We start from the raw sequence: 99,509 nt of genomic DNA, 5'->3' as shown, positions 1-99,509 counted from the left end.
TGGTCGATTTGCTGTCTTACCTGGAGCCTCGCCCTCATCGATCACCGGTCCCTGCTGACCCGGGCTGACCTGCAAGATCAGGTTGAAAAAGGCTCCTTGATCCGGATGACCGCCCGGAAGGCTCGAGGTGGGTGAGGCAGGTCGCGCGGGATAGGGCGACATCGATCAGACGCTCCCGATTCACCCTGCATCGCTGGTTTCCTCGATAGATTGCAGCTCGTGAATATTCTTCGGATTGCTCTCCCGGTCATGGTCGCCGTCGGGGCCGCCCTTCTCGTGCCGCAAGGACCGGCGCTTGCCGCCGATGCGTCGTACCGGACGCTCGGCTCGGCGAACAACCCGGACTGGATGAGTTCGATCGCGGACTCGACGAGCCTGGCCGCCCTGTCCATCCCCGGCACCCACCAGAGCATGTCGATCCACGGTGGCAGCCTGACCCAGACGCAGGAGAACTTCGGCGACAGCGGCGGCACGCTGGCGCGCCAGTTGACCGCCGGGATCCGGGCGATCGACATCCGGGCGCGGGTCAACACCGGGAACACGTTCACCATTCACCACGGCGCGAGTTACCAGAACGCCAACTTCGACGACGTGCTGACCAAGCTCCGTACGTTCCTCGCCGAGCATCCGCGCGAGACCGTGGTGATGCGGCTCAAGCAGGAGTGCCACGGCGGGCTCGGCTCGTGCACGGACGTGTCGGGCCAGCGCAGCTTCGCTGACATTTTCGACTCGTACGTGTCCCGGTACCCGAACCTGTTCTGGCAACCTTCGGTGAACCGTGGGGCCGGAGCGCCCATGCCGTCGCTCGGGGCGATCCGCGGGAAGGTCGTGCTCGGTGTGGTGCACGGCCGGGGCGGCGGGCCGGTCGACCGATACGGCCTCGCGCAGTTCGCGGCGTGGGGGAGCGGGTCGTCGACCTATGTGCAGGACGCGTACGACGTACCCAACGTGGGCGCCATCGCCACGAAGCGGGACCAGGTCCGGCGTTTCCTCGACGCGACCAGTGCGGGCGACCGGTCGGCCGTGTATGTCAACTTCGCCAGCGGCTCGAGCGTGTTCGCGCATCCGCAGCATGTGGCCGGGGGAGCGTTCGGGGTCCAGGGCGTCAACCCGTTCCTGCTGGCCTACTTGAACGAGGGGCCGGAGGTGCACGCGCCGGTAGTGCGTACGGGGATCGTCATGCTGGACTTCCCGGGCAGCGCGCTGATCAGCGAGATCCTCTCGCGCAACGGCTGACATCTTCGGTACGTGGTGCACGATGCCGCCCGGCCGGCCCTCTCGGGCGCGGCCGGGCGTTCCCATCGCTGATGACGATCAGCTGTCGAAGTAGAGCGTGGCTCCCGCGCACCCGTACGGGCAGTGCAGCTCGGCCCGGTAGTTGCCGGACTGCCCGATGATCATCCAGACGTTGTGCTCCGCGCTGCGGTACTGGTAGTCGCGGAGAAACTCAGCGCCGGTGGAGACATTGCGGATGATGACGAATGAACTGGGCGGATCCGCCTCGGTACCGGGCGGGTTGGGCGTGGCGGGCGAGTAGATGTTCAACGTGGCGGCGTGCGGATTGGCGCCGGCGGCGAGCCACATCGACGCGGTGTTACATCCCCACTTGTTGCTCGGCGCCACCGTGCACGACCGCTGGGCGGCCTGCGCCACGGCCGCACCGGCCGGTTGCCCCGCCAGCATGACACCGGCGAGCGCGGCCACGGTCACCACGACCCGCATGAGCTTGCTCAACGAATTCTCCCTTCTCGATGTCCTGCGACGATCGTGCGCGCGAGGTGGGGGCACCGTGGCAGTCTTCGGACGAATTCGGATGAGCGGTCACCGGCGAGCCCCCGCGCGTACGAGATCGTTGGGGTCTGCCTGAACGCGGCCTAGTTGTGCTGTCCAGGCGAGGGAACCGTCGTCGCGTTGACGATCTCCCGGAGCGCGGCGACATGCCCCTGGTATGCCTTGCGTCCCTCGCGTGTCATCGACAGCCACACCCGCCGGGTGTCCGAGCCGAGACGTTCCTGCTTCACGTAGCCCGCGTCGACGAGGGCAGCGACCTGCTTGCTCAGCGCCGACGGGCTCAGATCGAGATGTTCCTTGATGACCGACAGTTCCAGGGTGCTGCCGGCGACAAGCATGGCGCAGATCCGCAGCCGGTGTGTCGGGTGGATGATCGGGTCGAGTTCCGCGGTCATCGAGGCGCCCCGGTCGAGCGCCGGTGCACTACGCCGCCCGCCAGGTAGAAGGTGGCCGCCGCGACGGCGAGAACGACGATCGGCCACGTCCGCCCGGTGAGCTCGGCGACGACGAAAGCGGAGAGCAGGCACGCGATCGTGGCGCCGACCAGGGCGAGGAAGGCGCGGCTGGTGGGCAGGGTGAACGGCGTACCCATCCGGTAGCCGGCCAGCACGTTGATCGCGGTCAGCGCCGCGCTCGTGGCGAGGAGGGGAACGAAGCCGTCGTCGCCCAGCGCGAAGGTCAGCGTCATGGCACCCAGCAGAAGGGCGTTGACCGGGTAGAGCCAGGTGGGCCACGGCGTGTCCCGCACGGCGCGCTGGGCGGTGTCGATGTCGGCAAGCGCCTCGCGGGCCTCGGCGGGGTTCGGGACATGCACGTTGTTTTCCATGACGGAAACTATCTCAGATGCTTTCCACTATGGCAACTATCAACCACTCGGAAAACATCTGGCCGCCCATGGGATGTGGAGCGGCTCAGCGCAGGCCGACCGGGTGGCGTCCGATTCGCGCCGAGCCGTTCGTAGAGGAGGTGAGGGGTGGATACTTCTGCCCATGGCGCACCGGGAGGACGAGGCATGGCCAAGCTGATCTACGTGACCAACGTGTCACTCGACGGCTATTTCGAGGATGAGGACGGGGCCTTCGCCTGGCTGCCACCGGACGACGGGTACTTCGCGTTCACCACCGACATCCTGCGCTCTGCCGGCACGTTCCTCTACGGGCGGCGCCTGTACGAATCCATGGCCGTCTGGGAGACCGACGCTTCCCTGGCCGCGAGGTCCGATCTCACGGCGGACTTCGCGAGCGTCTGGCAGGCGGCGGACAAGATCGTCTATTCCACGACTCTCACCGGGGTGTCGACCGCCCGTACCAGCTTGGAACGCCGTTTCGACCCCGCCGCCGTCAAGGAACTCAAGGCCACGGCCGGCAGCGACATCATCATCGGAGGCGCTGACCTGGCGGCGCAGGCCATGCGGGCCGGGCTGGTCGACGAGTGCCGGTTGTTCGTCTGGCCCGTGGCCGTCGGAGGCGGCAGGCCGGGGCTGCCCGCCGGCATGCGCACCGACCTCACGCTCCTCGATCAGCGCCGCTTCGACGACGGCGTCGTTCACCTTCGTTACGGCCTGCTCGGCCACTGACCACGCAGCCACCGCCGGACGACCCCGGCGGTGGCTGCCACCTGCCGAAACTAGGCCGACGGCAGGACGACGACGCCGTCGTCGTCGCTGACCACCCGGGCGCCCGGGGTGAAGCGGCAGCCGCCGAACTCGACGACGACATCGCGTTCACCGGCGCCGGTCTTAGCGCTCTTACGCGGGTTCGAGCCGACGGCCTTGATGCCGATCGGCAGCTTGCGCAGGGCGGCGACGTCGCGGACCGCGCCGTTGATGATGACGCCGGACCAGCCGTTGTCGACGGCGAGACCGGCGATGATGTCGCCCATCAGGGCGGTGTGCACCGAGCCGCCGCCGTCGACGACCAGCACGCGGCCCTCGCCGGGTTCGCTGAGGACGGACTTGAGCAGGGCGTTGTCCTGAAAGCAGGTGACCGTGACGGCGGGGCCGCTGAACAGGGCGGTTCCGCCGTACTGCCGCAGTTGCGTGTCGCACGACTGCAGGCGCTCGCCGTACTCGTCGTACAGATCAGCGGTGTTGGTCATTGATCTTCTCCTTGGGATTCGTGGAGGCCCCCGGCCGCGACCGCGGCTCCGGCGAGGCCCGCGGCGGTGATGGCGAGTACTCCGGTGGCGCCGGCTCCGGCGGCCAGGACGCCGGCGGCGCTGGGGATGACGACCTGGCCGAGACGGTTGCCGGTCAGGCGCAGTGACATGGCGCGTCCGCGCATACCGGGCGGTGCGGACTCGGCCAGGAACGACATGGTGAGGGGCTGACCGGCGCCGAGGCCGAGTCCGGCGGCCACGACGAGCACGGCCATCAGCCACAACGGCATGGGGATCAGCATCAGCAGCAGGCCGGCGGCGGAGACGGCGACGGTGCCGACGAGCAGGCGGTGCCGGCCGAAGGCGGCGGTGAGGCGGCCCAGGAACAGGCGGGAGATCATCGAAGCGACCGCACGGACGGTGAGCAGGATGCCGATGGTGCCGGCGGCGATGTCACGCTCGGCGCCGAGGGCGGGCAGGTAGACCAGGGTCACGTCGATGGCGGCGAGGACGATGCAGCTGACCGTCAGCGCGCGAATGAGTCCGGGGCGGGCCAGCAGTTCGCGGAAGCCGCCGCTACCGGTGCCGGACTGTCGGCCGTGCTGCCCCGAGGAACGCAGGAACACCGCGATGAGCAGCAGCGGAACGCTGACGGCCAGCGTGCCTAGAAAGATCGCCCGCGTGTGGGGGACGGTCTGGTCACCGCCGAAGAACACGATGAGTCCGGGACCGAGGGCCTGGCCCAGCGACGCGGCGAAGGTGTAGTAGCCGAACGCCGTGTCGTAACGGCCGGGTTCGGTGGCGTTGGCGACCAGCGCCTGCTGGCCGACGACCGAGCACAGATGTCCGGTGCCGAGCAGCATCGTCGCGGCGGTCAGCCCGGCGATCGCGTCGCCGAGCAGCACGAATGCGGCGGTCGCCAGCGTCAGCAGGGCGGGCCCCGCGATGAGTAGCCGTCGTTCACCGAGCCGGTCGATGATCTGTCCGGCGGGTGCGGCGAGCACCAGCGGGACGACGGCGAAGCTGGCAGCGAGCACACCCAGCCAGGCGGCGGGGACATCGAGGGCGATGGCCTGGTATGTGGCGGTGGGACGCAGCACGAACGTGATGGCCTGTACCAGCACCGTGTGGGCGAGCAGCAGGCCGTTCTGATTCAGGGCGCCGCCTCGATCTTGCCGGCGTTGAGACGGTTCGCGGCCTTGGCGCCGAGGCTGCTGTCGATGTGCCGTCGCATCACGCCGGCGGCACCGACGGAGTCCCGGTTGATCACGCATTCCAGCAGCTCACGGTGCTCGGCCGCCTTGGTGTCGCGCTCCTGCTGGTCGCGTTCGACCTCGAGACCGAGGCGGCGGTAGCGGTCGGCCTTGTCCCACAGCGCGTCGAGAGTGCTGATGAGGATCTCGTTGTGCGAGGCGGTGTAGATCGCGGTGTGGAACCGCCGGTGCGCGACCAGGTCGACGAAGCTCGGGTTGTGCGGCAGCGGGTGCAGGCCCTCGATGGCGTCGCGCATCTCGCGGATGTCGGAGGTGCTGCGGCGTTCGGCGGCCAGCGCGGCGGCCAGGGGGTCGAGAGACATCCGGATCTCGAGCAGGTCGCGGGCCTCTTCGCCGGTGAGTGGGCTGACGCGGGCGTCGCGGTGAGCGTCGAGCTCGACCAGGCCCTCGGACTTCAGGCGGCGCAGCGCCTCGCGTAGCGGCGTGGTGCTGATGCCGATGGTGCGGGCGAGCACGGCCTGGTTGAGGACCGTGCCGGGTTCGTACTCGCCGGTCAGGATCTTCTCCCGCAGCTGGCTGTAGGCGTAGTCGCTCTTCGTGGAGTAAGGCTCCGTCATCAACCCTCCCGAGGTCGCTTATAACCTACACGACCTGTCCAGCTCGGGAATTTCTTCGCCGAGGTGGTTGACGGCTATAGGTTATAACCTCCATCGTGGGTGGCGTTCCCCACAGCGATGTTTCCTCCGCATCAAGGAGCTGTGAATTGAAAAGACGTCTGCTCGCTTCCTTCCTCGTCCTCTCCACCGCCGCCGCCCTGACCGGCTGCGGTGGCTCCGACGAGCCGTCCGCCCCGCCGAACCAGATCACCGAAGGCAAAGCACCGGACTACTACCCGGCCGAGTACGCCCAGCTGATCGAGGCCTCCAAGGCCGAGGGCGGCGAGCTCACCATCTACTCCAACACCGACCAGGAGAACTGGGCCCCGATCTTCCGCGACTTCCAGAAGAAGTACCCCTGGGTCACGAAGATCTCGGCGAACAACCTCGACAGCGACGAGGTTTTCCAGCGGGTCCTGAGCGAACAGGCCACCGGTAGCTCACCCGCCGACATCCTGGTCTCCAACGCCGCTCAGGCCTGGGCCGAGTACAACGAGCAGGGCAAGGGTCGGCTGCTGGAGTACGCCTCACCCGAGGCCGCCAAGCTGCCCGAGTTCGCGACGCTGATGCCCAGCGTCTACGCGATGTCGATGGACCCGATGACCATCGCCTACAACACCAGCCTGGTGCCCGAGGCCCCGACCGGCCTGGCCAGTCTCGCCGCGCTCGTGGCCAAGGACCCGAAGAAGTACCAGGACAAGATCACCACCCGCGACATCAAGGGCGCGTTCGGCTTCACGGTGTCCCGCGCCTACACCGAGGCCGACCCGAACTCCTGGACCCACCTGCAGCAACTGCTGCCGCTGGCCCGCCCCGAGACCTCGTCGGGCACCCAGACCGAGAAAATCCTCGCAGGCGAATACCTGGTCGGCTTCTTCATCTCCGCGGCACCCGCCTACCCGGTGGTCAAGAACAGCGGCGGCCTGTTCCAGGTCACCTTCCTCGACGACGGAACGGTCGTGCTGCCCCGTGGCATCGGCATCGCCCCGAAGGCTCCGCACGTCGCCACCGCGAAGCTGTTCACCGACTTCGTGCTCTCCAGCGAGGGCCAGCGGGCCGTCGCCGAGGGCGGACTGACCTCCTACCGCGACGACGTGCCCAAGGCCGACGGCCTGCACACCTATCAGGAGGTCGTCGAGAAGGTCACCGAAGCCAAGGTCATCCGCGTCAAGTACGACCTGGTCCCCGACGCCGCGGTGCAGGAGTTCACCAACCGCTGGAACGGGCTGCTCGCACAATGACGACCACCCTCGTGACACCCCGGTACCGGCGCTTCCTGGGCGCCGGCCGGGAGTTGTGGGTCCAGTACGCGGTGCTCGGCTTGCTCGCGCTGCTCGTACTGGCGCCCGTCGTTCCCACGCTGTATCAGTCGGTGCTGGACCGCCCGCTGTACGAGGCGGGCGGCATCCTCACCGCCGACAACTACGTACGCCTGTTCACCGACGCCGGCTTCGGCACGGTCATCCTCAACACCGCTCTGTTCGCCGTCGGCACCACCGCGCTGACCCTACTCATCGCGGTCCCCATGGCGATCGCCGTGGTCCGCACCAAACTGCCCGGCGCCCGGCTGTTCGCTGCCGCGATGCAGTGGCCGTTCTTCATCTCCTCGCTGATCCTCGGCTTCGGCTGGATCACCCTCTACGGCCCGGCCGGGTTCGTCAGCACCCAGGTCCGCTCCTGGATCGGCACGGTCCCGTGGAACCTCTACTCGATCCCCGGCATGGCAGTCACCGAGGCCGTGGCGCTCGCCCCGATCGCGTACGTGTTCTGCGCCAACGCCCTGCGCCAGTCGGACGCCTCCCTGGAGTCGGCCGCCCAGGTGTGCGGCGCCGGGCCGCTGCGCATCCTCTTCTCGGTCATCGTCCCGATGCTGCGCCCGCCCATGGTGTACAGCTCGATCCTGGTCTTCAGCATGTCGGTCGAGACGCTCAGCGTGCCGCTGCTCTACGGCCAGCCGGTCGGCATCCCGGTCTTCTCGACGTTCCTCTACTCCAACGGCCTGCAGTCGATCAACCCGGACTACGGCATCCTCGGAGCCGCGTCCGCGCTGATCCTGCTGGTAACCGTCGGGCTGGTCGCGTTGCAGGCCAAACTGCTCAAGGACGCCCAACGGTTCGTGTCGGTACGCGGCAAGGCCACCCGGCCGCGCCGTCTCGACCTCGGCTGGATCAACTGGGTCAGCATCGTCGCGATCACCTTCTACGTGATCTTCGGGGCGCTGCTGCCGATCGGCGGGCTGATCTTCCGGTCGTTCACCCTGATCTTCACGCCGCTGCAGTCGCCATTCAAGACGCTCACCGGCGCCAACTACGAGCGGATCTTCACCTTCGACGCGTACACCCGCTCCATCACCAACAGCCTCATCATCGCCGCGGTCGGCGCGGTGCTGGTCAGCGCCCTGTCGCTGCTCGCCGTGATCGTCGCGCGCCGATCCACCTTCAAGTACCGCCGAGCCGTGGAGTACTTGGCCCTCGCCCCACAGGCGATGCCCGGCCTGATCATCGGTATCGGCTTGTTCTGGGCCTTCGCCTACGCCCCGTTCGGCGCCGGCAGCCTGATCCAGGGCACCCTGGTCGCCCTGATCATCGGCTTCGGATTACGGGCACTGCCCAGCGGCTTCGGCTCGATCGCGCCGTCGATCATGCAACTGGGAGCGGAACTCGACAACGCTGCCCGCGTTTCCGGCGCCGACTGGGTGCGCACCTTCACCCGGATCCTCGGACGGCTCATGGTCCCCGCCTTCGCCGGCGCCATGATCCTCACCTTCGTCACGATGCTCAAGGAGTACTCGCCGGCGATCTTCCTCGGCTCCGCCGACTCCAACATCCTCGGCACCACGATGCTCGAGCTCTGGGTCCAGGGCAACACCGGTTCCGTCGCCGCCCTGGCCACCATCCAGATCGCCATCACCGCCGTCTTCGTCGGCGTGGCCGGGCTGCTCATGAGAGGACACCACGATGCCTGACGTCCGCGTCAGCCAGCTCTACAAGACGTTCGGCGACGTCACCGTCCTGCACGAGGTCGACTTCACCATCCGCGACGGCGAGTTCTTCACCCTGCTCGGACCCAGTGGTTGCGGCAAGTCCACCACCCTCAACTGCATCGCCGGCCTGGAGAAACCGACCGGCGGCACGATCACCGTCGGTGACACCACCTTCGTCGATTCAACGGCCAAGATCTTCCGTACGCCTGAGGAGCGCAACCTCGGCATGGTCTTCCAGTCGTACGCGCTCTGGCCGCACATGACCGTGGCCGCGAACCTCGCCATGCCGCTGACCATCCGCAAAGCGAGCAAGAAGGACAAGCAGCAGCGGATCGCCGACGCCCTCGACAAGGTCGGCCTGGCCCACCTCGCCGACCGGTACCCGCACCAGCTCTCCGGAGGCCAGCAGCAACGCGTCGCCCTCGCCCGTGCGCTGGTCTACTCCCCGTCGGTGCTGCTGCTCGACGAGCCACTGTCGAACCTCGACGCCAAGCTGCGCGAACAGGCCCGTGCCTGGCTCAAGGCGCTGCAGGCCGAGCTCGGTATCACCACCGTCTACGTCACCCACGACCAGGACGAGGCCCTCGCCCTCTCCGACCGGATCGCGGTCATGGCCGACGGCCGCATGCTGCAGATCGGCACCCCGAAGGAGATCTACGAAACACCCGCCGCCCCGGAGGTCGCCGCGTTCGTCGGCCGCTGCAACTTCCTGCACGGACAGGTCGAGAAAACTGACGACGACCATGTGCATGTACGGCTGGACGCGTGCGGTGAGGTCGTCGAGGTGACCGGCGATGCCCAGCCCGGACAACAGGTGACCGTCGCGGTGCGCCCCGAGCGGCTGACCGTTGGCCCCACCGGCACCGGCCTGCCGTGCGAGATCGTGACCAGCGCCTACGTCGGCTCCCACCACGAGTACCACCTCAGACTCGGCGACCAGACCGTCCAGGTGCAGTCCCCGCGCGGTGACCTCACCGGTGCCGTCGGCCTCACCTTCGCACCCGAGGCCGCGCTGCTCTACCCCCGGCCCCTCTCCTGACGAAAGCGAGACCGCATCAATGACCAGCTACACCCTCGGGGTCCTGCACGGTGACGGCATCGGACCGGAGATCGTCCCGTCGTCGGTCACCATCCTCGACGCGGCCGCCGCCGCGGCCGGCCTCGAACCGATCGCCTGGGTCGAGCTGCCACTCGGCGCCGCCGCGATCGCCGAGCACGGCACGGCCGTACCGGAGCAGACCTTGACCGCCCTCGCCGGCCTGGACGGATGGCTGCTCGGCCCGCACGACAGCGCCGCCTACCCCGAACCACACAGGTCGAAGCTCAACCCCAGCGGCACCATCCGCAAGCACTTCGACCTGTACGCCAACATCCGCCCCGCCAAGAGCTTCGACGGTGGCAACGCGATCGTGGCCGGCACCGACCTGGTCATCGTGCGGGAGAACACGCAGGGCTTCTACGCCGACCGGTCCACCTACGCCGGCACCGGCGAGTTCATGCCGACCCCCGACGTGGCCATCGCGCTGGGCATCATCACCAGGCCCGCGGTGGAACGCATCGCCCGGTCGGCATTCGACCTCGCGCAGCGCCGCGACAAGCGGGTCACCATCGTGCACAAGGCCAACGTCCTCAAGATGACCACCGGCCTGTTCCGCGACGTGTGCCGCGAGATCGGCGCCGGTTACCCGGATGTGGCCGTCGACGACTTCCACATCGACGCCATGACGGTGCACCTTGTCCGTCGCGCGAACGAGTTCGACGTCATCGTCACCGAGAACATGTTCGGCGACATCCTCTCCGACCTGGCCGGGGAGATCGCGGGATCACTGGGCATCGCGCCGTCGATCAACTCGTCCGACACGCACGCCATGGCCCAGGCCGCACACGGCTCGGCACCCGACATCGCGGGCCGCGACATCGCCAACCCGATCGCCATGATCCTGTCAAGCGCCATGTTGCTGGACTGGCTGGCCGCCAAGCACGACGACTACCGGCTGCGCGCTGCCGCCCGCCGCGTCGAGGCCGGGGTAGAAGCCGCCGTAAAGGCCGGCATGAGCACTCGCGACCTCGGCGGCACGGCCACCACCAGTGGTTTCACCGGCGCCGTCGTCGAAGCGATCCGCGCCGCCTGAGGAAACACCGGTGAACCGGCGGCACCGCACCCCAGCCGTGTGCCGCCGGCTCCGCCCAGCCGAAAGGACACCATCCGTGGGCAACACCCCGCCCGTCGTCGCCCTAATTCACGCCACCCCGGCGTCCGTCGCGCCCGCTCATGCCGCCTTCGCGGCCGACTTCGCCGACGCCCGCCTCTGGAACCTTCTCGACGACCACCTGATAAGCGAGGCCGAGGCAGCCGGCGGCCTCACCGCAGACCTTCACCAGCGGATGCATACCCTGCTCCGGTACGCCGTGAACGGCGGCGCCGACGCGATCCTTCTGACCTGCTCGATGTACGGTCCGGCAGCCCGGGACTTCGCGCCCGATGCCACGATCCCGGTCCTCGCCTCCGACCAGGCCCTCTTTGACGAGGTCGACCGCCTCGCCGCCCAGCGGATCACCGTCCTCGGACCGGTACGCACCGGCGTTGACGACACCGTGGCCCGGCTCCGCGAACACCTCAGCACCGACCCGGCCATCACCGGGAGCGTCATCGACGGTGCCCGGGCAGCCACGACCGCCCGCGACCACCAAGCCCTCGAACGGGCCGTGGTCGACGCGACCCTGTCCGCCCAGGCCGGCGCCGACCTTATCCTTCTCGGTCAGTTCTCCATCTCCCCTGCCCAGCCCGCCGCCCAGCGGGCCGTGACCGTCCCGGTGCTGAGCCCTCCGCAACTGGCCGCCCAGCGGCTGCGCCGCCACTTCACCGGAGCCACCGCGTGATCGGCTGCATCGCCGACGACTACACCGGCGGCACCGACGTCGCCGCCGGACTGCGCCGCTGCGGGCTGCGGACCGTGCTGCTCTTCGGCGTCCCGGGCCCCTCCGTCGCACTGCCGCCCGACTGTGACGCCGTCGTCGTCGCGCTGAAGACCAGGACGATCCCGGCCGCCGACGCCATCGAGCAGAGCCGGCGGGTGCAGCGGTGGCTCGGCCGGCACGGGGCCGGACAGGTCTACTTCAAGTACTGCTCGACGTTCGACTCCACCGACGACGGCAACATCGGCCCGGTCACCGACGCCCTGCTCGACCAGGCGGGCAGCCCGATGACCCTGATCTGCCCCGCCTCACCCGAGCACGGTCGCACCGTCTACCAGGGGCACCTGTTCGTCAACGGCGTCTTGCTGTCGGAATCGCCGATGCGGGACCACCCACTGACTCCGATGAAAGATCCTGATCTGGTACGGGTCCTCAGCCGCCAGACACCACATCGAGTCGGGCTGCTGCCCCTCGACGTCATCCGCACCGGAGACGTCAGCGCCCACCTCGAACAGCTGCGCGCCGACGGGATTCGCCACGTCGTCGTCGACGCCACCCAGGACGACGATCTGATCGCCGTCGTCGCCGCGGTGGCCGACCTGCCGGTGCTGACCGGGGGAGCGGGCCTGGCCGGGGCCCTCGCCGCAAGCCGGGCCCGCAGCAGAGCGCACCAGCGGCGCCGGCCCGTCACCGGGCCGGGAATCGTGCTGGCCGGAAGCTGCTCGGCGGCCACCCTGCAGCAGGTCGCGCACGCCCGCGCGGTGTTCCCGTCCTACCGCCTCGATCCCGCCGTCACCCCCGAACCCGGACAACTGCTGCACCAGGCCGAGACCTGGCTCGAGAAGCACCTCGGCGACACCCCGGTGCTGATCTATTCGTCCGCGCAGCCGGAACAGCGCGTTGCCGGCGCCGCCGAACTGCTCGAACACACCCTCGGCACGCTGGCCCGCACCGCCGTGTGGCTGGGTGCCCGCCGCATCGTCGTGGCCGGCGGCGAGACGTCCGGCGCGGTCGTCAACGCGCTCGGCATCGACGCCGTCGAGGTCACCGACGAGGCCGACCGCGGGGTCCCCTGGTGCCGAACGGCCGGCACACCACCTCTGGAGCTGCTGCTCAAGTCGGGCAACTTCGGGCGACCTGACCTGCTCGTACGATCGATGGAAGAAGTTTGATGAGCGACATCCGGCAGCAGATCGCCGACCTCGGCGCCTCGTTCTTCACCCGCCGGCTGACCTTCGGCCGCACCGGCAACATCAGCGTCCGCGCCAGCGACCGCATCCTGCTGACGCCGACCGGCGCGAGCCTCGGCTCCCTCGACCCGGACGCGCTGTCGGTCATCGACCTCGACGGCACCCACGTCGACGGGCCGAAACCGTCGAAGGAGGGCTTCCTGCACGCGGCCGTCTACCGGTCACGGCCCGGCGCGGGCGCGGTCATCCACCTGCACAGCACCTACTCGGTCGCCGTCTCCTGCCTTGACGGGCTCGACTCCGCCGCCGCACTGCCGCCGCTGACCGCCTACTACGTGATGCGGGTCGGACGGCTGCCGCTGCTGCCGTACCACGCGCCCGGCGACTCCTCGCTCCGCGAGACCGCCGAGCACGTCGCCCGCGATCACCACGCGTTCCTGCTGGCCAACCACGGTCCGGTCGTCGCCGGAGCCGACCTGGCCGCAGCCGCCGATGCCGTCGAGGAACTCGAGGAGACCGCCCGGCTGTTCCTGCTGCTCCAGGGACACCGGACCAGGCCACTGACCGCCGAGCAGGTAACCGCGCTGGGAGCAACCCGATGACCGACCTGATCGACCTGGGAACCCGGATCCTCCAGTCGGTGGGTGTCCCCGAACCCGACGCCCGGCTTGTCAGCGACAGCCTGGCCACGGCGGACCGCTGGGGCCATCCCTCGCACGGCATGCTCCGGCTGCCCTGGTACGTCGCCCGCATCCGGTCCGGAGCGATGCGAGCGGTCACGCGGCCCCGAACCGTCGTGGACGGCGGCGCGACCGCCGTCATCGACGGCGACGACGGCATCGGCCAGGTCATCACCCACCAGGCCTGCCGGGAAGCGGTCGCCCGAGCCGGCGATCATGGGGTGGCGGCTGTCGCGGTCCGCAACAGCAACCACTTCGGCACCGCCGCCTACTGGACACGGATCATGGCCGACGCCGGCTGCATCGGCATTCTCACCACCAACGGCAGCCCCGCGATGGCCCCGACCGGCGGCCGGGAGAAGATCGTCGGCGCGAACCCCTGGTCGATCGCCGCGCCCCGTCCCGACGGGCACGTCGTGCTGGACATCGCCAACACCAGTGTCGCCCGCGGCAAGATCTACGCCGCCCGGGAACGCGGCGAGCCGATCCCCGACGGCTGGGCGGTCGACGCCGACGGCCTGCCGACCACCGACCCGCAAGCCGCCATCGACGGCGTCCTCGCTCCGATGTCCGGACACAAGGGCTACGCGATCTCGTTCATGATGGACGTCCTCTCCGGTGTCCTGACCGGCAGCTCGTACGCCGGTGACGTGGCCGGCCCCTACGTCCCCGACCAGCGCAGCGGCTGCGGCCACCTGGTCATCGCGCTGCGCGTCGGCGCCTTCGCCGACCCGGCGGCGTTCGGGCAGCGCCTTGACGACCTCATCGACGTGACCAAACGGGTGCCGCTCGCCCGCAACGCCACCGAGATCTTCTACCCCGGCGAGCCGGAGAACCGCCGCGACATCGTGACCCTGACGCCCAAGACCCTCGAGGATCTGCGGGCCCTCGCGCACGAGTGCGGGGTGGACTTCGACTGATGTTCACCGTGATCGTCACCGTCGACGTGCGGCCCGACCGCGTCGGCGAGTTCCTGGAAGGCATCACCGCCAACGCGCGGGCCTCACTGCGCGACGAGCCCGGCTGCCTGCGCTTCGACGTCCACCGGGTCGACGACCAGCCTCACCGGTTCCTGCTGCACGAGATCTACACCGGCGAGCAGGCGTTCTACCGGGCACATCGGGAAGCGCCACACTACGCCGACTGGCTGAAAGTCGTCGACCGGTGCGTGCTCGCCAAGTCCAACCTCTACGCGACCCCGATCCTCCCCGCGGAGCAGCGATGATCACCTCCCTGCGTGTCGGCGACGACTCCTACCGCATTCACCGCATCGGTGACCTCGCGCCCGAGGAGCTGCCCTACAGCCTGCGGATCCTGCTGGAGAACCTGATCCGCCACGGTTACGACGACCAGGTCGCGGCACTGACGCAGTGGGACGGCACACCGCGGCCCGGCACGGCGGTCGACCTGCATCCGTCGCGGGCGTTCCTGCACGACACCAACGGGGTGCCGACCCTGGTCGACCTGGCCGCGATGCGCGACGCGATCCGGGACCTCGGCGGTGACCCCGGGCGGGTCAACCCGCTGATCCCGGCCGAGCTGGTGATCGACCACTCGGTGATCGCCGACGTGTTCGGCACGGCCGAGGCTCGGGAACGCAACGTCGAGATCGAGTACGGCCGCAACGCCGAGCGCTACCGGTTCCTGCGGTGGGGACAGCAGAACCTGCGCAACTTCGCCGTCGTCCCGCCCGGCACCGGGATCATGCACCAGGTCAACGTCGAACACCTGGCCAGGGTCGTCACCGCCGAGAACGGCCAGGCGTTCCCGGACGTGTGCCTGGGCACCGACTCGCACACCACCATGGTCAACGGGCTCGGGGTGCTCGGGTGGGGGATCGGCGGCATCGAGGCCGAGGCTGTCATGCTCGGCCAGTCGCTGTCGATCCCGCTGCCCGAGGTCGTCGGGGTCCGACTGCACGGGCGTCTGCCCGACGGCGCCACGGCCACCGACCTGGTTCTGACGATCACCGAGCTGCTGCGCCGGCACGGGGTGGTCGGCAGGTTCGTCGAGTTCTCCGGCCCGGGCGTCAACGGGGTCACGCTCGCCGACCGGGCCACCATCGCGAACATGGCACCCGAGTTCGGGTCGACGTGCGCCTACTTCCCGATCGACGACGAGACCCTGCGATACCTGCGGTTCACGGGGCGCACGCCGCGTCATGTGGCGCTCGTCGAGGCGTACGCCAAGGAGCAGGGCCTCTGGCACGATCCGGAGCGCGTGGTCTCGTACAGCCAAGTGGTCGATCTTGATCTGGGTGTGGTCGAACAGTCTCTCGCCGGGCCCCGCCGCCCCCAGGACCGCCTCGCTCTCAGCGCCGCGAAGGCCGCCTTCCGGGAGACCGCCCGCGACCTGCCGCCCGTGTCGTCGGTGATCGAACACGGTCACGTGGCGATCGCTGCGATCACCTCCTGCACCAACACCTCGAACCCTGCCGTGATGGTCGCCGCCGGGCTGCTCGCCCGCAACGCGGTGGCCCGTGGGCTGCGCAGCAAGCCGTGGGTGAAAACCACCCTGTCGCCCGGCTCGCGGGTGGTGACCAGCTACTACGACCAGGCCGGGCTCACGTCGGCATTGGAGAAGCTCGGGTTCCACCTGACCGGGTACGGCTGCATGACCTGCATCGGCGCGTCCGGCCCGCTGATTCCCGAGGTCGCCGCGGCCGTCCGCGAGCACGACATCAGCGTGGTGTCCGTACTCTCGGGCAACCGCAACTTCGACGGCCGGATCAACCCCGACGTGCGCATGAACTACCTCGCCTCACCGCCGCTGGTCGTCGCCTACGCCATCGCCGGGACGATGGACCTCGACCTGACCACCGAACCGCTCGGCACCGGCTCCGACGGCGAACCGGTGCACCTGCGCGACATCTGGCCCAGTCCGCGCGAAGTGCAGGACGTCGTCGAGTCGAGCATCACGCCGCGGATGTTCACCGACGTCTACGCTGACGTCTTCACCGGCGACAGCCGCTGGCAGGCACTCGACATCCCGCACGGGGCGACGTTCACCTGGGACGAGACGTCCGCCTACCTGCGGCGGCCACCGTACTTCGACGCCATGACTCCGTCGCCGGGAGAGCGGCCCGAGCTCCGGGACGCGCGGGTGCTGGTGAAACTCGGCGACTCGATCACCACCGACCACATCTGCCCGGCCGGCGCGATCCCGCTGCATACTCCGGCCGGCCGCTACCTGACCGAACTCGGCGTCGCACCGTTCGAGATCAACACGTACGCGTCGCGGCGCGGCAACCACGAGGTCATGATGCGGGGCACGTTCGCCAACGTGCGGCTGCGCAACCAGCTCGTGCCGGGTACCGAGGGCGGGTTCACGCGGCTCGCCGGGCAGGACGCGGTCATCCCGGTCTACGACGCGGCGATGGCCTACCGGCAGAGCGCGACGCCGTTGATCGTGCTCGCCGGCAAGGACTACGGGACCGGCTCGTCGCGGGACTGGGCGGCCAAAGGGCCTGCTCTGCTCGGCGTCCGGGCGGTCATCGCGGAGTCGTACGAGCGGATCCACCGGTCGAATCTGGTCGGCATGGGCATCCTGCCGCTGCAGTTCCCGCCCGGCGAGTCCGCCGACAGCCTCGGACTGACCGGCCGGGAACGATACGACATCACGAGGTCGGCCTCCGGCCCGGCGGTCACGGTCACCGCCGGCACCATCAATTTCACCGCGACGGTACGCCTGGACACCGCCCGGGAAGCCGAGTACTACCGGCACGGCGGCATCATGCCGTACGTCCTGCGGCAGCTGCTCGCCACGGCGCCTGAACAGTCGAGAGGGCCGCGACGGTAGTAACGGATTCCCTGGCGCGAGGCCCGTAGTGGGTGAGGACGTCGCGCCATGGCCCCGGCCGGCCACGAGGAGCCAGAGAATCAGGGCGAACGCTCGGTTACCAGTGCCGGATGGATCCCGGGACGCGTCGTCAGACGGCTCGCAGGCTGCGTGTCGGCAGTTCTGCTGGCACGGGCTTGCCGAGCCTGGCCAGTACGGCCCGCCGGAACTCGGCGGAGTGCGCCGCGATCGCCTTGCGGCGGGCGAACCATCGCACGATTTCCAGGTAGCGGTACCGCTGATAGCCGGTGGCCTCGATCAGGTGGGCGTCGGTCAGCGACTCCATCACCCGTTCGGCCTCGGTGTCGGGCAGATCCAGCAGCCGGGCGGCGGTACCGACGGTGATCTCGTCATCGTCCGCAAGAGCGACCAGCCCGAAAGCGACAGCCGCCGGCGGGTCGACGGCGCGCAGAGCCTCCAGGTCTCGTTCGAACGGGGCTTCGACCCGGATGCAGTCCTCGTGCAGCGCGACCGGCTGGCGCATCTCCACCCGCAGCCTGTCGCCGATCGACGCGACGGACCAGGTGGGCCGGGCCGCGAGCCGCTCGGCGCCGAGGCGTACCGCCAGTGGCAGATGAGAACACGCGCCGGCGAACCGCAGCGCGGCGTCGTACTCGGCGTCGACGCGGGATCGTCCGGCGACCCGGCGGAACAGCTCGACGGACTCCTCCGGCTCGAACGCGGGCAGGGAGGTCCACCGGATCTGCGGCATGCCGGCGAGGCGGCGGCTGCCGGTGACGATCGCGGCGCTGCCGGTTCCGGTCGGCAGCAGCGGCCGCAACTGCTCCGGTGTCATCGCATGGTCGAGCACGAGGAGCAGGCGGCGGCCGCACGAGACGGTTCGCCACAGCGCGGCTCGCTCGGCCAGATCGTCCGGGACGTCCGCGGGCGGCACGCCGAACGCCCGCAGGAATCCGGCCAGAACCGCCGCCGCCCCCACCGGGCCGCCGTCGTCGTCGCGCAGGTCGGCGTAGAGCTGCCCGTCCGGGAACCCGGCCCGGATCCGGTGGGCGAGGTGGACGGCCAGGCTGCTGGTCCCCATGCCGCCGAGCCCGGTCAGGCCGACGACCGGTGCGCTGACCCCCGCCGCGGTGAGCGATCCGCGGAGCCGGTCGATCAACTCCGTTCGTCCCACGAAATCCCGGATCCCGGCCGGTAGCTGCTCCGGTGCCACCGCGCCCCGGTGCGTGCCGGCCGTCTCCCACACCGGAGCGACCGGGGCGGGCGCCGGCTCACCGTCGAGGATCTGCCGGTAGACGTCACGTAGTGCCGCGCCGGGGTCGAGCCCCAGCTCGTCGGCGAGCAGTTCCCGGAGGCGCTGATACTCGGCGACGGCCAGCGCCTGCCGGCCGGTCCGGTACAGCCCGAGCATCAGCAGGCCACTCAGACCCTCGTCGAGGGGATGCTCCTCGGTCAGCGCGCTCAACTCGGTGACCGCGGTGCCGGCCCGGCCCGATCCGATGTCGAGGGCCAGGCGTTCCTGGGTGGCCGCCCGCCGCTCCCGCTCGAGGCGCACCCGCTGGGCCTGGGCGTACGAACCCGGGACGTCGGCCAGCGCGGGGCCCTGCCAGAGGCCCTCGGCTTCGTGCAGAGCCTGAGCCGCCGTACTGTGGTCGCGGGCCGCTCGTGCCGTCCGGGCCCGGGCCACCGCGGCGGTGAAGTCGGTCAAGTCGAGAGTCCCGGTTTCCCGCCGCAACAGGTAGCCACCACTGACGGTCACGATGGCTTCGTCCCCGAGAACCTGCCGTAGCCGGGACACATAGGTGCGCAAGGTCAGCGCACTGGTCCGCGGCGGGTCGTCACCCCAGACCGCGTCGGTCAGCTCCTCCAGGGTGGCCTGCCGGCCCTGTCGCAGGGCCAGGACGGCCAGGACGGTGCGTTGCTGCGGAGTACCGAGATCGAGTTCCTGCTCGCCGTCCCAGGCACGTACCGGGCCGAGCACCGAGATACGTGCCGGCCGGCTCGTCATCGACGTCATTCGACTTCCCCCGTCCGTCCTGGCCACCCTACTGAACTGGGCGTCTACCTTTCGCCAACGCTTCGTTGACGTACGTCACGGCTGAATGGGTCCGGCCGGCGATCGCCGGCCACGAAGACTGTAGAGAAAGGCCGTTCCTCGTGAGCGCACCGCAGACCCCCGGCTTCCCTTCCGCGTCCGGCCTCGCCGCCCTGCGGGCGACCGTCGCCGGTCCCGTCCTCGTGCCGGGTGACGAGGGATACGCCGGCGAGATCCCCACCTACAACCTCACCGTGGTGCACACCCCGGCAGTCGTCGTGGGCGTCACCAGCGCCGCCGACGTTCAGGCCGCCGTACGCTTCGCGGCCGCCAACGACCTGCCGGTCGCGGTGCTCGGCGCCGGGCACGGCACCTCCGTGTCGTCGGACGGCGCGGTGCTGATCACCACGCGCCGGCTGACCGGCCTGACCATCGACGAGGACGCCATGACGGCCCGCGTCGAGGCCGGGGTGCGGTGGGGCGAGTTCGTGGAGCAGGCCGGCAAGCTCGGTGTGGCGGGACTCAACGGATCATCACCGACCGTGACCGTGGTCGGCTACACCCTAGGCGGCGGCCTGGGCCCGTTCGGCCGGAAGTACGGTTACGCCGCCGACCACGTGACCGCGCTCGACGTGGTGACCCCCGACGGCGAGGTGCGCCATGTCACCGCCGACAGCGAGCCGGACCTTTTCTGGGCGCTGCGGGGCGCGAAGGGCAACTTCGGTGTCGTCGTCGCCATCGAGTTCACCGTCTTCCCGATCAAAGCGTTCTACGGCGGTGGCATCTTCTTCCCGGGCGAGCTGGCCGGCGAGGTGCTGCACCTGTTCCGGGAATGGACCAAGGACCTTCCGGAGGAGATGTCGGCCTCCGTCGGCCTGCTGCACCTGCCGGCGGCACCGTTCGTGCCGGAGCCGCTGCGCGACCGCCTCGTCGCCCACCTGCGCGTCGCCTACCTGGGCGGCCCGTCCGACGGCGCGGTCCTGGTCCAGCCGTTCCGGGACCTGGGTGCTCCGATCATCGATGCGGTAGGGCCGATGCCGTACGCGGCGGTCGCCGCCGTGCACAACGACCCGGTCGATCCGCTGCCGCTCTACGAGCACGCGGCGCTGCTGCGTGAGCTGCCCGCCGAGGCGGTCGACACGATCCTGCGGTACGCCGGTCCCGGCGCCGAGTCGCCGCTGGTCCTGGCCGAGGTGCGGCACATGGGCGGAGCCCTCAGCCGTGCCCCGGAGGTGCCGAACGCCGTCGGCAACCGCGACGAGACCCTCTACAACGTGTTCCTCGTGGCTGCCGGCGGCCCGCCGGACGCCGCCGCCCTGCACGCCTACGAGCAGCGCCTGATCGACGCCCTCGCACCCTGGTCGACCGGTCGCCGGTACCTGAACTTCATGTTCGCCGCCGACGCCGATCCGCAGACGGCCGCACTCGCGTACGCCCCGGAGGCCTACGAGAGGCTGGCCGGCATCAAGCGCCGATGGGACCCGGCGAACCTGTTCCGCATCAACCACAACATCCCGCCCGCGACCAGCGCCGAGCGCGAAGTCCCGGGTTCGCCGAACAGCCTGTGAAGGAGGGCGGCAGGTAGCAGCATCAGGAGCAGTCCAGCAGCGGGGGAGCCACGATGTCGCGATGTTCGCCGGTAACGTCCGGAGCGGCTCGGCCGGGCGCGTACCGGAGAATCGTCGCCATCGTCGCCGGGGGAGCGGCGTTGCTCCTGGCGGCCGCCGGTGTGCCGGCGACCGCCCGTACCGCCGGACCCGCGGGGGTTGAGATCCTGGAGACCGGGGTGCTGGCGGCGCCGAGGCCGGTGCCCGGAAGCGACGATCGGACGCATCTGGTCTACGAGGTCGTGCTGCGCAACGTCTCCGCCGACCCCGTACACCTGGACCGGGTGGAAGTGCAGGAGCCGGACCGCACTGAGCCCGTCGCCGTCTACGACTCCCGCGCGATCGAACGGGTCCTGCTGGACCCCGAGGCGCGCACGTTCAGCCGGACGCTGGCACCCGGCAAGTCCGGTTCGCTGCTGCTCGACGTCACGGTGGCGGCCGGTGCCCGGGTGCCGGCCCGGCTGAGCCACCGCTTCGAGGTGTCCGGAGCCGCCGAGCGGACCGTGCGTGGCGCTGCGACAGAAGTCGACCGGCGCGAACCCCTGCGCCTCAGCCCACCGCTGCGGGGCGACGGTTTCGCCGTGTACGGATGCTGCCGGCCGCCGTTCGTGCACCGCCTGGCCCTCATGGAGTTCGACGGCCACACCTTCGCGGCCCAGCGGTACGCGATCGACTTCGTCCAGACCGACGGCGGTGTGGGCAGTTACACCGGCGACCAGGACCGCAACGAGAACTACTTCATCTTCGGCGAGGGCGTCAGGGCGGTGGCCGACGGCAAGGTGCTGGCGATGCGGGACGGGGTGCGCGCGAACACGCCGCAGAAGCTGCCGCCCCGCACGGGACCCGGGGACCTGACCGGCAACTTCGTGATCCAGGACCTCGGCGGCGGGGCGTACGCGCTGTACGCCCACATGCAGGCCGGCAGCGTGCGGGTCAAGCCGGGGGACCGGCTCACCCGTGGGCAGGCACTCGGCCTGGTCGGCAACTCCGGCAACTCGACCGAAGCGCACCTGCACTTCCACGTGGTCGACAGCCCGGGCCTGCCGTTGGGCGTGGCCGGCGACAGTGTTCCGTACACCTTCGACCACTTCCGGATCCAGAACCGGATCGCCGGCCTGGACAGCGAACCGGAGGCGCCGGTACGGGTGGCCGCCCCGCCCGCACCGGACCGGACCGGGCGGTACCCGCTCACCGGCGATGTCATCGAGTTCCGGTGAACGCGGATGTTCTCGTGACCGGTGCGGGCCCGACCGGTCTCACGCTCGCCTGTGAACTCGCCCGTCGTGGCGTGGCGGTGCGGATCATCGACCGGGTGCCGGAGTTCCCCACCGGCTCCCGGGGGAAGGGGCTCAGCCCGCGCAGCCAGGAGGTGCTCGACGATCTGGGGGTCGCCGACCAGATCCTGGCGTCCGGTGTCAGCCACCTGCGGCACCGCAAGTACCAGGGGACCGAGGTGATCGCCGAGGTCGATCCGCAGGCCGACCAGGTGCCCACGCCCGACGTCCCGTACCCCGCGGCCCTGATGATCCCGCAGTGGCGGGTGGAACAGATCCTGCGCGAGCGGCTGGCCGGCCTCGGCGTCACCGTCGAACGCGGCACCGAACTGAACGACTTCCAGCAGGACGCCGGCGGAGTGACCGCGACGGTCGGTGAGGCGCGGATCCGGGCCCGATACCTGGTCGGCTGCGACGGCGGCCGGAGCACCGTCCGCAAGGCACTCGGCCTGCCGATGCGTGGCGAGACACCGGACATGCAGACCATGGCGGTCGGTGACATCCACGTCGAAGGGCTCGGCCGTGACGCCTGGCATCAGTGGTTCACCGGCGACGGCATCGTCATGCTGTGCCCGCTGCCCGGCACCGACATGTTCCAGATACAGGCCACCCACGAACTCGACGCGGACGGCGCACCGCTCGAACCGACCCTGGAGCGGTTTCAGCGGACCTTCGATCGAGTGGCCGGGCTCCCGGGAGTGCGCTTGCACGAGCTGGCGTGGCGCTCGACGTACCGCGTCAATGTCCGAATGGTCGACCGGCTCCGGGTGGACCGGGTGTTCCTCGCCGGGGACGCGGCCCACGTTCACCCGATCGCCGGCGGGCTAGGCATGAACAGCGGGATCCAGGACGCGTACAACCTGGGCTGGAAGCTCGGTCTGGTGGTCGCGGGGAAGGCATCCCCGGCGCTGCTGGACACGTACGACGAGGAGCGGCTCCCGATCGCGAGCTGGCTGCTGGACATCACCTCGGAACGGCTCGCCGCGGTCCTCGACGCGGTCAAGGAGAAGGGCGGCGGTCTCGACGCGGTGGCCTCGCCCGAGTTGACCCAGCTGGCGCTGCGGTATCCGTGGAGCCGGCTGTCACGGCAGGCCGGCCGGTCCGCCCGGGTGCAGCCGGGGGACCGGGCGCCGGACGCTCCGCTGCGTGACACCGCCGGCGCACCGATCCGGCTTTTCGATCTGTTCCGTGGTCCGCGCTTCACCCTGCTCGGCATCGGTGAACACGGCCTCCCGCCGCTCGACGGCGTGGATCCCGCGATCATCGGATCCTGGGCGGTCGGGTCGGGCGGCCTGCCCGACGACGGCGGCCATGCGGCGAACGCCTACGGCGCGGACACCCTGGTCCTGGTACGCCCGGACGGCCATGTCGGCCTGGTCGCCGACCCGGGGGACGGCCGTAGCGTCCGCGACTACCTGCGCTCGCTCTGAACGGGCTGCTCGGAAGGGTTCTGACGGCGGTGAACTCGGTTCGACGCGAATCCGTTGACCTCGTCCGGGCCGGCACCTGCTCAGTGATGGCCCAAGCGTGCCATCAGGTATGGACGGCCGAGATCGGGGACCGCATCCCGCAGGATGGCGCGGGCGCGTTCGTGCTCGATCGGTGCGCTGAAGGGCAGGGTCGACACCCCGAGTCCGGCGGCGACCAGGGAGCCTGCGGAGAGTGCCTCGCCGGCATGGAGCCAGTCCTGTCTCTGATCACCCGGACCGTGCAGCACGACGAACGTTGCGGCCCGGTCGTGCCCGTCCTGGGTGGCGGGCAGGCTCTGGTGATCGGGGGCGCCGACGATGCGGTCGCCGCCGGCCCACAGCGCCAGTTCCGACTGCCATTGCCTGCCGGCCGATTCGAGGCCGTCGGCGTGGGCCGTCGCCACGGCCAGGCCCAGGATCTGGTCCGGTCGTAACACGGCGAGGCGTACGTGCTGGGACTCGAAGGCGGCACAGATGGTGCTCAGTTGCTCGGGGGTGATCCGGCGGCCGGTGACGGGACGGCGGTCGGTGTGACGCAGTTCGATGATGCGCGCCAGATCGGCGGTGCCGGGGCTCACCGGTGCGGGGCCGTCGATGTGAAGCCGCGCGAGATGGGCCGGCTCGGTGAGGTCGGGCAGACGGGTCGTGGTCACCCGCCAGCCGCCCGCGGCCAGAGTCAGACGGGCGTGGTGCAGCGCGGCGCCGCAGCCGATCGTGGCGAGCCGCCCGTCGGGGGCCGGGAGCCCGGGCGACGACTCGATGTGCAGGAACAGGTCCAGGACGCCGTTGGTCACCTTCCATCGCCACGGCCGGGCGTCGTGAGCGGAGGGAGCCTGCTGGGCGGCGACGATGGCCCGGTGGAAGATGTCGTTCGTGATGTGCCGCCCGACCGGGCGTACCGATGTCATCGGACTGTTCGAGCGGGTGTTCTCATCGGCGTTCCCGTCGTCCGGGACCAACGCAGGCGCGGGTCCGGCCCGGCGAGACGGGCGAGACGAGGTCCACCGAGGTCGGTGAGGGCGCGGGCTCCAGCCCGCACGCCGACCGGGGTCAGCGCCCGGAGGCCAGGGCCGCCGGTTCACCCTCAAGGGTACGCGCTCCGCTCAGAACCGCTGGTTGGTCGCCATCGGCGAGGCTCCCCGGTTTGATGATCATGAAATTTGGGTAGCGGTCATCCATCTGGGTCATCGGTCGGGCGAGCGGTCAGCAGTCCACATCGCCGGCGCTTATGCCGCAAGGGTGTGCGGCGCCACAGGAGTCCTGATCTCATCCGCTATCGCGCGGTCCAGGGCGACCAGACTTCACCGTGCTGATTCACCAGATCACCGATGCGGGTCACTCCCGCTTTATGGAGAGGCGTCATCATGACCCGAATCGCCGAAGCCGGGAGCGTTTCCACATCAGAGGAGGCGGTACGCCTGCGGCTGGACCCGCATCCTTCCCGGGCCACCGTGCTGGACGGGGCCTGGTGGCCCCGCTCGACGGACGTGGCCGTCGAGCTCCCCAACCTGGTGTCGGCGCTTGCCGGGCTCCGGGGCCAGATCACGCACGCGCTGCTGAACAGCGCCGAATGGGATCTTCCGCATCATCGCCGGGCAGCCAACGGCAGCCAGCCGGTGCGGCTCGGCTGGTACACGGCCCAGCCGGCCGGGCTGCTCACCATCATCACGGAGTTCGGGCACGACCGCTTCGATCTGCTGGTCGTCCCGCCCGACACCAGCCGGGCATCGGCCGAGGCCGCGCTGGCTGCCGCGGCGGACGGCGCCGACAAGCGCCACGCGCCCGAACTGCTCGCCGACATCGAGCACGACGGCTGATCCTCGACGGGAAGGAGCAGCGCGTCGACGGCTCGGGACCGTCAGGCGAGAGGAGGGGAGGCTGCTCCCCTCTCCCGGAAGTGGTGGCTCTGCAACAGCAACGGACGCCGCCGTCCCGGTTTCACGGGTGGGCCGGTGTCGTGCGGTTGGTGGTCTGGCCGGCCGATCGCGGTCGGCGTACCGGGGTCCTGTTGTTCCCGGCGCGGTAAGGGTGGCGTGGAGGCCGGATTGTCGCTTCCCTGCCGTCCGGAGACTTCGGGGGCCTGACCGTCGGCTTTCTCGGCAGGTTGACCAGGACTCACGCTGAACGCCTGCTCTCCGCCGAATCGGGCGGCCGGCCGGCCTCCGCCGGCGTGTCGACGACGGCCGCGGATCGGGGCGCCGGGTTGGTACGGGTGGTGGTCACCGTCATCGAGCTGGCTCACTTTCTTCCGGGGTGACTTCGGCCGGTTCCGTCCCCGGCGGTTCATGGTCCGGGGTGGGCTCGCCGCCGGGGTGGCTGAACAGGTAGCGGATGGCGGTGTTGAGGACCGCGAGCAGCGGTACGGCGACCAGCCCACCGACGATGCCGGCGACGACCACGCCGACGGCGATGGCCAGGATCACGGCGAGCGGGTGCAGGGCGACGGCACGTCCCATGATCAGCGGCTGCAGGATGTGGCCCTCGATCTGCTGGACGGCGATGACCACGCCCAGCACGATCAGCGCCTTCACCGGACCGACGGTGACCAGAGCGACCAGGACCGCCACCGTGCCGGACAGGGTGGCGCCGATGACCGGGATGAACGCGCTGAGGAAGACCAGCGCGGCCAGCGGCAGGGCGAGCGGGACGCGCAGTATCGCGAGACCGACGCCGATGCCGACGGCGTCCACGAAGGCGACCAGCACGGTGGCGCGCACGTAGGAGACCAGGGTGTGCCAGGAGTAGTGCCCGGCCCGGGCGGTGGGGATCCGGGCGGCCCGCGGCAGCATCCGGCACACGAACGTCCAGATCTGCCCACCGTCGCGCAGATAGAAGAAGAGCGTGAACAGCGCGAGCAGGAACCCGGCCACGACCTCGCCGAGTGTGGTGGCGGTGTTCAGAGCGCCGGAGGTCAGCGCGCCCTGGTTGTCGGTGATCGCCGTCCGCAGACGCTCGAGACCGTCACTGAGCTGGCTCTGAGACAGATGCAGCGGGCCCTGCGCCAGCCACCCCTGCACCTCGGCGAGACCCTCACCGACCTGCGTGCTCAGATCGTCCAGCTGCGAGATGACCGTCTGCACGATCAGGGTGAGACCCCCGAAGACCACGACCAGACCGCCGACGAGTACGAGTCCGGCGGCGAGTGACCGGTTCATCCCCCGTCGGCGCAGGCCGGCCGACAACGGTTCGAAGAGCGCGGCCACCAGGAGCGCGATCGCGATCGGGACGATCACGATCTGCAGCCGGCTGACGACCTGGATCAACAGATACGCGGCAGCGACGAACAGGATGATCCGCCACGCCCACGCGCCGGCGACGCGTACGCCGCGGGGTAGGCCATCATCCACTGACGGGGTCTGCTCCACCAGCACGACCGAGGCCTCGCCGAGTGCCGGATCCGCGGTGAACGGCGGTGGTGTCCAGCCCTGCCGGGCGACGGCGAGGCGGTCCTGGGTCCGCTTACGGGCGGTGTCGACCCACACCGACGGCATCTCAGACCGTCCTGCGCCTGGCGGCGAGCCGGGCCGGGTCGGGCCAGCGGACGTCGTGGGCCCAGCCGAGCTTCTCGAAGATCCAGATGAGACGGGCGGCGGGGTCGATCTGGCCGCGCAGGACGCCGTGCCGGGCGCCGGTGGGGTCGGCGTGGTGGCTGTTGTGCCAGCTCTCACCGAACGACAGGATCGCCAGCGGCCAGAAGTTGGTGGCTTTGTCCTTGCTGTTGAACGGGCGTTCGCCGACGACGTGACAGATCGAGTTGACCGACCAGGTGACGTGGTGCAGCAGGGCCATCCGGACCAGCCCGGCCCAGAAGAACGCGGTCAGCGCTCCCGTCCAGGTGCCGGTGACCAGTCCGCCGATCACCGCGGGCAGCAGCAGCGACAGCGCGATCAGGGGCAGGAACAAACGGTCGATCACGCGGATGCCGCGGTCGGCGAGCAGGTCCGGCGCGAAGCGGGCCCTGTTGGTGACCTCGGGATTGAGGAACCAGCCGCAATGGGCGTACCACAGGCCCTTGGCCAGGGCGCGGACGCCGGTGCCGTACCGCCAGGGGGAATGGGGGTCGCCTTCACGATCGGTGAAGGCGTGGTGCCGCCGGTGATCGGAGACCCAGGTCGTCGGGGGTCCTTCGACGGCTAGGGATCCGGCTACCGCCAGAGCGAGGCGCAGGGGCCGTTTGGCTTTGAACGAGCCGTGGGTGAGGTGGCGGTGGAATCCGACCGTGACGCCGGCGACCGCGATCAGATACCCGATGATCGCCATGGTGGCGTCGAGCGCGGAGAGCCCCCACCCCCAGGCGATCGGCACGGCGGCGAACAGTGCGACGAACGGGGCCACCACGAAGACCCAGAGCATGGCGACGGCCGCCGGTGATTGAGGCTCCTCGATCATCGGCTTGGGGCCGGGAAGAGTGGTGATGACGGATGTGCTCATGGGTCGACTCCTGGAATCCTGCCGGCCGACGTGCATCGTGCGGACAGAGGTGTTTGCGGCGGGAGAAATGAGGCCGCAGGAGTCTGGACGGCCGCCGGGACCACGTGGGCGCCACGGGCTACGGCATTGAACCTGATGAGCATGGGGTACCCCGCTGCACCCTCGGCAAACGGGCGCCGCTCAGGTGCGGGTGGTCCGGGCGGTGCTCGAGGCGGAGGAACACCGTCCGGTTCATTGCTCGCATCCGTCCGTTTACCGCTCCGCGGATGGGGTAGCCGGGGACCTCCGTCACCGGTTCTTCGTCGGCGGGAGTCGAAGGAACCTCCGAACTTTCCTCGAAGAGAGGAGTCCTGTGGGCCGCCGCCAGAGGGGGACCGGCGGCCCACAGGACGGCCTTTCGGCACACGACTGAAATGCTCGGGTACGGATCCGCATCCGATGTGGATGCCGGTCGCTCTCAGCCGGCACTGGAGTGCGGCAGAGCTTGAATCTCCCGCCTGTACGCGTAAGGATCTGCGTGATCCGCTAGGGGTAGGGTGATCCGACTTACGCGTCGGTTGCTGGTCCGGAAGGATATCGTCCTGTTTCAGATGAATCTGCAGGAAGCCGTCAACAAGTATGCCCGGTCGCTTGAGGTGCCGCAGAGGTTGATTCAGCTTCATCCAAGAACACCCGGCAATGCGGGCAACTTCTCGGCTTTGCCGCCGGCAGTGGTGTTGGGCGTGATCGCAGCATTCGAAGGATTCGTCGAGGAATTCCTGGCGCTCTCCCTGCACGCTCGCGGGTACGGGCTCGCGCAGATCGCCAAACGAGTGTCGATCAACAACCCAACGGTCGCTGACTTTCAGAAGAAGGCTGAGAACGAGTTTCCCGGTCTGAGCAGATCAGTGGCCGCATCGCCTCCGTTGCAGGTCTGGAACATCCCAGGCGTCGGCGGACGGCCGAGCACGGAGACCATTGACTGGGTGAAGGTCCTCCAGCGAGCTGACGGCTGGATGGAGGTCCGTCATTGCCTGACCCATGGCCTGGTCTCCGGCTGGCGCACCGAAGTCTGGCCCGGGCCGCTCCGTGGAGTTACGCACGCCAGCAGCGTGTTGCGGGCGAAGGCGGGAGGAAAGCATTCGATCGGCCTGATCGGGGCCATCTCCTGCGCACGCATTTACGCTTATGGTGCCCGGCGAATATCGGACCAGGTGGCGACCGCCTTGGGTGAGACTCTGGATTGGTCGAACGTGCCAGACTTCCCGCTGAAGGCTGCTACGAGCTGACTTGTGCATGCCAAGCCTGCAAGGAAGATGCGCGGGACCACTCGGCAGTTGCCTTTGAGTCAGAAGGCCGCACCGGGGCTCACCTCCGCGAGCGAACTCTGCGACAGCGGCGGCCGCCCCGGCCCGGCGGCGTCCGGGCCCGCAGCGAGGGCTCCGGGGTGCCGTCCAGTTTCTCGGCCGGCGAAGAACAGGCCGGGCACGTTCACCGACTCCCACGCCTCGGTCTGCGCCGGGGAAGCGGTCGTTGATGGACAGCTCCGGCCGGCACGACTCGTCGAAGACGGACGCGTCGAAACGGAAGCCCGTACACGCCAGGACCCGGTCGTAGTGCAGCTCCTTTGAACGGCAGCTCCGGATCGTCGCTGAGCAGCGAGTCAGAACTCAGAGATTCTTCAGTGTCGCTGGGTGGGCATGCGACGAGTAAGCCGATCGCTTAGGATTCGCCTTCGTCAATTGCAACGGGGGACAGTTTCAGTGACGGTCTGGCGAAGCCATGCCCGTAAGTTCATCGCCGCGGTCGCCGCGGCAGCTCTAGCAGGGACAGGAGTCCACCTCGCGGTGGCCTCGCGATCCGGCGCCGCGGAAACGGTCGAAGCCGCCCCGGCACCCGTGACGCCCACACCGCCCACACCGCCTCCCGCCCGGGTCGGCCACTCCGTCCCGCCGGCCGCGAAGCCCGCGTTCGTCGCGGCGGCACGCGAGGTCGTGGGGGACAACAGGAAGGCCGTACACGCCGTAGCGGGCGAGAACTACCAGGCCAAGGACGTCGTCGTCGACAGCACCGGGGCCCGGCACGTCCGCTTCGACCGCACCTGGAACGGCCTGCCCGTGCTCGGCGGTGACTTCGTCGTGCACACCACCGACGCGGGCGAGTTCGCCGGCGCCACGGTGGCCCAGGACGCGGCCGTCGACGTCTCCCGCACGCCCACGGTGGCGAAGCGCGACGCGATCGCCACGGCAGCAGAAGAGCTGACCGGGCCGGCGCAGGCGCAGCTGGTCGTCGACGCCCACCAGGGCCGGCCGGCGCTGGCGTGGAAGGTGACGATCGCGGACCACCTCGTCGTGATCGTTGACGCCACCACCGGCCGTACGCGGCGCACGTACGACCTGATCAAGGGCGCTGAGACCGGCACCGGGCACGGGTATTACAACGGCGAGGTCAAGCTCGCCACCACCCGTACCGCGGATGGCTCCTTCACTCTCATCGACCCGGACCGGGGAGGCAACACCACCCGGGACGCCCTGAACGTCCCCGACCGGCCGACGGAGGCCAGCTCCCGGGCGTTCACCGACGCTGACGACATCTGGGGCGACGGCACGACGGCCGACCGGGCGACCGCGGCCGCCGACGTGCACTACGGCCTGGCCCGGACCTGGGACTACTTCAAGGACACCTTCGGTCGCGAAGGCATCAACGGCGACGGCAAGGGAATCACCGCGTACGTCCACCGCGACGTCAACTGGGCCAACGCGTCCTGGAGCGACACCTGCCTCTGCATGACGTTCGGCGACGGTAACGCCGCCCGTAAGTCGTACACCTCGCTCGACACCGTCGCGCACGAGATGACGCACGGGCTCAACTTCCGCACCGCCGACCTCGTCTACGAGGGCGAGTCCGGGGGTCTCAACGAGGCCACCAGCGACATCTTCGGCACCCTGGTCGAGTTCTACGCGAACAACCCGACCGACAGGCCGGACTACCTGGTCAGTGAGCTGAGCGGTCCGCAACCGCTGCGCTGGATGGACGAGCCCACCCGCGACCGCAAGTCATTGTCGTGCTGGAGCCCGTCGGTCAAGGACGTCGACGTGCACTACTCGTCCGGTGTGGCCAACAAGTTCTTCTACAACCTCGCCGTCGGCAGCGGCTCGACGCGGTGGGGCACCAGCTCCCCGTGCGGCGGGGCGGCACCGGTGACCGGCATCGGCAACGACGCTGCCGGCGCCATCTGGTACCGCGCCCTGACCACGTACATGGTGTCGAGCACCGACTTCGCCGGGGCGCGGCAGGCAACGCTGCAGGCGGCGGCCGACCTGTACGGTCCGGACAGCGCCCAGCGGTCCGCTGTGCAGGCCGCGTGGCTCGCGGTCGGCGTCGACGGCTCCGGCACCGTGCCACCGTCGGACACCGCACCCGTCATCGACCCGGTGGCGTTCACCCCGGCCCACCTCGGCACGCCGGTGCAGCAGCAGCTGACCGGCCGCGACCCGCAGGGCCAGGCCATCCTCTGGTCGGCGGAGGAACTGCCGCCCGGCCTGACGATCTCGCCGGAGGGCCTGATCAGCGGCGTGCCGACGATCAAGGGCATGTCGACGGTACGGATCCACGCCAGCGACCCGGACGGCAACCGGACCAGCGCGGCGGCGGCACTCTGGTACGTCACGGGACCGCCGACCGTGGCAGGGCTGCTGCCCGGCTCGCGGACCTTCAACGTCGGTGTCGAGGCCTCGCTCGTGGTGCGGTTCGAGGACTACCCCGACCACAACGCTCTGGGCCAGACCGAGACGGTGACCGTGGAGACCACCGGGCTGCCCGACGGCATGACCGCCACCGCCACCGTCGACGACACCTTCGAGTGGATGACCAAGGTGACCGTGGCGGGCACGCCGAGCACCGCCGGCACCGGGACGATCCGCTTCACCGCGACCGATCCCGCCGGCGAGACGGCGACCTTCGACGTGCCGTACACCGTCGGGCCGCCGATGGCACCCGCGACGCCGGTCGCGTACGTGTACTCCGGCGAGGTCAGCGGAACCGCGACCGTGACGTGGGTCTCGCCGGCCGCCGGAAGCCCCCCGGTCACCGGCTACGTCGTCAAGGTCACGCCCGGGACGGAGCAGGTGCTGCCGGCGACGGCCCGGACGGTCAACCTGACCGGTCTCGACCCCGCGCAGGCGTACGAGATCAGTGTTCGTGCCCGTGGCACCGTGATCGACAGTGCCGAGAAGACACTGACGATGAAGCCGGCCCACCTGACGCTGTCACCGCCGTCGGCAACCGTCGATCACGCGGGCCCGGTCACGTTCACCGGCACGGTCACGGGTCCGCCCGCGACGGGCCGGGTCTACCTGGAGCAGAAGGCGGCCACCTCGTCTGCCTGGACGCGGGTCTCCCTGGTTCCGGCGGATGCGGCGGGGGCCTGGAGCCTCACGGTGAACCCCACCGTGACGACGGCCTACCGGGTGTCGTACCCGGCGGGTGCGATCGGCTGGTGGCCCGCAACGTCGGCCGTATCGACGGTCACGGTCCGGCATGCCGTCACGGTCACGCCCAGCAGCCTGTCCGCCAAGGCCGGGAGCACGGTCACGTTCACCGGCAAGGTCAGCCCGGCGACGGCCGGGGTGAAGGCGAACCTGCAGCACTACGTCAACAACCAGTGGGTGACGCTGCAGAGCGCCACGATCGCGGGTGACGGGTCGTATTCGATCCGCCGGTCCTTCACCGTCGGCAAGGTGAGACTGCGCGTGGCTACCAGCGGCGGCAACACCAACGCCGTCGGCGTCACCCCTGCCGTGACGCTGACGATCACCTAAGGGAACCAAAGGCCGACCGGTTCCTCAAGTTACTTGACGATGAACCGGTCGGCGCTCCTTTGGGCGTGACGGCTTGCTCCATTTTCCATCCGCAACTGCAGTTGGCTGGTGAGCATCCCAGGTACGTGATCTCAGCGAGTAGCGGCCAGATACCGGTACTCGAAATGGATGAGGCGCCGGCTACAACGGACCCCGGCTGGCGTTCCTGCTCACCACCGCCCCGTGAAGATCCTGGTCAGGATGCGTTCCGACCGGGTCCTGCGTCGGCCTGCACCATCCCGGGCGTCGGGCACGACCGGACGGTCGCCTCGGCACGGCGGCGAGTTCATCCTCGGCGGCCCTGCCAGGTGGGGTGAGCCCGACGCGGCTACCACGACCGACACCCGCCTCTACGGCACCGCATCCGCTCAAACCGGGCGCCGGCTGCATCCGCGTCTGGCCCACCGCACCGCCTGGATCAGCCAAGACGGGCAATCGGCGGGCCCGTCGGACTGGTCGAGGCGGTTGCTGTCGTGGAGTCAGTACGCTGCGGGGAGGGCCAGAGGGCTGTCCACCCAGGCAATGGTCCCTGGCTCCGGGTAGTGCCTCATGCTCCATGACTCCCTGGGATCCTGTGTCCGCCTCGAACCGTCCTGCCCGCCTCGCGGCATGTGCGTACGCACCTGTTGCCCGCAGTACCGCTTCTGGCATTGACGTCAGAGAACCGTGCCAGCGGGTGACATGAACGCGTCGGCGTACTCTTCGTCCCAGAGGAACGAAGGCAATCTTTAGCCGATCATCCACTTTCTCCTGGCCTCGCTTGATCCTAAAGTTCCGTGGTGAAAAGCGAGCGATGGAGGCATCTGTGGCAAGTGCCGTCAAAGTCGAGATGCCAAACGGTCAGGTCATCTGGGCTCGTGTGGAAACCGGGGCGTCGGACGTCGCGATGACCGACGCCGTCAAGCGGCTCGATGTCGACGAACTCAAATCCTCGATCCATGCTGTCTCAGCGGCCGTTCGGACGGCTGCCGAAGATCTCACACCCGATACTGTCACTGTCGAGTTCGGTCTCGAGCTCGCGCTGAAGGCCGGCAAGCTGGTCAGTGTGCTGGCCGAGGCCAGCGGCAAGGCCAGCCTGCGCGTCAGCATGTCCTGGTCGGCGTCGTCCCCATCGGCTGAAGTGCCGGCCGGGTCATCCGGCGACGATGACTGACGAGTCCCGGCATGCCTAACGCCAGGCAGAACCTCGCCGTGCTGCTGGAGAGTGTGGTCGTGCAAATCAGCGGTCACGGCGGTGCGGGTAGCGGCGTGTGGATAGCTCCGGGACGGGTGCTGACTTGTGCACACGTAACCGGTGGAGGGCCAGCTGACGTGCTGTGGGGTGGCGGTCGCTATCCGGCGTCGGTGCTCGAGACAGTGCCAGCGTTTGGCGGTGAGGATCTCTGGCCCTTTCCCGATCTAGCCTTGCTGGCCGTGGCCGACGCCCCGGATCACCCGTGCGCCTGGCTCAGCGACCGCCCGGTCTCGCTGCACACCGATTTGCTGGCGTACGGATATCCGGCGCTCTATGGCGAAGGCCGCCCGGGCCGGACCTCGATCTCGGGCCGTCACCGAGGAACCTCCGACCTCCTGGGCGGCACCTTCGTCCGGTTCACCGACGACGAGGTGGCCGCGGGGATGTCAGGTGGCCCGGTGCTGGACCTCCGGACGGGCGCGGTCTGCGGTCTGGTCAAGAGCACGCGGAAGGCCGGGACTGCATTGGGTGGCCTCGTCATTCCCCTGAACGGTATGCGGGCGTTCCCGGCCGAGTTGTGGCGCGACGTATGGCGTGCGCACGATCGTGCGCACGCGGATGGAGCCTGGGCCCGGGCCCGCCAGGAACTGGCCGAGCCTACTGCCGGAAAGCCGATCGGCCCGGCGCTCTCTCCGTCGGACGAGGTGGCGTTGCTCGAGCTGCTGGCGTCAATTCCCGTTCCGGGTGATCTTGGTGAGGTGTTCCGGCGTGCGCTCTACCGCCCGGCGATCCGTCCGGATGATCTAGTCCCGCTTGATGTCCGCGACCTAATGTACGAACTGGCCGAACGTACTCTGCGACCCGGCGAGCTGTTCGGACCGGTCCGTCTTGCGGCAGATCTGGGGTCGACTGCGTCCGGAGCGATGGGCGAGCGGCTGCGGGTCTGGGCGGCCGTCGTTGCGGCGAAGCTCGGCCAAGGCTCCGAGTTGGATGAGTGGCGGGCGAGGACACCCCTGGCGTCGGACGACGAGCCCGTCATAGTGGTGCAGCTGGAACCGGACGCGCTCAGGCCTGACCGCTATCGTCTGACAATCTGGGTCCACGAGGGCGACGTGACGAGCAAACTGTACCTCGACGACCACGCCGTCTACTCCGCTGCGGACGCGCGGGCCGAGGTCTCCCGTCACCTGACCGAGCAGCTTCGTCGGCTGCACGGCCGAGGCACTGTCGAGTTCGTGCTCCCGACCGAACTGTTCGATGAGGACTTCGAGGAGTTGGGGACGCGCCGCCGGTCGCGTCTAGGCAGGACTAACCCGGTCGTGATCCGCGATCTTGAGCGACTGCAGGACCCGGCTTCCTGGCACGAGTGGGAGCTTCGCTGGAAGCAGCTCAAGGCCGGTACGGCGAGCACCGAGTGGCTCGACTGTACCGATCGCAGCCATCCGGATCAGCTTGACGGGCGCATCCGTGGTCACGAGCGGATCGGCGTCATGGCCCTCACCCGGCGTCTGCAGGGCTCGACCCAGGAGGCGCTGGAGGTGGCATTGGGGGCCGGAGTCCCGGCCGCGGTCTGGCGGCGAGACGGCTGCTCTGAGCACACCACAGCGCAGCCTGGGAATGCGTGCGTCGGCGGCCGGTTCCGTGACGACTTCGAACGGCGACGGTCGGAACATCCGCACGAACCGCTGCCACGTCTGGTGAAGAAGCTGCGTAACGACGCTGCGGCCGCACCGGACAGCGACGAATGCCGCAACGTCGTGCTGCTGTGGGACAGCCCCGAACGGCTCCCGGAGCCGTTCGTGCCCCTGACCGAGCCGTAGTCCCTAGGAGCGCCGTGATCGACTGGTACATCTTTCGTGGTACTGCCGAGCCGCACGAATGGGTGCTGCCCGAGCCGCCCCCATGGCGTCGGTTCGCCGGGGAACCGGCGCTTCCTGTTCCGGCCGAGGACGACGGGGGCTCCCGACTGACCGACCTCGAGCGGGCGCGGGCCTACCAGACGTCCCCCGCGGAACTCGAGCTGATCAACGTGGCCCTTTTCCTCCGGCGGCCGCTGCTGATCACCGGCCGACCCGGAACCGGGAAGTCCACGCTCGCGTACGCCGTCGCGCGGGAACTGGGCCTAGGTCCGGTGCTGCGCTGGCCGATCACCAGCCGCTCGTCAATCCAGGAGGGGCTCTATAGGTACGACGCGATCGGCCGCCTGCAGGACGCGAATCTGGCTCACCAGCAACAGCGCGAACCGGCCGACATCGGGCAATATCTGCAGCTCGGGCCGCTGGGGACCGCCCTGCTCCCGTATGAGCGGCCGCGGGTCCTGCTGATCGACGAGGTCGACAAGAGCGACATCGACCTGCCCAATGACTTGCTGAATGTCTTCGAGGAAGGAGAGTTCACGATCCCCGAACTGGTCCGGCAGGGAGACGCCGGAATCGGCGTCCGGGTGTCCGGAGGCAGCGGCCCGGTCACCGTCTCCGGCGGAGTCATCCGCACCCGCGCCTTTCCCCTGATCATCATGACCAGCAACGGCGAGCGTGACTTTCCCCCCGCGTTCCTGCGCCGATGCGTCCGGCTGGAGCTGACCGCGCCGACCCCGGAGCGGCTTGCCAGGATCGTGGAGGCTCATCTCGGCGCTGATCTGGCCCGCGACTCCGCGGACGTGGTCCAGCAGTTCCTGAACCGGCGTGACGGCGGCGATCTGGCGACCGATCAGCTGCTCAATGCGGTCTTCCTGACCAGCCAGACACCCCCGGATCAGAAGGCTCGTCTGACTGACGTGCTGATGCGGTACCTCGGCACGAATGGTTGAAACGATGGAGACCGTCCGGCTCCTCGACGCTCTGGCCGCGGCGGGTCTCGACCCGACTCCGATCGAGATCGCCGAAGCGATCTGGCTCAGCCGGCACATCTCCTCCGTCGCTGCGCCGTCGGAGGAGAGCCCCGACTCGATGGCGGTTAACAGCGACCGCACGGCCTCCTCACCCGTGCCGCGGGGCGACGCGGGCATGCGGCCCGATCCGGAGGAGGACTATGCCGGGGCTGAGGAGCCGGGGTGCGAGCGGCCGATACGCGTCGCCTCGACCCGCACCGAGTCCACCGGCACGACAGACGCTCTGGTGGTCCGGGTCCCGGAACCTGCCGCGCTGCCGTCCGCCCTTGCGCTGCACCGGGCGCTCCGCCCGCTCAAGCGGCGCTACCCGGCACCGCACGGTGTGGTGGTGAACGAGGAGGCCAGTGCGCACCGGGTCGCCGAGACCGGGATCTGGTCCTTGGTCCTCGAACGGGCGCCAGAACGCTGGTTCGATGTTGCGCTGGTAGTCGACAGCGCGGTGTCGATGACCGTGTGGGAACCTGCGGTTCGCGACTTGCATCGCGCGCTGCGGCAATTCGGCGGCTTCCGCGACGTACGCCGTTGGAAGCTCGTAGACGGTCAGACCGTTGGCATTCAGGCCCACGACGCGACCGACTCGCCTGACACCCGGCCGCCCAGCGAGCTTCTCGACCCGGCCGGGCGCCGGGTCTTCGTGGTTGTGACCGACGCCTCCGCGAGTATGTGGCGGGGAATCGCGGCCGACGAAATGCTCTCGCGCTGGGCCCACAACGGACCACTGCTTGTCGTACAACCGCTACCGGAAAGGCTGTGGCATCGCACCGCGCTGCCGACCCGGCGCGGCACGTTTCACGCGCTCACCCCCGGCGCGCCGACCAGCCGCCTCCATTTCGCCGAGCGCCGGCGCAGAACGCGGCACGACACGGGCACGAACGTCGCTGTGCCGGTGGTCGAGCTATCTGCGGACTGGCTGGCGACATGGGCCAGCATGGTCATGGCTTCTACAGCGTCCGGGGTACCGCTCGTGGCCGCTCGTCTCGGCCCGCGCCCGTCTTCACGCCCGATCGAGGAGCCGACTATCGAGGCGGAGGTCGTCGTCCGGCGATTTCGGGCGACGGCGTCGCCGTCCGCGTTCCGACTTGCGACGTACCTGTCCGCCGCGCCGGTGGACCTGGATGTGATGCGTCTCGTCCAACGCATTTTCCTGCCGTCTTCGGGTCCGAGCGACCTCGCCGAGGTTCTGCTCGGTGGTCTGCTCGAGCGCCTCCCGCAGGTTGCCGCGCACCCGGCGCCACACTTCGCCTTCCGTCCTGGTGTCCAGGACCTTTTGCTCGATGACCTCCGGATCTCGGAAAGCCGGGACATCCTGCGTGTGGTCGGCGCGTTCATCGCGGAGCGCAGCGGTCGGCCCGGGCGCACCTTCGCCGGGGTGACCGATTCCGCCGGAGTCGGCTCCGAGATGGCGGCGGCCGAAGTCTTCGCGTGGCTGACTGACGAGGCCGCGGCCCGTTTGGGCGTACCGGGTCGGGTGTCGATGATTCCGGCGCCGTCGCCGAAGTCAGCTAGATCGCCGCGACGCAGAGCGCTGTTGATGGGCGCCGAAACGTTCGGGCTGGCAAGCACCAACCAGAGCATGGCACTGATCGCCGACGCGCTCGCCGCTCATGGATTCGGTACGATTTCGCGGACCAGCGACCGCGCGACCCGTGCTGAGATCTTCGACGCGCTGGACCAGTTGGTCAACGATACGGTGCCAGGCGATGCGGTTTTTGTGTACTTCAACGGCCGCGGCGGTCGCATGATCAGCGGTGTCGGGCAATCGGCGAGGCTGGTTCATTTCATTGTGCCAGCCGACTTCGAGGCGTCGGACCTCGACGGCATCACCGACGACGAGCTGAATACCATCCTGATTCGGCTGAGCGAGCTGACGACTAACGTCACCGTGGTATTCGACTGCAGCCATGCCCCGCACCGTTCCCAGGATTCGGACCGCCAGGTGCTCGCCCTGCCTGGGTTGTCGTCTCCGGCACCAGCCGGAGGCGACGACTCAGGTTTTCCCGGTGCGGGACTGCCGCACGTGGTGCGGCTCTCGGCCACCGGTCCTGATCAACCCGCCTACGAATACCGTAACGCTGCTGGACGGCGGGTCAGCCTGTTCAGCGAGGCACTGGCGACCGCGCTGATCGAGGCGCAAGGTCTGCCGGTGAGCTGGGCGACCGTCATCGAGCGCGTTCGCACTCACGTTATGACCGTGGCGCCACTTCAGCATCCGCAGGCGGAAGGACCGACCCGGCGGCAGATTTTTAAGGCCACCGAGGTCGAGCCCCACGTCGTGCTTCCGGTCGTAGTGGTCAGCGGTGAGCGAGTCGAGCTCCCCGGCGGACCACTGTTCGGGGTGCAGGTGGGGGACAGCTTCGCGATCATGGCAGCCGAGGAGACGACCGTGATCGGGGAGGCGCTGGTTTTCGCGCTCGGGCCGACGGTGGCCCTGGCCACGGTGCAACTCCGGCCTCCATGGACGAGTGTGCCCGCTGGTGCGCTGGCCCACCGCACCCGTGCCGCCCTCGCTGCGGTGACGGTGTCGGTGCCCCACCCCGATCCCCGAACCGACGATCTCGTGGCGGCGATCGAGCAAAGTCGACTGATCCGTTTGGCCGAGCCTGGGGAGGTCTTCGATCTGCGGGTTAGCGTAGACGACGCCGATCAGCTGGTCGTGCATGATCAGGTCGGCCCGTTGCACGAGCCTCACCAGCCGACACAGTCAGAAATCCGCCGCATCATCACCGATATGGAGACGGTGGCTCGGGCTAAGGTGCTGCGCGGCCTTTCGGAGATCCCCCCTTCCGGTTCCCGTACGCCAGTAACCCTCGAGTGGGGCCGCGTGACCAAGGGCGAACGAGAGCGCTTAGCCAGCTCCGGCGCACTCGTCCACGCTGGCGAGAAGATTTACATCAGCGCTCGCAACCTCGGCGACGAGCCGGTCTATCTCTCGTTGATCGACATCGGCGTACTTTCCAAAATTACGGTGGTGACGTCGTCCGAGTACAGTGGCATCCGCCTGGCTCCTGGCGCGGAGTACATCTTCGGCAGGCGGGGAAGTAGCCTGATCGGCGCGGAACTGACCTGGCCCGATCGTCTGCCCAGGAAACGGCCCCGGTCGGAGACACTTCTCGCACTGATCACCGCCGCACCGCACAACGTCGGCTATCTGCAACAGGGCGGGGTACGCGATGCTCACCCTCGCCCCGGTTCGCCGCTGGAGCGAATCTTCTCTCAGGTCGGCAGCGGCGGCAGCCGGGACGCGACACCGGAGGTCTTTGAACGGCCAGATCAATACGACATCCGAGCGATCGACTTCACCTTGTCACCTCAGCCACCAACCGTCTTCGCGGGCACCGCCCAGCCGATCATGACGCCTAACGCGATCCGCACACTCTGCGTCCAAATCCGTTCCCGGAGCGCAGTTGCCGGTCCGCCAAATGACAGTCCGGAGGTCGACGACCAGCTGGTCGACCGGATCATGTCCGACGTCGCCGAGTATCGTCGACGGTTCCCGACGACCCAGGCTCCGGTGCCGCCGGACGAGCTGCTGAGTCTACTGCCGCTCATGGGCTGGCTGATCTACGAGGCATCGCTCGACCAACTGTGGAACGTTCCGGCCCAGTTTGAGGAACCCAGAGCCGACGTGGACCGCATCCGTCGGCTGGCGAACGCCGCGCGCGGACTGATATGGCCGGAATACGCACCACGAGCTTTAGGCGCGATCCGGGTGGAGGCGCTGACCGAGTCCAAACGAGATTCCGCGGACGGCTACGACAAAGCATGGTCGCTTCACCAGGAGGCTGCCGAGATGTATCGAGCTTTCAAGGACTCCCTGGCAGGCGTGCAAAATGGCGACAGGTTCCTGCTCGCGCTCGACGAGGTCTTCCTCCAGTTGGCGCTCGCCGAGACCGGTTCTGCCTGCCGCGCCGCGGAGCGAGTGCTGGGCCGTTGGTTCGAGGAGTTCCAACAAAGCGAGGCTGAGGCCGAGCGTCGGGAGAGCGAACGCTGGACGCAACGACTGTTCTACCAGCTCACCGCGGGCATCGCGAGCGGTGAGCTGGCACTCGGCAAGGCCTTAGCGATTAAGACCGAGGCAGGCTTCGTCAACAGAGTGACCGAGGACCGCATGACGCTGCCAACCGCGTTGCGCAACCCGGCCATCATGACCTGCCGGGCCATCCTGCTCGCCTACTCGCTCTGCCCCGAGATGGAAAGGCTGCGCCGAGTTCCTCCGGACGGATCCGCGTCGTGGGCCGGCTTTCAGGCTGTATTGCTCGCTCGATTCGACAGGGCATTCGCGTTGTTGCTGGAGCCAGTTCAGAAGGCCGATGGGACCGATTGGCCGATGAACGCCGACCACCGCCGCACGCTGGTGCAGATCTGCCTGCACCTCGGGCTAGTCGCGCCCGGTTACCGGCTCGCCCAGACCGTGGCGGTCGACGAATCGTTGACCCTGCGAACAGTCAACGACGACACTGTCGAGCGGCTGTCTGCCTGGCTCGCCACTAGATTCGACGGCAAGACCCGAGGCGACGCCAACGTCATCGGGTCCGCCTCGAAGCCCGACTTCATCAGATCGGTGGAGGCCTGCCGTCAGAACCCCGAAGGTACCGCGAGCTACCGGGCGTGGCGGCTGCGATGGCCTGTTCTCGACCGATACGCCTTCTCCGGGGAAAGCAGAGCGAACCTGTTCCGCGTCTTGGGGCCGACAGACACTCTCTAGACACTTTTCGGGTTGGGGGTCTGGCGTAGGTCCACTGTGAGGCTTGCGGGTGATCGTCTCAGCGGGTGGGTGTCGGTTCTGCTGATCCGTATGCGATACGGCGATGGCGGCGGCGTTGACCAGGCGGAACGGGTACGACGAGAGCGAGTGCGGCGGCAAGCGGCGCAGATGTTCGCTAAGGGCAAATCGGCGGTCGAGGTCGCCGCGAGGCTGGAGGTCTCGACGAAGTCGGCCTACCAGTGGCGGCGAGCCTGGGCTGCCGGTGGCGCGCAGGCGCTGGCCTCGAAAGGGCTGTCGGGGCCGGACCCGAAGTGTCGGGCGAGCAGTTGGGACGGCTGAAGGTCCGGCTCGAGCAGGGTCCGGCGGCGGCCGGGTACGGCGAGGACCAGCGCTGGACGCTGGCCCGGGTGGTGGCGTTGATCGCGACGATGTTTTATCTGCGAGTCTCGGTCACCACGGCGTGGCAGGCGATGCAGCGGGCTGGGCTATACCCCGCAGCTGCCGATCCATCGCGCGATCGAGCGGGACGAGGCCGCGATCGCCCGGTGGCGGCGGTATCAGTGGCCGGCGGTAAAAGAGTCGCCGCACGCAGGTCCGCCTGGATCGTGTTCGCCGACGAATGCGGCCAGACGCTGAGAGCTCACAGGGCCACCACCTGGGCGCCGAAGGGTGTCACCCCGGTGGTGAAGGTGACCGCCAAAGGCACCGTCCGGGTCTCGGTGGCCGGGTTATGCTTGCTACCGGCCCGGTGAACGCTCCCGGCTGATCTACTGCACCCTGCTCTACCGCTGTCGTAAGGGTGAGTTCCCCCGCTTTAACGGAGCGGTTGATCTTCCCCGGGTTCCGTGGAGCCGTGACAGCTGGTTCTATGCGACCGACAGGGCGGTGTGGAGCCTTCATATTCGTTAGGTGTGAGCATGCCCAGGGAGCTGTGGCGGCGTTGCCGGTTGTGGAAGATCTCGAGGCAGTCGAAGATCGCGTTGGCGAGTTCGATGCGGGTCTTCCACTTCTTACGGTGCAGCAGTTCGGTCTGCATGCGGCCCCAGAACGACTCCATCATGCCGTTGTCGTAGCAGTCGCCGATCGTGCCCATCGAGGGCACCAGGCCGGACGCGCGGGCCCGTTCGGTGAAGGCCCAAGAGGTGAATTGCACGCCGTGGTCGGAGTGGATCACGGTGGCGTCGGGGCGGCGGTTGCTGATGGCCATACTCAGTGCGTTCGTGACCAGAGCCGAGGTCTGAGAGGCGTCGATGGACCAGCCGACGACCCGGCGGGAGAACGAGTCGAGTACGACCGCGCAGTAGACCTTGCCCTCGCGAGTGGGATGCTCGGTGATGTCGGTGACCCACAACAGATCCCGGGCCGCGCGGTTGAACTGGCGGTTGACCAGGTCACTGGCGGTGGGAGTCTCACGCAGCGGCCTGCGGAACCGGTGCGTGGGCAGGCCCTTGATTCCGGCGCGGCGCATCAGCATTTCGACCGCGTTGTGTCCGACGATGATGCCTTGGCCGAGGCGGAGTTCAGCATGAACCCGTCCCGCGCCGTAGGTGCCGCGGGAAGCCGCGTGGACCGCGCGAATTCTCTCGGTCAGCCACGCATGGCGCAGCGAGCGAGCTGATGGCGGCCGGCTGCGCCAGGCGTAGTAGCCCGACACTGACACGTCCAGCACCCGGCAGCACAGGTCGACGGAGAACCCTTCAGCGGCCAGGGTTTTGATGGCCGCGTACCGGGCTTTTGGGGGCACCGCCTCCTTCAGCAGCTCCGCGGCACGGCGATGGATCGCCAGTTCGGCTTCAAGTTCAGCGATACGCCGGCGGGCCTTGCTCAGTTCGGCCAGGTCGGTGGACGTCACGCCGGGCAGTTCGCCGTTGTCGATCGCTTCCTGCCGGCGCCAGACATAGATGGTCTGACCACTGATCTGCAGGTCGTTGGCGAGTTGGGTGACGGTCCTGCCGGCTTTCAGCAGGTCGAGGACCTTACGTCGGAACTCGGGTGGATAGCTTCTCGGCACGAATCTCCTCCAGGAGCGACCGAGCATAGAAGATCAGGCATGTCGACTCCGCGGAACCCGGGGAAGATCAGATCGGGCCGACAACGAGTACCTGCTCGCAAGCCTTACACCCGAGGACATGCTCTATGTTGTGCTCACCAACACCGACCACCAGGCCGGGAGCCGGATCAAGTACACGCTGCAGATCAGACCGGTCTGAACCGGGCGCCTCGGCAGGCGCGCACACGATCATGGGCGGCGTGCGTCCTGGGTGACGCCGATCAGGGACATCGCCTCTGACATCGGCACTGGGCGGCGTGAGGCCGCGCTGATGTCCTTGCCCTCTCTCGTCCACAGCGGCGGCAACACACTGATGGCCTGATCAAGGCGACATGCTTCCACCTGGCGTACCCATTCCGGCCACCGCAGATCCCGGTAGAAGTCAGTCGTCCTGCCCCCGAGCATGGCGGCGAGCCAACCGGCGTAGCCCATCTCGCAGTCTTCCCAGCTCAACGTGGCCGGGGTGAGACACCAGATCGTCGGTTCGCCGCCGGGATTCGACATCCAGGCGAATTGGCGTCGTCACCTGCACACGCAGCAGCTCCTCATCGGCGCGCTGAGGGTCGCCGGCGAGAATGACAGCGGGATTCGGCGCCGCCGTCACGGCCGCCTCGATCTCGGGGCGCGCGGGATCATCCAGCTCGATCAGCTCGGTCAGGGAACGCACAACGGCACCGTACGCCTCGCGGTCATCCCTCGGAGCCGTCACCGCGACGTGTCCTGCGGTATCGGATGTATCGCATGGTCCACAGCGGTATGAGCACCACCCACACGAGGGCGATGAGACGGCCCGCGCCGTCGTTCAGGGTCACGTTGGCGATGAAGCACAGAACACCGAAGACCGCGGCCAGCCAGTAGTAGGGCACGAGGGCCCGTTCCAACCTCGCCATGGCAACGTCCGCGCGCATGGTGGCGATTCCGTCACCCGTGGACATCGCCGGTGATCCCGGCGAGCGGGAAGGCTCAATCGGTGTCCACGGCGCAGTTCTTCTGCTGCCAGGCGCCGGCTGCCGGTGGTTCCACCCCGGCCGGGAGCCGGGTGGCGGCGTCTACCTTCGTGCAGGCGAGCTGAGCTGTGGTCAGACTCGACGCGCGGGCGCCGGTGAGGTCCGCGCCGGAGAGATCCGCACCCTTCAGGTCAGCGCCGGTGAAGTCCACGTTCCGGAGGTTCGCGCCCGAGAGATTCGCTGCCTGGAGCTCCGCCGAGTCCAGCACGACACCTTCCATGTCGGCCCCCCGGAGATCGACCCGGTTGAAGTACGAGTTCGTGAGGTCGGTGTTGCGCAGGTCCGCGCGGGGCAGCACCGAGTCGGTGAAGTTCGAGACCGACAGATCCACTCCACGGAAGTTGGCGCCCGGCAGGTTGAAGCGCTTCAGTCCCAGCAGCGTGGTGTTGCTGAAGTCCAGGGCGATGTGGTTGTCCGGATCCGGCCGGCGACCCAGAACCGTCATCGCGGCTCGCACATCGGGAGTCGCGGGCGGGATGGCCGGATCGTCGGTCCAGGGCGCGTGTGAGCGGACGAACGCGCACAGCACCTCGATCACCATGTTCTCGTCGGCCGGGAACTCCTTCATCAGCGCCTCGAGGGCATAAATCCCACCGAGTCGTACGCTCAGCTTGTCGTCCTCCTCTTGGCCGAGCTGGTCCACCGCCCGCACGAAGCGGTCCGCTCGCTGACCCTTGAGCGCCAGGTCCTGCTGCTCCTGCGCGACCTTCTGCTGCTGCGCCAGCTGACTCAGGTTGAAGTCGTTGGTCAGGATCAGGCCCACCCCGACGAGCAGGACGGAGAAGATCCCGGCGATCGCGGTGCCGCGCTCCCAGTAGTCCGACCGTGTCTCCGTCGAGCTCGAACCGCTGGTCCGGGCGGTACGCGACGACCTGAGCTGCCTACGGATGCGTTCCATTCAGTCTATTGAATACGCCGCGGTCCACACGCGATAGATGCTCGACCTCGCCGGGGAGCTGTGTGACCTGGTCAAGGCCAACCTCGGCACGTCCTGCAGTCCGCGACGGTGACGGTGATCGACCAGGTTCCGTCGGCGCCGAGCGGCAAGCTGCTCCGAACCCGGAGATCGGTAAACTGACAGGCCGGTGCCGGGTCGGGATGTGGTGGAGATGGTCGAGCAGCTCATTTCCCGGACGGACGCCGCTTACCAGCGATGGCTGGCCTCGGTCATCGACGACGTCGACGCCGATGTCTTGATGATGTACTGCCGGGAATCCCTGCCGGAGCGCAACACCACCTACGGGATCGGGGAGTGGCTCCCGGGCTACCTCATGGTCGGCCAGGAAGGCGATCGCGGATTCTTCCTCAGTTGCGACGGCGGCGGCCCCGTGTTCATGGGCGACCTGGGCAGCCGCGGCGAGGTCGACCTTCATGTCATCGCCCCCGGATTCGAGGCGTGGCTGCGCTCCGGATTCGCCCTGCCTCCCGAACCGGAGCCGGACCTGCCGCCGACGGGCGACGTCTATGTGAGCGGGATTCCCATCGAAGGACTTCAGCTGCTGGTACGGGCGAGGAAGCTGCTGCGCACGGAATGGCGGTTCGCGGATCTCCGGGCAATGCTCGCCGCCCAGCCGTTCCTGGCGGCGAGCTCAGCTCCCCTGTACAGACTGGGGCGCGAACTGGAAGACGTCCCCGAGCTGCGGCCTCACCTGTTCTACGCCACCGATCACGGACTGGAAGCGGTGTGGCCGACCAGGGAACCACGGCTTCGTCCCGGGCCGTGACCGCCACCGAGCCGGCCACGATCGACTCGGCGCACGTGTCAGCGGTTGACGCTCACGCCGGTGAACCGGGTGATCGCTCCGGCTACGGTCTGTGGGCTCTCGAGCATGGGCAGGTGGCCGGTGGCGAGGTGCTCCTCGGTGCCGGGGGCGAACACTCGAGCTGATCGCTGCTGAATCGCGAGTGGCAGCTCACGGTCGTGGCCCGTGAAGACGTATCCACGCCGGCCGGTCCAGGACTGGTGACTGGTCCTACCGCGGTACAGGCCGGGTGATTCGGCGACGAAGTCCTGGATGAGGCGATCGGCGATCGGGGCGTCGAGCCGGTCGGCGAGTCCCCGCCGGATCGCGGCGTCCGGCGGCCGGGTTCCGGCGACGCGCATCACCGCGCCGAGCACCCACCGGTTCGGCACGGGCATCGACGTGAGGAACGATCCTCCGGGCCGGGGGAGCACCGCCGTCACGGCCAGGAACGCGCTGACCCGATCCGGCGCGAGCCGGGCCACCTCCGTTCCGATCACGCCACCGGCCGAGTGCGCGACGATCGTGAACCGGCCCGCCGGCGCGGACCGGAGGGCGGCCTCGGCATAGTCACGCAGCCCGGTCGCGGCGCTGATCGCCGGCCGGGTGGCGACTCGCGTGTCGTACGACGGGCCCATGATCTTCCGGACGTCGGCCCAGATCCATGCCGGGAGGCCCGCGCCGCTGATGAAGAGAATCGCGTTGCTCATGACCTGATCGTCACTCACTGGCATGTCATGGGTATGTCACCATTTCCCGGTGAATCGCACCGACCGGCTCTACGCGCTCAGGGAGGAACTGCGGCGCGCCGGCCGGGCCGGTCGCACGGCCGAGCGCCTTGCCGAGGTCTTCGAGGTCAGCGCTCGGACGATCAAGCGGGACATTTCGACGCTGCAGCACGGCGGCTTTCCGGTGCGGGCACGGCCGGGGCCGGGCGGCGGGTATGTCGTCGACCGGGCCGCCACGCTGCCGCCGGTCAACTTCACCGACGCCGAGGTCGCGGGATTGGCCGCTGCCGTGGCGGCCCACCGGGGGCAGCCCTTCGACGGCCATGCCCGGGCCGCGCTGGCCAAGGCGCTCAGCGTCATGGACGGCCAGGCCCGCGACCGGGCGGCGCTGATGAACGACCGCGTGTGGATCGATCACACCGAGCCGCCGGGGGACGCCCGGATCCGGCGTGCGGTCGAGCGGGCTTTGCAGGAGCAGCGGGTCGTCGTGCTTCGCTACTCCGGCGAGGACGACTCGCTGCGCATCGATCCGGTGGTCGTAGCCCGTACCGCGGGAAATTGGTTTCTCGTCGGTCGTTGTCAGGCCCGGCTGGAGATCCGCTGGTTCCGCCTCGATCGCATCATCTCGGCGCATCTGACCAGCGATCCGTCGGCCGCCATCCCCGTCGAGGACATCGGTACGCCACCGGTGACGGCGAAGCCCGTCAGCGATCTCTGAGTCCGTCATCGTTGTAGGATTTGTCGGCTTTCGATCAGGGTTAGGGGGTGCGTATGCGGGTCGCGATCTCCGGGACGCACGGAACCGGGAAGACCACACTGGCCGAGACGCTGTGTGAACGTCTGCCAGGACACACGTTGACCGACGAGCCCTACTACGTCCTTGAGGAGCAGGGGTACGATTTCGCGTTCCCGCCCTCGGCGGCCGACTACCGGGCGATGCTGGCGTGCTCGATTCGGAGCCTGCGGTCGCCGACGCCGTCCGGGGCCGTTTTTGATCGCACGCCGCTCGACTATCTCGCCTACCTTGCCGCGAACGGCGCGGATCCCTCGGACGAGGCCGATGCCGCCGCGCTGCGTTCGGTATTCGCGACCCTTGACCTGCTGGTGATTACGGTGATCACGGCGGAGACGGACCGGATCCTGCCCGACACGGAGTTGCCCGGCCTTCGCGCGCGGATGAACGACGCGCTTCTGGAGCTGGTGTACGACGACCCGCTCGACGCCTGGCCGGACACCCCCGTTCTGGAGTTGAGCGGGCCGCTCGACGATCGCCTGGAAACGGTGCTCGCCGCCCTCCGACCCGCGCAGCGGTAGGGTGCCGGACATGGCGATGCGCTGGACGCTGGGCTGCGACGCCGCCGACCCCCACCGGATCGCGGCGTTCTGGGCGACAGCGCTCGGCTATGCGCCCGAGCCCGGCTACGACGAGCCGGACGGCGCCTCGATCATCGACCCGGACGGGGTGGGGCCCGCCATCGGTTTTCTGCGCGTGCCGGAGGGCAAGACGGCCAAGAATCGGATGCACATCGACATCCGGGTGGCCGGAGAGCCGCCCTGGGATCTTGAGGAACGAGAACGCCTCATCCGTACGAAGGTCGCCGACCTCGTGCGTGCCGGTGCCATGGAGGTGCGCGACGAGCGTTACGACGGGGAACTCGGCCACGTGGTGATGCTCGACCCCGAGGGCAACGAGTTCTGCGTCGCCTGACGGGCCTGTCTCACCAGCCTGAGGCCTGCTCGCCGAGGACCGACGCTGTGCCCGGCCACCGGATCCACATGCCATAGCTCGGTGCCGTTGACACCCAGCTCGAAGCTTGCCCCCACCGTTGCAGGTTGAGCGGGTGACCAGAAGATCACCCGCTCGTTGAGGTGAGGCCTACCTGATGGTGACGGTGGCGGATCGGAGTTCGTTGTCGATGGTGTAGGCGTCGCGGTTCGGATCCGGGTCAGCGGTGGCGTTGAAGATCAGTTTGCCGGCGACCAGGTCGTCCTGGGTGACGGTGTAGGTGAAGGTGAAGCGGGTGCTCTGCCGGGGGCGTCCGACCGGCACGACCTTGCGGGCCTCGTCGACCGTCGTCCAACCGGAGTTGCCGGCGGCCCTCCCCAGCTGTACACGCACGTTCTCCTCGTAGCGGAGGTTCTGTACGTCGGCGTGTATCTGGATCTTCTGGCCCAGGCCGGCCCGCTTGGGCACGGTCAGCTTGACGATGCCGACATCGTGCGTACGCACCGGCACCACCTTGGACTCGGTCGCGCTGCGCCCGTCCACGGTGCGCACGGTCAGCTTGACCGGGTAGTCACCGTCGGCGGGCAGCCGGTGCACCGGGTTCGCCTCGGTGGAAGTGGTGCCATTGCCGAAGTCCCATGCGTAGGAGGTGATGCCGGCGCCTGCCGGGTCGCCGCCGGAACTGCTGAAGCTGATCGGGTTGAGCGAGTCCGGCTGCTCCGGGTAGTGGTAGAAGGTCATCTCCGGCGGTGGGGCCACCTCCAGGTGAAGGGTGTGCTCGTCGTTGCCGTCGCCGAGCACCGCGATCTGATAGGTGGTGCCGGCCTGTGCGGCGAAGGTGATCGGCGTGTAGCTGTACATGATGCTGCACTTCTGCAGGCCGAGGCGGTCTAGCGTGGACCCGGTGTAGAGCGCGATGCCCGCGCTGCCCGGGTTCGTCCGCAGAGTCACCGAGCCGGGATCGGCAGGCGTCCAGGTGTACCAGCCGGTGAAACCGGAGGTGCAGGACGCCGGTTCTCCGGCTTCCCGGGTAGCGCTCCGGTAGTCGCGGAGGTCGGCGTACGGCAACCCCGCCGGCGGAATGGTGATGCGGTCGGCGAAGGCGTCGTGCGTCGGTGCCGCCTCGGCCGCATGAGCCGGTACGGCTCCGGACAGCAGGACCATCACCCCCGCCACGATCGCTGCGGATCGGCTCACCCCGTGTCTTGCCACTGTGGACTCCAATCAATCGACGAAGCCCGAAGTCTCGACGCGGCTGGGTTAAAGCCCGGCTAAGAGAGCGCTAAGGGAGCTCGTTTACATCACGTTCGCAGCGTGGTCCCTAGCGTCGCGGCATGGGGATGCTCAAGTCCGTACGGATAACGGTGGCGGCTCTGCTGATCGGCGTGCTGCCGGGCTGTGCCGCCGATCAGAAGCCGCCGCCGGTGATGGCACCGTGTGACGCGACGCTGGACGCGGTGCTCGGCGCGTGGGCGCGGGCCGGGTTCAGTGGCTCGGTCGCCGTTTCGACCGGAGGCCGGTTCGACTGCCTGGCCGGTTACGGCGTGGCCGACGACGCCACCGGGACCCGCAACACCGTCGACACGGTGTTCAGCATCGGCTCGGTGAGCAAGGCGTTCACCGCCACCGCGATCCTGCGGCTCGCCGACGCCGGGAAACTGTCCCTCGACGACCGGGCCGGCAAGCTCGTGCCGGCGGTCACCGGCCCGGTGGCCGAGGCGACGGTGCGGCATCTGCTGCTGCACACCAGCGGCGTCGGCGGCTCGATAGGCGCCGACGATCAGCCCCTCGACCGGGCCGGCGCGATCGCCGCGATCAACAGGCTGGAGCAGGCGTTCCCGCCCGGCACCGACGACGCCTATTCCAACGCCGGGTACACGTTGCTGGCGATCATCATCGACACCGTGTCCGGAATGTCGTACCGGGATTACATGCTCCAGCACGTTCTCACCCTGCCCGGGGGCGTCGTGGGTGGGTTCTGGCACGGCCGGCCCGCTGCTGCGGGGCCCGTCGCCGCCGGGTATCTCGACGACGGTGAGCCGGGCCGGTCCAACGACTTCGCCGGTCCTTACTGGACGACCGAGGGCAGCGGCTCGATGGCGATGACCACCAAGGAGCTGGCCACGTGGACCCACGCGTTGTTCACGGGCGAACTGGCCGGGCTCGCTGGTGAGCCGGGACACACGGTGGGGGAGGGACGGTCGCATACGCTGGGCGGCTGGGTGGCCTTCGACGCCTCGGTCTACGGCCGGCCGATCGTGGCCGCTGCGGGCGGGGGCGGGGACGTCGGCCACAACACGGCCGTCGTCTGGATTCCCGGACGTGACCAGGTCATCGCCCTGTCGTCCAACCGGGCGGTGCTCACCGCCGAGGAGCTCCTCGCGGCGACGGTGCCGGCACTGGTGGCCGGCGAGCCGCTGCCGGTGCCGACCGCCCCGGCCGGCGGTGGCGACCCGGCCGCGCTCGCCGGGAAGTACAGCCTCGAGACGGGCGGGTCGTTCGAGGTCACGATCGTCGACGGCCGTGCGCGGATCGAGGCGAGCGGTCCCGACGCGGTCAGTGTGCTGTTCCCGCCGCGGGGGCGGTTCTCGGCTAGGGACCTGCGGGGGCATGAGCAGCGGGTGCTCGGCGTGCTCGCCGGACGCACCAGGGAGGGCCGGGAGGAACGCGAGGCGGTGGCGGACAGGTTCGGGCCGGTCACGGCGGTGACCGGGGGAGGCACCGTCGTGGCCGACGGCGAGATGCGGACGTACGTCACGATGACCACTCGCGACGGTCCGCGGCTGGGCTGGTACGCGGTTGACGAGCACAGCACCATCGAGGGGGCGGAACTGCCGGCCGGGCCGCCGTCGCTGACGCTGGTGCCGGTGGGGACGGGCAGGTATCGGCCGGACGATCCGGCCGGGACAGGGCCGGAGGTGACGCTCGAGTTCGACGGTGGGCGGGTGACCGTTTCGGGTCCGGCGGGGACGGCGACGGCACGACGGCCGGGGTGACGGCCAAGACGCTCGGCCAGGGGTGCTCAGGCCGTACCCAAGACTGATTTTGATGTTGAAGAAGGGGTGTGGCATGCGGGTCCTGCTCGTCGAGGACGACCCGGATCTGGCCGGCATCGTCGCGCTGGGCCTGCGCAACGAGGCGTATGCCGTGGATGTGGCCGGGACCTGTGCGGACGCCGAGGAACTGCTGGGTGTGACCGATTATGACGTGGTGTGCCTGGATCTCGGCCTGCCGGACGGCGACGGGATGGCTCTGCTGCGGCGCTGCGTGGATGACCCGCTGTTACGCCGGCCGCGGCGCTGCCTGGTGCTGACCGCGCGGGACGCGGTGACCGACCGTGTTGCCGGGCTCGACGCGGGCGCCGACGACTACCTGGTCAAGCCGTTCCATTTCGCGGAACTGGTGGCGCGGCTGCGGGCGCTGAGCCGTCGTGAGGACGGCGCCGGATCGACCCTGCGGGTCGGTGAACTGACACTCGATCTCGCCACCCACCGGGCGTGGCGGGCGGACACGCTGCTTGACCTGACCGCGCGGGAGTATTCGTTGCTGCGCTACTTCATGCACCATCCGGGTGAGGTTCTGTCGGCGGAGGCGCTGCTCGAACACGTGTGGGATGCCAACGTCAACCCCTTCACCGCATCGGTACGGGTGATGCTGAGCCGCCTGCGACGCAAGCTCGGAGACCCGGCGCTGATCGTCACTGTCACCAACGCCGGCTACCGGCTGCAAGCATCGTGAAGTCGCTGCGCACGCGGTTCGCGATCCTGGGCTTCCTGGCCAGCTATCTGCCCGCGCTCGTGCTCTTCGTGGTGGTCGTGATCAGCGACGTCGAGGTGGAGACGACCACCGGCGGCCTCGTCACGACCAGCACCGGGCAACGATCGCCCTGGGTGGCATGGACGGTGTTCCTGCTCGCGCCGGTGGCCGCCGTGATCGCCTGGAGCCTGGCCGGGTGGGCCGTGCGCGGCCTCGACCGGGTCCGGGTGGTCACGGAGAACGTGGCGGCGGTCGATCTGAGCCCGCGCGTCGGGCTGGACCGTGGGGCCAGCGAGGTCGTCCGGCTCGCCGCGAGCATCGACGCGATGCTCGAACGGCTGGAGCAGGCGGCCGAGGTCCAGCGCCGGCTGATCGAGGAGGCCAGTCACGAGCTGCGCACGCCGCTGTCGGTGCTGATGGCCAACGCCGAGGTGCTGCTGGCCCACCCCGATCCGACGATCGAGGTGTACCGGCGCGGGCTGCGCAACACGGCCGCCGCGGCGGCGCGCATGCAGTCGACCATCGACGAGCTGCTGGTGGACGCCCGCGGCCGGGCACGCACCATCGCGCGGCGCCCGGCCGACCTGATGGTGGTGGTCCGTGCGGTGGCCGACGAGGTCGGCGTGCTCTCGGCGACGAAGGCGATCACGCTCTCGGTCAGCGGTCCGGAGGTGGCGGAGTGCGCGTTCGACGAGCCCACCGTGCGGCGGGCGGTGACCAACCTCGTCGACAACGCTGTGCGATACGCACCTGCTGGATCCCCGGTCGAGATCAGCGTGGAGGCTACGCCGTCCGAAGTCGCCGTGGTGGTCACCGACCACGGCGCCGGTATCCCGCCGGCCGAGCAGGAGGGTGTCTTCCAGCGGTTCTGGCGCAGCCGTACCGACGTGGCCGGCACCGGTCTCGGGCTGCCGATCGCCAACCAGGTGGCGCTGGCTCACGGCGGCGCGCTCACCCTGGTGTCACCCGGCCCGGCCGGCGACGGCTGCACGTTCCGGCTCACCCTGTTGCGAGGAACCTCGACGGCATAGGTGGTCAGTACCGGTAGGTCGACACGGCCTGTTGGAGTTCCGCGGCGGTGCGGGCGAGCTCGGCAGCGGACTGCTGGGTCTCCGTGGCGCCCTCGGTGACCTGGCGGGTCGCGGCGGCCACCGCCGCGATGGTGTCGGCGATGTTCGTCGAACCGTCGGCGGCCTGGCCGACGCTGCGGGAGATCTCGGCGGTGGTCGCGGTCTGCTCCTCGACGGCGGCCGCGATCGTCGTGGTGTAGTCGTTGATCGTGTTGACGACCTCGCTGATCGCCTGGATCGCGGCGACCGCGGCTCCACTCTCGGCCTGGATCGCATCGACCTGCGCGGTGATCTGCTGCGTGGCCCGCGCGGTCTCCTGCGCCAGGTCCTTCACCTCGGAAGCGACGACGGCGAAGCCTTTGCCCTGCTCACCGGCCCGCGCTGCCTCGATGGTCGCGTTCAGGGCGAGCAGGTTCGTCTGCTCGGCGATCGCCGTGATCATCGCGACGACCGTACCGATCTGCAAGGAAGCCTCACCGAGCCGCTCGACGCTGGCATTGGTGGACGTGGCGGCCCGGGCCGCCTCACCGGCCACACCCGCCGCCTCGTTGGCGTTGGTGGCGATCTCCAGGATCGACACGCCCATCTCGTCAGCGCCGGCCGCCACGGTGCGCACGCTCGCCGACACCTGACCGGCCGAGTCCGACACCGTGTTCACCTGCACCGCGGTCTGCTCCGCCGAGGCGGACAGCTGCGCGGCCACAGCGGTCATCTCCTCCGCGGCCGAGGCGAGCACGGTGGAGCTGTCGGCGATCCGGCCGACCATGCCGGCCATCGACTCGGCGGTGGAGTTGAGGGCCAGCGACATCCGGCCGACCTCGTCGGCGCTGTCGACCGGGACGCGGGTGGTCAGGTCACCGCCGGCGATCCGGGACAACGCCTCGACGGTACGGGTCAGCGGCCGCACGATCATCCGGGCGATGACGGCGGCCAGCAACAACCCGATGACGGTGCACGTGGCGAGCAGCCCGATCACCCAGGCCCGGGTCGTGTCGTACCGGCTCTGGGCCACGGCCTCCTGCTCGACACCGGCTTTCACGGTCTCTTCGGCGAGCGTGCCCAGGTCGGCACGGACCGACATCATCCGCTCGGCCAGCTCGCCGTGGCGCAGATCGGCCAGCCGATCCGTCCGGCCGGCGTCGGCGAGCGGAAGGACCTCCGTGGTCAGCACGTCGCTGAAGGCGGCCCAGTCGGTCGTGAAGGAGGTGATCGCGTCGCGGGCCACCGCACTGATCGGGAACCCGCGGTAGGCTTCGCCGTACTCGCTCACCTGGTCCTGTGCCGTGGTTATCGCCTTTCCCGCGGCGGCCCGCTCGCCGTCGCCGGTCGCCAGCTGGTAGTCGTCCATGCCGAGCCAGACCCGGTTGACCGCACTGCGCAGGTTGCCGATGGTGTTCAGCTCCCTGTTCATCACGTACGCGGACTTCACCTGGTCGTTGGTGGCGCCCAGGCTGTCCAGCGCGAACAAGCCGTCGCCGACGCTGAACACCGCGATCACACCGACCGCTGTCATGATCTTGGTGTTGACCCGCCGGTCGCCGAGCAGACGCTGCACGGGGCGGACTCCCCTCGTCCTCGCCGGCTCAGCCATTCGGCACGGCCTCCTCTGCACCGGCGCGGGCTGCCCGCCGATCCACGACTGTCGCGACGGGTTCGCGCAGCTGAACGTGGCCGGAGGTGCCCATGGTTCCGAGGCTAGGCCGATCAGCGGCGGCATGCCCGCGCATGGGAAATCTCGTCGAAACGGGCCGGTGGGGATGGCCCTGCCGACCGTGTCGTCGGCTCGAGGCCTGCCCGGTGCAAGCGGTCCCGGCGCATGCGCCGGCGTCACACCCGGGCCACAACGGCGAACCGGGGTAAGAACGCCTGGTGAAGGGCCGATTGTTTGTACCGTCGGTTTGCCCGGCGAAATGCAGGCGCGGAGGAGAACCCGGATGACGGTCACGACAGTGCCCGGCCCGGTCGGTGCCCGGCGGGCAGCCGCGGGCCGATATCTGGCTGCCATGTCGGACGTGCCGCAGCTGCTGGACCTCGTCTCGCGGGCCTGCCGGGCGCCGATGGCCCTCATCGTCGTGGCGGCCGTTGCCGAGGTCATCGCCACTCACGGCATCGACAACCCCGCGGAGATCCCGGCGACGCTATGGCAACACGTGATGACCGGCGGCCGGGACACCGTGATCGACGACGTCACCGGTGTTGCGCATGTGCGGTTCGCGGCGGCGGTGCCGCTGCATCACGAAGGCCAGGTCGTGGGAGCACTCTGCGTCTTCGACGACGTGCCGCGCCGCGACGGCGAGGCGATCGGATGCCTGCTGGGCGCGATCGCTCATCGTGTCGACGAGGAGACCCGGCTGCGGCACCGGGCAGCGCATCAGCCGTTCCCGGCGGCTGCCGGCCACGACGATGTCGTCCTGGCGGTCTCCCATGAGATCCGTACGCCGCTGGCCAACATCGTCGGCTCCGTCGAGATCCTCACCGACATGCCCCAGGCGATCGCGCCCGGATTCGAGCGCCGCATCGACGCGATCCGGCGCAACACCGATCGGCTGTGCCGCACGGTGGAGAACCTGCTGCACGCGGCGAGTCTGCAGCAGGACAAGCTCACCGGGGAGCGCCGGGCCATCGACCTCTCCGTCATCGTGTCACGTGCGGCCGCCGCCGTGGGGGATCCCGACGACCGTCTGCAGGTATGTGTTCCGGCAAGCCCGGTTCCGGTGAGGGCGGATGCCCGCCTCGTTCAGATCGCGGTCGAGCACCTGCTGAGCAACGCGCTGCGATTCAGCGACGGCGACCAGCCGGTCGCCGTCACGGTCAGCGCCGGGCCGTCGCCAGCCGTCACCGTCCGCGACGGTGGGCCGGGAGTCGACCAGGATGAACTCGCCATGCTCGGCACACCGTTCATGCGCGGCGCCCACGCCCGGGACGCCCAGATCCCCGGCCTGGGCCTGGGCCTGTCGGTGAGCCGGGGCATCGCCGAATCCCACGGCGGAGCGCTGGAGCTGGCCAGCACACCAGACGAGGGGTTCACCGCCTGCCTCACGCTGCCGGCCTGCGATGACTGTGCGGCTTCGTCCACAAGCCCGCAGCGGCCGCAGGGGTAGACGACACCGCTGACGTCGACTCGGCCAGGAAGGGCCGCCGCAGGTCTCGCTCCCGAGGTCATCCGGCCACGGTGCGGCCGGACTGCCCGTCGCTCATCGCGATGATCAGATCGTCGCGGGCGCGCGCGACCCGGGAACGGACCGTCCCGATCGGGCAGCCGATCACCTCGGCGGCCTCGGCGTACGACAGATGCGCGATCTGTGTCAGCACGAAGGCGTCCCGCCGTTCCGGCGACAGGGATCCGATCAGATCGGTGAGCGCCTGCTGCTCCTCGAATCGAGGACTACCCGGACGGAAGGCCGACTCCGCAGCGGCTTCCCAGTCGGGCAGGGCCGCCGGGCGCGGCCGCCGGGAGGTGTATCGGGCGTGGTCGGCGGCGACCCGGCGGGCGATGGCGAACAGCCACGTGCGTACCGAGGACCGTCCGGCGAACCCGGGCAGCGCACGGAACATGCGCATGTAGGTCTCCTGGACCAGATCCTCCACGTCACCGGCCGGCGCCAGCGTGGTGAGAAAGCGCATCAGGTCACGCCGGGTGGCGTGCACGAGCGCGGTGATCGCCTGACTGCTTCCCCGGACGGCGTCGTCGACCAGCGAAGCGAGAACATCGGCGGTCACCATGCGACCACCAGCGCTGCGCGTGTTCGCGTACGGCCCGTCTCTTTGAATGGCACGTCGTAACAGTCGTCGCACCGGCCGCTGCGGTTCCCGGAACGTGCTCGCCATAAAGAAGATCACAACGACCGGCTCGCCACGCACGGGCTGCCGGCGGCCGGTTTCGCGCTGGTGCTCACCCTCGCGCGGCGACGCCGATGAAGATTTTCGGTCTTGCCGGGAACTGGCCGGGGCCCGGCGCCGCACCAATGAACAAACACCCTTCAACGAAACGGGCATCATGCGACTCACCTTCCTCTCCGGTTCCCGGCGGCGCACTGTCGCGTCGGTCGTGCTGGCCGGCCTCCTGACCGCCGGCTCGCTGGCCGGATGCGGCGGCGAAGAAAAGACCGCCGCCGGCGGGGGCACGACGCCGAGCCAGGCCCCCTCGGCTGCGGCGTCCGTGTTGACGATCAAGGATCCGTGGGTCAAGGCCGCCCCGGCAGGCGAGATGACGGCGGCGTTCGGGACGCTGGTCAACGCCACCGCCGCCGACATCACGGTGACCGGGGTCGAGTCGCCGGCCTCCCCGATGGAGCTGCACGAGATGGCCATGCAGGACGGCAAGATGGTCATGCAGGAGAAGAAGGGCGGCTTCGTCATCAAGGCCGGCGGCAGCCACGAACTGGCTCCGGGCGGCGACCACCTGATGCTGATGAAGCCGGCCGCGGAGATCAAGGCCGGCGACGAGGTGACCTTCACCCTCAAACTCGCCGACGGTACGACCGTGCCGTTCGCCGCGATCGCCAAGCCCTTCGCGGGAGCCGAGGAGAGCTACGCGCCCGGCCACGGCTCGCCGTCCGGCATGCCGATGGGCAGCATGGCGCCGTGACACTCAAGCCACCTTCGGTGAGCAGGCGCGGCCTGCTCACCGGCGGTGCGGCCGCCGGCCTCGGCCAGGTCGCCGCCGCCGCACCGGCCACCGCCGCCACCGCAGCCGACGACACCGGCACGGCCACCGTCGCGTTCCACGGTCCGCGGCAGGCCGGTGTGGCCCAGGATCCGCCCGCGCACGCCGCGTTCGCCGCTTTCACCCTGGCGCCCGGCGCCGACCGCGCCGCGCTGGGCCGGATGATGCGCCTGCTCACCGACGACGCTGCCCGTCTCACTCAGGGCGTCCCGGCCCTGGGCGACACCGACGCGACCCTGGCCGTCCTGCCGGCCCGGCTGACCGTCACGTTCGGATTCGGTCCCGGCCTCTACCGGGCGGCACGCCTGCCGTCCCCGGTCGCCGACCTGCCGAAGTTCTCGATCGACCGGCTGCAGTCCCGCTGGTCCGGCGGTGATCTGCTGCTGCAGATCTGCGCCGACGACCCGCTCACGGTCGCGCACACCCAGCGCATGATGATCAAGGATGCCCGGCCGTTCGCCGCCGTGCGCTGGGTGCAGCAGGGATTCCGGCGCAGCCCGGGAGTGCAGTCGCCCGAGCACACCCAGCGCAACGTGATGGGCCAGCTGGACGGTACCGCCAATCCGCGTGGCGGCGAGATCGACCCGGCGGTGTGGAACCCGGACGGCTCCAGCACGCTCGTGGTGCGCCGGGTCCGCGCGGAGATGGAGACCTGGGACAAACTGTCGGTCACCGACAAGGAGCTTGCCGTCGGCCGGCGCATGGAGTCCGGGGCGCCGCTGAGCGGCACGCTCGAGCACGACAGGCCCGACTTCGCCGTCCTGGACGAGACCGGCCTGCCGAAGATTCCGGACTTCTCGCACGTCACCCGCGCCCGTGTCGAAGATCCGCGTCTGAAGATCCTGCGACGGCCGTACAACTATGACGGTGTTCCGGATGCCTCCGGCGTTCCGGACTGCGGGCTCATCTTCGCGGCGTATCAGCGTGACATCGTCGAGCAGTTCGTGCCCATCCAGAAACGTCTCGCTGAGAAGGACCTGCTCAACGAATGGATCACGCCGATCGGGTCGGCTGTCTTCGCGGTCCCGCCCGGCTGCGCCGAGGATGGCTGGATCGGCGAGCAGGTGCTGGCGTGAAACGCCTGGCCGCCGTGATCGCGGCGGTGCTCGCGGTCACGGCGCCGGGCACCCCGGCGTGGGCCCACGCTCAGCTCATGTTCGCCGACCCCGCGAAGGATCTCACCCTCACCGTGGCACCGGCCGCCGTGACGCTGGGTTTCAACGAGCGCCTCAGACCGGACTTCACCACGATCGTCGTCAGTGACCCGGCACGACAGCGGGTCGCGGCCTCCCCGGCAGTGGTCGACGACAAGCGCGTCACGCTCACGCTGACCGGGACGTGGAGCAACGGCACGTACACGGTGGCGTACCGGGTGGTGTCGGTCGACGGCCACACCGTGCAGGGCTCCTACCCGTTCACTCTCGCCGACCCGAACCTGCCTCCCGCCGTCCCGGCGCCGCCGTCCGCGGCTGCCGCACCGGCGTCCGGCGGCGAGGACGGCGGATCCAACGGTCCGCTGATCGGCGTCGGTGCCGGGACCGTCCTGCTGGCAGCTCTCGGCGCCGGGCTGTACCTGTCCGGCCGGCGACGCTCGTCACCGCAGGCCGGGAACTGAACGCACCGCCGCGCCGGAGAAAGCAGCGCTCGATGCTCGAAGCCCTCGGCGAGCCGGTGCGGCCGACCGAGGTGTAACGGCGGTTTCCCGGTGTCCTGCTGGCGATCCTGGCCGGTGCGTGAAGCCGGAACACCCGGCCCCGTCGTCGAGGGGCCGGGCGTTCCGGATCAGCTTCCGGCAGGCGCGGGCGAGACCGGCACCTCCGGCCGCTTCCGGTTCCTCCGGACCACGCCGAGCAGCAGATCGAAGACGAGGAACGCCAGCAGCGGGATGCCGAGCAGCGGCAGCGCCCACGCGATCGCGAACACGACCGGCACACCGACGACGATGCCCCAGGCCGGCAGCTGCTGCCAGGCGCCACGGGCCGGCGGGGCACCGGCGAGGGCACGACGGCCGACGCGGGTGGGGCGCCGCTGCCACCACATCCGGTAACCCCACACGATCACGCTGATCAGCCCGATGGCGAGCAGGGCCAGGATGATCTGGTTGAAAAGGCCGAAGAGCAGACCCATGTGCGCCTGTACGCCCCACGAGGTCAATTTCGCCAGCAGCGGCCAGTCCGCGAAGCTCACCTGGTCGGTGACCTTGCCGGTCGTGTCGACGGCGACGCTGTCGAAGCGGACCGGCCACACGTTGTCGGTCTCGGTGACACTCCACGCGCTCGCACTGTCGGCGGGCGGGGTGATCTGCACCGGCCCGTCGATCCCGGCGGTACGTGCCCCGTTCAGGACGGTGTCGACGGCGGCCGGGTCGATGGGAGTCTCCGGCGCCGCACCACCCTCGCTGTGGTGCCCGCCGCCCTCGGCCGGGGCCGCCGCCGCGCCGATCTCGGTCGTCACGTACGGCCGGTTGCCCTTCATCGCGTCCAGCGCGGCACCGAAGTTGGCGCCCGCGTAGCCGGACCAGGTCAGGCCGGTCGCCGACAGGATCAGCAGCCCGACGGAGAGCCAGATGCCGGTGGCGGCATGCCAGCTGCGGCTGCGGCGCACGCCCTTCTTCGCGGCCAGCTCCGGGGCGAGCAGACGGCGGGCGGTGCGGTTGCCGCGCTGACGCCGCCACCACAGGACCACACCACCCAGCGCCAGCACCCACAGCCAGCTCGCGGCGAGCTCCGAGTACAGCTCGCCGGTCTTGCCCAGGTGCAGGTCACGGTGGAACGTGTCCAGCCACGTGTTCAGGGGCGTCGCCGTCCACCACGTGGTCAGCTGCCCGGTCACCCTCGCCGTGTACGGGTCGACGTACACGGTGTGGACCAGCTCGGACTCCTCGCTGAGGTCCGGCGACGTGAAGTCCACCTGTGTGGTCGCGTCGCCTTCACCGACCCGTACGCCGATGAAGTCGCCCTCGGGATGGGTGGCGCGAGCGGCCTCCACCTGCTGCGACACCGGCACCGTCGTGTCGCCCGGGTTGTCGACGACCAGCTCGGTCGAGTAGACGACCTTGTCCAGGGTGGGGACCAGGGTGAACAGGAACCCGGTCGTCGCCGCGATCAGGATGAACGGGGCGACCAGGATGCCGGCGTAGAAGTGCAGGCGCAGCAGCAGCGGACCGAAACTACGGGCGTTCGCCGGCCGGCGTGCCGCGGCCGCGGCCTCGACCGGCGGCGCCGGCTCGGTGACTTCGGGGGTGATGGCCATCGGCTGTCCTCGTGAGGGGTGTCGGCGGCGCGCTGGGTGCGCCGGCATCCGGGGGTAACAGTCGACGTGCCGGCTCCCCGGCAGTGACGTCGAGTGACCGGCACCACGTTGTGCAGGTCATCGCAGTAGTCGTCGCACAGCCCCGGAAAGTTCCCAGCTATCTGTCAGCTGACTGCCGACGGCCGGCTTCGATCGCGTTCTGCGCCCCTGCGGCGCTCGCGGCTGCACTTCCTCGGGCACCTTGATGACCTGCAGCCGCAAGGCAGGTGACAACCGCGCACGACTGGGTGGGTGGCCGCGGGTCTTGAGGCCGCGACGCCTCGATGCTGGTCACGCCTGCGTCGAGGGCGTCGACAGCGGTGGTCCTGAGCGTGTGGTTCAGGCGCGGGCACCCCGCATCGCCTCCATCACCGCCGTACGTACGGGTTCGTGGGTGAGCGGAGGTAGCTCCTCGGACCGGAACCAGCGGATCTCGTCGTGTTCTTCGGGGGCGGCGTTCGTCGGTGTCCCCTCCCAGTCCCGCACAATCCAGGCGCTGAAGTGCACGGATTCCTCTCCGCGGCCCACCTGCAGCCGGCACAGGTGCATCGCCGAGCCTGGCTCTATCCGCACGTCCAGTTCCTCGTCCAGCTCCCTGGCGAGCGCGGCCAGCTCTGTCTCGCCCGGCTCCATGTGGCCCCGCCCAAGCCCCACATGTCCGGGTAGACAGGACGGGCCGGACTTCGGTGCACGAGCAGGATCCGACCTTCGCGAATCAACGCCCCCATGACGATCTGAATCATGGGCGGGAGTGTGGCATGACGGTACGACAAGAAACTCCACGACAGATTGCGGGTACGGAAGCGGGCGAGGGTCAGGGGTGCAGGGTCAGAGCGGGGGCGGCGCCGATGGCGGTCAGCTGTGCGGGGCTGGGCAGGGCGTCGCGGCGTCCGATCACCACGAGCAGCGCGACCGTCTTGTCCGGCCGGAACACCGTGACGCTGCGTTGCCAGTCAGTGGGCGAGCTGCCGAGGCGCACCAGGTCCGCCATCGCCACCGAGCCACCCGGAACGTCGGTGCGGGTGCAGTCCTCGCCTGCACCGTTGAGGCAGTGCGCGGTGATGGCCGGCCCGGCGATGCTCAGCCCCACGGCCAGCGAATACTCGCCCCGGCCGGTGCCTACCCGTGCGGTCATCCGGTAGTCGGCTGACTTCCGTTCGTAGTAGAACTCCACCCGCGAGCACCGGTCCGGATGGAACGGCCTGGCACCGGACGGCACCAGTCCGGGCAACGCCGCGGTCAGCCGCTGGACGGCGGCTTCGGGTGCCTCGGCTGACGGCGGCAGGTTCCGATCCGGGAGGTACGAGGGAAGCGACGAATGCGGGTCGGCGGCGCGTCGTCGCTCGCCGTACGCAGCAGGGTTGTCAGGTCATCCACGGTGGACCTCCGCCTCCTCGCCTGTCATCGCCGTACGCATCGCCTGCAGTGCTTTCGAGGTTTGGCTCTTGACCGTGCCCGCCGTGCAATTCAGCTCGACGGCCGCCTGTTCGACCGACAGGTCGCAGAAGAACCGCAGGACGATGACCGCCCTCTGCCGGGATGTCAGCGCGCTCAGCGCGGACAGCATCGCCGCTCGCTGGGTGACCGGCCCGTCCACGCTGTCGACCCGCACGTCGGGCACCCGATCCCACGACTGTTCCCGACGCCACGGCCGGCGGCGCCGCACGGGATGTTTTTCGACGCCTCAGTCGAAATGGATGCGCATCAGTCTGCTGTCTGCCCAGTCCGCCTACCGTGTCGGCCGCGGGCGTGATCTCGATGGCTCGCCGGATCTCCGGCGGCAGGTGCGAGCCGTCCGCGGGTGACCTCGCGGCCGGCTTGACCGGACTCGGGCGGCACTGTGCGGCGCTGTTGGGCCGGCCGGGGATGGTGGATCTGTTCCGCATCGTCATCGCCGAGCTGCCCCGCTTCCCGGAACTGACCAAGACGCACTTCGCAGAGGGCAAGCAGCCGTACTTCGAGACGGTTCGGACCTACCTCGTGGCTGAACGCGACGCGGGGACCGCGGATATCGCGGACCCCGAGATGGCCGCCACGCAGTTCCTTGGAATGATCTCCAACTACCTGTTCTGGCCCAGCCTGATCGTCCCGGGCTGGACGGTGACATCGGAGCGCGTCACCGCGGTGGTGGACGACGCCGTCCGCACCATGACCGCGCGAGACGACCGGCACGGGAGCCGATGGGAACGGCGCGGCTGAGAGCCATTTGCCGTACGACACCGAAAGTGGCGTGGAGGACTCAGGTTCCTCCCGCATGAGCCGACGTGTCGATACGGACGCTCTCAGGAAGGACTACGCCGAAGTGCCGCAATCGACATCAGCCGGCCGTGACCGCGGCTTGCTGCTCGCGACCGCGACCGTCGTCGTGTTCAGCGGGGTGTGGCTCGGGGCCGGGCTCGTGCATGTGTGGTCGCATCCGTGGGTGGGCTGGCTCCTGCTGCCGGTGACCGCGGTGCTGGCCGGGTGCACCTGCTGGTCGGTCAGCCGTAACAGCGAGCTGGATGCCGGCACCCGCCGGTTCTGGTGGCATCTGACCCTGGCGTGCGGGCTGTTCGCCCTCGGCATCGTGGCGAACACCTTCGACGCCGTCGGCGGCCCCGCACCGTCGCAGCAGGTCGGGCCGGTCACGCTCGTGCTGTACCTCGCTGTTCTGGGGACGGTGCTGTGGGCGCTGCTGCGGTTGCCGTCATGGCAGCGCAGCCGCAGCGACTGGATTCGCTTCGGCGCCGACGCGGGAATCGTCCTGCTGACCGTCGGCACGCTGATCTGGCACTTCTCTCTCCGTGACCATGAGCGGTGGGTCGCACAGACCGGTACCGCCGGGCCGATGCTGGCAATCACCGTCGTCGCCGGCCTCTCCATGGCGACGTTCGTGAAGGTCGCCTTCGCCGGTGCGGGCCGCCTCGACCGGCGCGCCGTCTACATCCTGGCCATCGGCAGCGCGGTCAGCAGCGCCCTGGGTAGTCTGTCGCCGTTCCTGATCGATCGGCCGTACCTGTCCACCAGCATCCTCGCCGTTCCCGTGGCGGCGTTCAGCATCCACCTGGCAGCCGTCAGCCAGCAGCGTGCCGGCAACAGGCAGCCGCTGCCACGGCGCTCACGGCAGAAGATCAGCCTGGTGCCGTACCTCGCCATCGCCGTCACCGACATCCTGCTGCTGACGAGTGACATCAGCGATCCGGTCCAGGTCCGCGCGATGGAGGTCATCGCGGTGGCGCTGACCGCCTTCGTCGTCGTCCGGCAGGTCATCGCGTTGCGGGACAACCAGCGACTGCTCGGCACCGTCGACGGGCAGCTCAACCAGCTGCGGGAATACCAGGTCCAGCTCACCCACCAGGCCACCCACGACAGCCTGACCGGCGCCGGCAACCGTGCCCTGTTCGAGCAGTACACCTGCGGGCTGCTCGCCGACGGTGAAACGTTCTTCGTGGCTCTGCTCGACCTCGACGACTTCAAGGCCGTCAACGACCGGCTCGGCCACCGTGTCGGCGACCAGCTGATCCAGGAGACCAGCAGACGGCTGTCCGCTGTTCTCGGCGGCAACGGCCTGCTCACTCGGCTGGGCGGCGACGAGTTCGCCGTGGTGGTCCAGGCCGCGGACGACGTGCCCGCACTGCTCGAACAACTGGTGGTCGCTGTCGGGCAGCCCGCCGAGCTTGACGGTGCGACCCTGCGCAGCGGCGTCAGCATCGGCGTCACCGCCTCCCGACCCGACGATGACCCCGCCGAACTGCTGCGCCGCGCGGACGTGGCCATGTACGCCGCCAAGGGCACCGGCGGCAACGGCTGGCAATGGTTCGACCCGGCCATGGACATCGCCGCCGACGACAGCGCCCGGCTGGCCGCCGACCTGCGCACCGCCCTGCGCGACGACCAGTTCTTCCTGCTCTTCCAGCCGATCGTCAGCCTGCCCACGGGTGCCGCGACCGGCGTGGAGGCGCTGCTGCGCTGGCAGCATCCCGAGCGCGGACTGGTGCCACCGGACGTGTTCATCCCCGTCGCCGAACGCATCGGCGTGATCAACGAGCTGGGCTCCTGGGTCTTCGCGCGGGCCTGCCGGCAGAGCGCCGACTGGGCCGCCCGGTACGGCGACACCGCCCCGATGCGGATCAGCGTCAACGTCTCGGCCCGGCAGCTGGCGGACCCGCATTTCGTCGACGCGGTCACCGCCACCCTTCGGGAGACGGGCGCCGACACCCGGCATCTGCTGATCGAAGTCACCGAGACGGCCGTCCTCAACGCCGGCATCGCGATCGAGCAGCTGCACCGGCTCAAAGCCCTCGGCCTGCGCATCGCCCTCGACGACTTCGGCACCGGTCATTCGTCGCTCAGCCTGCTGCTCACCTGCCCGGTCGACGTCCTCAAGGTCGACAAGTCATTCGTCAGCGGCGAGACCGCCGGACGGGCGGCCGACATCATCGTCAAGAACATCATCGGCTTCACCAGGGACTTCGGCATCGCCGCCGTCGCGGAGGGTGTGGAGACCGCCGAACAGGCCGAGCACCTGCACCGCGTCGGTTACCGGCTCGCCCAGGGCTACCACTTCGGCCGTCCGATGGCCGCCGAGGCATTCGAGAACCGCTACCTCGACAAGCCCGCTGAAGTCCTGAGCTACTGACCCGTGCGCTCTCCGCTGGGACGGGTCGGGATGGTGTGACTGGTGGCCGCGGCGGCCGCGGCCAGGTGGACGGCGGTGGCCGGCTCGGGCCGGTGCCGGCGTAGCAGCAGGACGAGGAATATGCCGGCGGCCGACATGAGGGTCAGCAGCACGGCGCCGGCGCCGAGCCCGGCGGAGAGCGACTCGGCGGCGGAGGCACCGTCGGTGGTGTGGGCGTCGGTGACGGCGGTGGAGACGGTCGCCGCGGCGGCGACCGCGAGGGATCCGCCCACATAGCGGGCCATGTTGGAGATGCCGGAGGCCTGTCCGACCTGATCCTGATCGACGGCCGCGGTGGACGCCGATGAGGCGGGACCGTTGGCCAGGCCGAGGCCGATGGAGAGCACGATCAGCGGGGCGACGAACGCGCTGTACGTCCACGACGGTTCGACGAACATCAGCGTCGCGAAGCCGGCCGCGGCTAGACCGAAACCGATCGCTACGGCGTACCGTGGCCCGATCTTGACCGCGAGGGGGGTGATCAGCGGCGTGATCGCGATCATCGCGGCTGCTGCCGGCAGGGTGGCGAGACCCGCTTGCAGGGCGGTCATGCCGAAGCCGTCCGGGTTCTGGAAGTAGAGGCTGAGCAGGTACATCAGTGCGTTGATCATGCCGGCGACCAGGAAGATCGCGAGAGTCGCACCGACCAGTACCCGGTTACGCAGCAGCGTGAGGTCGACCAGGGGAGCGGTGGCGTGCCGTTCGGCGTAGACGAAGCCGACCCCGCCGAGCACGGACAGGGCCAGGCAGGCGATGGTCGGGAAGGACAGCCACCCCCAGCTGCTGCTCTCGCTGAGCGCCAGAACCAGCGGCACCAGAGCGACCGCGACCAACAGTGTGCCGAGTACGTCGATCTCGCGGGGCCGGTCGGGGTCGCGGGACTCCTTCACGGTCAGATAGGTCAGCGGCACGCATGCCGCAGCGATCGCCGCGTCGATCCAGAACAGACCCTGCCATCCGGTCGAGTCCACCAGCAGACCGCCGATCAGGGGCCCGGCCGCTCCGCCGATCGCTGAGGCCGCACCCCACAGCGTGATCGCCTTCATCTGCCCGGTCCCGGCCGAGTCCACCGACAGCAGGCTCATCCCGCACGCCAGGATCGTCGAGCCGGCCGCACCCTGGATCATCCGCCCGGCGATCACCCCGCCGGCCGCCGACGACAGCGCGATCAGAGCACAGGACAGCACGAACAGGACCAAGCCGGCCAGGAAGATCCGGCGGCGGCCGAAGACGTCGCCCAGCGCGCCGGAGGTGACGATCACCGCGGCACCGACCAGCATGTAGCCGGTCACCGCCCACTGCAGCGTGTCCACCGAGGCACCGACGTCCTGGCTGATCGCCGGGAGCAGGATCGTCACGGCGGAGGTGTTGGCGTTGACCACCAGCGCGGACACGCAGGCGGCGAGCAGGACGCCGAGGCCCGCCGCGCGGTTGGTCTGGTTCGTCGCCGTCATCGCCGCTCCTCACGTGTCGGTGCGGCCAGCCTGGCGGGGGCGCGGCATACGGGCATCGCTCGCGCCGGATGAATTGCTCGCCCGCTCGGTCTGCCTGCCGGCCCCAGCCTGGGAGAGATGCTGTAGGACATATCTCGGACTCGCAGCCACAACGGCATCGACGCTCCGCTGGGTAGAGCGATTAGGCGCCGGTGACCGCGGCGGGCCAAGATGACGATGTGACATCGTGTCGCGCGATGGGGAGGTGGCGAGGTGCTCGACTGGCTGCCTGACGCGCACGTGCTGGCCATGCTTGCCGCCGAGTCGCAGGGCTGGATCCTGGCGCGTGCCGTGCGTGAGGACGCCGTGATCGCCGACTTCGAGCTGCTGTACATCAACGATGCCGCGTGCCGGATGGTCGGCCGCCCGCGCGATGAACTGGTCGGCCACACCTATCGACAATTATGGCCGGACACGGTGCACGACGGGACCCTGCCGTTCTACCGGACGGTGGTGGAGACCGGTGTCGCCGCCGTGCGCACGGTGTATTACGCGCGGCAGAGCATCAGCGGGCATTTCGAGTTCCGGGTGGGCCCGTACCGCGACGGGATCATGGTCCGCTGCGTCGATCTGCGGCAGGTGACGGTGTCACCGCAGTCCACCGGTGGGGAGCGCCTGTACGACATCCTCGACACCGCGTTCGACGGCTTCACCGTGCTCGCTCCGGTCCGTGACACCGGTGCGGAGATCACCGACTTCGAGTGTGAGTACGTCAACCAGCTCGGAGCGAAGTTGACCGGCCGGCACGTGGAGGACGTGATCGGTCACCGGCTCAGCGAGATCTCCCCGGACAGCTGGCCCAGCGGCCTGTTCGACCGGTACCGGACGGTCGCGGCCAGCGGGGAACCGTGGCGGCAGGAGCTCACCTACCCGGAGATCGACCAGGTGTGGGAGATCAAGGTCGGGCGTACCGCCGGTGGTCATGTCGTGGTCTCCTTCCGGGAGATCACCGAGCAGGTCGACCGGCAGCGGCAGCTGGCCGAGAGTGTCGAGCGCGCCGAGCACGCCGCCGCCCGTGCCCGCAGCCTGGAGAGTGTGACCGCGGCGCTGGTGGCGGCGAGCACGACCGCGCAGGTCTACGCCGCGCTCGGATCGGTGCTGCGGCCCTCCGCCGGTGGTCAAGGGCTGGCGCTGCTGCTGCTTCAGGACCAGGCGTTGCAGCTGGCATACCACGCCGGGTACGAGCCGGAGGTCGTCGCACGGCTGCACGAGGTGCCGATGGATCACCCGTATCCGGCGGCGGCCACCGCCCGTACCGGCCAGGCGGTGTATCTGACATCGCTGGAGCAGTTCCATGCGGCGCAGCCCGACCGTCGTTCGGCCGTCCCGCCCGGGCAACGTCAGGCGTGGGCCTTCCTGCCGCTGATCGCGGCCGGGGACGTGCTGGGCGCTCTCGTCGTCGGCTACCGTGAACCTCGCGATTTCGACGACGACACCCGCTCGACGCTCACGGCGCTGGCCGGGCTGGGCGCACAGGCCCTGCAACGGGCGATGCTGTTCGAGACCAGCCGATCGATCGCCTCGGAGCTGCAGCACGCTCTGCTGCCGGCGACGTTGCCGCAGACGGCGGGGCTGCGGCACGCCGCCCGGTACCTGCCGTGGACCCGCGGCGCCGAGGTGGGTGGTGACTGGTACGACATCATCGCCATCCGTGACGGTGTCGTCGGCATCGTGATCGGCGACGTCGCCGGGCACGACACCACGGCCGCGGCCGCCATGGGACAGATCCGGGATGCCCTGCGCGCGTACGCCGTGGCGGGTCACCAGCCGTCCCAGGTCATGAACCACACGAACCATCTCATCCGTGCGCTGCGGCTCAACACCTGGGCGACCTGCTGCTACCTGCAGGTGGAGGTCGCGGCGGGCACCGTCACGGGTGTATTGGCCGGGCATCCGGCGCCGATCGTGCGCGACGCGGGCGCCACCGGACTGGTGCCGCTGCCGACACAGGCGCCGCTGGGCGTCTCCGGCAAGGTCACCTATCGGGAGACCAGCTTCGTGTTGGCCGCGGAGGCGATGGTGGTGCTCTACACCGACGGGCTCGTGGAGGACCGCAGCCACCCCCTCGACCGGGGCATCGGGGAGCTGTGTGACGCGGTCGGCACCGCCCCGGCCGGCGATCCGGCTGCCACGCTCGATCACATCCTGGCCTGTGACGTGGGGCCCCGGCCCCGGCGGGACGACATCGCCCTGCTGTGCCTCACCCGGGTCGACCCCACCGCGATCGAGTGACCCGGTGCGACCGGTTCAGGTGTCGGTGCCGGGCCGGGGAAGGGTGACGGTCCGCCCGTAGAAGCCACGGATCTGGGTGAGGACCCGGTCGAAGTCGTCGAGATCAAGGGGCTTGGTGACGTACGCGTTCGCGTGCGCCCCATAGCTGGCCAGGACGTCGGCGGGCGTCGACGAGGTGGTGAACACGACCACGGGAATCGCCTTGAGCTGTTCGTCGGCCTTGATGGTGGCCAGCACCTGCCGCCCGTCGAGGCGGGGCATGTTGAGGTCCAGCAGGATCAGGTCCGGCCGCGGCACCTCGGTGTACGGCGGCTGATGCTGCAGGAAGGCGAGAGCTTCGGCGCCGTCCGCGACATGGTGCAGCACGGTCGGGACGTCCTGTTCGGCGAACGCGTTCTCGATCAGTGCGACGTCGCCGAGGTCATCCTCGACGAGCAGCACCTGCAGCACCGCAGAGTCGGTGGTCATCGTTTCGTCGAAGTCCTTGCACTGGTGCCGGGCCGAGGATCGATCGAACGAAGTCAGCGTAATCGATCTCCGTTGCCGGGAAGCCCGGTTCGCGGACAGTGCCATCAGCGTGGCGTCGATCGTGCGGGGCAGCCGGCGGGCCGGTTACCGGGCCTGACGCCGGTCCGCCTGCATTTCCCGCATCAGATCGTGGTGGCCACTTCGTCGTGAGACCGCGCTGGCGTGGTCAGATCGCGGCGGTGCCGAGCTGGTTCCGCAGCTTCACCAGGGCCTTGGCGAGCAGCCGCGACACGTGCATCTGCGAGATGCCGATCTGCTCGGCGATCTGCTGCTGGGTGAGGTTGCCGTAGAAGCGCAGGCTCACGATCTTCTGCTCGCGCTCGTCGAGGCTGGCCATCGCGGGGCCGAGCGCGATGCGCAGTTCGGCGATCTCGTAGCCGGTGTCCTCACCGCCGAGGGTCTCGCCGAGTTCGGTGCCGCCTTCGCTGATCGGGGTGGACAGGCTGGTCGAGTTGTAGGCGCGGGCGCCCTCGAGGCCTTCGATGACCTCGTCCTCGCTGATGCCCAGGTGAGCGGCGATGTCCGCGACGGTGGGAGAGCGGCCCAGGGTGTTGCTCAGCGTGCTGTTGGCGCCGGTGATGGCCAGCCGCAGCTCCTGCAGGCGCCGCGGCACACGTACCGACCAGGTCTTGTCCCGGAAGTGCCGCTTGAGTTCGCCGACGATCGTCGGGATCGCGAAACCGGCGAAGTCCACGCCACGGTCGGCGTCGAACCTGTCGACCGCCTTGATCAGGCCGACGACGGCGACCTGGTAGAGGTCGTCGCGAGGCTCGCCCCGGTTGGCGTAGCGGCTCGACAGATGCCGGGCCAGCGGCAGCCACGCCTCGATGACCTGGTCACGCAGACCGGACCGGGACGGGTGACCGCAGGGCAGAGCCGCCATCGCGTTGATCAGCTCGCCGGCCCGGTCGGTGCTCGTTGCAGTGTCGGCGGGGGCGGCGATGTCAGCGATGACGGTCATGCGGGTGCTCCTTGCGGTCAGCGAACGATCAGGCGGTGCATCGGCGAGCGTTCACGTGCATGCCGGTCAGCCCGCCGGACCTCAATTTCCCCCTGAAAGCAGGAGGTCAAAACCATCCTTTCGTACGGCTATTTCTACCCGTTCGGCGGTGTTTCCGTCATGCGAGAAAGTGGAGGAGCGCGGCGGTCAGGTCGTCGGGGTTCTCCTCCGCGACGTGATGTCCGGACTCGATCGAGTGGCCACGCACATCGGCGGCCCACCGCCTCCAGATCGCGAGCGGATCGCCGTACAGACTCTCCATGTCGTCCCTCGACGACCAGAGGAAGAGCGTGGGGCAGGCAATGATGCGACCGGCGCGCTGGTCGGCCTCCTCATGTTCCCTGTCGACACCGAGGCCCGCGCGGTAGTCCTCCAACATGGCCCGGACGGTGGCGGGATCATGAATGGCCTGCCGGAACTCCCGGTAGTTCTCGGCCCCCATGACGTCGGGCCGCGCCTTGCTCGCGTACCAGGCGTCGGGATCGGCGGTGATCACCCGCTCCGGCGTGTCAGGCTGGGCGAAGAAGAACCAGTGGAACCACTCACGCGCGAAAGTGGCGTCGCAGCGGGCGAGTGCCTCACTGATGGGCACGCCATCGAGCACGACCAGGCGACCGACCACGTCAGGGTGATCCAGTGCCATGCGCAGCGCGACGTAGCAGCCGCGGTCGTGCCCGACAACGGAGAACGTCGGATGGCCGAGGATCTCCATCAGCCGGACGAGGTCATTCGCCACGGCCCGTTTGGACTGCTGCGAATGGTCGGGAACAATGCGCGCCTTCTCGGACTGCCCGTAGCCGCGCATGTCCGGACAGACGACGGTGAACCCGTGCTCCACCAGCTGCGGCGCCACTCGATGCCATGTCGAACCGGTACGCGGATGTCCATGGACAAGGAGAATCGGTTGGCCTTGCCCGGCATGCCGGACCCGGAGTTCGACCTCCCCGGCATCGATCCGCTCGTCCACGAACCCCTCGAACATGAGCGACAAGTGTCCCGGCGGCCCATCGGGCAAACGTGGGTTCACCAAGCAGATCCGCCTCGGCAGCTCCCGCGAACACCGTCGGACCTGACGCGACCTGACAGGTCGCCGGGCGAGTCGGATACAAGACTGGCAGACATATTTACTTGCATCGATGTATGGCGCGGTAGAGCCTCGGAGGGGCAGACCCAGCCAGACCAGACATGGAGGATCGATGATCCGATCACGACTGCTGCGCTCCGCTCTCATCGTTCTGTTCGTCGCCGGAGCCGGGCTCCTCGCCACTCCCGGCGCGTCGCAAGCCGCGCCGTATGACGGGCAGAATCCGGAGACATCCGGCTGCTCCAGCACCGCCACCACGCCCCGTTCGGCGTCCATCTACGCGGGCGGCGTGAAGGTGGGGATCGTCCAACTGCGCTACAGCACGGCCTGCCGCACCGTATGGGGGCGGACCATCGCCTACTACTCCACCAAAGGGCTCACCCAGGTCAAGCGGAACAGCGACGGCGCCTATCAGAGCTGTAACCCGTTCACCTGGGTCGCCAGCCTCGGCGGCTACTCGTGCTACACGCCGATGCTCAACGACGCGGGCGTGACGTCGTACGCCACCGGCTGGGCGTGGACCTCGGGCAACGGCAACGTGGGATCGGCCAGCACCGGCAGCTACCTGCTACGACAGTCGTAGAGAGGCGGCCCCGGGCTCTGCGGGACAGGTGTGACCACCGTGCCCGCGGAGCCCGCACCGGCCAGGAACTCAGCGCAGCGCCGCTGCCAGATCGGCAGCGATCTCAAAAGCCGGTGCCGCCCTTTCGGTTTCGCCGGCGTTCAGCGTGACGTGCCCGGCGCTGGCCAGCATCCGCGTCGCGGTCTCCCGGTCGCCGAGCGCCATCGCCAGCTCCGCGCGGTACACGAGAACCTCCACGTGCGTGACAGGGTCATCGCCGGCCTGCGGGCGAGTCAACGCGCTGTCGAGAATGCGAACCGCCTGGGCGACGTCGCCCTTGGAATCGGCCAGCACGACGGCGCTCGCCAGCACCTTGGCGAGCCGTCCGGCCGGCGGCGGTGCCGGCGCGGGCACCGTGGCGGGCTTCTGAAAGACACGGATCCAGTTGCCACCCGGGTCGATGACGCTGAAACCGCCCAGCCCGTCGGCGTTCTTCCGAACCCTGGGCCGGGTCATCCGCGGAATACCCGACACCAGGACTTTGCCGTACGCGGCGCGCATTCCGGCAGCGAAAGCCCGGTGCAGCTCGGCGATGTCCGGAGTGATGACCAGGCAGGAGCCGTAGGACTGTTCGGGATCGAACCCGGCGATCTCGAAGAACTGCAGATTCAGGTCCTCACGTTCCAGCCCTACGCACGGGTAGGGCTTGCGCTGCTGATACGTGGTGCGGAAGCCGAGAACCCCGTAGAACGCGACGATGTCGTCAATCGACGGGCAGGGCAGCAGGGGAATGGTGACCTCGTTGGACATGGCTCCTTCCTAGGCGTCGCGAATGGTCGGTCGCACATGGAAATAGCCGATCATCGCCGCCCGCCGTCCGAACGGCCAATGCGGTCGCGGTGACGCCGCCGGGCCGCTAGCCTCGTCGCGATGATCACGTTGACGCCGGTGCTGGAGTGGTGGGCCGCGGACTGCCCGTTCTGGCCGATCGAGCAGACCGACTTCTATCTCACGGTTCCGCGTAAGCCGACGTCACTGCAGGTGGGGACGCTGGCCTGGGCATTGATCGGGCGCAGCGTGACCGCCGACGACCTCTCGCTCACCGCGACGGACGCCGCCCAGGCGATCGAGAGGTATCTGACCGGCGACGACGACGATTACGCACCCGGTGGGTTGCGGGTGGCCGCCGACGACGTCGTCATCGAACCCGGATGCTGTATCGGCCTCGACGAATGGCGAGAATGGCTGCGCGTGATCGGCGGCGTGGCGATCGACCTCGGCCATGACCCGGACCCGAAGATCGAGCACCGAGGGCCGGTGGTCCGGGTGTGGAAGGACGTAGGGCAAGCCCGCTCCGGGCCGGATCTCGACCCCGGCAATCCGCACATCGACATCCCGCGCCACACCCTGCCGGACCTTCTGGGCGCCGTTCAGCAGGATCTCGACGGCTTCCTGACTGCGCTGCGCCCCTGGGCGCAGGCCATCCGCGCCGACCTGGCCGACCCGCTGGCCGCGGCACTGGACCGGCGTCTGCAGATCACCGAGCCCCTCGGCATCTGACACCGTCGCCGCTGTCCTGCGCGGGCATGGCCGCAGCGACAACAGTCGTTGTCGCAATCCTGGCCGAGAACCACCCGGAGTATTCGCTTGCCCGGAGCGGACCTGACCTTGCCTGTCGCCGTCTGATCCGGTCGCACCGGTCTCACCAGCCGTGCGCGTAGACGTCGGGTCGACGTCCGTACCGCCATGCGCAGACGGCAACGGCGAGCCAGACACCGGCGACCGGTAAGGCCCAGGTAAGTCCGTAACCGCTGTCCGCGCCGCCGTTGACGTGCCACGCGGTCACGATTCCGATGGCTGCGCCGATGACCGCGGCGATACCGAGCACCGCCAGTTGTCGCAGGCCCACCCCGGTCCGGCGGGCGAGCGGCACGCCGACGTCGCACTGCAACTGCCGGGTGGTTCGCTGTGCGGCGACGAAAGCGCCGCCGGTGGCTGCGGCGAGCATGGTGGCGAGCAGCAGTGCGGACCAGGACAGCAGGAGGCTCAGCCACCGGTCGGTGACGTCGGTGGAGCTCTCGTCGTTGAGGTATGCATACCGCGCCGAACGCTCGACGGCCGCTCGGATCCGGTTCTGATCGGGAGCGGTCAGTGAGTCGAACTCCGGCAGCACGAGCATCACGCTCGCCGACTGCTGCAGGCCGAAGGGATCCAGGGCGGGCGGTACGCCGTCGAGGACGACGCCAGGCAGGATCCCGCCGAGCCAGCGGGCCGGCTCGGCGGGGAGCCTCGCGGTCCGCCGGATCGTGCCGTCGGTGTCGATCTGCAGGACTGCGACCTCGCCGTGCTGGATGAGTTCGGGGTCGGCGAGCACCTGTGGCCGGTCCGACGCGCCGACCACCTGTGCGTCCGGGGCGTCGGTGAAACGGACGGTGTTGACGGGTGTCCGGGCGGGCCCGAGGTCGCAGCGTTCCTGCATCTCGCTGAAAGTGGTGATCTTCAGGCTTGCCACGCATTCGGCGGCCTGTGGCGTCACCGCTCGCGGACCGGTCGCTGTCTCATCCGGTGCGGTGAGGATCGCCGGCCGGGCGGCGCCGGTCGGGTACAGGGCTGCGAGGTGGCCGGCGTCCTCGTGACTGATGCGGTCGAGGACGAGCGAGCCCGGTGGCTGTGCAGCGCCCGCGAGCCCGGCATCGGGTGCGGCTCCGGAATGATGAAGGTGCGCGGAGAACCATGCGGCGAAGAACACCGTCAGGCCGAGTGCGGCGGCGGACGCCCGCAAGGTGCGGCGATTCGTCACCACCAGCCGGCGTACGGCGTTCGGCCTGAGCGGGGCGACGGTGGTGAGACCGACGACCGTGCCGGCGGTGAGCAGGGCGCCGCCGATCAGGGTGAGCCAGACGCTCGTCGCGCCGCCGGTCGGCGGCGCGACGAGGGCGACGATGCCGACGGCGACCGCGACCACAGCCGCGGTCGCGGTAACCCGCTGGCCGGCGGGCCGGTGTCCGGCCCGGCGGCTGGAAATGGTGAGGACGACCTGCGACAGCAGGCCGGCGCCGGCTGTCACGCCGACCACGAAAATGGCGAGTTGCGGCCAGCCGGCCGCGGTATCGACCCAGTAGTGGCCGAACACGGCACCGATCTGCCGCCCAGCCACCCGGCACGCGAGCGCCGCACCGACGACGCCGAGCAGAGCCGCGGCGAGGGTGACCATCGTGATGGCCAGGACGTGAAACCGCCAGTCCGGCTCGGCCCGGCCACCGGCAGCCGCGAACCCCCGTGCCGCGGCCAGCAGTCGCCGGCGCGTGATGGCGGTCAGCCCGGTCACCGCGAGCACGGCCAGCACCGCCAGGAAGGATGGCAGCAGGTAGAACGGGCTGAGCACGGATGACTGCGCGATCTCGTGCTCGTCCGCGAGCACGCCGGCGGCCGATCGGACACCGAAGGAACGATCGGCGGCCAGATATCGCAACCTCGGATCGGTGAACGGATCGGTGTCGCTGAACCACTGGGCCCGGCCCGTGGCGCCGCTGGTGCCGGTGAGGTAGCCGGCCAGGTCGCCCGGCCGGGTCGGAACCACATAGATGCCGCGCACGAGGATCCGAGTGCGGCCGCCGCCCGACTCGTTCGGCACCTCCACCTCGTCGCCCACCGCGATCTGCAGGCGCCGGGCCACCTCGGCGGAGATGACCATCCCCTCATCCCGGCCGGCCGGCCTGCCGGCGATTAGCACACCGAACGAGATGTCGTGCGTGGCGCCGGAGACCACGCCCAGGTCGGCGGTGACCCCGGCACCGGGCGTTCCCACGCGCTCCACCTGCGCGGTCCGGAAGCGAACCGCCACGGCGTCGTCACGACCCACCATGCGATCGGCCAGGTCGGACTCCCGCCGCAGGTCGCTGATGGCGTACGCGAAGGCGCCGAAATCACCTCGGACGGACTGGGTGACGGCCCTCTGGTAGGTCTTGTCGATCGACACGGCGGCGCCGCAGAGGAAGGCGGGAACGAACGCCAGCACCAGGTAACTGAGCGCCAGGCGACGGTCGGCGCGAAGGAACCGCACGGCCAGCCGGACCGCGGTCATCCGGTCTCGTCCCGCAGGGTGCCGTCGTGAAAGGCCAGTCGACGGTGCATTCCCGCGGCGACCACCGGGTCGTGGGTCGCCACGATCACGGCCACACCGAACCGACTCGCCAGACGATCCAGCAGCGTCGCGACCTGTCGGCTGGCGGTCTGGTCGAGCGCACCGGTCGGTTCGTCGGCCAACAGCACGTCCGGGCCGCCGACGAGCGCGCGAGCGATCCCCACTCGTTGCTGCTCGCCACCCGAGAGGCTCTCGCACGGACGATCCCGCAGCTCGGAGAGCTTGAAACGGCTGAGCAGACCGTCGATCTCCGCATCCCCCACCTGGGACATCTTGAGCAGCTGTGCCGGCAGTACGAGATTCTCCCGCACCGTGAGAAACGGTACGAGCCGATGATCCTGATAAACGATGCCGATATGTTTGCTGCGCAGTTCAACGGCATTTCGCGCGGTCATTTTTTGGCCATTGATGAAGACGGAACCGGAATTCGGCTCCTGCACGCCGGAAATGATGCGCAGAAGGGTGGATTTCCCGCTGCCGCTGGGTCCCGTGACGGCCAGTGTCTCACCGCGATCCACGGCGAGACTCACTTCGTGGAAGACCCGGACTGCGGTGTGGCCGCTGCCGTAGGAGTGTTGCAGGTCGTCGCACTTGACCAGCACCAGTGACACCTTCCGGATACCCGCCGCCGGGCGCCGAGCCTCACAGCGCCCGGCGGTGGAGTGTCGCTCAGACGTGGGCGATGGTGTACTTCGACCCTCGGTTCGGCCCTCGGTCGTAGCCGCTGCGGTAATCCGTGTTGAGCGCGGTGAACCACGCGGTTTGCTTGTCGTTCGCAAGGACCAGGTCCAAAGTGCCGCGCGCCTTGCTGTCGCCGTCCAGGGCAGAGCACCGGGCCTTGGCCCGCTTCCCGTCCGGGCCCGTCAGCGAGACGTTCTCGGTGACGGCGGTGCAGGTGCCGCCGACCGCCGAAGCGGCTGCGGGCGCCACGAGAACTCCGCCCAAGACCACGCCGACTGCCAGGAAAAGACGCGCGTTCTCACGAACTCGTCGTCCTCCACTGTGTCCCCCGTCGATCTTCCTCATGCCACTCCAATCGGATTCTGTCGAAGCCTGGACCGTATGAGAGGCTGTCATCGTTGTCAATGCAATGGGGTTGCCCGAACCAGTCGGCATTGCGAAAGTCGACATATCTGCGGCAGCCGGATTGGAAGCAGAATCGCGTTGCCGGACGGGTGGCGCGCGTCGGGTCCGGCGAAGACGCGGGCGCACTGCACCTGCCGCGTCGCATCACCGTCAGCCGCGCGTCGGCACGGGCAGCGTGCCGACCGTCAGCGCGTGCACGACGAACGCGGCGGCGGCAGCCGCCGCGGGCCGCCTGGTGTCGTCGGTCAGTTCGCCGGTGCCCCAGTCAGAGATGCCTTTGACCATGATCCAGCCGCTCCGGCGGCCGGCTGTGGCGACGTAGACGCCGGTCAACTCCATCTCGCCGGCCGAAGCCTCCTCGAACTCGCGGTGCAGGTCGGCACGCAACGCAGCGCTGCTGACCAGGGTGCTGCCGGACAGGACTGAACCGAAGTGGACCCGTCGGCCGGTCCAGCCGTGTGTCGCCGCCTTGAACGCCAGCAGCAGCGGGGTGCTCGCCTGCACCCGTTCTCCGCGCCAGATGATCCGCTCGCTGCCGTCCTCGTCGGTCACCTTCCGATGGTCGACGTTCTGCACGTATTCGGAAACGACGACGTCGCCCAGTTCCTGTTCGCCGTCGTCGTACCGGCGCGACCACAGCCCGAAGCAGATGCCGGCCAGGATCACGTAATCGGGCTGCACGACGGGAATGAGCCGTTCCGTCGTGAGCATCATCGAGGCGGGGGTCACGATGCCCTGTGCGGACTGGGCGACAAGCACCTCCGTGCCCTGGTCACCGAGCCTGCCGAGGCGGAAGATCGGGTAGCCGCCCAGCGTGTCGGGCTCTGCCCGCCGGCCGTTCTCTGCGGTGACCGCGCTGATGACCGCGTCTCGCTCGATGTCCAGGACCGTCAGGACGAGGACCCGGATACGCCGATTGATCGTCGTTTCCAGGTGGGCGTACGTCCTCTCCTGTCGTTTCCTGAAGGTGCTCGCCTGCCGCCGGCCCGCGATGACCAGGCAGAGCAGGACGACCAGGCCGAGCGGCAGCATCAGCCAGCCGAAGACGCGTGCCCGCGTGGTCGCCGGGATCAGGCCGGCGTCATCGAGGACCATCCGATAGGCCAGCCAGGTCATGGCGTCGATCCAGGTTGCCGGCCGGTCGGCGCAGTCCCCTGCGGTGGCGCACGCGGCGGCCTCGGCGTCCGCGGTGAGCAGACCGGCCACCCCGACTACGAGCGCCGTACCGATCAGGAGCACCGGGATGAAGCTGATCGGCCGGTGTGCTCCCGGATCCGGCGGCACGAACCCGCCGCCGTCGAGCACGACGCGCACGCCGGTCTGGTCCGGGCCCGAACCGGTGGCCGACGGTGCGGCCGAGACAGCCTGCCTGGCTTCCTCGGTCGTGATCGCGCGTTCCAGGCACATCAGGGCGTGGGTGCCTTCCGCCACGTCCGGCCGGATGTTGGCCCTCGTCAGGTGCTGTGACCGGTCGAGGGCCGCCCGCAGCAGCCGATCGGCCTTGGCGGGGTCGGTCAGGTGGATCAGGACCACGGTCCAGTGCAGACCGCGGGCGGTGTCCTCGGACGTGCCCCGCATCCGCTTCAAGGACCGCGGGATGAGCCCGAGGCTCATCTGCGCCACGATGTACAGCAGTGCGGTGCAGATGAGCAGGAGCGCGAGGAGCACGCCGACCCGCGGCACGAGCGACGTCGGCACGCTGAGGGCCAGCAGCAGCAACGGTGGGACGCCGAACACGAGGTGATCCCACCAGCGGTCCATGCGGCCGAGCCAGGTGCGCCCCGCGTCGCTGCCCGCCCACTCCCGGCCCCGGGCGATGGGCGGCTCGAGCAGGGCGAACTCGTCGGCGGATCGCCAGACCAGACGACCGTCGCGGGCGGCCGCGTACAGCAGCAGGCCGAGCGGTGGACGGGATCGGTGGATGCCGACACCGGGCGGGCGTACCGCATCCCTGACCTGGGGCCACAAGGCTGTGGCCCGCACCGCACGGGCTGCTGCCCGGCACGCGGCCAGGTCGGGCTCGAAGGGCGGGTTCTGCTTGGCCGAGGAAGCCGACACCCGACCATCGTGCCCTACCTGATCCAACGCGACCGCCCGGCCACTCGATCGAGTTCGGCGGCGAACGGCGGGAGAACACGTCGATGACCGGCGACCGTCCGAACCGGACCGAAACCTCCGATCGAGTGGTCTTGTCCGGACATTCCGGCGGAAGCGCTCGCCCGTGAGCGCCCGCCGTCCATCGCGTGTCCTCGGGCGTCCATCGACGCGCCGAGGCCTCCGGAGGTGGGTGCGCCTGACATTCTGTCGCGCTGCACAACCCGGAGACCTGGTCCAAGCCCGGGTGTGGTGGGAAGAGGATCGCGGAACCGGTCCTTCAGGGACGAACGGCATTCTGCCGGGAAGAGAAGAGGATCTAGGATCCTAGGATGCTCTAGGGCGTGTGACGAGGCGGGCACCGTCGAGCCTTCTGCTCCAGCACCGCGGGAGCAGAAGGCTCGACGGCTGTGTGTCGTCTCGTTGCCGTACTGCTGACGTGCCGTTCAGGCGCGAGACCAGCGCTGGTTCGCGCCGGTGTGGCAGCCCCAGACCACGACAGCCGTGCCGTTCGCGGTGGCGGCGCCGTTGACGTCGAGGCACAGCCCGGTCTGCGCGTTGCTGATCGTGCCGCTGTCGTTGAGGTTCCACTGCTGGTTGGTGCCGCCGTTGCAGTCCCAGATCTGCACTCGCGTGCCGGCCGCGGCGTTCGGCGCCAGGTCCAGGCACTTGCCCGTGACCCGCAGTTCGCCGCCGTTGCGGCTGAACTGCTGGTTGCTGTTGGCGTGACAGTCCCAGATCTGTGTCACGGTGCCGTTGGCGGAGTTCGCGCCGCTGACATCCAGGCACCGGCCGGCCGCATCGCTGCGCAGGCGGAAGGTCGTCGGCTGCGGGCCGGGGTCGGAGGTTCCGAACTGGGTGAAGAAGTTCCACACCACCGTCCGCGTCCAGGAGCGTTCGCCGGGTTCGAAGTCGCCGGCCGATCCGTCGACCGGGCCGGGGGTGTGACCGGCGTCGAAGGCGGCCCACGTCACCGGATATCCGCTGCGGCAGCCGGTGTAAGTGGTGACGGTGTGGGTGAGGCTGCCCTGCGCGGGCTCCGGCGGGTTCTGCGGTGTGCAGCCGTTGTTGCGGACGAACCTGTCGCGCAGCGAGCGTCCCTGGGAGATGTTGAGGACCGGGTCGCGTAGTCCGTGCAAGCCGATGTAGGCGACCGGCTGGGTGCCGCCGGTGCATCCGCTGAGCTGCCCACCGGCGTAGACGGCGACGGCCCGGAACACGGTCGGCCGGGCGCACGCCAGGGCATAGCTCATGCCGCCGCCGTAGCTGAAGCCACCGGCGAAGCGCTGGCTCGTGTCGACGCACAGCGCGGCCTCGATCTGGGCCAGCATGGCGTCGACGAAGGTGATGTCCTCGCCGCCGGAGTTGGCCCACCCGTTGTTGAGGCCCTGCGGTGCGACGAAGATCGTGCTGTTGGCAGACAGCGCTCGTAGCCCGTAGTACGACCAGGGGTAGCCGCTGGTTCCGCCGGAGTCGACGTCGGCCGCGGTCCCGCCGTTCCAGTGGAATCCGAAGATCAGCCGGTACGGGCGGTTCATGTCGTAGTTGTCGGGGATCCGCAGAACGTAGCCACGGGTTTTCCCGCTCGTCTGGATGGTGCGGGCCCCGCTGGTCAGCGCCGGCGCTTTGCCGCACCCGCTGCTGGGTGCGAGAGCGGCGATGTTCGCGTGCGCCGCGGCCGGTGCGGGAGGTGCGAAGCCGGTGAGGCCGGCGGCGGTGAGGGCGAGTGTCGCGGTGACGGCCAGCGGTTTCCACCACAGGCAGCGTCGGCTGTTTCGTCTCATGGGTGCTCCCTGAGGGATGGGGATGGCGTTCGCGTCGGCGCGGGCACGGCGGCGGGGCGGTGACGGGCCGGGTGGATGCCGGGCGGGGGGTGTGGCCGACGCGGCCAGCATGCGATCGGGGATCGCCGGGAGTCAATGCGACTAAATGAAGGACGTTGCCATTACAGTTTTTCGGTATTTGTTTTCATCGGTTTTGGAAAACAAATGCTGCACCGTCGTTCCTTGACATGCTGGAAATGTAGATCTAATCTTTTGCGAGCAAACGTCATACGTCTTATGCAGCTTTGCTAGCCCTGCTGCTCAGCAGGCTGCGTGCCACCGCAGTGCCCCGGATCCCGCTGTCCCGGAGTCACGATGTTAGCGATCACAAAGGCCGGAGCGTACATGCCCTCGTCGTTGAGCCGCCATCCTCGACAAGCTGCCACCAGGGATGCGGGTGTTCTCCTGGAACGCCGGTCCGGTGATTGCCGTCGACGGCGCCTGATCCGGGTCGGCTGAGTATGCGGTCGCTCGACGTTCGTCCGGGCAGCCGGTCAGCGGTCGAGGCGGGTGGTCTCGCCGGAGCCGCTGCGACGGACGATCCAGGCCTCGGTGATGTGGGTGAACATCGCTTCGGCCGCGCCTTGCGGATCCTGGGCGGCGATCCGTTCATAGATGCGCCGGTGTCCCCGGTTGGATGCCACACACAGCGAGCGTTCCGTGCGGCCCATGTACCGCGCGGTGTTGACGACCTGGCTTTCCAGCGCGCGTACGACGCTGCGGGCGATGCGGTTGCCCGAGGCCTGCATGATCGCATCGTGGAAGAGCCGGTCGTGCTCCTGGTAGACGATGTGATCGCCGACGAGTTCGTCCATCCGGTCGACCATGGCGCCCAGTCGCTGAACGACCTCCGGGCCGGCGGTACGGGCGGCGACGTTCGCCATGTCCGATTCCAGCAGCCGCCGGGTGACGACGACGTCGTCGAGGATGGCCAGGGAGTCGTCCTCGGCAATCGTCGCCATGAGTACGAGCTCGTCGAGCATGTCCCACTGCGATGACGGGGTCACCGAAGTCCCGGCACCCTGCCGGACCTGGACGAGCCCCTTCTCCTGAAGGATCTTCACCGCTTCCCGGACGACGGTCCGGCTGACCGAGAAGGTCTCGCAGAGGACCGGCTCGGGCGGTAGCGGCGTGCCGGACGGGTAGACGTTGCGGACGATGCGCTCCACCAGTTCCGCGGTGAGGGCTTTGGCGAGGTTGCTCGGCCGTCGGGCCCAGGCCGGCTTGGCCATGGCGTCCAAAGTCGTGTCCTGCGATGGCGTCATGGGTCCCTCCGGAGTGCTTGCCGGGAAGCGGCGTCGCATCAGTGTACGGCTGTCATATTGACGGCATACGTCATACGAGTTACGTTCCGAGCGTGGTCGGGCCCTGACGGTCCGTCGGCCGCTCCTACCGAGGAGACGAGATGAAAGTGCGCACAGGGTGGTCAGCGCTACTGGTGACCGCACTGACTCTGGCCGGCTGCGGCAGCGCGTCCGGCCCCGGCGCCACCAACTCCGGCGGATCCGCCGACCGGCTGGTGGTCTGGGACTGGAAATCCGGGGAGCCGTCCGCGAAGGCCTATGTGGAGAAGGCGAAGGCCGACTTCGCCCGCAAGCATCCGGATGTCACCGTCGAGTTCGTGGCGCAGCCGTTCGACCAGTACTACACGCTGCTAGGCGCGGCTATCCAGTCCGGCAAGGGCCCGGACGTCATGCTGTTCAACGGCGGAGGGCAGATCCGCGACCGGGTCGACGCGCTGGTGCCGCTCGACGGCTACCTCGCCGAGGACCGCGGGCGGCTGGCCGGCTGGGACGCCTTCAGCAAGGACGGCAAGACCTACGCCGGCCCCGTCACGCTGCAGGGCCATCCCATCTACTACAACAAGGCGCTCTACCGGAAGGCCGGCCTCGACCCCGCCGCCCCACCCGGCTCGTGGGACGAATTCCTCGCCGACTGCAACGCCGTGACCAAAGCCGGCGCCGACTGCATCGCACTCGGCAACAAGGAGGGCGCCGGCATCCAGTTCTGGCTCTCGGCCCTGGGCTCGGCAACCCTCACCGCCCAGGAGTACGACGACTGGATCGCCGGTAAGCGGGACTGGCGGTCACCACACGTCAGGCAGATCTTCGACCTGTGGAAACAGGCGGGGGACAAGGGCCTGAACAGCGACGGCGCGAATTCGACGGCGATGTTCAACGACTCCTTCGCCCACTTCCAGTCCGGCAAGGCCGCACACGTGATTGGCCTGATGTCGGACGTGGGGCACTGGAAGGACTTCAACGAGTTCCTGACGCCCGGCGAGCTCGGCGTCATGGCCGCTCCGACCGTCACCACCGGCGTGACCCCGAGCATGCCCTTCGACGGTGGCATCGGTTACGGCGTGGCCAAGGCCACGAAGAACCCCCAAGTCGCCGCCGACCTGGTGCGTTCCCTGACATCGACAGACGCGCTGAAGGCGTTCTTCACCGAAGCCGGCGCGATAGCGGCCGACACCACGATCGACGTGTCGGACGGCGGGCCCGCCGTGGCCACCATCGTCGCCGGCATCAAGACCGGCAAGCCCGCCCTGCACGTGGCGCTCTCCTCCAAGACCCTGGACCTGATGGGGCGCCTGTCCCAGCAACTGCTCAGCGGCTCGATCACCGTCGATCAGGTGGTGCAGCAGCTGGCGGCCTCCGACAAGACCGCCTGAGACCCGTGCGGACCGGAAGCGCGCAACCGCCGGTCCGTGCGGCCGCGGCCCCACGGACCGGCCCGGTGCCCCACGAACCCGTAGCCCCCCGTCGTGTCCCGGGCTCGTGGGCCGAGCGGCTCGCGCCGTTCGTGCTGATCGCCCCCACCGCGCTCGTCATCCTGGCGTTGCGGCTCTACCCCCTGCTGCTCGGCGTGAACTTCTCCTTCACCGGCGACGGCGAGCGCAACGGGACGGCGGTCGGCCTCGACAACTATCGCGAGCTGATCGGGGATCCGCTGTTCCGCACCGCGCTGAGCAACGTCGGCCTGCTCGTGGCGCTGCTACCGATCGCCGTGGCGATCCCCGGCCTGCTCGCCACCTTCATTTATCTACGAGTGCCGGGGCATCGCCTCTACCGCAGCGTCTACTTCTTCCCGGCAGTCCTCTCACCGGTCATCATCGGAGCGATCTTCAACCTCCTGCTGGCTTTCGACGGCCCGCTCAACGCCGTCCTCGGCGGCCTGGGAATCAGCCCGGTGGACTGGCTGGGTGACCCCGACATCGCCATCTTCGCCGTGGTCGGCGTGCATGTCTGGGCCACCTTCGGGATGGCCCTGGTGGTGTTCCTCGCCGGCTTCGCCACCCTGGACCCCGCGCTGCTGGACGCGGCCCGGGTCGACGGGGCGTCCCTGCCGCGGGTGATCTGGCACGTGATCATCCCCAGCCTCGCCCGCACCATCCAGTTCGTCTTCGTCACCACCATGATCGGGATGCTGACCTCGATGTTCGGCCTGCTCTTCGTGATGACCAGCGGTGGTCCGGAGGGGTCGACCTACCTGCCGGAGTACTACATCTGGACCCAGCAGGGCCAGATGAACCGCCCGGCTCTCGCGTCCGCCGCCTCGACCGTCCTCTTCGTGATCATGCTGGTCGTCGGTCTGCTGCAGGTCACGCTGCTCCAACGCGCCGGGAAGGACGACTGATGTCCCGCACCCGCCCGGCCACCTGGCTCGTCGCCCTTCCGATGCTGCTGCTCGCGCTGGCCACCATCTACCCCCTGCTGTTCACCGCGAACGTGGCCATGAAGACCCGGCGTGACTACGTACTCGACCGCTTCGCACTCGCCGACACGCTGCGCGGCCAGAACCTCACCACCGCGTGGACCAGCGTCGGGATGGGGCGCTATCTGCTCAACTCCCTCATCGTCGTGACGGCGTCCGTGCTGCTCCTGCTGCTGTTCGGCTCGATGGCGGGTTTCGCCCTGAGCCGGCTGCGCTTCCGTGGCTCCACGGTGCTGTACCTGGCCTGCCTGGCAGGGCTCTTCGTCCCGTTCCAAGTGATCATGGTTCCGCTCGCGCGGATCATGGCCGACACCGGGCTCATCGACACGTACCCGGGGCTGATCCTGGTCTATGTCGCGCAGTTCCTGCCCTTCACGGTCTTCCTGATGACCAGCTACTACCGGACCATCCCCCAGGAGGTCATCGACGCGGCCAGAATCGACGGCAGCAGCGTCTACGGCGTCTACCGCCGGATCATGATCCCGCTCGGCGCCCCCGCCCTGCTGTCGGTGGGCATCCTCAACGCCCTCTTCTGCTGGAACGACGTGCTCATGTCGCTGGTGATGATGCCCTCGGCCGAGCACCGCACCCTCATGGTCGGCGTGACCTCGCTCCGAGGGCAGTACTCCGCCGACATACCGACCTTCGCCTCCGGAGTCCTGATCGCCGCACTTCCCGTGCTCGTCGTCTATCTCTTCCTCCAGCGCCAGATCGCCGACGGCGTCGCCGCCGGCTCCACGAAGGGCTGACATGCGGATCACCGGATATCGGACAATGGTCACGGAGCAGCACTGGGGACGTCCGGTCGGTGACGCCAACGGCGTCTACGCCGACGGGGTGGTCCCGGTACCCGTCGTCATCGTGGACACCGACGAGGGCATCTCCGGGGTCGGCCTCGGCCCGCACGTCGAGATCGATCGCATCTTCGCCGCGATCGAGGGCGAGGACCCCCGCGCCGTCGCGTCGCTCTACGACCGCATGCTGCGGCACACCTTCAAGGCCGGGCACGCGGGCCCCGTGTTCGGCACCATCGGCGCGCTGGACACCGCTCTGTGGGACATCAAGGCCAAAGCCGCCGGCCAGCCGCTGTGGCGACTGCTCGGCGGGCGCGACCGGAGAATCCCCGCATACGCCTCCGGCCTGGACATCGCGCTGACCGACGACGAACTCGCCGCCGCCTACCAGGTGTACGCCCGGCACGGGCTGCGCGCCGCCAAACTCAAGGGCGGCCTGGACATCGACCGCGACCGGGACCGGCTGTGCCTGGTCCGCGACGTGCTCACCGAAGCGGCGTACGGACGCCGGCCCGGCCTCATGCTCGACGTGAACGAGGCGTGGACCCGCAAGCAGGCCGTGCGCCACGTCAGCGAACTTGAACGCACGCTCGATCTCATCTGGATCGAGGAGCCGGTACGGCGCTGGGACACCGTGGGCCTGGCCGCGGTCACCCGCAGCGTACGGGCGTCGGTCGCCACCGGGGAGAACCTGAGCGGACTCGAACAGTGCCGCTCGATCATCGCCGCCGGAGCGGTCGACATCGTGCAGACGGCCGCCGTCTGGGGCGTCACCCACTTCCTGCGGGTCGCCACCCTGGCCCACGCCCACGACCTGCCGGTGAGCCCGGTCGGCAACAGCCCGATCGGGCTCCTGCACGCGGCGACATGCGTACCCAATCATCTGACCAGCGAGTTGCAGGACCTCACCCCACCCGTCGGTGTCTCGCTGGACCTGCACGTCGAGGACGGTGCCTTCGTCCTCGGCGACACCCCGGGTCTGGGCATCCGCGTCGACGACCGGACGATCCGGGCCGCCGCTCAGCGAATCCCGGCGGCGCCGGCGGACGGCCCACACGTACGCCCGGAACGGGCCGGGCATCGGCTGGTGCCCGATCCGGACGGAACCGCCCGTCTCATCCCCAGGTAAGGAGACACCCGTGTCCGCACCCCCCTCATCGTCGCGGAGACTTCTCTTCCGGCTCACCACGACGGCGCTGACGGTCGTCGCCACCACCGTCGTCATGGCGACCTCGGCCACCCCCGCCCGGGCCGCCACCACCACCCTCTACGCCGCACCGGCTGGGAGCGGCTCCAGCTGTAGCAGCACCCAGCCGTGCTCGCTGACCGCCGCCCAGACCGCCGTACGATCGCTCACCGCCTCCATGTCCGGAGACATCGTCGTGCAGCTCGCCGACGGCGTGTACCGCCTGTCCGCACCGCTGCGCCTGACCGCCGCCGACTCCGGCGCGAACGGCTACCGCGTCCTGTGGCAGGCGGCACCGTCGGCCCGCCCCGTGATCAGCGGCGCCCGGTCGGTCGCCGGATGGACCCTGGCGGACTCCGGGAAGAACATCTGGCGCGCCGACGTCGGCGCCGGCCGCGACAGCCGGCAGCTCTATGTCAACGGCGCCATCGCCACCCGGGCGCGCACCCAGGTCAACCGCGGCGATTTCACCGCGGACAGCACCGGGCTGAGGTTCACCAGCAGCGCCCTGTCGTATTTGAACAACCTCGCCGCCGACAGCCGCGTCCAGGTGGAGAGCGTCGGCTCGTTCACCGATCGGTACACCTCGGTGCAGAACATCGCCGGGAACCAGATCACCATGCAGCAGCCCGGCTGGAGCAACAACAACTTCGGGTACGACACGTTCACCAGTCCGCACCGGGCCGGGCCGCTGTATCTGAGCAACGCCTACGAGTTCCTCGACGCGCCGGGGGAGTGGCACCTGGACCCCGGCACCGGTGCGCTGTCCTACATCCCGCTGTCCGGGCAGAACATGAACAGCGTCAGCGTGGAACTGCCGGTGCTGGAGTCCCTGCTCCAGATCGGGGGGACGTACGCAACTCCGGCGCACCACGTCACCTTCGCCGGCATCGTGTTCACCGGCACGACCTGGCTCGGGCCGAGCAGCAACCAGGGCTACGCCGACCAGCAGACCGGCGCCTACATCGCGGGCAACTGGAGCTGGCCCGGCTTCACGTCGTGCCACAACGGCTGCCCCCAGTTCGAGGCCACCCGGCCCCACTGGTCCCAGTCGCCGGCCGCGGTGCAGGTGTCCGCGGCCAACAACGTCACCTTCACCGACGCACAGTTCGTCAACCTGGGCCAGACCGCGATCGGCATCGGCAACGACGCCAACGCCCACGGCAGCGGCGTCGGGCTCGGCGCCGCCGACATCACCGTCACGCGCTCGGAGATCGCCCGCAACTCGGCCGGCGGCATCGTCGTAGGAGGGGTGCGTGCCGACGCGCATCACCCCTCCGATCAGCGGATGACCAACCGGAACATCACCGTGAGCAACAACCGGATCCACGATCTCGGCATCGAGCACCGCGGCATCGTCTCGGTCCTGACCACGTATGTCGCCGGTGCCACGATCGCGCACAACGAGGTCTACAACCTGCCGTACACCGGTATGTCGATGGGCTACGGCTGGGGAGCCAACGACGCGGGCGGCAGCAACCACTACGCCGACCGGGGGCTGTACAACTATCAGCCGCGATACTCCACCGCGACCACCGCGGCGAACAACGTGCTCACCGGCAACTACGTCCACGACGTGATGCAGCAGATGAACGACGGCGGCTGCATCTACACGCTGTCGGCCAACCCCGGCGGGCTGATCGGCGACAACCACTGCCTGCGTACCAACGGGTACTTCGGCATCTACTTCGACGAGGGCTCGCGGTACTGGACCGCCCGTAACAACGTCCTCTCCGCGACCGGGACGTGGGCCACCGCCAACTACTGGTTCGCCGAGAACATGGGCAACTTCACGGTCACCGGCAACTGGACGGCCAACGGCAGCACCAACGTCACCAACGGCGACCGGGGCAACGTGGTGTCCGGCAACGTCACCGTCAGCGGCGGCAACTGGCCCGCCGGAGCACAGGCGGTGATCGCCTCCGCCGGGCCGCAGAGCGGCACCTCACAGCCGGCCAACGCGCAGATCGTCGGCGCCGCGTCCGGCCGCTGCCTCGAGATCAGCGGCTCCAGTACGGCCAACGGCACCCAGGCACAGCTGTGGGACTGCAACGGCCAGACCAACCAGCGATTCACGCACACGGCCGGCAGGCAGCTGACGGTGTACGGCACCAAGTGCCTCGACGCGTCCGGCAACGGTACCGCCAACGGCACCCCAGTGATCATCTGGGACTGCAACGGCCAGGCCAACCAGCAGTGGAACGTCAACGCCAACGGGACGATCACCGGCGCGCAGTCCGGACTGTGCGTGGACGCCAGCGGCAACGGCACCGCCAACGGGACCAGGATCCTGCTCTGGACGTGCAACGGAGGCACGAACCAGCGGTGGAGCGTGCGCAGCTGAGCCGCGACCGTTCTAGCCGGCACCCCGGCGGGCAGCCGTGCCCGCCGGGGTGCCGGCGGATGCGGCAAGCTGGGGCGGTGAACGTCCACGAGCGAGCCGCCGGGATCCGGCTTCCGCGGTCGCAGGCCGGTTCGAGCCCGCAACACCTGCTGGCCACCGTCCTCGGCGAGTACCTGGACTCCGCGGAGGCCGGGCTTCCGTCCAGCGCGGTCATCGCCATCCTGGCGGAGTTCGGTATCAGCGAGTCCAGCGCGCGTGCGGCGCTTTCCCGGCTGACGGGCCGTGGTCTGATCGAGTCGCGGGGCAACGGCCGGATGCCCGTGTACCACCTCACCGCCCAGGCGATCGCCGGGCATCACGCCCACATGCGGCGATTCTTCGAGTTCGGGAGCCGTTCGCCGCAGGGGACCGGTGACTGGGTCATGGCATCGTTCTCTATTCCGGGTTCCGGTCAGGGGATCCGTCATGCGGTACGCCGATCATTGACGGCTTTGCGGATGGTGGGGCTGTACGACAGCGCCTGGATCCGGCCGGGCGCCGAGACCCGGCCGGTGCGCGAGGCGCTGGACGCGATCCTGCGCGACGTCGCGGGGGCCAGATGGTCGGTCATGACCGTGCGCTTCGACCAGGAGGACGGCCCGCACGGTCCGGCGGCGGCCTACGACCTGCCCGGACTGGCCGCGGAGTACCGGGATTTCATCGAGCGGTTCGCGGACCTGCGCACGGCAGTACGCGACACCGGGGTGCAGCCGTCGCGGGCGCTGGTGGCCCGGACCTCCGTCATGGACTCGTGGCGCCGCTTCCCCGAGATCGATCCGGATCTGCCGGACCACCTGCTGCCCGCGTCGTGGCCCCGGCGACAGGCCCGGGAGACGTTCCTGGAGATCCACACCGCACTCGGTGGTCTGGCCCAGGCGCGTCTCGTCGAGGTTGCCGCACCGTACTGGCCTGACGCGGCCGAGTGGATCACGCACTTCGATGCAACTTCCGAAACTTCCGGGATATAAGTGGCGCCTGACCTGCGCATCCTTTCGCATTGACACATCTCGTTACGAGAGTGATAGTTACTGCACGAACCCCCATTCATCGGTAAGCCTGAATGCGCTGCCGTGTTCGCCGTACCGTCTCTGGAGGCGAAGTGAAGAGAAGATTCAAGATCGTTACGGGCCTCGCCGCGGTCGTCATCGCGGCTGCCACCGGCATCCTGGCGCTCGGAGTGCCACCCGCCGACGCCGCGGTGGGTGGCTCCGGTCCGTACCCGGCCGACTACGAGACCTCGTCCGGCCTGCCCAATCACACCATCTACCGGCCGCAGAACCTGCCGGCCGAGAAGCTGCCCGTGTTCGTCTGGGGTAACGGCGGCTGCTCGGGCAACGGCCTGTCGCAGCAGAACTTCCTGCGTGAGATCGCCTCGCACGGCTTCCTGGCGATCGCCAACGGCGCCCCGAACGGCTCCGGCTCCACGACGGCCCAGCAGCTCACCCAGTCCATCGACTGGGCCGTCGCGGAGAACTCCCGGTCCGGCAGCAAGTACTACGGCAGGCTCGACACGACCCGGATCGCGGCCGGAGGCTTCTCCTGCGGCGGGCTGGAGGCGTACGCCGTCTCCGGCGACCCGCGGGTCACCACGACGACCATCTTCAGCAGCGGCCTGCTCAACGATGCCGACGACTACCAGCTCAGGAGGCTGACCAGACCGATCGCCTACTTCATCGGCGGGCCCAGTGACATCGCGTACCCGAATGCGATGGACGACTGGGGCAAACTCCCGGCCACCCTGCCCGCCTTCATGGGCAACCTGAACGTCGGCCACGGCGGCACCTATGACCAGACCAACGGCGGTGAGTTCGGCCGGGTGGCGGTGCTCTACCTGAAGTGGCGGCTCAAAGGCGACACCACCGCCGGATCCCAGTTCGTCGGCCCCGACTGCGGGCTGTGCCGGAGCCAGTGGCAGGTCCAGCAGAAGAACCTCACCCTCGACGGCGGCACCCCGCCGACCTCACCGTCTCCGTCGGTCCCGCCCTCCGGTTCGCCCTCGACGGCTCCCGGCTGTTCCGCGGCGTACCGGGTGCAGGACCAGTGGAGCGGCGGCTTCGTCGCCGGCGTCGTCGTCACCGCCGGAAACGCGGCGATCAACGGCTGGCGGGTGTCCGTCACCCTGCCCGGCGGGGCGGCGGTCACCTCGGTGTGGAACGCCGTGGGCACCGGCACCAGTGGCACGGTGACCATGGCCAACGCGCAGTACAACGGGCGGCTGGCCGCGGGACAGACGGCCGGTTTCGGATTCCAGGGCACCGGAACGGGTGCCGGGGCCACCGTCTCCTGCACCGCGAGCTGAGATATCGGACGAGGACCGCCCGACCTCACGGCCGGGCGGTCCTCCGCACGGAGGGTTACGGAAGGACCCAGCGCTGGTTGTCGCCGGCGAAGCAGTCCCAGATCTGCAGCTTGGTGCCGTCGGCCGAGGACGGGCCCGCGGCGTCCAGGCACTTGCCCAGCGAACGCAGCGTGCCGTCGCTGTTCGCGGCCCACTGCTGCGCCGCCGTGCCGTTGCACGTGTAGATCTGGACCTTGGTTCCGTTGGCATTCGACGCGGCGTTCACGTCCAGGCACTTGCCGAAGGCACGGACCGTGCCGTCCGAGCCGACGGTCCAGGTCTGGGCCGTCGTGCCGTTGCAGGTGTACAGCTGAACCTGCGTGCCGTCGACAGACGACGCGCCCGCGACGTCGACGCACTTGCCGCCGATACCGGTGATCCGGCCCGAGCGCTGCGGACCGGAGCCCGCGTCACCCGCGCCCGCCCACACGTACGTCCCCGTGGTCTTGGCCGGAAGGGTGCCGGTGAACTGGCGGCTGCCGGCGCGCAGCGTGAAGGTCTGGTTCGAGGCCGTCTGGTTGACCACCACGGTGACCAGGGAGTTGTCCGGGTTCACGAACGCCACGTTGGTGACCGTGCCGGTCGTCCCGTAGCCGGTGGCGACGCGCTTGGCTCCGGCCTGCACGAACTTCGAGAACTGCGCCACCATGTTGAAGTCCGGGGTCTTCCAGAACGTGTCGGGGTTCGACGTGCTCTGCACCAGCATCGTCGGGTCGGGCGCGCCGCTCCAGCGCTCGGGGGAGCGGTTCTGGTCGAGCATCGAGACCCAGCCCTGGTAGATGGTGGACTGGTTGCGGAAGTACTGCACGATCCGGTCGGCGCCCTCGGTGCCCCAGACCGAGCGCTCGGTCATCAGCACGTCCTTGTCCGGGAACTGCGCCTTGACGGTCGCCATCGCCGACGGGTCGCCGGCATAGTCGTGGAAGGCGATGCCGTCGACCGAGGAACGGGCGTCGGCGGTGAGAACCCCTTGGGCGTACGACACGCCCTCGCTGAAGTTGTGGTCGAAGGCCCAGATCCTGGTGCCGCCGAGACCGTTGTTCGCCAGTTCGGCCCGCAACGCGATGGCGAGACGCCGTTCCTGGTCGGCGGTGACCCGCATGCCGGGGTAGTCGGCCGGCTCGAACAGCGGCTCGTTCTGCAGGGTCAGGCCGTAGATCGGGATGCCCTGCGCCACGTACGCCTGAATGCTCTTGCGATAGTAGGCCGCCAGCGTGGGGATGTACTGATCGAGCAGGCTGCCGGTGATCAGCGAGTTGCTGCTCTTCATCCACGCCGGCGCCGACCACGCGCTCGCGAAGATCTTCAGGTTCGGGTTGATCGCCAGCGCCTCGCGCAGCGTCGAGATGATCTTGTAGTCGATGTCGCGCTGGATCGAGAACCGCGACAGCGACGGGTCGGCGGCGCCGTCGTTGTAGGTGTAGAAGTCGTGCGAGGTGAAGTCACTGGTCCCGAACGTGATCCGGGCGATGTTGAAACCGGCCCCGGCGCTCGGGTCGAGCATCGTGCGCAGGGCGTTCGTGCGGCCGGCCGCGCTCATCCGCGACAGGTTGTAGATCGTCGACTCCTCCAGCGAGGACCCGACTCCCAGGATCGTCTGAAACTTCTGGTTCGTGTCGACCGCGATCGTGGTGTTGCCGGAGGCCGCGGCGGTGGTGATGTCGGCCTGCCTGCTGAGCTGGTACGGGGTGCCGGCCAATCCGGTGGCGGGATTGGAGTACCAGTTGGCGTTCTTCGGCTCGTAGCCGGCTGTGCGTGACTCTGAGCTGAACCACACCTGCACGCTGGCGGCGGGGGCCGCCTGAACGCTCTGGGGGACGAGCAGACCTGAGGCGGCGAGCAGGCCCGCCACTAGGCCCGCGGAGCGGGGACGGATCATTCGGCGGTGGCCCTCCGATGCGATCGAAACCGTAAAGAAACTGAACGGAAATACTTCCGCCGGGATCGAATCGAAGTCAATGGAACCGCCGCCCGGCACCGAGGTGCGGTGTCGAAAACCTTTGAAACACCGCAGGCCTCGGTACGCGGGCCAGGCGCGCCTAACTCACGTAGCGGTACACGTCAGGGTAGTGCCGGCGCCCGCGCCGGAGCTCTGGAAACCGAACTCGGTGAACTGCCCGGCCGCGATCCTGCCGTTGTAGCCGACATTGGCGAACTGCACGGTGCCGCTCGTCCCGCTGCGCTCGGCGTTCCAGTGATTGGTGACGGCGGCGCCGGCGGGCAGTCCCGCGGTGATACGCCAGCCGTTGATCGCCGAGGATCCCGCGGTGACCCGCACGGTGGCGACGAACCCACCGGTCCAGGAGTTGAGCGACACGCTCGCGGAGCACCCGGACGGGTCCGTGGGTGTGCTCGGGGAGACCGACACGGACGGCGACACCGAGGCCGACGCCGACGGTGAGACCGGCGGGGAACTCGGATTCACGCCCGAGCGGCCCTTGTTGAGCTCGTCGAGCACAGCGCTGTAGGCGGCCTTCTTCTGGTAGTTCCCGCTGCCGCCGGTGAACAGCAGGCCCCTCTCGGAGGAGCGCCACGACTCGCTGTCGGCGATGCCCCACACGGTGATGCCGGTGCACCGGGCGACGTTCAGGCAGGCGCGCACGACCTTGCGGTAGTTGTTGGCCTGCCCCTGCCCGATGTCGTTGTTGCTGAGGTCGTCGTCGATGTCGAGCTCGGTGATGTGCACCTCGACGCCCAGGTCGGCGAACCGCTGGATGTTGGCCTGCAGGTCGTCGGAGATGATGCTGTTCGGGTTGTCGTTGAAGTGCGCCTGGAAACCGACGCAGTCGATCAGGCGCTCGGTGCCCTGCGTGTACGCCCGGACGATGTCGTAGAGCGCCTGCGCCTTGTTGTTGCGCGCGCCCCCGCTGACCGTCAGGCCCTCGACGTCGTAGTCGTTGATGCACAGCTTCGTGGTCAGGCCGTTCTGCTGCACGACCTCCTTGGCCCGCCGGAAGGAATCGCGGATCACGTCGGTGTCACCGGCGTCGACGTAGTCACCGTCGCCGTTGGCATCCCGGCTCAGACTGTGCGGCCACTGGGTACGGCGCCGGCCGTTGTTGTTGTCGTCGAGCGCCTCGTTGACGACGTCCCAGTACGCGATCCGGCTGCCCCACCGGGTGATCGCGTTGCCGATGAACGTGTTGAGCGTCGCCTGGCTCGTGCCCTGCAACTGGCCCGCCTGGGAGTGCCAGACCAGCGTGTGTCCCCGTACCAGCATGTTGTTGGTCTGTGCGTAGTTGACCAGGGTGTCGGCGTTGCCGGTGTTGCGCAGCCCGCCGCTGGACGTGGCGATCGAGTCGGGTTTCATGTCGTTCTCGGGCGTGAGCTGCCCGAACTCCTGGTTCACGATGGAGCTGAGCCGTCCCGGCGAGGCGGCGACGCCGAAGAAGAGCCCGGCCTTCGCCGCCGCGGCGCGAAGGGTGGTCTCGGCGGCCAGGGCAGGCACCTTGCCCACGGCCACCGCGCCGCCGCCGGCCAGGACCGCGACGGCCAGCGCCGCCACCACCGACCGGATTCTGACGCGGCCAGAGGGGTCTGTCACGAGGCTCTCCTTCTCTGCTCGGTGTCGCGCCGGGCACTCGACGACATTGACTGTCATGAGTCTGTAATCGAGACGCTAACACGCGAAACATTGAAAGTCTCGGCAGTCGATCGCAATTACCGCACGCGATCTGAGTGCCATCGGAGGGCCGCTGTTGCGGCCCTCCGCAGCGAAAAGATCGCAAGATTCGCCGAAACTATCGGAGTCGCCCGGCTATACCCGCTGGAGCTGGAAACGTTGGTTGGCGCCGGTGCCGGGAGTCCACAGGGAGATACGTGTGCCGTCGGTCGTGGCGGCCTGCCACACGTCCATGGCCAGCCCGCTCTGGCGGTTCACCAGCCGGACCACCCCGCCGCCCTGGTCCTCCACCCGCCACTGCTGAGCGGTGGCGCCGGTGTCGGGCTGCTGGGTGATGTCGGCGCCGGTGGCGGTGCCGGCGGCCTGCAGTACCAGGCCGCTGTGCCGGGCCCGGATCCGGTGGTACCCGCCGTCTGCGGCCACGAAGTCGAACTGCTGGTTGAGCGCGCTGGTGACCTGCCACTGGATCAGCTGCGCCCCGGCGGCGGCCGACGCGCCGTTGATGTCGGCGGCCTTGCCGCTGTGCTGGGCCACCAGCCGGTAGTACACCCCGGTCTCGACCGGTCCCTGCCGCGCCGCCGACGCGCGGTAGACGTGCCCCGCCTGGCCCGCGAACTCGACGAGGTCGGTCTCGCGCCGCGTCGGTGGCACCACGGCACCGCTCGTCTCGTCGCGCAGCTCGAAGGTGCCGGTGAAGACCCGGCCGCGGACGCGGACCGTGCCGGAGCGGTCCGGCGTGATGACGAACTCGGTCCGGGAGGCGTCCCAGGAGGCGCCCACCGTGTACCCGCCGCGGGCACGTAGACCGGTGACGCTTCCGGCCGGCCAGGCCGACGGCAGCGCCGGCAGGACGTGCAGTTCGCCGTTGTGGCTGTGCAGCAGCATCTCGGCGATCCCGGAGGTGGCGCCGAAGTTTCCATCGATCTGGAACGGCGGGTGCAGGTCGAACATGTTCGGTGCGAGCCGGTCGGTCCGGATCAGATCGCGCAGAAGCTTGTGGGCGCGGGCACCGTCCTCCAGCCGGGCCCAGAAATTGATCTTCCACGCGAGTGACCAGCCGGTCCCGTCGTCGCCGCGCAGCTCCAGCGTCTGCCGCGCGGCCTGGTACAGCTGCGGTGTCCCGCGCCGGGTGATCTGGTTGCTGGGATGCAGGCCGTAAAGGTGGGATACGTGCCGGTGGTTGCGCTCGGTCTCGACCCAGTCGGCGAGCCACTCCTGGATGTTGCCGCGGGAGCCGACCCGGGTCGGTGCCAGCCGGTCCCGTGCCGCCAGGACCTGGGTACGGAAGGCGGCGTCCACACCCAGCGTCTCAGCGGCCCGCGCCACGCCGTTGAACAGATCGCGCAGGATCTGGTTGTCCATGGTCGGCCCGGCACACACGCTGGCGTTCGTATGGTGAGCCAGTTCCGGCGAGTTGGACGGGTTGGTGACCAGATAGCCGAGCGAGGGGTGGGTCACCAGCGAGTCGAGGAAGAACTGCGCGGCACCCTTCATCGCGGAGTAGTTGGCCCGCAGGAACTCGGCGTCGGAGGTGAACAGGTAGTGATCCCAGATCATCGTGGCCAGCCACGCGCCGCCGGTCGGCCACATGCCCCAGAACGCGCCGTCGACGACCGACGACCCGCGCCAGGCATCGGTGTTGTGGTGGGTCACCCACCCGCCCGCGCCGTACTGCACGGTCGCGGTGCGGGCGCCGGTGACCGCCAGATCCTTGATCATGTCGAACACCGGCAGGTGACACTCGGCGAGGTTGGTGGTGTCGGCCGGCCAGTAGTTCATCGGCAGGTTCGCGTTGACGGTGTACTTGGAGTCCCACGACGGGGCCATCTCCTGGTTCCACAGGCCCTGCAGGTTCGCCGGCTGGGTGCCCGGCCGCGACGAGGCGATCAGCAGGTACCGCCCGTACTGGAAGAGCAGGGCGGCGAACTGCGGGTCGGTCTGCGAGGCGTGCTGGGCGATGCGTACGTCGGTGGTCTGGTCGGCCGCCGCCGTACGCCCCAGGTCGATCGTCACCCGGTTGAACAGCGCCTGGTGGTCGGCGACATGCCGGGCCTGAAGCTGGTCGAAGCCGACCGTGCGAGCCGCGGCCAGGTGCCGCCGCGCGATGCCCTGATAGTCACCGTTGACCGTCCGGTAGTTCACGTAGCTCGAGCCGATGGACACCAGCACGGTGACGCCGGTGGCGCCGGAGACCCGCAGGGTGCCGCCCGAGCTGCTGACCGTGCCCCCGGTGACGCTCGCTGCGGCCAGGGCGAGGAACCGGACCGACCCGGTCTTGCCCTCCATGGAACCGGAGATGCCGTCCAGGCCGATCGTCGTCGAGTCGGGGCTGGACACGGTCGTCCGCTGCGGGCTGTCGAACGTGGCGCTGAACGTGATGGCGCCGGCCCGGTCGGCCGTGAGCCGGATCGCCACCACCTGGTCGGGCGCGCTGGCGAACACCTCCCGTTGGAAACGGACCCCGTTCAGCACGTACGAGGTGGTCACCGTGGCCGTCGTCAGGTCGAGCGTCCGCGTGTACTGCGAAGCGCCACCGGCGCTCCCGAAGGCCAGCCGCAGGTTACCCACCGGCTGGTAGGCGAGCTGCCCGGCGGGATTGCCGAGCATCGTCTGGTTGATCAAGTCCTGGGCCGGGACCCACTGGTCGGCGAAGACCCGGCGCCGGATCTCCGCGAGGTTGGCCGCGCCCTGGGTGTTGGCCGAGTCGTACGGTCCGCCGGCCCACACGGTGTCCTCGTTGAGCTGCAGCCGTTCGGTGTCGACGTCGCCGAACACCATGGCGCCGAGCCGTCCGTTGCCGACGGGCAGTGCCCTCAGCCAGTCCGTTCCGGCGCCCTCGTCGTACCGCAGCGCCAGGTCCCCGGGTGCCATCGCCGCCGAGCCGGCCTGGGCGGCCGCGGCCCACCCGGCCGGCAGCAGCGTGGCCCCGGCCCCGGCCATCCCGGCCGCGAGCAGCTTCCTGCGAGTCACGTCGGTCACGGC

85 protein-coding genes and 1 pseudogene (1 of these 86 only partly in view) are annotated in these 99,509 nt (G+C 69.2%); 48 read left to right on the top strand and 38 right to left on the bottom strand.

Translation table 11 applies throughout. The annotated features are described in order from the left end of the window. Positions 1–219 precede the first annotated feature (219 nt). Entirely contained in the window at positions 220–1,236 is a 1,017-nt protein-coding gene (locus CLV67_RS40180; protein ID WP_239166117.1) for a phosphatidylinositol-specific phospholipase C, read from the top strand. A gap of 78 nt (positions 1,237–1,314) precedes the next feature. Here the strand turns inward: CLV67_RS40180 and CLV67_RS40175 are convergent, their stop codons facing one another. The 3 genes from CLV67_RS40175 to CLV67_RS40165 all read right to left on the bottom strand — a co-directional run bounded on the left by CLV67_RS40175 (position 1,315) and on the right by CLV67_RS40165 (position 2,617). Continuing rightward, positions 1,315–1,734: a hypothetical protein gene (locus CLV67_RS40175; RefSeq protein WP_146169491.1), complete on the bottom strand. Its 420-nt coding sequence runs from the start codon at positions 1,732–1,734 to the stop codon at positions 1,315–1,317. Positions 1,735–1,874: 140 nt separating this feature from the next. Next, positions 1,875–2,186 (bottom strand): transcriptional regulator, encoded by a 312-nt coding sequence (locus CLV67_RS40170; RefSeq protein ID WP_106328239.1) that lies wholly within the window; start codon positions 2,184–2,186, stop codon positions 1,875–1,877. Beyond that, complete coding sequence (locus CLV67_RS40165) at positions 2,183–2,617, bottom strand: hypothetical protein (protein ID WP_106328238.1); 435 nt, start codon at positions 2,615–2,617, stop codon at positions 2,183–2,185. The genes CLV67_RS40170 and CLV67_RS40165 overlap by 4 nt, the downstream gene beginning before the upstream one ends. Positions 2,618–2,803: 186 nt before the next feature. Between CLV67_RS40165 and CLV67_RS40160 the strand changes: the two genes are divergently transcribed. Then, positions 2,804–3,367 (top strand): dihydrofolate reductase family protein, encoded by a 564-nt coding sequence (locus CLV67_RS40160; RefSeq protein WP_106328236.1) that lies wholly within the window; start codon positions 2,804–2,806, stop codon positions 3,365–3,367. A 50-nt stretch (positions 3,368–3,417) separates the two neighbouring features. Here the strand turns inward: CLV67_RS40160 and rraA are convergent, their stop codons facing one another. Genes rraA through CLV67_RS40145 form a run of 3 tightly spaced genes read right to left on the bottom strand, consistent with a single transcriptional unit; the run spans position 3,418 to position 5,719 of the window. Further along, positions 3,418–3,888: a ribonuclease E activity regulator RraA gene (rraA, locus tag CLV67_RS40155; protein ID WP_106328234.1), complete on the bottom strand. Its 471-nt coding sequence runs from the start codon at positions 3,886–3,888 to the stop codon at positions 3,418–3,420. After that, positions 3,885–5,012, bottom strand: a complete 1,128-nt coding sequence (locus tag CLV67_RS40150) for an MFS transporter (protein ID WP_170154174.1) — start codon at positions 5,010–5,012, stop codon at positions 3,885–3,887. The genes rraA and CLV67_RS40150 overlap by 4 nt, the downstream gene beginning before the upstream one ends. Before the next feature lie 29 nt (positions 5,013–5,041). Further along, positions 5,042–5,719 carry a GntR family transcriptional regulator gene (locus CLV67_RS40145; RefSeq protein ID WP_106328229.1) on the bottom strand — a complete coding sequence of 226 codons (678 nt, stop codon included), beginning with the start codon at positions 5,717–5,719 and terminating at the stop codon, positions 5,042–5,044. A gap of 146 nt (positions 5,720–5,865) precedes the next feature. On the opposite strand from CLV67_RS40145, the gene CLV67_RS40140 reads away from it, so the two are divergent. From CLV67_RS40140 to acnA, 10 genes are all read left to right on the top strand, one after another. Then, the gene (locus tag CLV67_RS40140; RefSeq protein WP_203736936.1) at positions 5,866–6,999 is read left to right on the top strand and encodes an ABC transporter substrate-binding protein; all 1,134 of its coding nucleotides are present in this window, start codon (positions 5,866–5,868) and stop codon (positions 6,997–6,999) included. Next, positions 6,996–8,723, top strand: a complete 1,728-nt coding sequence (locus CLV67_RS40135) for an ABC transporter permease (protein ID WP_106328224.1) — start codon at positions 6,996–6,998, stop codon at positions 8,721–8,723. The genes CLV67_RS40140 and CLV67_RS40135 overlap by 4 nt, the downstream gene beginning before the upstream one ends. Further along, the gene (locus CLV67_RS40130; protein WP_106328222.1) at positions 8,716–9,780 is read left to right on the top strand and encodes an ABC transporter ATP-binding protein; all 1,065 of its coding nucleotides are present in this window, start codon (positions 8,716–8,718) and stop codon (positions 9,778–9,780) included. Before CLV67_RS40135 ends, CLV67_RS40130 begins: the two co-directional genes overlap by 8 nt. A 19-nt stretch (positions 9,781–9,799) precedes the next feature. Further along, complete coding sequence (locus CLV67_RS40125; RefSeq protein ID WP_106328220.1) at positions 9,800–10,873, top strand: isocitrate/isopropylmalate dehydrogenase family protein; 1,074 nt, start codon at positions 9,800–9,802, stop codon at positions 10,871–10,873. Positions 10,874–10,949: 76 nt separating this feature from the next. Further along, entirely contained in the window at positions 10,950–11,621 is a 672-nt protein-coding gene (locus tag CLV67_RS40120) for an aspartate/glutamate racemase family protein (protein ID WP_106328218.1), read from the top strand. Continuing rightward, positions 11,618–12,829 (top strand): 3-oxo-tetronate kinase, encoded by a 1,212-nt coding sequence (gene otnK / locus CLV67_RS40115; protein WP_106328216.1) that lies wholly within the window; start codon positions 11,618–11,620, stop codon positions 12,827–12,829. The genes CLV67_RS40120 and otnK overlap by 4 nt, the downstream gene beginning before the upstream one ends. Beyond that, positions 12,829–13,449, top strand: coding sequence for a 3-oxo-tetronate 4-phosphate decarboxylase (otnC, locus tag CLV67_RS40110; RefSeq protein WP_106328214.1), 621 nt, complete (start codon positions 12,829–12,831; stop codon positions 13,447–13,449). The genes otnK and otnC overlap by 1 nt, the downstream gene beginning before the upstream one ends. Next, on the top strand, positions 13,446–14,447 hold the full coding sequence (locus CLV67_RS40105; RefSeq protein WP_106328212.1) for an Ldh family oxidoreductase: 1,002 nt from the start codon (positions 13,446–13,448) through the stop codon (positions 14,445–14,447). Before otnC ends, CLV67_RS40105 begins: the two co-directional genes overlap by 4 nt. Beyond that, positions 14,447–14,752, top strand: a complete 306-nt coding sequence (locus tag CLV67_RS40100; RefSeq protein WP_106328210.1) for a putative quinol monooxygenase — start codon at positions 14,447–14,449, stop codon at positions 14,750–14,752. The genes CLV67_RS40105 and CLV67_RS40100 overlap by 1 nt, the downstream gene beginning before the upstream one ends. Continuing rightward, positions 14,749–17,325, top strand: a complete 2,577-nt coding sequence (gene acnA / locus CLV67_RS40095) for an aconitate hydratase AcnA (protein ID WP_106328208.1) — start codon at positions 14,749–14,751, stop codon at positions 17,323–17,325. Before CLV67_RS40100 ends, acnA begins: the two co-directional genes overlap by 4 nt. A gap of 130 nt (positions 17,326–17,455) precedes the next feature. Here acnA and CLV67_RS40090 read toward each other — a convergent pair whose 3' ends face one another. Then, the gene (locus CLV67_RS40090) at positions 17,456–19,333 is read right to left on the bottom strand and encodes an AfsR/SARP family transcriptional regulator (RefSeq protein ID WP_170154193.1); all 1,878 of its coding nucleotides are present in this window, start codon (positions 19,331–19,333) and stop codon (positions 17,456–17,458) included. Between the two features lie 149 nt (positions 19,334–19,482). Here CLV67_RS40090 and CLV67_RS40085 point away from each other — a divergent pair, with 149 nt between their 5' ends. From CLV67_RS40085 to CLV67_RS40075, 3 genes are read left to right on the top strand one after another with little or no spacing between them, the layout of a single operon-like run. Further along, entirely contained in the window at positions 19,483–20,928 is a 1,446-nt protein-coding gene (locus CLV67_RS40085; RefSeq protein WP_106328204.1) for an FAD-binding oxidoreductase, read from the top strand. A gap of 53 nt (positions 20,929–20,981) precedes the next feature. Continuing rightward, the gene (locus CLV67_RS40080; protein ID WP_106328202.1) at positions 20,982–22,184 is read left to right on the top strand and encodes a M23 family metallopeptidase; all 1,203 of its coding nucleotides are present in this window, start codon (positions 20,982–20,984) and stop codon (positions 22,182–22,184) included. Next, positions 22,181–23,671 carry an FAD-dependent monooxygenase gene (locus CLV67_RS40075; protein WP_106328200.1) on the top strand — a complete coding sequence of 497 codons (1,491 nt, stop codon included), beginning with the start codon at positions 22,181–22,183 and terminating at the stop codon, positions 23,669–23,671. Before CLV67_RS40080 ends, CLV67_RS40075 begins: the two co-directional genes overlap by 4 nt. A gap of 80 nt (positions 23,672–23,751) precedes the next feature. Here the strand turns inward: CLV67_RS40075 and CLV67_RS40070 are convergent, their stop codons facing one another. Beyond that, positions 23,752–24,618 (bottom strand): nitroreductase family protein, encoded by an 867-nt coding sequence (locus CLV67_RS40070; protein ID WP_106328198.1) that lies wholly within the window; start codon positions 24,616–24,618, stop codon positions 23,752–23,754. Between the two features lie 456 nt (positions 24,619–25,074). Here CLV67_RS40070 and CLV67_RS40065 point away from each other — a divergent pair, with 456 nt between their 5' ends. Further along, entirely contained in the window at positions 25,075–25,527 is a 453-nt protein-coding gene (locus tag CLV67_RS40065) for a DUF5994 family protein (RefSeq protein ID WP_106328196.1), read from the top strand. A 408-nt stretch (positions 25,528–25,935) separates the two neighbouring features. On the opposite strand, the gene CLV67_RS40060 is transcribed toward CLV67_RS40065, so the two are convergent. Beyond that, the gene (locus CLV67_RS40060; protein ID WP_106328194.1) at positions 25,936–27,201 is read right to left on the bottom strand and encodes an AI-2E family transporter; all 1,266 of its coding nucleotides are present in this window, start codon (positions 27,199–27,201) and stop codon (positions 25,936–25,938) included. 1 nt (position 27,202) lies between these two features. Continuing rightward, positions 27,203–28,141 carry an acyl-CoA desaturase gene (locus CLV67_RS40055; RefSeq protein WP_106328192.1) on the bottom strand — a complete coding sequence of 313 codons (939 nt, stop codon included), beginning with the start codon at positions 28,139–28,141 and terminating at the stop codon, positions 27,203–27,205. A 590-nt stretch (positions 28,142–28,731) separates the two neighbouring features. On the opposite strand from CLV67_RS40055, the gene CLV67_RS40050 reads away from it, so the two are divergent. The 9 genes and pseudogenes from CLV67_RS40050 (at position 28,732) to CLV67_RS54855 (ending at position 42,500) form a co-directional block, all read left to right on the top strand. Continuing rightward, positions 28,732–29,409 (top strand): hypothetical protein, encoded by a 678-nt coding sequence (locus CLV67_RS40050; protein ID WP_146169490.1) that lies wholly within the window; start codon positions 28,732–28,734, stop codon positions 29,407–29,409. A gap of 558 nt (positions 29,410–29,967) precedes the next feature. Continuing rightward, a complete protein-coding gene (locus CLV67_RS40040; protein ID WP_170154192.1) occupies positions 29,968–32,940 on the top strand; it encodes a M4 family metallopeptidase in 2,973 nt (990 codons plus the stop codon). 175 nt (positions 32,941–33,115) lie between these two features. Continuing rightward, positions 33,116–33,399: pseudogene (locus CLV67_RS54450) on the top strand (transposase); the annotation flags it as partial. Positions 33,400–33,784: 385 nt separating this feature from the next. Then, the gene (locus CLV67_RS40030; protein WP_146169489.1) at positions 33,785–34,132 is read left to right on the top strand and encodes a CU044_2847 family protein; all 348 of its coding nucleotides are present in this window, start codon (positions 33,785–33,787) and stop codon (positions 34,130–34,132) included. 11 nt (positions 34,133–34,143) lie between these two features. After that, on the top strand, positions 34,144–35,973 hold the full coding sequence (locus CLV67_RS40025) for a VMAP-C domain-containing protein (RefSeq protein WP_106328184.1): 1,830 nt from the start codon (positions 34,144–34,146) through the stop codon (positions 35,971–35,973). Between the two features lie 14 nt (positions 35,974–35,987). Beyond that, positions 35,988–36,962: an AAA family ATPase gene (locus CLV67_RS40020; RefSeq protein WP_106328182.1), complete on the top strand. Its 975-nt coding sequence runs from the start codon at positions 35,988–35,990 to the stop codon at positions 36,960–36,962. 4 nt (positions 36,963–36,966) lie between these two features. Then, the gene (locus tag CLV67_RS40015) at positions 36,967–41,748 is read left to right on the top strand and encodes an SAV_2336 N-terminal domain-related protein (protein WP_170154191.1); all 4,782 of its coding nucleotides are present in this window, start codon (positions 36,967–36,969) and stop codon (positions 41,746–41,748) included. Between the two features lie 90 nt (positions 41,749–41,838). Continuing rightward, complete coding sequence (locus CLV67_RS53870; RefSeq protein ID WP_275414882.1) at positions 41,839–42,087, top strand: helix-turn-helix domain-containing protein; 249 nt, start codon at positions 41,839–41,841, stop codon at positions 42,085–42,087. Further along, positions 42,060–42,500 carry a winged helix-turn-helix domain-containing protein gene (locus tag CLV67_RS54855; protein ID WP_428839495.1) on the top strand — a complete coding sequence of 147 codons (441 nt, stop codon included), beginning with the start codon at positions 42,060–42,062 and terminating at the stop codon, positions 42,498–42,500. The genes CLV67_RS53870 and CLV67_RS54855 overlap by 28 nt, the downstream gene beginning before the upstream one ends. 62 nt (positions 42,501–42,562) lie before the next feature. Here the strand turns inward: CLV67_RS54855 and CLV67_RS40000 are convergent, their stop codons facing one another. The 5 genes from CLV67_RS40000 to CLV67_RS39985 all read right to left on the bottom strand — a co-directional run bounded on the left by CLV67_RS40000 (position 42,563) and on the right by CLV67_RS39985 (position 45,703). Beyond that, the gene (locus CLV67_RS40000) at positions 42,563–43,759 is read right to left on the bottom strand and encodes an IS3 family transposase (RefSeq protein WP_239166124.1); all 1,197 of its coding nucleotides are present in this window, start codon (positions 43,757–43,759) and stop codon (positions 42,563–42,565) included. A gap of 228 nt (positions 43,760–43,987) precedes the next feature. Next, positions 43,988–44,230, bottom strand: a complete 243-nt coding sequence (locus tag CLV67_RS54850) for a DUF2625 family protein (RefSeq protein ID WP_373873129.1) — start codon at positions 44,228–44,230, stop codon at positions 43,988–43,990. Further along, a complete protein-coding gene (locus CLV67_RS53860) occupies positions 44,181–44,465 on the bottom strand; it encodes a DUF2625 family protein (protein WP_239166116.1) in 285 nt (94 codons plus the stop codon). Before CLV67_RS53860 ends, CLV67_RS54850 begins: the two co-directional genes overlap by 50 nt. Positions 44,466–44,487: 22 nt before the next feature. Then, positions 44,488–44,706 (bottom strand): hypothetical protein, encoded by a 219-nt coding sequence (locus tag CLV67_RS39990; protein ID WP_146169487.1) that lies wholly within the window; start codon positions 44,704–44,706, stop codon positions 44,488–44,490. Between the two features lie 55 nt (positions 44,707–44,761). Continuing rightward, entirely contained in the window at positions 44,762–45,703 is a 942-nt protein-coding gene (locus tag CLV67_RS39985; protein WP_106328174.1) for a pentapeptide repeat-containing protein, read from the bottom strand. A gap of 211 nt (positions 45,704–45,914) precedes the next feature. On the opposite strand from CLV67_RS39985, the gene CLV67_RS39980 reads away from it, so the two are divergent. After that, entirely contained in the window at positions 45,915–46,529 is a 615-nt protein-coding gene (locus CLV67_RS39980; RefSeq protein ID WP_146169486.1) for a hypothetical protein, read from the top strand. 38 nt (positions 46,530–46,567) lie between these two features. On the opposite strand, the gene CLV67_RS39975 is transcribed toward CLV67_RS39980, so the two are convergent. Continuing rightward, on the bottom strand, positions 46,568–47,257 hold the full coding sequence (locus CLV67_RS39975) for an alpha/beta fold hydrolase (protein WP_170154190.1): 690 nt from the start codon (positions 47,255–47,257) through the stop codon (positions 46,568–46,570). A gap of 49 nt (positions 47,258–47,306) precedes the next feature. Between CLV67_RS39975 and CLV67_RS39970 the strand changes: the two genes are divergently transcribed. Genes CLV67_RS39970 through CLV67_RS39960 form a run of 3 tightly spaced genes read left to right on the top strand, consistent with a single transcriptional unit; the run spans position 47,307 to position 48,983 of the window. Then, entirely contained in the window at positions 47,307–47,993 is a 687-nt protein-coding gene (locus CLV67_RS39970; RefSeq protein ID WP_106328168.1) for a helix-turn-helix transcriptional regulator, read from the top strand. A 53-nt stretch (positions 47,994–48,046) separates the two neighbouring features. Continuing rightward, positions 48,047–48,589 carry an AAA family ATPase gene (locus CLV67_RS39965; protein WP_106328166.1) on the top strand — a complete coding sequence of 181 codons (543 nt, stop codon included), beginning with the start codon at positions 48,047–48,049 and terminating at the stop codon, positions 48,587–48,589. Between the two features lie 10 nt (positions 48,590–48,599). Next, positions 48,600–48,983 carry a VOC family protein gene (locus CLV67_RS39960; RefSeq protein WP_106328284.1) on the top strand — a complete coding sequence of 128 codons (384 nt, stop codon included), beginning with the start codon at positions 48,600–48,602 and terminating at the stop codon, positions 48,981–48,983. A gap of 168 nt (positions 48,984–49,151) precedes the next feature. Here CLV67_RS39960 and CLV67_RS39955 read toward each other — a convergent pair whose 3' ends face one another. Next, entirely contained in the window at positions 49,152–50,198 is a 1,047-nt protein-coding gene (locus CLV67_RS39955; RefSeq protein ID WP_203736934.1) for a PKD domain-containing protein, read from the bottom strand. Between the two features lie 137 nt (positions 50,199–50,335). Here CLV67_RS39955 and CLV67_RS39950 point away from each other — a divergent pair, with 137 nt between their 5' ends. The 3 genes from CLV67_RS39950 (at position 50,336) to CLV67_RS39940 (ending at position 53,788) form a co-directional block, all read left to right on the top strand. After that, positions 50,336–51,997, top strand: coding sequence for a serine hydrolase domain-containing protein (locus CLV67_RS39950; RefSeq protein ID WP_106328162.1), 1,662 nt, complete (start codon positions 50,336–50,338; stop codon positions 51,995–51,997). A gap of 73 nt (positions 51,998–52,070) precedes the next feature. Beyond that, positions 52,071–52,739, top strand: a complete 669-nt coding sequence (locus CLV67_RS39945; protein WP_106328160.1) for a response regulator transcription factor — start codon at positions 52,071–52,073, stop codon at positions 52,737–52,739. Then, a complete protein-coding gene (locus tag CLV67_RS39940) occupies positions 52,736–53,788 on the top strand; it encodes a HAMP domain-containing sensor histidine kinase (protein WP_170154189.1) in 1,053 nt (350 codons plus the stop codon). The genes CLV67_RS39945 and CLV67_RS39940 overlap by 4 nt, the downstream gene beginning before the upstream one ends. 4 nt (positions 53,789–53,792) lie before the next feature. Here CLV67_RS39940 and CLV67_RS39935 read toward each other — a convergent pair whose 3' ends face one another. Next, a complete protein-coding gene (locus CLV67_RS39935; RefSeq protein ID WP_239166115.1) occupies positions 53,793–55,382 on the bottom strand; it encodes a methyl-accepting chemotaxis protein in 1,590 nt (529 codons plus the stop codon). A 379-nt stretch (positions 55,383–55,761) separates the two neighbouring features. Between CLV67_RS39935 and CLV67_RS39930 the strand changes: the two genes are divergently transcribed. Then, positions 55,762–56,928 (top strand): sensor histidine kinase, encoded by a 1,167-nt coding sequence (locus tag CLV67_RS39930; protein WP_170154188.1) that lies wholly within the window; start codon positions 55,762–55,764, stop codon positions 56,926–56,928. A gap of 58 nt (positions 56,929–56,986) precedes the next feature. Here the strand turns inward: CLV67_RS39930 and CLV67_RS39920 are convergent, their stop codons facing one another. Next, complete coding sequence (locus CLV67_RS39920) at positions 56,987–57,550, bottom strand: sigma-70 family RNA polymerase sigma factor (RefSeq protein WP_106328152.1); 564 nt, start codon at positions 57,548–57,550, stop codon at positions 56,987–56,989. A gap of 274 nt (positions 57,551–57,824) precedes the next feature. Between CLV67_RS39920 and CLV67_RS39915 the strand changes: the two genes are divergently transcribed. Genes CLV67_RS39915 through CLV67_RS39905 form a run of 3 tightly spaced genes read left to right on the top strand, consistent with a single transcriptional unit; the run spans position 57,825 to position 60,108 of the window. Beyond that, positions 57,825–58,415: a copper chaperone PCu(A)C gene (locus tag CLV67_RS39915; protein WP_106328150.1), complete on the top strand. Its 591-nt coding sequence runs from the start codon at positions 57,825–57,827 to the stop codon at positions 58,413–58,415. Between the two features lie 17 nt (positions 58,416–58,432). After that, positions 58,433–59,569: a Dyp-type peroxidase gene (locus CLV67_RS39910; protein ID WP_373873128.1), complete on the top strand. Its 1,137-nt coding sequence runs from the start codon at positions 58,433–58,435 to the stop codon at positions 59,567–59,569. Then, a complete protein-coding gene (locus tag CLV67_RS39905; RefSeq protein ID WP_239166114.1) occupies positions 59,566–60,108 on the top strand; it encodes a copper resistance CopC family protein in 543 nt (180 codons plus the stop codon). The genes CLV67_RS39910 and CLV67_RS39905 overlap by 4 nt, the downstream gene beginning before the upstream one ends. A gap of 167 nt (positions 60,109–60,275) precedes the next feature. On the opposite strand, the gene CLV67_RS39900 is transcribed toward CLV67_RS39905, so the two are convergent. The 4 genes from CLV67_RS39900 to CLV67_RS39885 all read right to left on the bottom strand — a co-directional run bounded on the left by CLV67_RS39900 (position 60,276) and on the right by CLV67_RS39885 (position 63,396). Next, positions 60,276–61,745, bottom strand: a complete 1,470-nt coding sequence (locus tag CLV67_RS39900) for a PepSY-associated TM helix domain-containing protein (RefSeq protein ID WP_106328145.1) — start codon at positions 61,743–61,745, stop codon at positions 60,276–60,278. Between the two features lie 378 nt (positions 61,746–62,123). Beyond that, the gene (locus tag CLV67_RS39895) at positions 62,124–62,417 is read right to left on the bottom strand and encodes an NUDIX domain-containing protein (protein WP_239166113.1); all 294 of its coding nucleotides are present in this window, start codon (positions 62,415–62,417) and stop codon (positions 62,124–62,126) included. A 181-nt stretch (positions 62,418–62,598) separates the two neighbouring features. Beyond that, entirely contained in the window at positions 62,599–62,958 is a 360-nt protein-coding gene (locus CLV67_RS39890) for a hypothetical protein (protein ID WP_146169484.1), read from the bottom strand. A gap of 195 nt (positions 62,959–63,153) precedes the next feature. Next, positions 63,154–63,396, bottom strand: coding sequence for a sigma factor-like helix-turn-helix DNA-binding protein (locus CLV67_RS39885; protein WP_239166112.1), 243 nt, complete (start codon positions 63,394–63,396; stop codon positions 63,154–63,156). Between the two features lie 146 nt (positions 63,397–63,542). On the opposite strand from CLV67_RS39885, the gene CLV67_RS39880 reads away from it, so the two are divergent. Continuing rightward, a complete protein-coding gene (locus CLV67_RS39880) occupies positions 63,543–63,983 on the top strand; it encodes a TetR/AcrR family transcriptional regulator C-terminal domain-containing protein (RefSeq protein ID WP_106328282.1) in 441 nt (146 codons plus the stop codon). A 55-nt stretch (positions 63,984–64,038) separates the two neighbouring features. Next, complete coding sequence (locus CLV67_RS39875) at positions 64,039–66,402, top strand: putative bifunctional diguanylate cyclase/phosphodiesterase (protein ID WP_106328138.1); 2,364 nt, start codon at positions 64,039–64,041, stop codon at positions 66,400–66,402. On the opposite strand, the gene CLV67_RS39870 is transcribed toward CLV67_RS39875, so the two are convergent. Then, positions 66,396–67,895, bottom strand: a complete 1,500-nt coding sequence (locus tag CLV67_RS39870; protein ID WP_106328136.1) for an MFS transporter — start codon at positions 67,893–67,895, stop codon at positions 66,396–66,398. The two genes, CLV67_RS39875 and CLV67_RS39870, sit on opposite strands and share 7 nt — an antisense overlap. Before the next feature lie 252 nt (positions 67,896–68,147). On the opposite strand from CLV67_RS39870, the gene CLV67_RS39865 reads away from it, so the two are divergent. Continuing rightward, a complete protein-coding gene (locus tag CLV67_RS39865) occupies positions 68,148–70,166 on the top strand; it encodes a SpoIIE family protein phosphatase (RefSeq protein ID WP_106328134.1) in 2,019 nt (672 codons plus the stop codon). Between the two features lie 15 nt (positions 70,167–70,181). Here the strand turns inward: CLV67_RS39865 and CLV67_RS39860 are convergent, their stop codons facing one another. The 3 genes from CLV67_RS39860 to CLV67_RS39850 all read right to left on the bottom strand — a co-directional run bounded on the left by CLV67_RS39860 (position 70,182) and on the right by CLV67_RS39850 (position 72,676). Then, a complete protein-coding gene (locus CLV67_RS39860) occupies positions 70,182–70,634 on the bottom strand; it encodes a response regulator (protein ID WP_106328280.1) in 453 nt (150 codons plus the stop codon). Positions 70,635–70,860: 226 nt separating this feature from the next. Next, positions 70,861–71,655, bottom strand: a complete 795-nt coding sequence (locus tag CLV67_RS39855) for an RNA polymerase sigma factor SigF (protein ID WP_106328132.1) — start codon at positions 71,653–71,655, stop codon at positions 70,861–70,863. Between the two features lie 157 nt (positions 71,656–71,812). Then, a complete protein-coding gene (locus CLV67_RS39850; RefSeq protein WP_106328278.1) occupies positions 71,813–72,676 on the bottom strand; it encodes an alpha/beta fold hydrolase in 864 nt (287 codons plus the stop codon). 214 nt (positions 72,677–72,890) lie between these two features. On the opposite strand from CLV67_RS39850, the gene CLV67_RS39845 reads away from it, so the two are divergent. Then, on the top strand, positions 72,891–73,361 hold the full coding sequence (locus CLV67_RS39845; protein WP_170154186.1) for a DUF2690 domain-containing protein: 471 nt from the start codon (positions 72,891–72,893) through the stop codon (positions 73,359–73,361). A 69-nt stretch (positions 73,362–73,430) separates the two neighbouring features. Here the strand turns inward: CLV67_RS39845 and CLV67_RS39840 are convergent, their stop codons facing one another. After that, positions 73,431–74,150: a VOC family protein gene (locus CLV67_RS39840; RefSeq protein WP_106328128.1), complete on the bottom strand. Its 720-nt coding sequence runs from the start codon at positions 74,148–74,150 to the stop codon at positions 73,431–73,433. 120 nt (positions 74,151–74,270) lie between these two features. On the opposite strand from CLV67_RS39840, the gene CLV67_RS39835 reads away from it, so the two are divergent. Beyond that, entirely contained in the window at positions 74,271–74,900 is a 630-nt protein-coding gene (locus CLV67_RS39835; RefSeq protein ID WP_106328126.1) for a hypothetical protein, read from the top strand. Positions 74,901–75,042: 142 nt separating this feature from the next. Here CLV67_RS39835 and CLV67_RS39830 read toward each other — a convergent pair whose 3' ends face one another. The 6 genes from CLV67_RS39830 to CLV67_RS39810 form a co-directional block, all read right to left on the bottom strand. Continuing rightward, on the bottom strand, positions 75,043–77,424 hold the full coding sequence (locus tag CLV67_RS39830; RefSeq protein ID WP_106328124.1) for a hypothetical protein: 2,382 nt from the start codon (positions 77,422–77,424) through the stop codon (positions 75,043–75,045). Further along, positions 77,421–78,086 (bottom strand): ABC transporter ATP-binding protein, encoded by a 666-nt coding sequence (locus CLV67_RS39825; RefSeq protein WP_170154185.1) that lies wholly within the window; start codon positions 78,084–78,086, stop codon positions 77,421–77,423. The genes CLV67_RS39830 and CLV67_RS39825 overlap by 4 nt, the downstream gene beginning before the upstream one ends. A 67-nt stretch (positions 78,087–78,153) precedes the next feature. Then, entirely contained in the window at positions 78,154–78,510 is a 357-nt protein-coding gene (locus tag CLV67_RS52295; RefSeq protein WP_170154184.1) for a hypothetical protein, read from the bottom strand. 210 nt (positions 78,511–78,720) lie between these two features. Beyond that, on the bottom strand, positions 78,721–80,628 hold the full coding sequence (locus CLV67_RS39820; RefSeq protein WP_170154183.1) for a 5'-methylthioadenosine/S-adenosylhomocysteine nucleosidase family protein: 1,908 nt from the start codon (positions 80,626–80,628) through the stop codon (positions 78,721–78,723). Positions 80,629–81,110: 482 nt separating this feature from the next. Then, positions 81,111–82,448, bottom strand: a complete 1,338-nt coding sequence (locus tag CLV67_RS39815) for an RICIN domain-containing protein (protein WP_106328118.1) — start codon at positions 82,446–82,448, stop codon at positions 81,111–81,113. A 533-nt stretch (positions 82,449–82,981) separates the two neighbouring features. Continuing rightward, positions 82,982–83,752 (bottom strand): FadR/GntR family transcriptional regulator, encoded by a 771-nt coding sequence (locus tag CLV67_RS39810; RefSeq protein ID WP_106328116.1) that lies wholly within the window; start codon positions 83,750–83,752, stop codon positions 82,982–82,984. 173 nt (positions 83,753–83,925) lie between these two features. Here CLV67_RS39810 and CLV67_RS39805 point away from each other — a divergent pair, with 173 nt between their 5' ends. From CLV67_RS39805 to CLV67_RS39775, 7 genes are all read left to right on the top strand, one after another. Further along, positions 83,926–85,161 carry an ABC transporter substrate-binding protein gene (locus CLV67_RS39805; protein ID WP_249037982.1) on the top strand — a complete coding sequence of 412 codons (1,236 nt, stop codon included), beginning with the start codon at positions 83,926–83,928 and terminating at the stop codon, positions 85,159–85,161. A gap of 65 nt (positions 85,162–85,226) precedes the next feature. Then, the gene (locus CLV67_RS39800; RefSeq protein ID WP_106328276.1) at positions 85,227–86,126 is read left to right on the top strand and encodes a carbohydrate ABC transporter permease; all 900 of its coding nucleotides are present in this window, start codon (positions 85,227–85,229) and stop codon (positions 86,124–86,126) included. Continuing rightward, positions 86,126–86,953 carry a carbohydrate ABC transporter permease gene (locus CLV67_RS39795; RefSeq protein WP_106328112.1) on the top strand — a complete coding sequence of 276 codons (828 nt, stop codon included), beginning with the start codon at positions 86,126–86,128 and terminating at the stop codon, positions 86,951–86,953. Before CLV67_RS39800 ends, CLV67_RS39795 begins: the two co-directional genes overlap by 1 nt. A 1-nt stretch (position 86,954) precedes the next feature. Next, positions 86,955–88,127 carry a mandelate racemase/muconate lactonizing enzyme family protein gene (locus CLV67_RS39790; RefSeq protein WP_106328110.1) on the top strand — a complete coding sequence of 391 codons (1,173 nt, stop codon included), beginning with the start codon at positions 86,955–86,957 and terminating at the stop codon, positions 88,125–88,127. Between the two features lie 10 nt (positions 88,128–88,137). Next, entirely contained in the window at positions 88,138–90,528 is a 2,391-nt protein-coding gene (locus tag CLV67_RS39785) for an RICIN domain-containing protein (RefSeq protein WP_203736931.1), read from the top strand. 59 nt (positions 90,529–90,587) lie between these two features. Then, entirely contained in the window at positions 90,588–91,535 is a 948-nt protein-coding gene (locus tag CLV67_RS39780) for a PaaX family transcriptional regulator (RefSeq protein ID WP_106328108.1), read from the top strand. Between the two features lie 131 nt (positions 91,536–91,666). After that, on the top strand, positions 91,667–92,866 hold the full coding sequence (locus tag CLV67_RS39775; RefSeq protein WP_106328106.1) for a cellulose binding domain-containing protein: 1,200 nt from the start codon (positions 91,667–91,669) through the stop codon (positions 92,864–92,866). Between the two features lie 55 nt (positions 92,867–92,921). On the opposite strand, the gene CLV67_RS39770 is transcribed toward CLV67_RS39775, so the two are convergent. From CLV67_RS39770 to CLV67_RS39755, 4 genes are all read right to left on the bottom strand, one after another. Continuing rightward, complete coding sequence (locus CLV67_RS39770) at positions 92,922–94,784, bottom strand: ricin-type beta-trefoil lectin domain protein (RefSeq protein WP_106328104.1); 1,863 nt, start codon at positions 94,782–94,784, stop codon at positions 92,922–92,924. 165 nt (positions 94,785–94,949) lie between these two features. Next, entirely contained in the window at positions 94,950–96,449 is a 1,500-nt protein-coding gene (locus CLV67_RS39765) for an endo-1,4-beta-xylanase (protein WP_307833852.1), read from the bottom strand. Positions 96,450–96,662: 213 nt separating this feature from the next. Further along, on the bottom strand, positions 96,663–99,506 hold the full coding sequence (locus CLV67_RS39760) for a glycosyl hydrolase family 95 catalytic domain-containing protein (RefSeq protein WP_106328271.1): 2,844 nt from the start codon (positions 99,504–99,506) through the stop codon (positions 96,663–96,665). After that, positions 99,503–99,509, bottom strand: the end of a protein-coding gene (locus CLV67_RS39755; protein ID WP_106328100.1) for a ThuA domain-containing protein. 1,694 nt of this gene lie beyond the right edge of the window; the window shows 7 of its 1,701 coding nt (coding positions 1,695–1,701); its start codon lies off the right edge, out of view; its stop codon occupies positions 99,503–99,505. The genes CLV67_RS39760 and CLV67_RS39755 overlap by 4 nt, the downstream gene beginning before the upstream one ends.

This window comes from Actinoplanes italicus (assembly GCF_003001815.1).
Classification (GTDB): Bacteria; Actinomycetota; Actinomycetes; order Mycobacteriales; family Micromonosporaceae; genus Actinoplanes; species Actinoplanes italicus.
Note: the sequence above shows the minus strand (reverse complement) of the source record. Positions and strands in the feature narration are given on the sequence as shown.

Bases quoted from the DNA above. Each gene is read 5' to 3' on its own strand.
- CLV67_RS39790 (WP_106328110.1), top strand. From the start codon at position 86,955: ATGCGGATCACCGGATATCGGACAATGGTCACGGAGCAGCACTGGGGA.
- CLV67_RS39815 (WP_106328118.1), bottom strand. From the start codon at position 82,448: ATGAGACGAAACAGCCGACGCTGCCTGTGGTGGAAACCGCTGGCCGTC.
- CLV67_RS40060 (WP_106328194.1), bottom strand. From the start codon at position 27,201: ATGCCGTCGGTGTGGGTCGACACCGCCCGTAAGCGGACCCAGGACCGC.
- CLV67_RS40105 (WP_106328212.1), top strand. From the start codon at position 13,446: ATGACCGACCTGATCGACCTGGGAACCCGGATCCTCCAGTCGGTGGGT.
- CLV67_RS39875 (WP_106328138.1), top strand. From the start codon at position 64,039: ATGAGCCGACGTGTCGATACGGACGCTCTCAGGAAGGACTACGCCGAA.
- CLV67_RS39950 (WP_106328162.1), top strand. From the start codon at position 50,336: ATGGGGATGCTCAAGTCCGTACGGATAACGGTGGCGGCTCTGCTGATC.
- CLV67_RS40130 (WP_106328222.1), top strand. From the start codon at position 8,716: ATGCCTGACGTCCGCGTCAGCCAGCTCTACAAGACGTTCGGCGACGTC.
- CLV67_RS40070 (WP_106328198.1), bottom strand. From the start codon at position 24,618: ATGACATCGGTACGCCCGGTCGGGCGGCACATCACGAACGACATCTTC.
- CLV67_RS40165 (WP_106328238.1), bottom strand. From the start codon at position 2,617: ATGGAAAACAACGTGCATGTCCCGAACCCCGCCGAGGCCCGCGAGGCG.
- CLV67_RS39975 (WP_170154190.1), bottom strand. From the start codon at position 47,257: ATGAGCAACGCGATTCTCTTCATCAGCGGCGCGGGCCTCCCGGCATGG.
- CLV67_RS39960 (WP_106328284.1), top strand. From the start codon at position 48,600: ATGGCGATGCGCTGGACGCTGGGCTGCGACGCCGCCGACCCCCACCGG.
- acnA (WP_106328208.1), top strand. From the start codon at position 14,749: ATGATCACCTCCCTGCGTGTCGGCGACGACTCCTACCGCATTCACCGC.
- CLV67_RS39945 (WP_106328160.1), top strand. From the start codon at position 52,071: ATGCGGGTCCTGCTCGTCGAGGACGACCCGGATCTGGCCGGCATCGTC.
- CLV67_RS39795 (WP_106328112.1), top strand. From the start codon at position 86,126: ATGTCCCGCACCCGCCCGGCCACCTGGCTCGTCGCCCTTCCGATGCTG.
- CLV67_RS39980 (WP_146169486.1), top strand. From the start codon at position 45,915: ATGGTCGAGCAGCTCATTTCCCGGACGGACGCCGCTTACCAGCGATGG.
- CLV67_RS39920 (WP_106328152.1), bottom strand. From the start codon at position 57,550: ATGGTGACCGCCGATGTTCTCGCTTCGCTGGTCGACGACGCCGTCCGG.
- CLV67_RS40135 (WP_106328224.1), top strand. From the start codon at position 6,996: ATGACGACCACCCTCGTGACACCCCGGTACCGGCGCTTCCTGGGCGCC.
- CLV67_RS39915 (WP_106328150.1), top strand. From the start codon at position 57,825: ATGCGACTCACCTTCCTCTCCGGTTCCCGGCGGCGCACTGTCGCGTCG.
- CLV67_RS53870 (WP_275414882.1), top strand. From the start codon at position 41,839: ATGCGATACGGCGATGGCGGCGGCGTTGACCAGGCGGAACGGGTACGA.
- CLV67_RS39985 (WP_106328174.1), bottom strand. From the start codon at position 45,703: ATGGAACGCATCCGTAGGCAGCTCAGGTCGTCGCGTACCGCCCGGACC.
- CLV67_RS40050 (WP_146169490.1), top strand. From the start codon at position 28,732: ATGAATCTGCAGGAAGCCGTCAACAAGTATGCCCGGTCGCTTGAGGTG.
- CLV67_RS39990 (WP_146169487.1), bottom strand. From the start codon at position 44,706: ATGCGCGCGGACGTTGCCATGGCGAGGTTGGAACGGGCCCTCGTGCCC.
- CLV67_RS52295 (WP_170154184.1), bottom strand. From the start codon at position 78,510: ATGAGGAAGATCGACGGGGGACACAGTGGAGGACGACGAGTTCGTGAG.
- CLV67_RS39860 (WP_106328280.1), bottom strand. From the start codon at position 70,634: ATGACCACCGACTCTGCGGTGCTGCAGGTGCTGCTCGTCGAGGATGAC.
- CLV67_RS39845 (WP_170154186.1), top strand. From the start codon at position 72,891: ATGATCCGATCACGACTGCTGCGCTCCGCTCTCATCGTTCTGTTCGTC.
- CLV67_RS40090 (WP_170154193.1), bottom strand. From the start codon at position 19,333: ATGACGAGCCGGCCGGCACGTATCTCGGTGCTCGGCCCGGTACGTGCC.
- CLV67_RS39835 (WP_106328126.1), top strand. From the start codon at position 74,271: ATGATCACGTTGACGCCGGTGCTGGAGTGGTGGGCCGCGGACTGCCCG.
- CLV67_RS39870 (WP_106328136.1), bottom strand. From the start codon at position 67,895: ATGACGGCGACGAACCAGACCAACCGCGCGGCGGGCCTCGGCGTCCTG.
- rraA (WP_106328234.1), bottom strand. From the start codon at position 3,888: ATGACCAACACCGCTGATCTGTACGACGAGTACGGCGAGCGCCTGCAG.
- CLV67_RS39780 (WP_106328108.1), top strand. From the start codon at position 90,588: ATGCGGCAAGCTGGGGCGGTGAACGTCCACGAGCGAGCCGCCGGGATC.
- CLV67_RS39840 (WP_106328128.1), bottom strand. From the start codon at position 74,150: ATGTCCAACGAGGTCACCATTCCCCTGCTGCCCTGCCCGTCGATTGAC.
- CLV67_RS40055 (WP_106328192.1), bottom strand. From the start codon at position 28,141: ATGAGCACATCCGTCATCACCACTCTTCCCGGCCCCAAGCCGATGATC.
- CLV67_RS40100 (WP_106328210.1), top strand. From the start codon at position 14,447: ATGTTCACCGTGATCGTCACCGTCGACGTGCGGCCCGACCGCGTCGGC.
- CLV67_RS39850 (WP_106328278.1), bottom strand. From the start codon at position 72,676: ATGTTCGAGGGGTTCGTGGACGAGCGGATCGATGCCGGGGAGGTCGAA.
- CLV67_RS40065 (WP_106328196.1), top strand. From the start codon at position 25,075: ATGACCCGAATCGCCGAAGCCGGGAGCGTTTCCACATCAGAGGAGGCG.
- CLV67_RS39895 (WP_239166113.1), bottom strand. From the start codon at position 62,417: ATGGAGCCGGGCGAGACAGAGCTGGCCGCGCTCGCCAGGGAGCTGGAC.
- CLV67_RS39810 (WP_106328116.1), bottom strand. From the start codon at position 83,752: ATGACGCCATCGCAGGACACGACTTTGGACGCCATGGCCAAGCCGGCC.
- CLV67_RS54850 (WP_373873129.1), bottom strand. From the start codon at position 44,230: ATGGGCTACGCCGGTTGGCTCGCCGCCATGCTCGGGGGCAGGACGACT.
- CLV67_RS39930 (WP_170154188.1), top strand. From the start codon at position 55,762: ATGACGGTCACGACAGTGCCCGGCCCGGTCGGTGCCCGGCGGGCAGCC.
- CLV67_RS40145 (WP_106328229.1), bottom strand. From the start codon at position 5,719: ATGACGGAGCCTTACTCCACGAAGAGCGACTACGCCTACAGCCAGCTG.
- CLV67_RS40160 (WP_106328236.1), top strand. From the start codon at position 2,804: ATGGCCAAGCTGATCTACGTGACCAACGTGTCACTCGACGGCTATTTC.
- CLV67_RS39880 (WP_106328282.1), top strand. From the start codon at position 63,543: ATGGCTCGCCGGATCTCCGGCGGCAGGTGCGAGCCGTCCGCGGGTGAC.
- otnC (WP_106328214.1), top strand. From the start codon at position 12,829: ATGAGCGACATCCGGCAGCAGATCGCCGACCTCGGCGCCTCGTTCTTC.
- CLV67_RS39855 (WP_106328132.1), bottom strand. From the start codon at position 71,655: ATGACCGTCATCGCTGACATCGCCGCCCCCGCCGACACTGCAACGAGC.
- CLV67_RS39965 (WP_106328166.1), top strand. From the start codon at position 48,047: ATGCGGGTCGCGATCTCCGGGACGCACGGAACCGGGAAGACCACACTG.
- CLV67_RS39830 (WP_106328124.1), bottom strand. From the start codon at position 77,424: ATGACCGCGGTCCGGCTGGCCGTGCGGTTCCTTCGCGCCGACCGTCGC.
- CLV67_RS40015 (WP_170154191.1), top strand. From the start codon at position 36,967: ATGGAGACCGTCCGGCTCCTCGACGCTCTGGCCGCGGCGGGTCTCGAC.
- CLV67_RS40025 (WP_106328184.1), top strand. From the start codon at position 34,144: ATGCCTAACGCCAGGCAGAACCTCGCCGTGCTGCTGGAGAGTGTGGTC.
- CLV67_RS39900 (WP_106328145.1), bottom strand. From the start codon at position 61,745: ATGGCCATCACCCCCGAAGTCACCGAGCCGGCGCCGCCGGTCGAGGCC.
- CLV67_RS40080 (WP_106328202.1), top strand. From the start codon at position 20,982: ATGTCGCGATGTTCGCCGGTAACGTCCGGAGCGGCTCGGCCGGGCGCG.
- CLV67_RS40170 (WP_106328239.1), bottom strand. From the start codon at position 2,186: ATGACCGCGGAACTCGACCCGATCATCCACCCGACACACCGGCTGCGG.
- CLV67_RS40125 (WP_106328220.1), top strand. From the start codon at position 9,800: ATGACCAGCTACACCCTCGGGGTCCTGCACGGTGACGGCATCGGACCG.
- CLV67_RS39770 (WP_106328104.1), bottom strand. From the start codon at position 94,784: ATGATCCGTCCCCGCTCCGCGGGCCTAGTGGCGGGCCTGCTCGCCGCC.